The sequence below is a fragment of the Corynebacterium sp. MSK150 genome, from assembly GCF_030229215.1.
In the GTDB taxonomy this organism is placed as follows: domain Bacteria; phylum Actinomycetota; class Actinomycetes; order Mycobacteriales; family Mycobacteriaceae; genus Corynebacterium.
In genome coordinates this window covers 1-84,363 of record NZ_JASPHM010000012.1, presented here as the reverse complement: position 1 = coordinate 84,363, position 84,363 = coordinate 1, and the positions used below count along the sequence as shown (strand labels likewise).

General features: G+C 60.1%; 77 protein-coding genes, 1 tRNA gene and 2 pseudogenes. 35 read left to right on the top strand and 45 right to left on the bottom strand.

The window, feature by feature from the left end; genetic code table 11:
* Positions 1-113: 113 nt before the first annotated feature.
* Positions 114-1,130 (bottom strand): iron-siderophore ABC transporter substrate-binding protein, encoded by a 1,017-nt coding sequence (locus tag QP941_RS08780; RefSeq protein ID WP_225745794.1) that lies wholly within the window; start codon positions 1,128-1,130, stop codon positions 114-116.
* Positions 1,131-1,531: 401 nt separating this feature from the next.
* Here QP941_RS08780 and QP941_RS08775 point away from each other — a divergent pair, with 401 nt between their 5' ends.
* From QP941_RS08775 to QP941_RS08760, 4 genes are read left to right on the top strand one after another with little or no spacing between them, the layout of a single operon-like run.
* A complete protein-coding gene (locus QP941_RS08775; protein WP_141745903.1) occupies positions 1,532-1,768 on the top strand; it encodes a hypothetical protein in 237 nt (78 codons plus the stop codon).
* Entirely contained in the window at positions 1,765-2,790 is a 1,026-nt protein-coding gene (locus tag QP941_RS08770) for a FecCD family ABC transporter permease (RefSeq protein WP_049156169.1), read from the top strand. Before QP941_RS08775 ends, QP941_RS08770 begins: the two co-directional genes overlap by 4 nt.
* Positions 2,790-3,905 carry a FecCD family ABC transporter permease gene (locus QP941_RS08765; protein WP_284868691.1) on the top strand — a complete coding sequence of 372 codons (1,116 nt, stop codon included), beginning with the start codon at positions 2,790-2,792 and terminating at the stop codon, positions 3,903-3,905. The genes QP941_RS08770 and QP941_RS08765 overlap by 1 nt, the downstream gene beginning before the upstream one ends.
* Complete coding sequence (locus QP941_RS08760) at positions 3,902-4,732, top strand: ABC transporter ATP-binding protein (RefSeq protein ID WP_225745795.1); 831 nt, start codon at positions 3,902-3,904, stop codon at positions 4,730-4,732. The genes QP941_RS08765 and QP941_RS08760 overlap by 4 nt, the downstream gene beginning before the upstream one ends.
* Positions 4,733-4,814: 82 nt before the next feature.
* Here QP941_RS08760 and QP941_RS08755 read toward each other — a convergent pair.
* Both QP941_RS08755 and QP941_RS08750 read right to left on the bottom strand, forming a co-directional pair.
* Positions 4,815-4,891 (bottom strand) — tRNA-Met (locus tag QP941_RS08755).
* Between the two features lie 151 nt (positions 4,892-5,042).
* Positions 5,043-8,000, bottom strand: coding sequence for a UPF0182 family protein (locus QP941_RS08750; protein WP_225747339.1), 2,958 nt, complete (start codon positions 7,998-8,000; stop codon positions 5,043-5,045).
* A gap of 123 nt (positions 8,001-8,123) precedes the next feature.
* Between QP941_RS08750 and QP941_RS08745 the strand changes: the two genes are divergently transcribed.
* Positions 8,124-8,660, top strand: a complete 537-nt coding sequence (locus QP941_RS08745; protein WP_005322346.1) for a PPA1309 family protein — start codon at positions 8,124-8,126, stop codon at positions 8,658-8,660.
* 46 nt (positions 8,661-8,706) lie between these two features.
* Positions 8,707-9,378: a beta-N-acetylglucosaminidase gene (locus QP941_RS08740; RefSeq protein WP_284868690.1), complete on the top strand. Its 672-nt coding sequence runs from the start codon at positions 8,707-8,709 to the stop codon at positions 9,376-9,378.
* Positions 9,379-9,383: 5 nt separating this feature from the next.
* Here the strand turns inward: QP941_RS08740 and QP941_RS08735 are convergent, their stop codons facing one another.
* The gene (locus tag QP941_RS08735) at positions 9,384-10,448 is read right to left on the bottom strand and encodes a YlbL family protein (protein WP_284868689.1); all 1,065 of its coding nucleotides are present in this window, start codon (positions 10,446-10,448) and stop codon (positions 9,384-9,386) included.
* Between the two features lie 93 nt (positions 10,449-10,541).
* On the opposite strand from QP941_RS08735, the gene QP941_RS08730 reads away from it, so the two are divergent.
* Positions 10,542-11,963: a zinc-dependent metalloprotease gene (locus tag QP941_RS08730; RefSeq protein ID WP_284868688.1), complete on the top strand. Its 1,422-nt coding sequence runs from the start codon at positions 10,542-10,544 to the stop codon at positions 11,961-11,963.
* Here QP941_RS08730 and QP941_RS08725 read toward each other — a convergent pair.
* Entirely contained in the window at positions 11,960-12,481 is a 522-nt protein-coding gene (locus QP941_RS08725; protein ID WP_150851870.1) for a M48 metallopeptidase family protein, read from the bottom strand. The genes QP941_RS08730 and QP941_RS08725 overlap by 4 nt on opposite strands.
* A 62-nt stretch (positions 12,482-12,543) precedes the next feature.
* Between QP941_RS08725 and QP941_RS08720 the strand changes: the two genes are divergently transcribed.
* Entirely contained in the window at positions 12,544-13,431 is an 888-nt protein-coding gene (locus QP941_RS08720) for a hypothetical protein (RefSeq protein ID WP_284788821.1), read from the top strand.
* Here QP941_RS08720 and QP941_RS08715 read toward each other — a convergent pair.
* The 8 genes from QP941_RS08715 to QP941_RS08680 form a co-directional block, all read right to left on the bottom strand.
* Positions 13,409-15,466 (bottom strand): ATP-dependent DNA helicase UvrD2, encoded by a 2,058-nt coding sequence (locus QP941_RS08715; RefSeq protein WP_284868687.1) that lies wholly within the window; start codon positions 15,464-15,466, stop codon positions 13,409-13,411. The genes QP941_RS08720 and QP941_RS08715 overlap by 23 nt on opposite strands.
* The gene (locus QP941_RS08710) at positions 15,459-16,190 is read right to left on the bottom strand and encodes an NAD(+) diphosphatase (protein ID WP_284868686.1); all 732 of its coding nucleotides are present in this window, start codon (positions 16,188-16,190) and stop codon (positions 15,459-15,461) included. Before QP941_RS08710 ends, QP941_RS08715 begins: the two co-directional genes overlap by 8 nt.
* The gene (locus tag QP941_RS08705; protein WP_502869208.1) at positions 16,191-17,306 is read right to left on the bottom strand and encodes a potassium channel family protein; all 1,116 of its coding nucleotides are present in this window, start codon (positions 17,304-17,306) and stop codon (positions 16,191-16,193) included.
* Between the two features lie 72 nt (positions 17,307-17,378).
* Positions 17,379-20,558 carry an ATP-dependent helicase gene (locus QP941_RS08700; RefSeq protein ID WP_284868685.1) on the bottom strand — a complete coding sequence of 1,060 codons (3,180 nt, stop codon included), beginning with the start codon at positions 20,556-20,558 and terminating at the stop codon, positions 17,379-17,381.
* The gene (locus QP941_RS08695) at positions 20,551-23,658 is read right to left on the bottom strand and encodes an ATP-dependent helicase (protein ID WP_284868693.1); all 3,108 of its coding nucleotides are present in this window, start codon (positions 23,656-23,658) and stop codon (positions 20,551-20,553) included. The genes QP941_RS08700 and QP941_RS08695 overlap by 8 nt, the downstream gene beginning before the upstream one ends.
* 32 nt (positions 23,659-23,690) lie before the next feature.
* Entirely contained in the window at positions 23,691-24,476 is a 786-nt protein-coding gene (locus QP941_RS08690) for a hypothetical protein (RefSeq protein ID WP_284868684.1), read from the bottom strand.
* Between the two features lie 9 nt (positions 24,477-24,485).
* Entirely contained in the window at positions 24,486-25,424 is a 939-nt protein-coding gene (locus QP941_RS08685; RefSeq protein WP_284868683.1) for a DUF3152 domain-containing protein, read from the bottom strand.
* Positions 25,425-25,485: 61 nt separating this feature from the next.
* Entirely contained in the window at positions 25,486-25,710 is a 225-nt protein-coding gene (locus tag QP941_RS08680; protein ID WP_005322370.1) for a DUF3107 domain-containing protein, read from the bottom strand.
* Positions 25,711-25,781: 71 nt separating this feature from the next.
* On the opposite strand from QP941_RS08680, the gene QP941_RS08675 reads away from it, so the two are divergent.
* Together QP941_RS08675 and QP941_RS08670 are read left to right on the top strand one after the other, a co-directional pair.
* Entirely contained in the window at positions 25,782-27,107 is a 1,326-nt protein-coding gene (locus QP941_RS08675) for a DEAD/DEAH box helicase (protein WP_284868682.1), read from the top strand.
* Positions 27,104-28,342: an Rv3212 family protein gene (locus QP941_RS08670; RefSeq protein WP_284868681.1), complete on the top strand. Its 1,239-nt coding sequence runs from the start codon at positions 27,104-27,106 to the stop codon at positions 28,340-28,342. The genes QP941_RS08675 and QP941_RS08670 overlap by 4 nt, the downstream gene beginning before the upstream one ends.
* Before the next feature lie 73 nt (positions 28,343-28,415).
* On the opposite strand, the gene QP941_RS08665 is transcribed toward QP941_RS08670, so the two are convergent.
* Positions 28,416-28,904 (bottom strand): hypothetical protein, encoded by a 489-nt coding sequence (locus QP941_RS08665; RefSeq protein WP_269954204.1) that lies wholly within the window; start codon positions 28,902-28,904, stop codon positions 28,416-28,418.
* 497 nt (positions 28,905-29,401) lie between these two features.
* Here QP941_RS08665 and QP941_RS08660 point away from each other — a divergent pair, with 497 nt between their 5' ends.
* On the top strand, positions 29,402-29,662 hold the full coding sequence (locus QP941_RS08660) for a WhiB family transcriptional regulator (RefSeq protein ID WP_005322377.1): 261 nt from the start codon (positions 29,402-29,404) through the stop codon (positions 29,660-29,662).
* Between the two features lie 83 nt (positions 29,663-29,745).
* Positions 29,746-29,820 (top strand): 50S ribosomal protein bL37, encoded by a 75-nt coding sequence (locus tag QP941_RS11680; protein WP_100067784.1) that lies wholly within the window; start codon positions 29,746-29,748, stop codon positions 29,818-29,820.
* A 266-nt stretch (positions 29,821-30,086) separates the two neighbouring features.
* Here the strand turns inward: QP941_RS11680 and QP941_RS08655 are convergent, their stop codons facing one another.
* Both QP941_RS08655 and QP941_RS08650 read right to left on the bottom strand, forming a co-directional pair.
* A complete protein-coding gene (locus QP941_RS08655) occupies positions 30,087-30,359 on the bottom strand; it encodes an anti-sigma factor (RefSeq protein WP_284767946.1) in 273 nt (90 codons plus the stop codon).
* The gene (locus QP941_RS08650) at positions 30,359-30,961 is read right to left on the bottom strand and encodes a sigma-70 family RNA polymerase sigma factor (protein ID WP_284767945.1); all 603 of its coding nucleotides are present in this window, start codon (positions 30,959-30,961) and stop codon (positions 30,359-30,361) included. Before QP941_RS08650 ends, QP941_RS08655 begins: the two co-directional genes overlap by 1 nt.
* 37 nt (positions 30,962-30,998) lie before the next feature.
* Between QP941_RS08650 and ybaK the strand changes: the two genes are divergently transcribed.
* Positions 30,999-31,502, top strand: a complete 504-nt coding sequence (ybaK, locus tag QP941_RS08645; protein WP_284767943.1) for a Cys-tRNA(Pro) deacylase — start codon at positions 30,999-31,001, stop codon at positions 31,500-31,502.
* Here the strand turns inward: ybaK and QP941_RS08640 are convergent.
* Positions 31,488-32,135, bottom strand: coding sequence for an SOS response-associated peptidase (locus QP941_RS08640; RefSeq protein ID WP_284767941.1), 648 nt, complete (start codon positions 32,133-32,135; stop codon positions 31,488-31,490). The two genes, ybaK and QP941_RS08640, sit on opposite strands and share 15 nt — an antisense overlap.
* On the opposite strand from QP941_RS08640, the gene aroA reads away from it, so the two are divergent.
* Positions 32,134-33,435, top strand: coding sequence for a 3-phosphoshikimate 1-carboxyvinyltransferase (aroA, locus tag QP941_RS08635; protein ID WP_284868680.1), 1,302 nt, complete (start codon positions 32,134-32,136; stop codon positions 33,433-33,435). The two genes, QP941_RS08640 and aroA, sit on opposite strands and share 2 nt — an antisense overlap.
* Positions 33,428-34,453, top strand: a complete 1,026-nt coding sequence (gene rsgA / locus QP941_RS08630) for a ribosome small subunit-dependent GTPase A (RefSeq protein ID WP_284868679.1) — start codon at positions 33,428-33,430, stop codon at positions 34,451-34,453. Before aroA ends, rsgA begins: the two co-directional genes overlap by 8 nt.
* Here rsgA and QP941_RS08625 read toward each other — a convergent pair.
* From QP941_RS08625 to QP941_RS08615, 3 genes are read right to left on the bottom strand one after another with little or no spacing between them, the layout of a single operon-like run.
* The gene (locus QP941_RS08625; protein WP_239278752.1) at positions 34,450-34,698 is read right to left on the bottom strand and encodes a hypothetical protein; all 249 of its coding nucleotides are present in this window, start codon (positions 34,696-34,698) and stop codon (positions 34,450-34,452) included. The two genes, rsgA and QP941_RS08625, sit on opposite strands and share 4 nt — an antisense overlap.
* 17 nt (positions 34,699-34,715) lie before the next feature.
* Complete coding sequence (locus tag QP941_RS08620) at positions 34,716-35,231, bottom strand: DUF6912 family protein (protein WP_448341378.1); 516 nt, start codon at positions 35,229-35,231, stop codon at positions 34,716-34,718.
* Positions 35,231-35,641 (bottom strand): HAD-IA family hydrolase, encoded by a 411-nt coding sequence (locus QP941_RS08615; RefSeq protein WP_239278750.1) that lies wholly within the window; start codon positions 35,639-35,641, stop codon positions 35,231-35,233. Before QP941_RS08615 ends, QP941_RS08620 begins: the two co-directional genes overlap by 1 nt.
* 152 nt (positions 35,642-35,793) lie before the next feature.
* Between QP941_RS08615 and QP941_RS08610 the strand changes: the two genes are divergently transcribed.
* Positions 35,794-36,201 carry a hypothetical protein gene (locus QP941_RS08610; RefSeq protein ID WP_284766731.1) on the top strand — a complete coding sequence of 136 codons (408 nt, stop codon included), beginning with the start codon at positions 35,794-35,796 and terminating at the stop codon, positions 36,199-36,201.
* 22 nt (positions 36,202-36,223) lie between these two features.
* Here QP941_RS08610 and QP941_RS08605 read toward each other — a convergent pair whose 3' ends face one another.
* The 9 genes from QP941_RS08605 to QP941_RS08565 form a co-directional block, all read right to left on the bottom strand.
* Entirely contained in the window at positions 36,224-37,042 is an 819-nt protein-coding gene (locus tag QP941_RS08605; RefSeq protein WP_284868678.1) for a hypothetical protein, read from the bottom strand.
* 141 nt (positions 37,043-37,183) lie between these two features.
* On the bottom strand, positions 37,184-39,769 hold the full coding sequence (gene secA / locus QP941_RS08600; protein ID WP_284868677.1) for a preprotein translocase subunit SecA: 2,586 nt from the start codon (positions 39,767-39,769) through the stop codon (positions 37,184-37,186).
* Positions 39,770-39,993: 224 nt separating this feature from the next.
* Entirely contained in the window at positions 39,994-40,638 is a 645-nt protein-coding gene (gene hpf / locus QP941_RS08595) for a ribosome hibernation-promoting factor, HPF/YfiA family (RefSeq protein WP_049378762.1), read from the bottom strand.
* Positions 40,639-40,782: 144 nt separating this feature from the next.
* The gene (locus tag QP941_RS08590; protein ID WP_225745818.1) at positions 40,783-41,409 is read right to left on the bottom strand and encodes a ComF family protein; all 627 of its coding nucleotides are present in this window, start codon (positions 41,407-41,409) and stop codon (positions 40,783-40,785) included.
* A 36-nt stretch (positions 41,410-41,445) separates the two neighbouring features.
* Positions 41,446-43,179 (bottom strand): MtrAB system accessory lipoprotein LpqB, encoded by a 1,734-nt coding sequence (gene lpqB / locus QP941_RS08585; protein ID WP_284868676.1) that lies wholly within the window; start codon positions 43,177-43,179, stop codon positions 41,446-41,448.
* 2 nt (positions 43,180-43,181) lie between these two features.
* The gene (gene mtrB, locus QP941_RS08580; RefSeq protein WP_502869207.1) at positions 43,182-44,939 is read right to left on the bottom strand and encodes an MtrAB system histidine kinase MtrB; all 1,758 of its coding nucleotides are present in this window, start codon (positions 44,937-44,939) and stop codon (positions 43,182-43,184) included.
* 89 nt (positions 44,940-45,028) lie between these two features.
* Positions 45,029-45,721: an MtrAB system response regulator MtrA gene (gene mtrA, locus QP941_RS08575; protein WP_284767931.1), complete on the bottom strand. Its 693-nt coding sequence runs from the start codon at positions 45,719-45,721 to the stop codon at positions 45,029-45,031.
* A gap of 3 nt (positions 45,722-45,724) precedes the next feature.
* Positions 45,725-46,339: a dTMP kinase gene (locus QP941_RS08570; RefSeq protein WP_284868675.1), complete on the bottom strand. Its 615-nt coding sequence runs from the start codon at positions 46,337-46,339 to the stop codon at positions 45,725-45,727.
* An 81-nt stretch (positions 46,340-46,420) separates the two neighbouring features.
* Positions 46,421-46,774, bottom strand: a complete 354-nt coding sequence (locus tag QP941_RS08565; RefSeq protein ID WP_179387511.1) for a DUF4259 domain-containing protein — start codon at positions 46,772-46,774, stop codon at positions 46,421-46,423.
* Between the two features lie 247 nt (positions 46,775-47,021).
* Here QP941_RS08565 and QP941_RS08560 point away from each other — a divergent pair, with 247 nt between their 5' ends.
* Positions 47,022-47,810, top strand: coding sequence for a hypothetical protein (locus tag QP941_RS08560; RefSeq protein ID WP_284767930.1), 789 nt, complete (start codon positions 47,022-47,024; stop codon positions 47,808-47,810).
* A gap of 242 nt (positions 47,811-48,052) precedes the next feature.
* Here QP941_RS08560 and manA read toward each other — a convergent pair whose 3' ends face one another.
* Positions 48,053-49,282 carry a mannose-6-phosphate isomerase, class I gene (gene manA, locus QP941_RS08555; RefSeq protein ID WP_269954196.1) on the bottom strand — a complete coding sequence of 410 codons (1,230 nt, stop codon included), beginning with the start codon at positions 49,280-49,282 and terminating at the stop codon, positions 48,053-48,055.
* A gap of 6 nt (positions 49,283-49,288) precedes the next feature.
* Positions 49,289-50,311 carry a MurR/RpiR family transcriptional regulator gene (locus QP941_RS08550; RefSeq protein WP_284767928.1) on the bottom strand — a complete coding sequence of 341 codons (1,023 nt, stop codon included), beginning with the start codon at positions 50,309-50,311 and terminating at the stop codon, positions 49,289-49,291.
* Between the two features lie 41 nt (positions 50,312-50,352).
* Between QP941_RS08550 and cobA the strand changes: the two genes are divergently transcribed.
* The gene (cobA, locus tag QP941_RS08545; protein WP_284767927.1) at positions 50,353-51,090 is read left to right on the top strand and encodes a uroporphyrinogen-III C-methyltransferase; all 738 of its coding nucleotides are present in this window, start codon (positions 50,353-50,355) and stop codon (positions 51,088-51,090) included.
* A 105-nt stretch (positions 51,091-51,195) separates the two neighbouring features.
* On the opposite strand, the gene QP941_RS08540 is transcribed toward cobA, so the two are convergent.
* The 4 genes from QP941_RS08540 to QP941_RS08525 are packed head-to-tail and all read right to left on the bottom strand — an operon-like array spanning position 51,196 to position 54,861.
* Entirely contained in the window at positions 51,196-52,245 is a 1,050-nt protein-coding gene (locus QP941_RS08540; RefSeq protein ID WP_284868674.1) for a sulfite exporter TauE/SafE family protein, read from the bottom strand.
* A complete protein-coding gene (locus QP941_RS08535; protein ID WP_284868673.1) occupies positions 52,239-52,925 on the bottom strand; it encodes a sirohydrochlorin chelatase in 687 nt (228 codons plus the stop codon). The genes QP941_RS08540 and QP941_RS08535 overlap by 7 nt, the downstream gene beginning before the upstream one ends.
* Positions 52,926-52,936: 11 nt before the next feature.
* Positions 52,937-53,188, bottom strand: a complete 252-nt coding sequence (locus tag QP941_RS08530) for a hypothetical protein (RefSeq protein WP_005322420.1) — start codon at positions 53,186-53,188, stop codon at positions 52,937-52,939.
* Positions 53,185-54,861 (bottom strand): nitrite/sulfite reductase, encoded by a 1,677-nt coding sequence (locus tag QP941_RS08525; protein WP_239278735.1) that lies wholly within the window; start codon positions 54,859-54,861, stop codon positions 53,185-53,187. Before QP941_RS08525 ends, QP941_RS08530 begins: the two co-directional genes overlap by 4 nt.
* Positions 54,862-55,113: 252 nt before the next feature.
* Here QP941_RS08525 and QP941_RS08520 point away from each other — a divergent pair, with 252 nt between their 5' ends.
* The gene (locus tag QP941_RS08520) at positions 55,114-56,469 is read left to right on the top strand and encodes an FAD-dependent oxidoreductase (protein WP_284815594.1); all 1,356 of its coding nucleotides are present in this window, start codon (positions 55,114-55,116) and stop codon (positions 56,467-56,469) included.
* Here the strand turns inward: QP941_RS08520 and QP941_RS08515 are convergent.
* Together QP941_RS08515 and QP941_RS08510 are read right to left on the bottom strand one after the other, a co-directional pair.
* On the bottom strand, positions 56,466-57,833 hold the full coding sequence (locus QP941_RS08515) for a phosphomannomutase/phosphoglucomutase (RefSeq protein ID WP_284767920.1): 1,368 nt from the start codon (positions 57,831-57,833) through the stop codon (positions 56,466-56,468). The two genes, QP941_RS08520 and QP941_RS08515, sit on opposite strands and share 4 nt — an antisense overlap.
* A 54-nt stretch (positions 57,834-57,887) precedes the next feature.
* Positions 57,888-58,355, bottom strand: a complete 468-nt coding sequence (locus QP941_RS08510) for a DUF3499 domain-containing protein (protein ID WP_284766745.1) — start codon at positions 58,353-58,355, stop codon at positions 57,888-57,890.
* Between the two features lie 96 nt (positions 58,356-58,451).
* Here QP941_RS08510 and QP941_RS08505 point away from each other — a divergent pair, with 96 nt between their 5' ends.
* Entirely contained in the window at positions 58,452-58,922 is a 471-nt protein-coding gene (locus tag QP941_RS08505) for a metallopeptidase family protein (RefSeq protein WP_005322429.1), read from the top strand.
* Between the two features lie 79 nt (positions 58,923-59,001).
* Here the strand turns inward: QP941_RS08505 and QP941_RS08500 are convergent, their stop codons facing one another.
* The 3 genes from QP941_RS08500 to QP941_RS08490 all read right to left on the bottom strand — a co-directional run bounded on the left by QP941_RS08500 (position 59,002) and on the right by QP941_RS08490 (position 61,911).
* Positions 59,002-59,250 carry a WhiB family transcriptional regulator gene (locus QP941_RS08500; protein ID WP_005528147.1) on the bottom strand — a complete coding sequence of 83 codons (249 nt, stop codon included), beginning with the start codon at positions 59,248-59,250 and terminating at the stop codon, positions 59,002-59,004.
* A 565-nt stretch (positions 59,251-59,815) separates the two neighbouring features.
* A complete protein-coding gene (gene manB, locus QP941_RS08495) occupies positions 59,816-60,910 on the bottom strand; it encodes a mannose-1-phosphate guanylyltransferase (protein WP_239278732.1) in 1,095 nt (364 codons plus the stop codon).
* Between the two features lie 101 nt (positions 60,911-61,011).
* Positions 61,012-61,911 (bottom strand): glycosyltransferase family 2 protein, encoded by a 900-nt coding sequence (locus QP941_RS08490; RefSeq protein WP_239278731.1) that lies wholly within the window; start codon positions 61,909-61,911, stop codon positions 61,012-61,014.
* Positions 61,912-62,035: 124 nt separating this feature from the next.
* Between QP941_RS08490 and QP941_RS08485 the strand changes: the two genes are divergently transcribed.
* From QP941_RS08485 to QP941_RS08455, 7 genes and pseudogenes are all read left to right on the top strand, one after another.
* Entirely contained in the window at positions 62,036-63,667 is a 1,632-nt protein-coding gene (locus QP941_RS08485; RefSeq protein ID WP_239278730.1) for an LCP family protein, read from the top strand.
* 25 nt (positions 63,668-63,692) lie between these two features.
* Positions 63,693-64,355 (top strand): TIGR03089 family protein, encoded by a 663-nt coding sequence (locus QP941_RS08480; RefSeq protein ID WP_284868672.1) that lies wholly within the window; start codon positions 63,693-63,695, stop codon positions 64,353-64,355.
* A 45-nt stretch (positions 64,356-64,400) separates the two neighbouring features.
* On the top strand, positions 64,401-65,138 hold the full coding sequence (locus QP941_RS08475; protein ID WP_239278727.1) for a sulfite exporter TauE/SafE family protein: 738 nt from the start codon (positions 64,401-64,403) through the stop codon (positions 65,136-65,138).
* A gap of 502 nt (positions 65,139-65,640) precedes the next feature.
* A complete protein-coding gene (locus QP941_RS08470) occupies positions 65,641-67,032 on the top strand; it encodes a hypothetical protein (RefSeq protein ID WP_284766748.1) in 1,392 nt (463 codons plus the stop codon).
* Between the two features lie 138 nt (positions 67,033-67,170).
* A pseudogene (locus QP941_RS08465) lies at positions 67,171-67,341 on the top strand (glycine betaine ABC transporter substrate-binding protein); the annotation flags it as partial.
* A 161-nt stretch (positions 67,342-67,502) separates the two neighbouring features.
* Positions 67,503-68,822 carry an amino acid permease gene (locus QP941_RS08460; RefSeq protein WP_284766749.1) on the top strand — a complete coding sequence of 440 codons (1,320 nt, stop codon included), beginning with the start codon at positions 67,503-67,505 and terminating at the stop codon, positions 68,820-68,822.
* A 12-nt stretch (positions 68,823-68,834) separates the two neighbouring features.
* Entirely contained in the window at positions 68,835-69,170 is a 336-nt protein-coding gene (locus QP941_RS08455; RefSeq protein WP_284767917.1) for a YrhK family protein, read from the top strand.
* Between the two features lie 265 nt (positions 69,171-69,435).
* Here the strand turns inward: QP941_RS08455 and QP941_RS08450 are convergent, their stop codons facing one another.
* Positions 69,436-70,755 (bottom strand): MFS transporter, encoded by a 1,320-nt coding sequence (locus QP941_RS08450; RefSeq protein ID WP_284868671.1) that lies wholly within the window; start codon positions 70,753-70,755, stop codon positions 69,436-69,438.
* Between the two features lie 554 nt (positions 70,756-71,309).
* Here QP941_RS08450 and QP941_RS08445 point away from each other — a divergent pair.
* Positions 71,310-72,499 (top strand): annotated as a pseudogene (locus QP941_RS08445) (IS1249 family transposase).
* A 71-nt stretch (positions 72,500-72,570) separates the two neighbouring features.
* Here the strand turns inward: QP941_RS08445 and QP941_RS08440 are convergent.
* Together QP941_RS08440 and QP941_RS08435 are read right to left on the bottom strand one after the other, a co-directional pair.
* Positions 72,571-73,881, bottom strand: a complete 1,311-nt coding sequence (locus QP941_RS08440) for a threonine/serine exporter family protein (RefSeq protein WP_284868670.1) — start codon at positions 73,879-73,881, stop codon at positions 72,571-72,573.
* Between the two features lie 515 nt (positions 73,882-74,396).
* Positions 74,397-75,614 carry an amidohydrolase gene (locus QP941_RS08435; RefSeq protein WP_284868669.1) on the bottom strand — a complete coding sequence of 406 codons (1,218 nt, stop codon included), beginning with the start codon at positions 75,612-75,614 and terminating at the stop codon, positions 74,397-74,399.
* Positions 75,615-75,873: 259 nt separating this feature from the next.
* Here QP941_RS08435 and QP941_RS08430 point away from each other — a divergent pair, with 259 nt between their 5' ends.
* The 6 genes from QP941_RS08430 to QP941_RS08405 all read left to right on the top strand — a co-directional run bounded on the left by QP941_RS08430 (position 75,874) and on the right by QP941_RS08405 (position 82,658).
* The gene (locus QP941_RS08430) at positions 75,874-76,854 is read left to right on the top strand and encodes a carbohydrate ABC transporter permease (protein WP_284868668.1); all 981 of its coding nucleotides are present in this window, start codon (positions 75,874-75,876) and stop codon (positions 76,852-76,854) included.
* Between the two features lie 27 nt (positions 76,855-76,881).
* On the top strand, positions 76,882-77,727 hold the full coding sequence (locus tag QP941_RS08425; protein WP_049378801.1) for a carbohydrate ABC transporter permease: 846 nt from the start codon (positions 76,882-76,884) through the stop codon (positions 77,725-77,727).
* Positions 77,728-77,807: 80 nt separating this feature from the next.
* On the top strand, positions 77,808-79,130 hold the full coding sequence (locus tag QP941_RS08420; RefSeq protein WP_284868667.1) for an ABC transporter substrate-binding protein: 1,323 nt from the start codon (positions 77,808-77,810) through the stop codon (positions 79,128-79,130).
* Positions 79,131-79,174: 44 nt separating this feature from the next.
* Positions 79,175-80,296, top strand: a complete 1,122-nt coding sequence (locus tag QP941_RS08415; RefSeq protein WP_284766756.1) for an ABC transporter ATP-binding protein — start codon at positions 79,175-79,177, stop codon at positions 80,294-80,296.
* Positions 80,297-80,472: 176 nt separating this feature from the next.
* The gene (locus QP941_RS08410) at positions 80,473-81,090 is read left to right on the top strand and encodes a M48 family metalloprotease (protein ID WP_284766757.1); all 618 of its coding nucleotides are present in this window, start codon (positions 80,473-80,475) and stop codon (positions 81,088-81,090) included.
* Positions 81,091-81,263: 173 nt separating this feature from the next.
* Entirely contained in the window at positions 81,264-82,658 is a 1,395-nt protein-coding gene (locus QP941_RS08405) for a GntP family permease (RefSeq protein WP_284868666.1), read from the top strand.
* On the opposite strand, the gene QP941_RS08400 is transcribed toward QP941_RS08405, so the two are convergent.
* The gene (locus QP941_RS08400) at positions 82,655-83,164 is read right to left on the bottom strand and encodes a gluconokinase (RefSeq protein ID WP_284868665.1); all 510 of its coding nucleotides are present in this window, start codon (positions 83,162-83,164) and stop codon (positions 82,655-82,657) included. The two genes, QP941_RS08405 and QP941_RS08400, sit on opposite strands and share 4 nt — an antisense overlap.
* Positions 83,165-83,297: 133 nt before the next feature.
* On the opposite strand from QP941_RS08400, the gene QP941_RS08395 reads away from it, so the two are divergent.
* Complete coding sequence (locus QP941_RS08395) at positions 83,298-83,795, top strand: winged helix-turn-helix domain-containing protein (protein WP_284868664.1); 498 nt, start codon at positions 83,298-83,300, stop codon at positions 83,793-83,795.
* Positions 83,796-83,811: 16 nt separating this feature from the next.
* Here QP941_RS08395 and QP941_RS08390 read toward each other — a convergent pair.
* Positions 83,812-84,363 (bottom strand): IS3 family transposase (locus QP941_RS08390; protein ID WP_502869206.1); only part of this gene is annotated, 552 nt, incomplete at its 5' end.

The window sequence follows — 84,363 nt, the reverse complement described above, 5'->3', positions numbered from 1 at the left end:
TGCAATATCGAAATCAGACCCTTGAAGCCCTAACCGCCTAGAATTAAACCAGTCCAACTTTCGGGGGCCAGTTCACACATTCACGCGGGGGACGGTTCAGCGATTGAGTCCTTTTACTTCGTGGCGTCCGCCAACGGCTGCTCGATCTTATCCAGCAGGTAGTCCAGACTCAGCACTGTTTGCCATCCAAAGGCTTTTTCTAGGTCGCCTTCCAAGTAGACACTGTGCCCATCCTTCACAGCGGGTAGCTTGCTCACGATTGGATCCTCGGTAACAGAAGCCTTGTCCTGCGTCGGAGCGTAGGACAACTGATCCCACACCAGTACGTCAGAATCAACCTGATCAGCGTTCTCCTTGGAGACCTCGCCGTAGAATTTATCCTTGGTGATTGCCGCGTAGGCGGGGTTGATCTTGAACCCCAGCTCGGTAAAGAAGCGGCTGCGCGGATCTTCTTCAGCAAAGACGGCCAGGCTGTCGGCAGAGACGGTGGCCACACCGAGTTCCTTCTCGGCCCACTCTGGGTGACGGTCCTTTAGGTCTGCAAACTTCGCTTTAACCTGCTCCACCTGATGTTTTGCCTCTTTAGGCTTGCCTACGGCTTGTCCAATCTCTTCCGTAGTCACGTCCCATGGCTGCTGCAGTTCTTTATATTCACCCTTTTGCACAACGACAGGGGCGATATCGGACAGCTTCTTGTATGTATTTTCATCAATATCCGAGTACACGGCAACGATGAGATCTGGCTTGTCCTTAGCGATAGCTTCCGCATTGACCTCTGTGTCTTTGTCGATTCGAGGAGTATCGCCCTCGATCTTGTCGTTAGACCAGTTGCCCGCAGCCTGCCCGTCTGGGGTCATGCTATCCCAATACTTCACGGAAACCGGCGTGATTCCGAGCGCCAGCAGCGCGTCCTGATCCGTATACCCTAGGGAGACCACGCGCTGCGGGACTTCCTTGATTTCGGTGGAACCATAGCGATGCTCGATGGTGGTGGGGAATGCACCTTGCTCGGCGTTGACCGCCTGGGAGTCTGCAGAGTTTTCGGATTGGTCATCAGTCGAACACGCCGTCACCGCGGTGCCCAGAGCCAACACAGTAGCAGTACCGACAAGAATTTTCTTGAATGTCATTTTTCTCCGTTATTACTGGTGACGGATCTCAGCGCAAGGCCTAGCCCGTTCACGAATGGGGAAAGGTCAGAATATTTGGTTGGTTATACCCAAATGGGGGGGGGCAACCAAGTTCCCCAATCGTTGGAGACAATGACATATTCTCGCACGTTAAAAGGATAACTTAGGCTTGCCTAAATAATCAATGTTACGCTGGTCACCAAAAGATTTCCAGGCACCGCCTATGCGATGCACATGCAGCACACTCAACTTTGAGACAGGCACTACAAAAGGTGCCGCATAGAGTTTCACCTAAATAGTGGGCGCCTAGGGCCAGTTGCGATGACTTGCAGCCCTTCACTTTTACAGTCTTTTAATTAAATGAAGGCTTACCTTACATGAAAACGGTAATATGCTTGTCCATGATTGACAATCACACCCAGCAACTGCCTGAGCCACGCCTCGGGCGCAGCTCCTCTCCCCGCCCAGCGGGAGTAGCTAGGTACCTGTCTCCACCCCGCGGCTCAGGGATTCTCATCGCTACCTGTGAGCCGAAGCTCTCCAAGGCAACCCGCCGCAGCGCCGGTGCTCGCTGGGCACTATTGGCTGGGAGTGGGGGCATCGGCAAGCGGCAGCAGCGATTGGAGGCCACGCCATGAGTGTGCGCACTACCCGCCTCCTGGGCCTAGGAGCTCTGCTCTTGCTGGTCCTCGTTGGCACTATCTGCAGTTTGCTGTATGGCGCCCGCTCCATTCCTGCGGAGGACGTGTGGGCCGCGCTGCGGGAACTGCCGGCCGCACGCGGTGCCCAGGACGAAGTTTCCACCAACCAACGCGTGGTAGCTGAGCTGCGGCTGCCGCGCACCATCCTGGCCATAATCGTGGGGGCGGCACTGGGAGTCGCCGGTGCTCTAATCCAAGGCCACACCCGCAATCCCCTGGCGGATCCGGGAATCCTGGGTGTCAGTTCCGGCGCGGCGCTAAGCGTTGTAGTCAGCTTCGCGCTATTTGGCATCACCGCCCCGTGGGCCACCGCGGTGATAGCCTTCCTCGGCGCTATCGCTGCCACGGCACTGGTCTTCGGCCTCGCCTCCGCAGGCAAGGCAGCCGTCGATCCCTTGACCTTAGTGCTGGGCGGCGCCGCATTGTCGGCGGTCTTAAGCGCCATCACCAGCGCCTTCGTACTCACCAATGAGAATAACCTGGACCGGATGCGCTTTTGGACCGTCGGCTCCCTCGCCGGCCGGGATATGAACATCGCGCTAGGAATCCTGCCGTTCATAGTGGTGGGACTGATCCTGGCGTTCGCTACCGGCCCGCAGTTGAATATTTTGAACTTAGGCGACGACGTGGCCGCAGGGCTCGGCATCAATACCGCGGCCGCAAGGCTGGCCGGCATGGGCATCATCGCCTTGCTGGCTGGCGCGGCCACGGCTGCAGCGGGCCCGCTAGGCTTCATTGGCCTGGTAGTGCCCCATATCGTCCGGGCTCTTACCGGCCCAGATTATAAGTGGATTTTGCCGTACTCTGCGCTAGCCGGCGCGGCGCTGTTGCTATGTGCTGACGTAGTGGGCCGCCTCATCGCGCGCCCCGGCGAGCTCCAAGTGGGCATCGTATTGGCCTTCGTTGGCGCGCCGTTCTTCATCGCCTTGATCTACCGAAAGAAGGTGATGACGCTGTGATGCGACGAAACAAGGCTGCGCAGGCCGTACAAGATAAACAAAGCGCTTCGTGGCAGATGCCGGGCGGGGTACCATTCCGGGCTGGGCCCATCTCGTTCCTCTGGCGCCCACGGGTGGTGCTGGTATGCATCATCGCCGCGGCGCTCACCGTCTTTTTAGGCGCGCTTTCCATCGGGCTGGGTGACTACCCTATTTCCGTTCCCCGAGTACTAGAGGTGATTTTCCAAGGGCAAGGATCCCTCGTGGAAAAACTCGTGGTCTTGGAGTGGCGCATGCCCCGAGTGGCCACGGCCATCGCGGTCGGCTGCGCGCTGGGGCTTTCCGGTGCGCTCACCCAAACGGTCACCCGCAACGCGCTGGCCAGCCCCGATATCCTCGGCATCACTACGGGTGCCTCGGCCATGGCCGTAACGGTCATCGTCCTTGGCGCCGGCGGCAGTGGATTCGCCGGCTGGCTTGCCGGAATCGGAATTCCCCTAGCCGCATTGCTGGGTGCGATTCTTAGCGCCATGGTGATCTGGGCATTGGCTTGGCGACGCCAAGCTGATTCCTACCGCCTCGTGCTCGTAGGCATTATCATCACCGCGCTGCTGAGTTCCTACATCAATTTCCTCATGGTCCGCGCGGAACTGCGGGATGCAAGCCAAGCACAGTTCTGGCTCACAGGATCCCTGGCCAAGTCGGAGTGGAGCACCACCATTCCCATGGTTGTCCTTGTGCTTGTCTGCGCCCCGTTGCTGGCCTGGATCGCCTACCAAGCACTGGCCACCACTCTGGGGCCCGACCTCGCCCGAGCGCTGGGCCAGCGCGTCAACGCCGTGCAGGTGGCGATGTTGGCATTGGCCGTAGCTCTAGCTGCAGTAGCAGTTTCTGCTGCCGGCCCCATCGGTTTCATCGCCTTTGTAGCACCCCAAGTAGCACTACGGCTGTGCGGGGTACCCAGCCCACCGCTTGCGGCCTCGGCTCTTACCGGCGCAGTGCTACTGCTCGGTGCGGACATCGTGACCCAGGCTGTCCTGCCGGTGGAGCTTCCGGTGGGTATTGTCACCTCCGCACTGGGCGGCGTCTTCCTCATCTACCTACTCGTTCAACGCACTAGGAGCACAGACGCATGACCTCCCCCATCCCCCAGCCAAGCGCAGACCACCCGAATACCGCCGGTGGCGTGGATGCTTCCTCGGTCACCGTGGGCTACGGCCAGCGCACCATCATCCGGGATCTCAGCGCCACTTTCCCAGCCGGCAAAATCACCACCATCGTGGGGCCCAACGGATGCGGTAAATCAACCTTGCTGCGCGCCATGTCTGGCCTGCTCAACCTTGATACCGGAACCGTGAGCGTGGATGGCCAGAATATCTCGGACATGAAGCGCAAGGACGTCGCCCGCATACTGGGCATGCTGCCCCAATCCCCCGTGGCCCCAGAAGGGCTATTGGTCTCCGATCTGGTGGCCCGCGGGCGGCACCCACATCAGGCATGGTTCCGCCAGTGGTCCTCCACGGACGAAGACGCGGTCTTCGAGGCCCTAAAGCAAACCGGTTCTGCGGATCTTGCCAGCCGTACGTTGGATGAACTTTCCGGCGGCCAGCGCCAGCGCGTATGGATCTCTATGGTGCTGGCGCAAAACACCGACATCCTTTTCCTAGATGAGCCAACGACGTACCTTGACCTCGCGACCTCCGTGGACATCCTCGAACTAGTCGATAGCCTGCGCCAAGAGCTTGGCCGAACGGTGGTAATGGTGCTGCACGATCTGAACCTGGCGGTGCGCTACTCCGATTATCTCGTGATTATGAAGGAGGGGCAGGTCATAGCTTCCGGCGCACCCGCAGAAATCATCACCGCAGAGCTACTGCAGGACGCTTTTGATCTGCGGGCGCGGGTCATCGAGGATCCAGAGACTGGAGACCCGCTCATCGTCCCGCTCAGGAAACCGGCTTAGGCCCAAGGCCTAAGCCCACCCACTAGGGTGGCGCATAAGAAAAGACCCTGACCGGAACTTAATCTGGTCAGGGCCTGGAAGTTGGTAGCGGGGGCAGGATTCGAACCTACGACCTCTGGGTTATGAGCCCAGCGAGCTACCGAGCTGCTCCACCCCGCGTCGAGATGACTTCCATCATCTGCGCTTGAACAGTGCGTTAACACAAAGTGTATTCGCTCTGTCCTGGCGACTCATGTAACTATACATAGGGAAAGGCACCTACCCAAATCCGCTGGGCAGGTGCCTAATCCATCGCGATTATAAGCCGGAACTACTTGTCCGTCTTCTGATAAGACTCCACAGCCTTATCGAGCTCATCTAGGGCGCGTCCGTATTCCTCGAAGGAACCATCGCGTGCATCTTCAAGCCCCTTCAGGGCCTTGTTGATGTCATCGATGGCGCCCGCCTCGTCGGAAGAAGACGGAGCGGAAGCTGGAGCCGAAGGCTTATCGTCCTTGGACTCGTCCTTCTTCTCCTCATCCTTGGCGCCGTCCTTGTCCTCGGAATCGCCGTCAACTTCCTCGATGTTCTGGGCAGACTTGGCGTCGATTCCCACCTGCTCGAGGGCATCGCCGATGGTCGGGGCATAGCCCACGCGGCCCTTATAGGACACGAGCACGCGCAACAGCTTCGGGAAGGCAGAGGCCTGGTCCTTGCGCTGCGAGTAGATCGGCTCGAGGTACAGGATTTCGCCACCACCGACTGGCAGGGCTAGCAGGTTGCCGTTGTGCAGGTCATTGGTGCCCTCCCACAGGGTGCGGTCGCGGGCGACCTGGTCGGAGGACATCATCGCATCCTGCGCCTGCTTCGGGCCCTGGGTCTGTGTATTGGTGGGCAGTACGCGCACGGTGATATCGCCGTAGTTCTCCGGTTCGGAGGATACGGCCATGTGCGCAGACAAGAACTCGCGGTTAAGACCACGGTAAGAGGTGGTCAGCTGGAAGGTCGGCTTGCCGGTCTCCGGGTCAGCGGCCATCACGTAGTACGGCGGCTGATTGAGCTGACGGGATTCCTCCGCGGTGGGGTCATTCGGCACGGACCAGAAGGCATCGTTATTGAAGAAGACATTCGGGTCATCCACGTGGTAGCGCGCCAACAGGTCACGCTGCACCTTGAACATATCCTCCGGATAGCGGAAGTGCTCGCGCAGCTCATCGGAGATCTCAGCCTCAGGCTTAACGACGTCCGGGAACACACCCTCCCAAGCCTTGAGCACTGGGTCATTCTTGTCGAACTCGTAGAGGTCCACAGTGCCGTCATAGGCATCGACGGTGGCCTTGACCGAGTTGCGGATATAGCCGACCTTGTCATTGACCAAGCGCTGGGTGGTGCCATCGGGATTAAGGGTGTCCTGGGTGGCGTCGGAAAGCGAGGCACGCTGGGAATAAGGCAGGGACTCCAAGGTGGTATAGCCATCCACAATCCACTTCAGGCGGCCATCAACCACGGCCGGGTAGGTAGCGGAATCGGTGGTCAGCCACGGAGCAACCTTCTCCACGCGCTCGCGCGGATCGCGGTCATACAGCAGCTTGGACTCGCTGCCGACGCGATCCGAGAGCAGGAAGTTCAGCTCGCGATACTTGGCGGCATACATGGTGCGGTCAAAGATATTGCCGATGCCAACGCCGCCCTTGCCGTCATAGGTATAGGTGGAGCTATCGGTGTCGTACTCGACCGGGTTATCGCCGGTCTTGCCGGTAATCGCATAATCCATGCCATCGGCCGCACCGGCAATGACCGGGCCGTAGTAGATGCGCGGCTGATCAACCTTAATGCCAAGGGACTTCTCTGCGTCCTGAGTTTCGCCTTCACCCTCGGACTCGCCGGCCTGGGTCTGTAGGTCAGACACGGTAAAGATGGGGAAGCCACCGCGGGCAGACCCTGCATCGCGAGCTACCTCGTCGACTTTATTGGCCTGCGCTGCCACAAAACCGTTGCCGTGGGTGTAGACGGTGTGGCGGTTAATCCAGTCCGACTGATTCTCCCGCAGCTCGTTCGGATCCAGCTCGCGGGCGGCGACAACGAAGTCGCGCTTCTTGCCGTCGATCTCGTAGCGGTCCATCGACAACGTCTCTGGGAAGCCGTAGAAGTTCTTCAGCTGCTGCATCTGGGTAAAGGTAGGAGAAAGGATCTCCGGATCCAGCAGGCGGAGGTTATTGATAGTGGCGTTATCAGAGGCCACCTTGTCATCAGAGACATCATCCCCGCCCCAGTTGTCTTCATAGGTGACGTGGTCATCAGTGAGCCCATAGGCATAGCGGGTGGCCTCGATATTGCGGGCGATGGATTCTTCTTCCTTTGCCTGGCGGTTGGGCTGTACGGAAAAGCGCTCCATCAGCAGCGGCCATGCCTGGCCAATGACCAGCGAGGACAGCAGCATCAGCACCACGGCCAGGCCGGGGATGCGCAGGTCCTTGATGACAACGGCCATAAACAGGGCCACGGCCACGAAGATGCCAATGATCATCAAGATAATTTTCGCCGGCAGGTAGGCGTGAATATCGGTATAGGAACCACCGGTAAAGAGGTCGTGCTGGGTATTAAGCAGCTCATAGCGCTCCAGCCAGTAGCCGATGACTTGGACTACCATCCACAGGCCGGCGGTAATCGCCAGCTGCAGACGAGCGGGGTGGGAGATGGAGCCGCGCACACCGGCGGCTTTATTACCAATGCGGATGCTGCCCAGCACGTAGTGGCCGAAAAGCGCGATGAGGAAGGCCAGGATCAACAAGATGGACAGGGTGCTGACCACCATCTTTAGAACTGGCAACGTGAAGGCATAAAAACCTAGGTCGTGGTGGAACTGGGCGTCTTGTTCGCCGAATTCCTGGCCGTTGAGGAAGAGCAGTACCGTGCGCCAATTGGACTGGCCGATGAAACCGGCGATGATGCCCACGATGGCGGGGATGACCTTGAAGAAGACGCCCATGGACTTCTCAATGGACTTGCGGTACTGATACACCGGCGAGTTCAGGTCTCCCAAGTCGAGCGAATCCGGGCGCCCGCGCCAGGCAAAGTAGCCGGCGGCCCACACCACTGCAGCGGCCACAAGACCGAAGATGATAAAGAGGACTATCCGCGCCATAATCGCGGTGGTGAAGACGTTCCGGTATTCAATCGCACCAAACCACCTCCAATCCGTGTACATGCCCACGAGCATGGGGCCGAAGAACAAGAGGACGGCAATGATGGCCGCAATGATTGTCGCGACCCGCGGGGGCCGCTTCAACGGGGCGGCTGGTGTGGATGACCCTAAGGACAACGCCAGCTCCAATCAACTAGTGCGAATTTAAAACCTGTAGACTTCTTCCAGCTTAAGGAAGCAATACACAGATAACGAATAAGGATGTTCATGAGTTCCCCCGAATTATCACAGCCAGCTCTAAACCGCGCGATGACCGAAGCCGTGGAATTCGTCCACGCCGAAGGCTGGGACGCTCGGCCCACCATCTTCGCGCTGGTTCCCACCCACTTGGTAGCCGATCAGCTTGCCGCACTCGATGAAGAGGATGCCGCGCCGCTTACCCTTATCGTGCAAGATAATGTGCCCGAAAACATTGAGCCCGGTTCTGAGCAGCTGGCCGATTATGTCTCCCGCCTGGCCTGGCCGCGGGAGGTCGCCGGCGTCATCTTGGCCCAAGAAATTAAGTTCCGCGATACCTCCAGCGAGGACCCCTCCCCTCGCCCGGCGCGCCTTTATTCCGGTGCGCTGCGCGAGGAAGGCATCGAAACCACGTTGCTGCAGCTGCGCCCCACCGAGGAAGAGCTGGAAGCGGCCGGACCGTTCGCGGAAGATGACATCCAGCTGCGCGGCGGTCCCCAGGTAGCTCCGGGGGTTATTGCGGCTTTGCGCTATGGGCTGAACCAAGACCCGGATGAGCTAGATTAGACTGAAGTGACAATTCTCGCCTGCGACTAAGGAGCATTTTCCTACCGTGCGACGCATTACTCTCACTCGCCTGACCGCCACCCGCGCCACCGCAGCAGCGCTTCTGCTGGGTGTAGGCGTGAGCACTGCCGCTTGTTCCTCGGACGATGCCGCGCCTGCCGACGCCCCCGTGGAGACCTCCCCTGCCGGCGCCGAGTCCACCGCCCCTGCGGCGGATACCGCTGAGGAAACCAACACCGCCTCTAGCTCCTCTTCCACCGTTGAGTCCAGCGCGGAATCGAGCGCGGCGGAAAGCTCGGAGGCCTCGGAGGGGGCGTCGGCAAGCAAGGAACCCGGCAACGAAAAATTGGAAAAGTCGGTGGCCAAGGCCTATGACATCTTTGCTCCGGTAGCGCCCAAGGAGCTCTTCGCGCACTTCGACCGCTGCGATTCCACGGGCGGCGACGATTCCTATAACTGCTCTGGGCCGGAGGTAGGCCAGTTCCAGTTCTTCCGCTCGCACTCCAAGGCCAAGCAAACCACGCAGGTGCTCACCGAGCTGCGCAGCTCGCAGGTCATTGAGGATGACGGCGACCGCGTCGTAGGCTGGTCCACCTTAGGAACCACCGCAGTCATCACCGTGGTGGACAATAAAGAAGGCATGGTTATGCAGCAGATGATCTCCTCCGACCAGGAAGACCCGGAAGAGAAGATCAAGGAGCTGGGCCTAGCTAAGTAGGCCGACTACTGGCAAGTTTTAATATCCTTGCCCTCCGCGAAGTCCTTCATCGTCGACACGGCTTCATCCAAGGTGGAAACTTCCGCGATGGGCATATCGCCGTGGTCGCTCGCGGCGGCCTCGGAGCAATTATCCTTCGGCGCGAGGAAGAGCTCCGCGCCCGCCTCGTGCGCCGCGGCAATTTTATGTTGGATGCCGCCAATGGGGCCCACTTTGCCGTCTTCCTGAATTGTGCCCGTACCGGCCACGAACTTGCCGCCAGTGAGGTCTTCCTCGTTGAGCTTATCGATGACCGCCAGGGTAAACATCATGCCGGCGGAGGGACCGCCAATATCCTGCAGGTTGTATTTGACCTTAATATCGTCTTGCGGGACCGAGAGCATGGCGATGCCCAGCATTGCCTGTCCCTTCTGGTGGGGGTTCTCCCCTAGCTCGATTTCTTCTTCTTGCTCCTTGCCGCCCCGCTGGACGGTCAGCGTGACCTTATCGCCAGGGCTTTTCTGCTTAATGACGTCTTGGACCTCGCCCGGTTCCGAGACCTCCTTGCCGTCTACTGCGGTTATGACATCGTCCTTCTTCAGCGTGCCCTGCGCCGCGCCCTCATCCATGACTTCCGCGATGGTGATCTTTACCGGCAGGTGCAGGTAATCCATGGCCGCCACGGTGGCTGCAGACTCGGACTGGGTAAAGGCCTGCTTATTGGACTCTTCTACCTCTTTATCGCTCATATTCTGCGGAATGACGGTATCGATGGGCACGATGGTGTCATCGGTCATCATCCAGCGGCCCAGCGCCTGCGCGAGGGTCATATTGGTGCGCACAGACACCGTGGTCATGTTGAGGTGGCCGTCGGTGTCATAGGTTTTCGGCGCCTGGACATCGACGACCTGGGTGCCGTCGACCTCACCCAATGTGTCCACCGTGGGTCCTGGGCCTTCAGCGGCATAAGGCACGGTCAAAGACACATCGGTGCCGGGGATATGGTCAAGCGATACCAACGCACCGGTGAGGACGACGGGGATGGCACCCCATGCGATGGTGCGGACGCGACGGCTAGCAGGAGAATTCACGGATCAATACCCTACAACCTTTGCCGTAGTGTTCGCTGTCAGCGTAGCGGGGATCATGGAAAGTAGCCGGATGGTGCCGGTAGATTAGGACGCATGAGCAACGGATTCGGTTTTTCTTTCCCCAATAACGATGACGACGATAATGACGGACGTCGTGACCAGAACCCGTTCGGCGCATTCGGCGGCGCTAATGGTGGCGGCCTGGGTGACATGCTGAACCAGTTCGGTCAGATGCTGTCCGGCATGGGCTCTTCCATGAACTCGCCGGAAAACTCCGGCCCCGTTAATTACGACATGGCTAAGCGCATCGCCCTGCAGCAGATCTCGCAGTCCAAGGCGGTAAGCGCGGACGATACCAAGGCTGTGGAGGAATCCGTCCGCTTGGCGGAGCTCTGGCTTGATGACGCCACCTATTTGCCCACCGCCTCCGGCACGGCCAAGGCCTGGGATTCCAAGCAGTGGTTGGAAGAGACCATGCCGGCGTGGCAGCGCATGGTCACCCCGGTGGCAGAGCACATGAATGATGCTCAGCTGGACTCCATGCCGGAGGAGGCCCGCGAAATGATGGGCCCCATGACCAAGATGATGAACCAAATGTCTGGCATGAACTTTGGCATGCAGCTCGGCCACGCCTTGGGCGATTTGGCCTCCCAGGCGCTGACCGGTTCCGATTTCGGCCTGCCCATCGCCCCAGCCAATACCGTGGCACTGTTGCCACAGACCATCCAGAAGGTCGCCCGCGAGCTTAATGTTCCTGGCCAGGAGGTGCTGGTTTATATTGCCGCACGCGAGGCTGCCCGCCAGCGACTGTTTAAGCACGTGCCCTGGCTGGTAGAGCGCATCGTCTCCTCTGTAGAGGAATATGCCATCGGCCTGGTTATTGATACCTCCCACCTGGAGGAAGTCACCCGCGAACTCAACCTCGAGTCCGGCGATCCACAGGCAATCCAGGATGCGATGAGCAAGTTGCAGGGCATGGACCTCTCCCCGCGCATTACCTCCAAGAACACTGCGGCCGCATCCCGCCTCGAGACCCTATTGGCCTTGGTGGAAGGCTGGGCCGAGCACGTGGTTACTGAGGCACTGGGCGAGCGCATCCCGTCGACCTCGAAGCTCACCCAGGCTTGGGCACACCGCCGCAGCACCGGCGGTTCCGCCGAGAATGCCTTCAGCAAGGTGGTTGGCATCGAGCTCAATGCCCCTAAGGTCTCTGAGGCCGCAGAGCTATGGCGCCGCGCCACCGTGGCCGTGGGCGCAGAAAAGCGCGATAAGGCTTGGGATCACCCGGACTTCCTGCCCACTGCGGAGCACCTCGATAACCCGGCCGCCTTCATCGACTCCCTGCTGGACGAAGGCCCGGATGAGGGCTTCGAAGAAGAGTTTGCCAAGCTGGAGGAAATGCTGAAGAACGGCGAGGATTCCTCTGCCGTGCAGGGCGACGAGTCCACGGATTCCGAGAAGCCGGAAGGCAAAGACGACGAGAAGGACAAGGGCAACGAGGACGGAGAGAACTAGCAGCCCCAGCGCTGATAGGCCTCAAGATAGCCCTTCGCCCGCTCAGCGTGGGGCGCCCTGTCCGCCCACTGCCAAAAATCCCGCCCATGGCGCGGGATGAAGGTGTGGGTGAGCTCGTGAATGATCACTGAATCCAGCACATAATCCGGCACGTGTTGCAGCCGGTCACTGAGCCGAATATCCGCGGTGGAGGTAGTACAGCTACCCCACCGCGTATTTTGGTTGCTCACCCACCGAATAGAGCCGATGGTTGCACGACCATCTAAATACGCCGCGTTAAGCCGCCGCGCACGTTCTTCGAGCTGGGCGTCTGTGCGGCGGCCACTGCCCTGTTTCTTCTCCACCCGCGCCAACATGTCTGCGACGGCATCGCGCTCATCCCGCACGGACATCCACGCGGGAATGCGTACCTCGAGCACCCCGGATACCATGCGCGCCTGCACGGTTTTCTTCCGCTTGGCAGAGCGAATGACTTTGACCTCTGGGGGCTGCGGTGCGGTGGGCTGCGTGCTCGACATGACAGGTGATTGTACCTGTGGTGCAATGGAGACCACATACTTCGGGGGAAGGGGTTAAAAGCGTGGGGATTTCTGCCACCCAAGTGGTCTTGGCGCCAGGCAGCGCAGTGTTGTGCCGCGAGGAAACGGTGATCCAATTTGGCATGGATGCCACCCGCGTTGGGGTTGCGGAAACTGGAAGCGCGCTCACCGTCGCGACGGCTTTCAACACCGCTCGCGAACCAGTGTCCCCGGAGGACTTATCTGAACGACTGCGTGCTGCAGGGCTTGAGAAGGCGGCGGCGCTGAGCCTCATTGAAGACGCGCTGGACTACGGCATCCTCTGGCCACACAACGAGGCCGATGCCAAGGCAGACGCCATTGTCCTCATGGGAGAATCCGCCTTGGCGGAGAGGCTCCGCGCGCGCCTTGAGGCGGATGGCTTCCAGGTCCGCATCCCGTTGGAGGAAGACAATGTCTTTTCCTATATCCACGACCTCGATGGCATGTATCCAGTACTCGCTGTGGACCAGCTGCACTGCCCACTGGATTGTGCGAATGCACTCGCGGGCACAGGCACTACGTGGATTCCGGTATCTTTGCTGGACAATCGTGGCGTCATCGGACCAGTATGTATCCGCGGCCAAGGACCGTGCCCATTGTGTGCGCACTTGGCCCGCGTGGATATGGACCCACTGTGGAATATCATCAGCACCCAGCTCACCCACGTGCGCCGCACTCCAGAAGCCGTGGTGCTCGATGCGGTCTCGGCGCACACGCAGGTGACTATAAGACGACTGATGGGGCGGCCGCTGCCGCCAGGCGCACCGACCACAAAGCCGCGCCCCGGACAGCAGTGGGAGGTCGATGTCTACGGACACCATCAACAGCGCACCGTCATTGCGCATCCACGCTGCCCGGTGTGCTTCGGCGGCAAGACCAACCTGGCTAGCTGCGAACCGAACGAATAACCTCTAGTACTTGGGCGCCGTAGCGCTCCAGCTTGCTAGGGCCTACGCCAGAAATGGAGAGCATCTCTGCCTCATCGGAGGGCAGTTCCTCCGAAATCGCCTGCAGGGTGGCATCGGAAAAGATGACATAGGCCGGAACCTTTTCCTGGCGCGCAATCTGGGACCGCCACGAGCGTAAGGCGGCAAAGACCTCTTCATCGCCGCCGCCTTCACAATCTTCATGGCGGCCTATGACCTTTTCCGCCGGTGTTCCCAGCGGACCAGAGCACACGCGGCACCGCTTCGGGCGGCGCGAGCGAGCCCCACCGCCGGAAACATCCTCGGCCGCCGGAACGATGCCATCGAGGAAGCGGGTACGCTCGCGCGAGGCACGCGAGCCGGTAGTCTTCGCCAGCGCCCACGACAGCGCGAGGTGCTCACGGGCGCGGGTAATGCCGACGTAAAACAGGCGGCGCTCCTCTTCTATCTGTTGGTCGCCAGCCTTGATGGCGTGGTTGATGGGCATGAGCTTTTCCGTTAGCCCCACGAGAAATACCGCGTCCCATTCCAAGCCTTTGGCGGCGTGGACGGTAGCCAGCGTCACGCCTTCCATAGCTGGGGCCTGCTTATCGGTGGAGCGCCGGCGCAACTCCCCCAGCACCCCGTTGAGATCGATGCCAGGAGTGGATTCCACAATCTTTTCAATGAGCCCAACCAGTGCGTTGAGGGACTGCCAGCGCTCGCGGGCCTGGGCGCCCTGCGGCTCGGTGGAACTCAATCCCAACTCGACAAACGCAGCCCGGGCAATCGCCACTGGGTCATCCGGCAGGTCCTCGCGGCGGGTCGCGGCGATGAGCACGCGAATAGCCTCCAGGATCTCCGGGCGGCGGAAAAAGCCTTCGCCGCCGCGGACTTGGTAGACCACTCCGGCGTCAGCAAGCGCCTGCTCAAACTGCTCCGACTGGGCATTGATGCGGTAAAGGATGGCAATCTCGGAGGCCGGCACGCCCTGGTCCAGCAGGGTAAGGACTTGGCCCGCCACCTCCTGGGCCTCAATCTCTTCGGACTCATAGGCCTTGAAGGTGGGCTCGGGGCCGGGCTCGCGCATGCCTTGCAGCTCCAAGCGCGTGCCCGCCGCGCGGCCGGTGGCCTTGCCAATGACCCGGTTGGCCAGGTCAGTTACCTGCGGCGTGGAGCGATAGTCTCGCTGCAGCTTGACCACGGTGCCATCCGGGTAGGTGCGGGAGAAATTGAGCAGGTAGTCCGGGGAGGCGCCGTTGAAGGAATAGATGGTCTGGTTAGCATCGCCCACCACGGTGAGGTCATCGCGCTCTCCCAACCACGCGTTGAGCACCCGCTGCTGCAGCGGGGTAACATCCTGGTACTCATCGACGACAAAGGTGCGGTACTGCTCGCGGAAGGTCTCCGCAATCGCCGGCACATTCTCGATGGCACCCGCGATGTGCATGAGCAGGTCATCGAAATCCAGATGCATCATGTCCGGCGTGGCCTTGGACTGCTCGTAGCGGCGGAAGGCCTCTGCCACCTTGGCCGGATCGGCCGGCGCACTGCGGTCCGTATTCTCGATCACGGACTCATAATCCTCGGCGCTGACCAGCGCGGACTTAGCCCACTCGATCTCCGCCAGGACGTCTCGAATCATGTCCTTGGAATTATCCAGCCCCACCGAGCGCACCGCGCGGGCAACTAGGGGGAATTTATTATCCAGCAGTTGCCACGGAAGATCTCCTGCTACCTGCGGCCAGAAATACTTCAACTGGCGGCGCGCCGCCGCGTGGAAGGTCTGCGCCTGCACGCCGGCCACGCCCATGGTGCGCAGGCGATCGCGCATTTCTCCGGCCGCTCGCGCCGTGAAGGTCACCGCAAGCACGCGCTGCGGGTTCACAAAACCCTGGTCCACCAAGTTGGCAATGCGATAGGTAATAGTGCGGGTCTTGCCCGTACCCGCGCCAGCCAAGATGCACACGGGCCCGCGCGGCGCCGTGGCCGCGCGCAGCTGATCTTCATCCAGCAGGGACAAATCCGGCTTAGTCACCGTGATACCACTCCATAATCATCGTGTGTGCAATTGAACCCGGACGAGGAAGCTTAAGCTCAGGCAGCTCGGCGCGCTCCACCCACCGGATTTCTTCCAATTCCCCATCAGTATGGCAGGTGGGGTGGACATCAGCCGTGCGCGCACAAAAGCCCAGCATAAGGGAGCCACTCGGCGGCCACGGCTGCGAGCCCCAATAGCGAATATCCTCCACCCTGCGCCCGGTTTCTTCCAGGGCCTCGCGTGCAAAAGCAGCCTCCGCGGTCTCGCCCGGCTCAACGTAGCCGGCGATCAGAGAAAAGAAGCCAGTGCGGCGGCGATTGCGCGCCAGCAAAATCCGGTCGGTGCCGCTGAGGCGAATAAGCCCGATAACGGCAGGATCTAGGCGTGGGAAAACCATTCGGCGCTCGTCCACAGGATCGCGCCCAACGATTCCCGGTGCTGGGTAGTCCAGTTTGTGACCGGTGCGCGGATCAAAGCGCTGCTCGCGCCGGTTGCGGATCAGCGCAATGGCTTGCAAAATCACTGGCTGGTCCGCAAAGAACGTTGCGCTTTCCAGCTGGCCCAGCTCGCTAGCACCGTCTTCCGGATACGCGCACGCCTGCAGGGTACCTAGGTCCACTACTGCGTGCTTGCCGACGCCCCCGGGAACCTTCTCCACCAGCACCGGTTCCCCCGCTGCCGTAACCGGAACCTGGCCGTGAGGGGTTACTGGGAGGAACATTTAGTCCTCATCATCATCCATGACCTCGATGGGCTGTTCCATCTCATGCTTGATGTAGAGCAGGCGGTCGCCCGGCTTCAGCGCGGAGGCATCCGCGGTATCCACGCGGTGCAGCTCGTTATTGCGTAGGACAGCCAGCACGATATCTGCCAGGTGGCGTGGGTTGGAGCCCACCTCGAATTCGCGCACGGCGCGCTCGGCTACGGAGAAACCCTCGTTGGGTGAGAGCAGGTCTTCCATCATCTCCACCACCGTCGGCGTCACGGTGGCTAGGCCCAGCAGTCGACCAGCCGTCTCCGCAGAGGTGACCACGGAATCCGCACCGGATTGAAGCAAGAGGTGACGGTTCTCAGACTCGCGCACCGACGCCACAATCTTGGCCTTGGGCGCAAGCTCTCGCACGGAGAGGCAGCACAGCACCGCAGTATCGTCCGTGGATGGGGTAACGACGACGGAGCTGGCATGCTCTACCCCAGCGATCTTCAGCACGTCCTGCTTGGTGCCGGAACCAAAGATGGTGACCAATCCGTGGTGCTCGGCGTGAGCGAGGGACGCACGGTTGGTATCGATGACAACGATCTGGGAGGACGGAACATCATCGGCCAGCAGCGCGGCCACGGCTCCGGCGCCCTTGGTGCCATAACCGATAACGACGGTGTGGTTACGCAATTGCTTTCTCCAGTTCTGGATTTGGAAAGTGCGGCGGGCCTTATCCGTCAACACGGACAAGGTCGCGCCAACCAATAAAACAAGGAAGATCAGGCGGGCAGGGGTAATAAGCACTAAGTTAATGAGCCTGGCCTGTGGGGACACGGGCACGATATCGCCGTAACCCACGGTGGTCAGGGACACCGCCGCATAGTAGGCGGAGTCCAATAACGACATGTCCTCGCTATACCCACCGCCGTCCACATAGACCACGATGGTCACGAAGACAACGATGCCAAAAGCCCACAGCACACGCTTGCCCAGCTGACGCCACGGGCTGGAATTTTCATCCCTCGGCACCGTAATGACATCAATGAGCGCGTGGTCCGGCTGCGAGGACAGCTCGACCTGCGGCAAGAAGCGACTTCTAAAGCGTGACTTCATTGCCTGCGCACGTTTTTTGGCCACTAGCCCAGCCTTCTTTTCTGGTCTCGAATGATTGCTCAAGAGATTGCGCGCTTACGCAACCGCCCACATACCTTAGCCCTTGTGGTGCTCAACTGACGATTCAAGGAGTTCCTTCAGCTCTTCCCCACGCGGCAGGCGGGCAGGCTCGAAGGTATAACCATCGTGCACATAATAAAATGCGGCACGAATCTTTTCCCCGCCGTGGATGCGGCGCCAAGCCTCTGCGTAGACCGCTAGCTGTATCTTGGCAGCATCCATGGCTTCTCCCTGGGGTGGGCGGCCGGTCTTCCAGTCCACCACCATCCAGGTGCCATCCTCCAAGCGGAATACCGCATCCATGCGCCCGCGCACCACGGACTCACCAATAGTAATTTCAAAGGGCGCCTCCACGTGCTCCGGTTGACGTTCGGCCCACTCGGAGTTCAGGAAGGCCTGCTTGAGCTCTTCCAAATCAAAGTCCTCCGGTTCATCGATTCCCGGAAGTTCTTCCTCGCCCAATAGCGCCGGGCTGCCGAAGCGGTCCTCCAACCACGCGTGGAAGGCGGTACCGCGCTTGGCATAGGAATTCGGCTTAAACGGCACGGGGCGGCGCTGCCTGCGGGCAAACTGAAGCGGGTCGGCCCGCAGCGCAACCATGTCGGAGGCGGTCAGCTCGCTGGGTAGCTCAACGTCTACCACCGGCTGTTGCAAGGCCTTGTACTCCTCAATGAGAGCGCCAGCTTCCTGCTCCCATAACTCAAAGGTTTCACCCCGGCTCAAATCTGGAAGTTCCTCCATTGCTGCAAGGACTAGGTCCGCACCGGCGACTGCCTCTGGGCTGGCCTCAAGTGCTGGGAATTGTGCGCTCTCTCCAAAATCATCCTCGGAAGGCTCGTCGGGGACGGACCACTCCACCACGTACTGCGGGAATTGCTCTTTCAGGCGCTCTAGGTATTCGTAGGGAACTTTCTTGTTCTTTCCATTGCCGTTATTGGTGCCCGAGCCGGTAACGGTCAGGGTAGATTCGGTACGCGTCAGCGCCACATAAAAAAGGCGCGCCGATTCTTCCGCCTTGATGGCGCTATCTGCTTTCTTAAACTCCTCGCACGCGTTTTGGAAATGCGAGCGCTTTTGGGCATCCTCTGGAACCTCAATATAGTCATCGTCTCCCGGGACCTTATCGATCCTGGACAGGAAGGTCTCTGCTTGTGCGCTATAGCTAGACGAATCCGCATGCACCACGCAGACGTGTTCCCATTCCAAGCCCTTGGCCTTGTGCGCGGTCATAATCTGCACGCGGTCAGTGGCGGCGGGAACCTCGCCGAGGTCTAGGCCATCTTCCTTTTCGAGCGCTAACGCAAAGTAATCCAAGAGCGCATACAAGGAATCACCGTGGAAGCCTGCGACGATATCGGCAAATTTATCCAGATGTGTCGCGCCCCCTGCGCTTCCACGAGCTAGTACCTCGGTGCGGATATTAAACAATGCTTCAATATCGGCGAAGATGTCCACCAGCGGTTTGGAAAGAGAATAAGTGCGCAGGTGTCGCAGTTTGGCAGAAATCTCTTCCATACGGGCGAGGCCTTGCGGGGTATAGCGGTCTCTTTCACCCAAATCTGCCAGGGCGTCAGCAAGGCCGACGCGCTGATCCGGCTCCTCAGCGGTGACATCTTCCAGCTGCGCACGCAAGTATTCTTCCGGGTCCATCCCCGGCTCCCAGCGCAAGCGCTCCTCCCTCGCGCCGGCCAGGTTTCGTTGGCGGGAAGCGAGCGCTTGAATATCACTGATTCCCAGGCCACAAATCGGCCCTGCCAACACCCGCACTGCCGCAGGCAAGTCTTCTGGGCGCACGAGCATGGTGGCAATAGCTACGAGGTCCTGGATTTCTGGCTGCCACAGCAGGCCACCGAGACCGATGATTTCATTGGGTACGCCCGCTTTGTCAAGGGCCGCAGCGATGGGTGCGGAGTGCCTATTTTTGCGCACCAAAACCGCCGCGCTGAAGGTATCTCCCTCGCGCTTTTCCCACTGCTCTTTCAGGTACTCGGCAACGAATTCACGCTCGCGAACCTCGCTGTCGAAGTACGCCAACTGGATATCGCCTTCGCCCTTATGCGGGGCGGCAGACAGCTCGTCCACGGGACGTTCAACGCCTTCGAATACTCCCTCCGCCACTGAGTTAGCCAAATCCAGCGCACCAGAGGGGTTGCGCCAAGAGGTGGTCAACTGGTCCTTCGGGGCGGGTGTGCCCGGCGCGACTGGGAAGTCTTCCACGAAGGCAGTGAGGTTTTCAGAGGTAGCACCACGCCACCCGTAGATGGCCTGCATTGGATCGCCCACGGCCGTAACCGACAGGTCCTCTTGGTCCCCTCCGAATAGGCTGCGTAGAAGCACGCGCTGGGCATAGGAGGTGTCTTGGTACTCGTCTAGCATGATGACCTTATAGCGCTGGGACTGCTGCTTTCCCACCACAGGATGGTCGCGCGCGACGCGGGCGGCGACGGCCATTTGCTCGCCAAAGGTGATGACTTGTCGCTCAGATTGTTCCTTTTTCAGGGCCTCCAGCAGCGGCACGTACTGCACGCGGCGTTCCTGTGTTTGGATATATTCCAGCAACTTTTGCGAGTATTCGGGGCCATTCTTTTGGGATTTATCGAGGTTATCGATGTCCGCCCGAAAATCGCGGGCATGCTGGGCGATGTGACTCGTGTCCTTGAGCCCGTTATCGATATCCTGGCTGAATTTCAGCAAGGTCTCGGTAATCGTGGCTAAGGCGCGATCGTCTTCCAGCTGGCCGGTGTAATTGCGCACCACATCGTAGGCCAAGGAATAGCGCTCGGCCTCGGTGATGATGCGTGCGGTGGGCTCTACTGGAACCAAGAGCCCGTATTCGCGAACGAGTTCTCCCGCGTAGGAGTCATAGGTGGCTACCTTCGGCGCAATGTTTTCTAGCGCTTCTGCCACCTCACCGCCTGGTGGGATGAGGCCGGAATCGCGCAATTTAATCAGCTGCCGGCGGATGCGCTGCTCCAGCTGCTGCGCGGCCTTACGGGTGAAGGTCAGGCCGAGAACCTGCTCCGGGCGCACATAGCCATTGGCTACAAGATAGACCACGCGCGAGGCCATGGTTTCTGTCTTGCCGGCACCAGCGCCGGCAACCACGAGTTTGGGGCTAAATGGGCCTTCGATGACGTGGGCTTGTTCCTCGGTAGGCGGAAAGTCCTTGCCCAAGGCTGCAGCGATCTGCTGTGGGGAAAAATTGCTCTTAGGCATCGGTGGTCATCCTTCCTTCTTCCTGCACGGGGCAGATAGAGCGAATTGGGCATTTATCGCAGTCTTTATTGGTGCGCGCAGTGATGCGCGGGCCACGCATCTCCTCCACCAGCGGGGGTAGAAGTGCGGCGAATTCTTCCAGGGCCTCCGGCGACTTATCGCTTTGCCAAATCTCACCAATCTTTTTGGTGGTCACCCCCGGATACACCAGCACACCGCCCTGGCGCGGCATGCCTTCGCCGTCGTGAACCTGGTGGCCGTCAAATGCGCCGTGGGCAAGCGCGAGTTGATAGGTCATCAGCTGCACATGGTCTTCGCCTTCCTTCTTAGCCGGCATGCTTCTACCTGTCTTGAGGTCCACCACCAAGTAATTGCCCTCTTCATCGCGAAGCAGACGGTCCATATAGCCGCCGATGCGCACCTCCTCGCTGACGCGTACGCCTACGGGGATTTCCACACCGGCAAGCTCTTGATTGACCTCGGATTGGCGCGCCCATTCCCGGGCGCGGTCCAACAGGGTGGAAAACTCATCGAGCTTGAATCGCAATTGCCACTGCGGTACATCCTGAATGCGCTCGAAAGCCTCCATCACCAATAGCTTGGCCTTTTCCGCGTCCATGCCGCGGCCAAGGGCTTCAAAGAAGGCGTGCGCCAACGTACCGCGGAGCAGGTGTTCCTCGGTGCTTGGGTCCTCGGCTACATTGCCGAGCACGGCCTTGAGCGGACAGTTGAGCAATGCTTCCACACGGGAAGGCGACAAACTACCGCTGGTATGCAGCGGCGTTTCAGCCGCAACGGAGCGCGCAGACCACCACTGCTCCGGGTGGGCGCCAGGGATATCGGCTGCCGCTAGCCGAGCGAGCTGGCGCGCTGCTTGTTTGCGCTCAACCTCACCGGATTCCGGATTGGTAACTACGCGGCGCAATTGTGCGACAAAGGCCGGCACGGACAGCACCGCCACATCAAGGGGATCCACTTCGAGCCCATCGCGCAATGACACGGGTGCGGGTTCGGGCACATCGAGGCCCAGTTCGCGCGGGAGTTGGGTGCGGCGCAGCGCCCGCTTTGCTTGCCGACGCGCAGCTTGGCCAGGCACGTCCACGCCACGGCCGGCGAATTCGCTGATGAAGCGAGAAGGCTCAGAGACCGTATCGCCCTCTGGGTTTTCCACGGCGGCAATGAGAAGGCGCTGTCGGTGGCGCGTGGTAGCGACGTGGAAGAGACGTCGCTCCTCTGCCAAGCGGGAGGCAACGTGGCTGACGGGGGTATCGGGATCAATATCGTGGTCGAGGAGATCGATGAGATCTTCTTGACCAAAGATGGAGCCGGTCTCCCCTAGCGAAGGCCAGCTTCCTTCCTGCGCGCCGGCCACGATGACGGTATCCCATTCGCGGCCCACGGCACCGTGTGCAGTCAGGATCTCTACTGCCTGCGGAATGGCGGTGCGGCGGTCGCGCACACCGGTGGGAAGTTCTTGTTCGGTGATATGCGTCAGGAAGGCACGCAGCGAGGAATCAGGGCGACGCTCGACGTAGTCGCCTGCGGCGTCAAAAAGCGCCATCATTGCATCCAAGTCGCGGTCGGCCTGCGAGCCGGTCGCACCACCGCGCAGCGCCGAAGCCTGCAGGCGGTTATCAAGCTCAGTTGCGCTCCACACGGCCCAGAGGATCTCCTCCACAGAGTCCCCGGAGGCGAGTGCGTCCCGGCCGGCACTTAGAACCGCGCGTACACGTTCCAGGATGGAGTATTCGCGCTCAGTGAGTTGTCCATTAAAGTCTGGGAGCTCGCCGTAGAGAAGACCGCGCAGGCTATCGATGCCCCGGGTAGTGGAATCCCAGCGGCGCAATCCACGGATCAGGCGGCGCAGGGTGACGGGATCGGCGCCACCCACGGGACCGGTGAGCAATTCTTCCAACTCCGAGTTTGATAGGTCTTCCTCCAAGGCACGCAGGGCGAGCAGCACGGCGGAAACCAAACGCTGTTCGGCTAAGACGACGTCGGTAGGGCTAATGTGCACGGGCACGCCGGCGGACAAAAGGGTGCGGCGCATCTGGCCGATATCACCGGTTGAACGAACGATGACGGCGATATCGCGCCAGGGCACGCCGTCTTCTAAGTGACGGCGCCGCACGGTATTGGCTACGACGTCACGCAGCCTGCCGTCCGAATCCACAATGGAGATGCACGCCGGTGAGGGTGTGCGGTGAGGCTCGGTAAGCTCAATGTCGTGGTCAGCTGGGAAGTCCCGCAGGAAACGCGAGCTAGCACCACGGAAGGCAAAGACGGATTGATCGGCATCGCCGCCTACCACCACGAGATCCGCCTGCGGGGTCATGTCGCGAATGAGCTTGCCCGCAGTGGGGTCAAGCAATTGCGCATCATCGACAATGATGGTGTGGAAGGGGTGCTCGCGCAGTAGCTGGGGGCGCTGAAGAACCGCGGTAACCAATTCCGCAGCGGAATAGGAATGGGCGCGGGAAAGGAGCTGCACCCGTTCGTACTCGCGCAGGAATTCACCCGCCGCGGACCACATGGGGCGGCCGTGCTCGGCACCGAGGCGCTCTAGGTCGCCCGGGCCCAGGCCGCGTTCAATGGAGCGCAAAAGGAAATCGCGCAGCTGCCGGGCGAAGCCCACATATTCCAGTGCGGGCCGCATCTCCGCGGGCCACGAGCCATGCCCGTCTTCTGCTTGGCCAGTAAGCAGCTCGCGGATGACAGCGTCCTGCTCCGCACCGGTAATAAGTCGGAGCTCCTCCTCGGCTGCTGTGCGCAGCAACGCGAATGCTAGGGAGTGTACGGAACGCACCATGGAGGTCTGGGCGGCGTAATCCTCGAGCCGCTCAGAGAGCTCGCGGCGCAGCCGGGCGCCGGATTCCTTCGAGGGAGCGATAACCAGGATGCCGGAGGGATCCGCGCCGGTCTCCCGGGCTTTATCCAAGGCATGAATGACGGTATCGATAAGGAAGCTGGACACACCGGTGCCAGCGGCACCGGTTACCTTCCAGGTACCGGATTCGGGCAGGTCAACAGGCCAACTGCGGGTCGTGGCGGACTGGGTACGGGGAACGAGGCGCACCTGCGGGGACGGTGGAAGGACCACTCCCGCACGCGCGGTGGAATGGGGGTCGTAACTCACCGCTCCAGTATGGCAGATGCCCGCGACACCAGATGCTGCTCCACCCGCTCAATGTGCGAACGCGTGTTTGAACGCGACGCGGGGTGCAGGTCATTGACATGACGGCGATACGACACAGCGCGCAATAGCAATTCCGGCATACCGGGTACATGACTAAAGCGCTGGCAGATCCCATCATCGACCGCTTGGCCAATGAGCCCATCCACAATAACCAAAGCGGCCGTCCAGCCGGCTGGGCGCGGGGATCCGCTCGGCACAATGTCCACAATGCCCGGCGGGTTGGAGCCGTGGTAAACCGTAGTGGTGAGAAGAGCGGTGTGGGCGGGGATAAGGGGGACGTCGGCAAGCAGGGCTGGGCGATAAGCCTCGCCCGTTTCCTCCCAGGCGGCGCGCTCTGCACGAGCGAAGGCATCGCTACGCTGCCCGTTGGGAAGGGGTACCTCGGCTATAGCCGCGTCGAGGCGCAACGCCATCTGTGCGGTTTCATCAATTCGCCCGCGTACATGGCCCGGAATAAACTGGGTAGCCTTCCATCCAGCGGCCGTGTGCCGGCCATCGCTCGACAGGACCGGCCGGGAAACGCGGGCCCCCTGCACGCTGAGGCGCTCGCGCACCTTGGCGGACCAGGCGGCAAACGGACCAGCCTGGGAATAGACCACGTCGCCCACCTTGATGCCGTTATCCCACACCGGGCCCAATTGATCGCCCTGCGCGCGGCGGGTACCAGTGGCACCGGTTTCCGCGTGGAAAGCGCTTAAAACATGCTCTGGGGGAAGCGGCATCCTGAACTCCTATTCGGGTTGGTGGGGATCCTTATTATCCGGATTCGGATAAGGCCACGGGTTCGGTGAGCAGGTCACGTCCTCATCAGGATAGACCTCGCTGGGCTTGCGATCGTGCAATTTTTTGTTGTTAAGGTCCAAGGTCTGCTGCATCATGACCGGCGCTAGCTTGCCTTGGCCGCCACACGGCTGGTGGGCCGCATAGCCAATGGCATGGCCCAACTCGTGGTTGATGACGTACTGGCGGTAGTTGCCCATATCGCCCTCAAAAGGCGTGGCACCGCGCACCCAACGTGCCTCATTGATGATCGTGGTGGACTCGCCCGTAATGGTGGTGTGGCAGGAGGTTTCCGTTTCAATCTTCTCGCCGCAACGCTCTGCGGCGGTGCCCAGGGAGGTCAGCTGGATGCGGGTATCCGGTTCCGCGTCGGCCGCCACGTGCTCGAACTCGAAGTCCTTATGCGCGGTCCAGCCGCGCGGGTCAGACAAGGTGGCCTCCACCATGGCGGCAAAAGACTCATCGCCGCCATACGGTGCGGTATTAAGACCATCTTCTACCTCGATGGAATAGCGCACCTTTTGCTTGCCGCCCTTACCCGTGACGGCGCCAGGCTCACCTACCTCGTGGAAGGTGCCCTTGCCCTGCTTGGTATAGGAGCCACCGGGCGGCATCTCGCTGATTTCCCGCTTGACCGCTGCGGCACCGGCAGGATCAGGGCCTACCTTTTCCGCACTCGTTGGGGCAGCCTCGCTAGTGCCTTCCGCCTCTTCTTCAGAGGAAGTTCCGGTGGCGATATCGACGATGAACCAAATGGTCAGCGCGATCATGAGGGGGATAGCCACCACGCGCCACCAGCCATATTGACGCGCAAACCGGACCACCGCATTGGGGTCGTCCGGCGAATGGCCCTGGCTCCGGTGGGCGTGGCGAATCTCCCTTTTTTCCATGGGGCCTTAGGTTACCCGCTTGTATTTAAAAAAGCTGAATCAGCAGCCCTATGTGCTCGCCTTAGGCGCCGGCGAATCCCACGGCGTGCTTCTTTGCAATGCCGACCTCGACGTAGACCACGCGGTCAGTGCGCACGAGGTACTTGCGACCCTTGTCATCTTCCAATTCCAAGGTGGAGTTATCCGCCAGGGCACTGTTGATCTTCTGCGTCAGCTCGGCTTGGTCACCTGCAGCACTAATGACCAGCTCGCGAGCGGTATCCGCGAAGCCAAACTTGATATCCATGAAGATTCCTCCTCTAACTAGAGTTTTATTGTCAATGGCCCCACTATAACCATCCCGGCTACTATCAAGGTGTGTCTGACATAAAATCCCAGCCACCGAGCTTCGCGGAACTCGGCGTTGCGGCCGAAATCTGCGATGGTCTCGCCACTCGTGGCATCACGCGTACTTTTGCAATCCAGGAATTAACCCTGCCCATCGCGCTATCTGGCCAGGACTTGATTGGCCAAGCGCGCACTGGCATGGGCAAGACCTATGGCTTTGGCGTGCCGCTTTTGGACCGCGTCTTTGATGACGCCGATATCGACGAGCTCGATGGCACCCCGCGCGCCCTCGTGGTGGTCCCCACCCGCGAGCTTGCCCAGCAGGTCACCGAGGACCTGCAGGTGGCTGCCGCCCACCTACCCGTGCGCTTAGCCTCCATATACGGCGGCCGCCCCTACGAGGAACAGATCAAAAAGCTCAACAAGGGCGTCGATGTCATCATTGGCACGCCTGGCCGATTGATCGATCTCCACGAACGCGGCGAACTGCAGCTAGATCGCGTGGCTATCTTGGTGCTCGATGAGGCCGACGAGATGCTGGATCTAGGCTTTTTGCCCTCGGTGGAGGCTATCCTCAAGGCACTCGATGGCAACGCCCACCAAACCATGCTCTTTTCCGCCACGATGCCGGGCGCAATTTTGACGCTCGCCCGCCGGTTTATGGAAAAACCCATCCATATCCGCGCCGAATCCGGCGAGCAGGATTTCACCCATTCCTCCACTCGCAAGGTCACCTTCCAGGCCCACCGCATGGACAAGGTTGCCGTCGTCGCCCGCGCCCTGCAGGCCTCCGGCCGCGGGCGCACCATCATCTTTGCTCGCACCAAGCGCGCGGCCGCCCAGTTGGCCGATGACCTTGCCCGGCGCGGCTTCCACGTGGGCGCGGTCCACGGCGATCTGGGGCAAAAGTCGCGCGAGAAGTCGCTCCAAGCCTTCCGCACCGGCCAGGTGGATATCTTGGTCGCCACCGATATTGCCGCCCGCGGCATCGACGTTGATGATGTCACCCACGTCATCAACTATCAGGTTCCGGATGATCCGATGACCTTTGTCCACCGCATCGGCCGCACGGGTCGCGCCGGCCATACCGGCACCGCCATCACCTTGGTGGGCTATGATGAGCTGGGCAAATGGCAGGTTATTAATGATGAGCTGGATTTGGGTGAGCCGAATCCCCCGCAGTGGTTCTCCACGTCCCCGGAGCTGGCCCAGGCTCTAGACATCCCCGCGGAGGTAGAAGAAACTGTCGGTCCTGAGACCAAGGTCGTGGGCCAAGTGCCTGTCCGCGAAAAATCCCCCACCCGTACCACCGCGCGCCGCGGCAGCTCCCGGCGCCGGCGAGGAGGCCGCCGATGACTAAAGCTCCCATTTTGCGCTCGACGCCCGCCGATTGGAAGGCTACCGGCATTATCGCCGTGGTCTGCGCCATCGCGGTCGGCGGGGCGGCTATTACCGCCAATATTAATCAAGCGCATCTTAGCCAAGCGGCCGTCCCGGGAGATAAGGATGCACCCGCGCTTGCCGACGTCCCCGAGACACTCCACGAGTCCTTCAGCCTCCCCAACGAACCAGTACCCGGCCAATACCGGGCGGTTTCGGCACACGGCCTGACCATCACGCACGCCGATCACACGCTCACCGCCACCAATCCGGACGGCTCCGAGGCGTGGACTTATGAGCGCACAGACGCGGATCTGTGCTCGCTGTCTACTGCATGGGGCAAGATCGTGGCGTCGTATAAGACCGGTGTGGGCTGCGGGGATACCGTGGCGATTGAGGCTGCGACCGGTGAGTATGACAGCACCCGCAGCGCCGTCAGCTCGGAAAATGTAGTACCCGTTTCCTCCAATGACCGGGTAGGAACGGTCTCCACCGACCGCATCGATCTGTGGCGCTCCGATATGGTGCGCACCGTGGAATACGGTGATGTGGAGGCTAAACAGGAGCCGGACAAGCAACCGCATGAAGACTGCACCATTAGCTCCGCCCTTACCCGTACCGAGAATTTGGCACTGACCGAGTCCTGCCCCGATAAGCCGGGCACCACCTGGTTGCGCTTCCAGGACACCACCCCTGATGATTCCCGTGAGCCCGATATCGCCGCCGATGTGGACATAGCCACCGACGGCGCCCGGCTTGTCGCTGTGGGGCAAAAGGCCGCCGCCGTCTACCGCCCAGGCCCGAATCCCACGATCGAGTCCTATGACAACAAGGGCGAAAAGCTGGACTCTAATTCAGCAGAGCCCTCCCCTGACATTGACGCCGGCGCCTCCCCGTTCGCCCCGGCAACCGCGGACCTACCACACCATATGACCTGGTTTGATGGCTCCCGCCTCTACCTCTTCAAGCCGAGCGACCTCGCAGTGGATCACGTGGTAGACGATGCCATCGGCACCCCCATCGCCGTCGACGAGCACATGGTGGTCCCTACTCAAGCAGGCATTGCTGTCATGGATTGGTCCACCGGCAAAACTCTGCGAACCATCCCGGTTGATCGCGGCGGCTACCGCGGTCCCGTCTACCTCACCTTGGCGGGCGACACCATCGTGGAAACCCGCGGCGATCAGGTCGTGGGCCTAAGCGCCGATTAACCCCTCCACTACAGAAAGGGCCGCGCCTTCGGGATTTTCCCGGGGCGCGGCCCTTGTGTGCGTGGCAGCGAATTTAGAAGTTTGCTGCCGCCCACTCCGTGGAGGCGCGGACGAACATCAGCAGGAAGATGACTACTGCGGCGCTCGCCAAGGTCACCGCACCAAGTAGCGGCGATCCGCCGCTGAACATCTGGAAGGAGCTCGCCGCCAAGATGAGCTCCACCAAGATAATGGCCCCCCTACCCCAGCGCTTTCCCTTGACCATGGCCCAAGCACCGACGATGACAAAGCCAAAAACAATAAAGATAAATAGCGCGGTGCCCAGCCCTACAAAGCTTCCGGAGCCCGAGTCCGACACCATGGATTCATTTTCTGCGCCGGTCGCCTCGCGCACAATCAGGAAGATACCGAAGCAGATGACGGCGATGGACTGAACCACGGCGAGCGCTGCGGCCACGAGTACCGGCTGTGGCGCGCCCTGCTGGGCCTTCTCCTCACGCGCCGGCTGCGCGGAGGAAACACTTTGCTTTTTGTTTACCTGCTTTTTCTTCTGCTTAGACACAAACCCACAGTCTACTCACCGGCCAGCGCCGTTTCCTTCTGCGCCACTCAGGTTTCGCGGGGGCAGAGGTTAGCTGGGTAGATTTGACGCCTCTTCAGTCACCGCACTCAATGTTTTTTGGACAATACGCCAGTTCAGCGCGTTTCTCACAGGCTTCTTTCAACTCGATCATGGACTCAAATGACCCCCACACCAGTTTCAATCAAGTGAGGTTGGACACAATTTTGCCTCTACCCCTAGCGGAGTCTGAGTAAACATGTCATGATTCTGGGGTAGCAAAAAGAAAGAGGACGTAAACCTCTTCTTAACTTGAAGGAAACTTCAAGCAACCACAATGTGAACCATTGGCGGCGGCGACGCTGGCCCGACCTCGAGACCGGGCCCCACTGCACGCAGACCAGTTCACACAACCACCCACCCTGGCATTGGTTGCTTTTCATTTTCGTGAAAAGCGCTTGTGCTTACTGCTGTCGAATTTTTGTTAGGAGATATCAATCATGGATTGGCGCCACGAAGCTGTTTGCCGCGACGAAGACCCCGAGCTGTTCTTCCCAGTAGGCAATTCTGGTCCCGCACTTACCCAAATCGCTAAGGCCAAGCTGGTCTGCAACCGCTGCCCTGTTGCCTCTTCCTGCCTGAAGTGGGCACTGGAATCCGGCCTGGACGCCGGCGTCTGGGGCGGCCTGTCTGAAGAGGAGCGCCGCGCCCTCAAGCGCCGCCGCAACCGCGGCCGTGGCCGCGCCCGCGTTTCCGCTTAATAAGCAGCCCCCAATTTTCGTTTCGGCGCCCTTAGCCGCTACAGTTGAATAAAGTTCAGATACCCTCAACGAAGGAGTGCGCAATGAGCAAGCGTGGTCGCAAGCGCAAGGATCGCCGCAAGAAGTCCGCTAATCACGGCAAGCGTCCTGGCGCATAACGCACAGCATTACTCAAAGCCCGGTTCCCTCGGTCACTTAGACTGTAGAACCGGGCTTTTGCTATGTCAGACGCACATCGATGTCGTCTCCTAGCTCCCCGCTTGACCTCTCCGTGCCTTAAGTCCAATGTGATCGGGCCGAATTGAACACATTGGGGTCTCAATTCGGCCCTTCCACCCTCAATTCGGCCCGATCAGTATGGACTCAAGCAAAAAGTTGGAAGATCATGAGACCAGACCCCACCACAGCGGGTGAGCAACAGTGCCTACCACGCCGTTTCGATGCGGGTAATCTCTACCGAAATGCGGCGGCGCAGCGCCTGCGGCGCCTTGGCCTGGCCGTTACAGCAATTACGCACCAGGGAGCGGATAATCTCCTCGCTCTCGAGGCGCTGTTGACAGAAATCGCACTGGGCGATGTGCTCGCGGATGGCGAGTGCGCGGGCATAGGTGGTGGATTCATCGAGAAGCTCGCACAGGAGGGCCTGTACCTCTGGGGAGCTACACGCACCACAGTTGTGTTCCGTTGCGCGGTCCATTACTTCTCCTCCATGTCTGGGTGTTCTAATCCAATGCCTTGTTCTCGTGCCACGTCTTTCAACGCTTTCCGGAGCAATTTTCTTCCCCGATGCAAGCGAGACATCACGGTACCTAGCGGAGTATCCATGATCTCTGCAATCTCCTTATAGGCAAGGCCTTCAACATCCGCGTAGTACACCACCATCCGGTAGTCATCGGGCAGGTCATTCATGGCCTCTGAAATGGTGGCGTCCGGCATGTCCTTAAGCGCTGATACCTCTGCGGATTCCAGGCCAGTGGAATCGTGCCCAGCAGTGGTATAGAGCTGAAAATCGCTCAGTTCATCGGCCGAAGACTCCGTGGGCCGGCGCTTCGCCTTGCGGTAGGAGTTGATGTAGTTATTGGTCATGATGCGATACAGCCAAGCCTTAAGGTTTGTACCTTGCTTGAAGGAATGGAAAGACTTATAGGCCTTGAGGTAGGTCTCCTGCACGAGATCCTCAGCATCTTGCGGGTTGCGCGTCATGCGCAGGGCACCGCCGTAGAGCTGGTCTAGCAGGGGCAGCGCTTCCGCTTCGAAGCGGCGCTGCAGCTCCTTTTCGCTGATTGTTTCTTTAGCCACAATTTCTATCCTAACGCGTAGCGTTAGAATCCCAGGCATGTCTAAAAAGTCCCCGCATGCAGCTACCCCAGCGCTCAAAGTAGTGGAAGACGCCGGCGTAGACCACCACGTGTATACCTTTGAGGCGGGCAAGGATCACTTCGGCGATCACGCCGCGGCTGCCCTAGAGGTAGAGCCGGATCGCGTGCTCAAAACCCTGGTCATCGATTTAACTGCGGGCAAGGGACCAAAGCGCAAGCTGGCAGTCTGCGTCATCCCTACCACCCATCACCTGAGCCTCAAGAAGGCCGCGGCCGCCCACGGCGTTTCTAAGGCCGCCATGGCGGATCCCCATGACGCATCCAAGTCATCCGGATACATTCCCGGCGGCATTTCCCCGCTGGGCCAGAAAAACCCGCTGCCCACGGTCATTGAGGAAACCGCCGTCCTTTTCGATACTGTCTTTATTTCCGGCGGGCGCCGCGGGCTCGATATCGAACTCAGTGCGGAGGACCTCGCAGAGCTGTGCTCTGCTAGCTTTGCCGATCTACTCGCCGAGTAGCTCCGGATAATCGTTGGATACGCTGCCCACAGCCTTGTCGGCGGGGTGAGTGTGGAAGCCACGCAGAGGCGTCGGCAAGAGCAGCTCAGCAGCTTCCTCGGGGCTGCCCTCCAGCCAGGTACGCATTTCTTCGGCCGCCAAGAAGCGCGGCAGGCGGTGGTGCAGCCACTCCATTTCTTCCGTGGCGGCGGTGGTGACAATCGTGGCAGACAGGCGATCCAGGCCGGTGTCCCACAGGCCTGCCGCCCACAACAGGCCCTCTTCCGCGCGGACGAAATAGGGCTGCTTGCCGCCTTCTTCCTGGTGCCATTCGTAGTAGCCGTTCATGGGGATAAGGCAGCGCGGCCCCTTAAAGGCATGCCGAAAGGAGGGTTTGGTGGCCACGGTCTCCGCCCGGGCGTTAAACAGCGGCGGGCCGTCCAGGTCCTTCTTCCAATGCGGCAGCAGTGCCCACCGTGCAGGGTCGACTTGGGCGAGACTTTCACGCACGCGCACTATCGCCACCGGTTGGGTGGGCGCAATATTGTAGCGCGGGCCTGGCGTGCCTTGAGGGGCATGGACCTCAGTAACTCCGGGCAGCGCGCCCACTTCATCGAGAAGGGACTCGGTAAAAAGAACGAATCTTCCGCACATGCCCTCTATTATGGACGATATGTCTCAACCTTGGTCCGCCCCGCAAGCGGCAGGCCCCATAGCGTGGGCCCAACACGTGCCGGGCTCGAAGTCTATTACCAACCGCGCTTTCATCTTGGCTGCATTGGCCAATGGCCCCTCTACCCTGCGCGCGCCGCTGGTCTCCCGCGATTCGCAGCTGATGGAAAAGGCCCTGGAATCTATGGGCGTGCGCTTCGAGCACGATGGTGAGGATATCCACGTCACCCCCGGCCCGCTTAAGGGTGCCACGGTGGACTGCGGCCTGGCCGGCACAGTCATGCGCTTTATCCCGCCGGTTGCGGCCTTGGCGGACGGTGCCGTGCTTGTCGACGGCGACGAACAGGCCTACGCCCGCCCCATGTCCACCACCCTGGACGCACTGCGCCAGCTCGGCGTCGAGGTGGACGGCGATAGCCTGCCCTTTACCGTCCGCTCGCACGGAGTGCCGGAAGGCGGCGAGGTCACTATCGACGCCTCTGGCTCCTCGCAGTTCGTCTCCGGCCTCCTGCTGGCCGGCGCATGCTTTAAAAAGGGCATCACCGTCACCCACGAGGGCGGTCCCCTGCCCTCCATGCCGCACGTGGAGATGACCGTAGGCATGCTGCGCCAAGCCGGCGTACGCGTGGACTCCGGCGAGAATACCTGGACCGTGCACCCTGGCCCGATTGCCGGGCGGGAATGGGCAATCGAGCCGGATCTGTCCAATGCCACGCCCTTCCTTGCCGCCGCTGCCGTCACCGGCGGCCGGGTGACCATTAAGCGCTGGCCTGCCAATACCACCCAGCCGGGCGACGCCATTCGCCATATTTTGGTGGATATGGGTGTCATGGTCACCCAAGAGCCGGGCTTTGTCACTGCCAAGGGCTCCAAAGACGGCGCGCTGCAGGGCATCGAGCGCAATATGGGCGATATTGGCGAGCTCACCCCCACCGTCGCGGCGTTGTGCGCCCTGGCGGACACCCCCTCTACTCTGACCGGCATTGCGCACCTGCGCGGGCACGAGACCGACCGTTTGAAGGCGCTGGCGCATAATATCAACGCCCTCGGCGGCAAGGTCACCGAGCTTGCCGACGGCCTGCACATCGACCCCGCCCCTCTCCACGGCGGCGAGTGGCCGTGCTACGCGGATCACCGCATGGCCACCGCGGGCGCGATTATCGGTCTGCGGGTACCGGGCGTAGAGGTAGAAGACATTTCCACCACCGCGAAGACTCTGCCTGGCTTCGACCGCATGTGGGAGACGATGGTGGACCCCGAGCAACAGGAGAGCAATGGCTAGGCGTTTCGGTTCTTTCGATGAATCCGACGTACGCGTGCGCCCCGGGAAGGGCTCGCGGCCACGTACTAAGGACCGCCCCAAGCACAAAAATGCCAAGTTCGGCATGGTCATCACCAAAGACCGCGGGCGCTGGGGCGTAGCACTGGACGACGGCCCGCGGGTCACCGCCATGCGCGCCCGTGAGCTGGGCCGCACCGCCATCGAGGTGGGCGACCGCGTGGGCGTGGTGGGCGATACCTCCGGCAAGAAGGACACCCTAGCGCGCATTGTGAAGCTGGAAGAACGCACCTCCGTCCTCCGGCGCACGGCCGATGACACCGACCCTTATGAGCGCATCGTGGTGGCGAATGCGGACCAGATGCTGATCGTCACCGCCGTGGCCGATCCGCCGCCGCGCTCTGGGTTTGTCGAGCGCGCCCTCATCGCTGCGTTTGTGGGCAATATCCACCCCATCCTGTGCTTGACCAAGACCGATCTCACCGATCCTGCCCCCTTCGCGGCCGAGTTCGCCGATCTCGATATCACGGTGGTGGAAGCCGGCGTCGAAGACGGACTTGAGGCGGTGCGCAACCACATCGACGGCCACGTCACCGCGCTCATCGGACATTCCGGCGTGGGCAAATCCACCCTGGTCAACCGGCTGGTACCAGACGCGGATAGGGAGACAGGGGAAGTATCGGGCGTCGGCAAGGGCAGGCATACCTCCACCCAATCGGTGGCGCTCCCCCTCCCCGCCGAGGATGCATTCACCGGCGGCTGGATTATCGATACCCCAGGCATCCGTTCCTTTGGCCTCGCACACGTGAATGCCGATGACGTGCTTGGCGTCTTTGAAGACCTTGCCGCCGCCATCGAGGACTGCCCCCGCGGTTGTACGCATATGGGCCCGCCTGCGGACCCAGAATGCGGCCTCGATGATCCTGCGCTGATTCCCCCTGATACCGCCAGTGCGCGGCGGCGCGACGCGGTGCGCGGCCTACTCGAGGCCCTGCGCACCAACGTGGAGTGGGAAAATTAGAGGTGGAAGCCGGTATCGGCCATAACACCCAAAATGCCATCCACGATGCCGAAGAATACATCGAGGATCTGGCCCCAGGTGCCCTGGGACGAAGTCTCTAGCAGCGCCAGCCACGGGGTGGTGGGCACGGCGTCGGCAGCCGCATCCGCAGCTGGGGTGGTATCTGCCAGGGCGGCCGGCGCGGCACTGAGGGCTGCGCCTGCGGTAACGGTGGCCGCAGCGAGGTTCTTGAAGCGCTGAGTCATATTGTCTCCTTAAGAAATTAGAGCAGTTCTACGAGGAACGGCAGCTCGGTGGGGTGATAAAAAGCCATGAACTTATCTAGTGCATCGCCTACAGCCAGCTCCGCATCCTCATCGCCAAGGTCTGCGGTATCGATAGCCTCGATGGCTTTCGCGGTGGTTTCCTCGGACTCCGCAATATCCACGTGGATGGCTGCTAGGTCATCCTTGCTGATCTGCGCTGGCTTGAGCTCTACCACCGGCTCGCCCATATCCGGCCGCGGGGTGAGGACAGAATCATCCAGGTCTACCGAGATAACCACGCGGCGGTGCGGGAACTTCTCTTCATCGCCAATGGCCAAAAGGCGCATGGAGGCCATAGAAGCCTCAAGGAAAGCCGAGTAGGCAATTTCTTCTTCATCACCCTCGGTATAGAACTCCTGTAGCGCAGGGGTTACCATAAAGCCCCAACCGGAGCGCGCGGACAGGGAGCCGGTTTCTTCCAGCTCCGCCAGCATGGCGTAGGTAGCAGGGATGTAAACGCGGGCTTTAGCCACTAAAACTCACCTTCAATATCGAAGACTGCCTGAATTTCTACGGACACGCGGTCGAAGCTCGTGTACAAGAAGCCGACCATGCCTGCCTCTACGGCCGCGCGAACGTTGAGAATGGAATCATCAACCATGACACAATCATTGAGCGGCAACTCAAGGGCATCCGCTGCCGCTTGGAAGGCTGCAACCTCTGGCTTTTCCGCCCCCACCTCGCCGGAGAGAACGACTGCGTCGACGTTTCCGCGGTACTCCCACTCGCGGATGTGCTCCGCGCCTGGTCCGCCTGGGTCATTGGACAGGATGGCGGTTGCTGCGCCATTTGCCTTGGCGGCGGCCAGCAGCGCCTTCCAGCGGCGGTTGTCTTCTTCGGTGCCGTCAAGGACGCCGACATAGTCAACGATTAGACCACGCATGTACTTAAATCCTTTGGTTACGATTCTCTTTAACTCCCCGAGAGTATAGCGAACCACGCGCGCATTCGCGCCCACCCCTTTCAGGAAACCCTCAGAAATGGCGGGGTTGGGGCGGGCATGAGACAATTATCACGCGTCCGCCTCCTGTCCTTATGCAGGAGCATTACTTCCCCACCATGTACGAGCCCATCCCCGGCTACTCGCACCTCAAACTCTTCATTGCGCCCCACCGCGTGCGCTATGGCCGCTTGCCGACGTCCGCGGAAGTCGCCGCCCAACACCGCATCCAAGGCTGGGTAGTCTTTGCGCTCGAGGTAGCCGCCGGTTATCGCCCGCTAGCCCATCTCAATTCCGCGCGCTATTCCGATGCCATCCGCCTGCACATTGGATCGTGGGTGCGGCGGCGCACAAGCCCCTATGCCACAGACAGACTGCAATTGACTAGCCTGCACGCGCGGCCCAATGGCGAGTACTTTGGCTCCGCCTACATAGGCCAACAGCAGCATGCATTTACGGGCTCGGCAAGCCCCACCGGTTTAACGTCGTTCCGCTTGCTCTAGCCCCGCGGGCAGGGCTTAGCACCTAGGAAAAGAACTGGCCCAGGTGAGAAAGGATGTCGGACCAGTCGAGCGCGGACCATCCGAATCCGGCGGCGCTGGTCAGCGCCGCTAAACCGGTGGCTAGGAGGCCGCCTTCAAAGGCGGATAGACCGGAATGCTCGTCCGCCGTCGCATCCGCGGACACGGATCCTGCAGTATGGTGCGACGCGGCGGCCTGCTCCAGAGGCGCATTGACCTGCTTGGTGATGGTGACAATATCGCGCAGCGCCGCCGCATAGGCCGGAAACTCATCTGGGAAGGCGGAGCCTGTATCCCCGATGGTCGGCAGCTGGGCACGCGGAGAGGGCGCCACTTTGCCGGCGGGGGCCTGCGGCACATCCTTGGTGAATTCACCCAGCTCGGCGCGAATAACCACCTGGGCGTAATTGGCGCCCAGCATATCGAGGTAATCCAGTACGGCCGCTTCGGTGTACTGCTTGCCGTCTAGGGATTGCGTCCGCTCCTCTGGCTCCCACGGGAAGTCCAGCGGCGTGGAATAGATATTGCCATCGGTGCGCGCGGTATTGAGCCGGGCTTTGCCAAAGTAGTACTCGAAGGCGGCGTCCGCCTTATCCTGGGACAAAATTCCATCGGCCACCAATGCTTCCTTGCGCTGGGTAGCAATGGCCAGGATGGCCGCAGCTGCGTTATCCTGCTCAATTTTTTCGCCCGAATCCAAAATGATGCGCAACGAGGTGGCAGAATCACGCTGCACCTCATAGGCCACGGCCGGCGTGGCGCCACCGAGCAAGGTGGCAGACAGGAGCGTCGTAATACCGAGACGCAAAGAGCGGCGGCGCATCGTCAGTGGAGTTCCTCACAGGAAATAAGCAGGATGGACAGGTTCCTTATATTCTACTCATTTTTTCCTGAAAAGAAACCCGCCCCGCTCCCACTATCACAAGCGGGGGCGAGGCGGGGTTGGGAGGAAGGACGCCGAGGCCTAGGCTTCTACGGTGCCCTCACCGTTGCCGGAAGCGGTAGCAGCGGATTCGCCGGCCTGCTCCTCTTCCTGCTGCTTGAACTGCTTGCGCAGCATAAACAGCTGGCGGACGGTCTCTTCCTTCACGCCATCGTTCATGGCGTTGAACATCTCGCCGCCCTCCTTCTGGTATTCCACCAGCGGATCACGCTGCGCCATCGCACGCAGGCCAATGCCCTCCTTGAGGTAGTCCATCTCATAGAGGTGCTCGCGCCACTTCTGGTCAATAATAGGCAGAATGACCATGCGCTCGGTATTTCGCATCTGCTGCTCGCCGCCAATAGCGGTCACAGATTCTTCGAGCTTGTCGTACTCATTATTGGCGTCCTGCACCAGGGCGTCGCGAAGCTGCTCGGCAGAAAGCTCGCCTGGGGAACCATACTCGGAGCCTTCCACCAGCTCCTCATGGGAAATGGTGGGGCCGTAGAGGGAATCCAGCGCATTCCACAGTGCGTCTAGATCCCAGTCCTCGACGTAGCCGGTGGAAGTAGCACCGGCGACATAAGCGGACACGGTGTCATCAATCATGCCGCGAATATTGTCCTGAATATCGCCGGCATCAAGGATGTCGTGGCGGGTAGCGTAGACCACCTTGCGCTGCTCGTTGAGCACCTCGTCGTACTTAAGGACGTTTTTACGCATCTCAAAGTTCTGGTTCTCCACCTGCGCCTGGGCGCCCTTGATGGAGTTGGAGACCATCTTGGCCTCGATGGGGACATCGTCCGGAACATTGAGGCGGTTCATCATGTTTTCCATGGACTGGCCCACGAAGCGCACCATCAGCTCATCGCGCATGGACAGGTAGAAGCGGGTCTCACCCGGGTCACCCTGGCGGCCGGTACGACCACGCAGCTGGTTATCAATGCGGCGGGACTCGTGACGCTCGGTACCCAGCACGTAGAGGCCACCGGCCTCGCGTACCTGGTCACCCAGCTTCTTGGAGCGCTCCCTCTCGGAATCGATTTCTGCTTCCCAGGCCTCCTGGTACTTCTCTTCATCCTCGAATGGATCGAGGCCGCGCTCGCGCAGCTTCTCATCGAGGATGACCTCAGGGTTGCCACCGAGCACGATATCGGTACCACGGCCGGCCATATTGGTAGCCACGGTGACGGTGCCGGGGCGGCCCGCACGGGCGATGATCTGGCCCTCTTCCTCGTGGTGCTTAGCGTTAAGCACGTTGTGCTTAACGCCGCGCTTAGACAGCAGCTGGGACAGGTACTCGGAGCGCTCCACGGAGGTGGTACCGACCAGAACTGGCTGGCCGGACTCGACGTGCTCGGCGATATCGTCCACTACGGCAGCAAACTTAGCTTCCTGCGTCTTGTAGATGCGGTCAGAGTGATCGGCACGCTGATTCGGCTTATTGGTAGGAATCGGCACCACATCCAGGCCATAGATGGAGTGCAGCTCGGCAGCCTCGGTTTCTGCCGTACCGGTCATTCCGGAGATCTTCTCGTACAGACGGAAGTAGTTCTGCAGGGTAACGGTAGCCAGAGTCTGGTTCTCGTTCTTGATCTCCACCTGCTCCTTGGCCTCAATGGCCTGGTGCATGCCCTCGTTGTAGCGGCGTCCGGCCAACACGCGGCCGGTGAAACCGTCCACGATCATGACTTCGCCATTGCGAACGATGTAGTCCTTGTCGCGGGTGAACAGCTCCTTGGCCTTCAGGGCGTTGTTCAGGTAGGACACCAGCTGGGAGTGCTCGGGGGCGTAGAGGTTATCGATACCGAGCTGATCCTCGACGTATTCCACGCCCTCTTCCAGCACGCCGATGGTGCGCTTCTTGTGGTCCACCTCGTAGTGGATACCCTCGCGCATGCGCGGGGCCAGCTGGGCGAAGACGCTATAGAACTGGGAGGAACCATCTACCGGGCCGGAGATGATGAGCGGGGTACGGGCTTCATCGATAAGAATCGAGTCAACCTCGTCCACGATGCAGAAGTTGTGACCACGCTGTACCACATCGTTGAGGGAGCGGACCATGTTATCGCGCAGGTAGTCAAAGCCGAGCTCATTATTGGTGCCGTAGGTAATGTCGCAATCGTAGGCAGCCTTGCGCTCTGGTGGGCGCATCTCGGACAGAATGACGCCCACGGACAGGCCAAGCCAGCGGTGGACACGGCCCATCATCTCGGCGTCGCGCTTTGCCAAGTAATCGTTAACGGTGACGATGTGGACACCCTTGCCATCAAGGGCATTGAGGTAGGCCGGCAGCAGCGAGGTCAGGGTCTTGCCCTCACCGGTGCGCATCTCAGCGACGTTGCCGAAATGCAGGGCCGCACCGCCCATGATCTGCACGCGGTAGTGCTTCTGATCAAGGACGCGCCAGGCAGCCTCACGGACGGTCGCAAAGGCCTCGAGCAAGATGTCATTCATCTCTTCGCCGTCCCGCAGGCGAGTCTTGAACTCGTCGGTCTTTGCCTTAAGTTCGTCGTCCGAAAGCTCCGCGTACTTATCCTCAAGGGCAATTACATCGTCTGCCATTTTGCCCAGGCGCTTGACCGTACGGCCCTCGCCCGCGCGCAGCAGCTTGGAAAGTCCAAACACGGTTAGTTAGTCCTTCTAGTCGCGACAATAAATTTAACTCGTCGCTATTGTACTCACTCGCTTTCACAAAGCATCTCCCGCCTAGCACATAGGGCAGGCGCACAGCCTCCGTTCAGCCTGTATATGCCCCGAAACCTGCTTGCCGACGCCCCTCCCCCAACCAAAAAATCGACCCCGCTGCATACACGCAGCAGGGTCATTAACTAAGAGAAGTAGAAGCTTCTTTAAGCTTCGGCGTCTTCCGAGAGGGAGATAATGCCATAGTCGTAAGCGTGGCGGCGATAGACCACGGACGGCTTATTGTTCTCCTCGTTGATAAAAAGGAAGAAGTCGTGGCCCACCAGCTCCATCTCGCTCAGGGCATCATCCACGCTCATCGGGGTAGCCGGGTGTTCCTTGGTACGAACGATCTGGCCGGGGCGAACGTCCTCTACAGTCTCAGCATAGGGGTCAACGTAGCGCTCTTCCTTTGCGCGCTCCGCTTCAGCCTGGGCCACCATCTCAGCGGCAATCTCGCCGGTGCCCTTCTGCGCGCGGTGACCGCTCTTGACGTTTTCGCGGCGCACCTTCACCTTGCGCAGGGAGCGCTCCATCTTGCCCAAGGCGGTTTCGAGCGCTGCGTAGAAGGAATCTTCCTTGGCTTCGGCGCGGGCAATGTGACCCTTACCGGTAGCGGTAATCTGAATGCGCTCCGCTTCGGAGTCACGGCGTGGGTTTGGTTCGTGCTGTAACTCCACGTGGAAGAAGGTCAGGGTGGGGTCAAGGCGTTCAATCTTGGCCAGCTTGTCATTAACTCGCTCTTGGAAGTGTTCGGGAACCTCAACGTTGCGGCCCGTAATCGTTACCTGAGCTTTGTTTGGCTGGGACATTGAGATGCCTCCCTTGAGTAGTGGGGACTAGAATCAATCACAGTAACTATCTCTCTGTGACACTCCTCATGATAGCACTGGTTATGACCTTTGCGGGAAATTTTTTGGCGACTCCCCTACCTCGAGGGTGGGCACCACCCCTATCTAGGCATCCGCAAAGACCAATGCCCCGCAGACTTCTACACCCGTGGCCTGCAGGGCGGCGATGCTGGCGGCAAGGGTGGCGCCGGTGGTAATGACGTCGTCGGCAAGCAGCGCAGGCGCCCGAGCAATAGGCACGCGCACGCGGACTCGGCCCTGCAGGTTGGCCCACCTATCCTGCGCGTTGAGCTCGGACTGGTCCGCGGTGGACTGGCCCATAGTAAGCGCCGCGCACACGCCCACGCGCTGGTGCTGCGCCGCGGTGTGACACACAGCGGACACCGGATCTCCCCCGCGTGCCCGCGCCGAACGCGGCCGAGTAGGCGCGGGAACGAGGGTGAACTCGCGCGGGATATCGCCGCGGGCGCTCAAATGAGCCAGCCCGGCCGCGAAGACGGCCCCCACATACTCGCGCACCGGCCGATTGCCACGCTCCTTCATGCCAATGATGATGCGGCGGCGAATATCGGAATAGGGGCCGAGAGCATAGACAGGCGCGCCCAGCGGCCGGGGCCGCGCCACCATATAGGGCGGCTGCCGCAGGTGATCGCGGCACGGTGGGCACAAGACCTCACCCGGCGCGCCGCACCCAGCGCACGCACGCGGAAAAATAAGCTCCCCCAAGCCCATAATCGCCTCTCCCCAGCCGCGCAGGACCTCTCGCGGCTAATTAGAAACGATAGGGGAAGAACGCCGACCCTGCAGGCCGGAGACCTCGCGCCAATTGGTTTCGTCCATGACGGTGGAAGGAAGCTCCAGCATGGCGTGAGAATCAGTAATGAAGAGCTTGGTGGGCGAGGTTGCCACGGCCACCACGGGGGCGGTGATATTACCGGTAGGCATGGTCGACGCCGAAGAACCATCCTGCTCAATGCGCCAGACGGGCGACTGGCTCGAGGAAGTACCCACGATGAGCGAGCCATCCGCATTCCAGTCCAGCGATAGTGCCGAACCGGATACTTCGGGGCCAACCTCGCGGGCGTTGACGATGCGCTTATCGCCGCTGCTGGATTGAGCAACGGCCGCGATATACACGTGACCATCAATAATCATGGCCACGCGTGCACCGCTATGGGACAAGCGGATAACGGAGATTTCACCCTCAATATCGTCGATGCTGCGGGCATCCACCTCGGATTCGGAGATGCGGCCCGTCGTCTTGGAGCGCACCACGCGCACGATGCGATCACCATCGACCACGGTCCAGGCGGCTTGCCCGTTGTACTCAAAGGTCGGCCGTGCCAGTGTGGGGCCATCCACTGAATCCTGCAGCTGGCCATCAAGCTCGCCAATCTGCAGCGAGAAGTCATTATTGGATTTGCGGCGCACTGCCGCTACGAGGCCGCTATCGGCAACATCTACGGATTGCACATCACCGCTGCTGCCCAGCGTGGATTTCACGGGCTCGGCCACACCATCGTCCACCTCGAGCAGGTTGCCCTCATTGAGGGCGTAGAGCTTAGACAAAGAGGTGCTGCTTTCCTCCGGGTTATAGTCCGCGAAGTCATCCACGCTCAGGCTATCCATGCCCTCCACCAAGTCACCGCCATCGGCTTTGACCTTAAAGGGGCCGGTATGGCCGGCTTCCGTAAGCGTCCACACCAACTGGGCCGCAAAGAGCGTGCGATCATGGGTGTCCAAATCAGCGAGGCCCTCGAATTGGTAGCCCTGTTCACGGTCATAGCCGGCGAAAGTGACATTCTCCCCCGCTGCGCGGCGAGTAGCGGGCGCAATGCTGGCTGAAGGTCCCTCCATCAGCAGCGTAATGAGCGTTGACTCCGATTGTTCGCCGTCCTTATATAGCCAGCGGCGATCTGGTACCAACACGTCGTTGCTCTGCTTAAAGAAGTACAGCGATTGCGGGGTGTAGTGATTGCGCATTTCATTGCGTTCCATTACCACTCCGGCCGGCAAACCATCGACGCGCCACCTATCGTCTTGCATTTTCATGTAGATGACGGCCTCGTAACCCTCATTTTCCGGCACGTACGCACCGCCGGATTTCAGGCGGCCGATGATGGTGCCGCGCACCGTAAAAGCGCGCTCATTGTCCCTCGAGCTTTGCTTACTTGCGGGAGCGGTAACGATGTCCAGGCTATCGACTACCATCACATCGCCGCTGGCGTCCCAGGCTTCGCGAGCGTTATCGGTCAGAAAGCCGCGCGCGACCTCATGGTCGTTTCCCGGCACGGCGGAAGCCTGGTAGAAATCGCGCAGCGTCAGGTCCGGGTCATCGCCGGGTTGCGGTGCAATGACTTCCTCAGGGCCGTCCTCTTGCTGTTGGTAGGTACCGACTACTTGCGGGCCGGTGTTATTCGGCAGCGTGGAACAACCGCTGACGAACAGCACGGCCGCTGCGGTGCCGACAACCGCGGTCTTGCGATAGTTCGCTCTCAACACGCTTATTTCCTCCTACCCTCAAAGTCCGGGGCCTTATAGGCGCGCCTGTCCGGGGCGGCCGCGCCGCGGTTAAGCTCGCGTTCCGAAGGCCAGAGGATGCCATCGCCCTCCGCCTCGCCATCGGTGCCTTTTTCGCTCTTGTCGACGTGCGGCGAGCTCATGCCCGATGAAATGGCCGGCGTTGCAGCGGTAGGCCCTGCATCCAGCGCGGCGGCGCCGGTGTCCTGTGCTTCTGGAGCTTCAGCATCGGGTTCTGCCAGCTCCCTACCATCCGCGGTGCTGGAGACGGGTGCGCCGGGAATCTCCACAGCGATGGGAGCCTCGCCCACCTCGGTATTCGGGGTCCGCGGAATGATGAGGCGGAAGCGGGACCCAAAGCCCTCATAGCCGGTGGCATCTAGCGTGCCGCCGTGCAGGACGGCATCCTCGCGGGCGATAGCCAGGCCCAAACCGGTGCCACCGGAGTGACGCTTGCGGGAAGAATCCGCACGCCAGAAGCGGTTGAATACCAGCTCTTCCTGGCCAGGCTTTAAGCCCACACCATGGTCCGTAACGGTAACGCCCACCGCAGTGTCCGTGGCTGCGACGTCTACCGCCACTGGATTGCCTTCCGAGTGGTCAATGGCATTGGCCAGAAGGTTGCGCAAGATGCGCTCGAGGCGGCGGGAATCTGCCTCGACTCCGATGCGCTCCTCCGGCAGGTTGAGCTGGACCTCCACGTCGAGCTCGCGGGCCAAATGCTCCACCTGCCCGTAAGCCGCCTCCACACACGAGCGCAGATCAATGGCTGCCGTAGACAAGTCCGCCACACCAGCATCGTGGCGAGAAATCTCCAGCAAGTCCGCGAGCAATTCCTCGAAGCGGTCGAGCTCGCTCGACATCAAGCGGGAAGCACGCTGGGCGCCGTGCGGCAGGCTATCGCTTTCCGCCTCAATCATGTCCGCGGCCATGCGCACGGTGGTCAATGGGGTGCGCAGCTCATGGGAGACGTCAGAAGTAAACTGCCGCTGCAAATCGCCGTACTCCTCCAGCTGCGCAATTTGGGAGGACAGCTTATCGGCCATGTTATTAAAGGACGCGGCCAAGCGGCCCATCTCATCATCGCTATCGACGGCCATGCGCTCCTTCAAATGACCCGCCGCCAAGCGCTGTGCGATGCGTGAGGCCGAGCGAATCGGCGTAATAACCTGCTGGGTAGCCAGCCAGGCAATGCCCACCAGCAACACCACGACCACTACACCAGCCGCCGAGAGCAGGCCGCGCATCAGCGCCATGGTGGATTCTTCCGATTCCATGGACAGCGCCAAGTAGACCTGCGTATGGGGAATATCGGTATCGGTAGGCGTGCCTACCAGCAAGGCGTTGTAGTGATCACCATTTTCGCGCGGAGCTGGGAAATACTGCTGCGCAATCTGGCCTTGATCCACCATTTCCCGCAGCTGATCCGGCACGGGGAAATCCTCGGGCGAAGTGGTAACAGAGCCATCCTGATTTTCCACCACGATGACTGGCTCATAGACCGTCTGGGCGTCGCCCTGTTGGGCGGAGAGCTGGCCCAACGCAGCACGCGCAGAGTTGATGCGCACCTGGACGGAGTTAGCAGAACTGGTGGCATCGATCTGCTGCTCCACGGCCGTGCGGGCGCGCTCCAGCTCCTGCTGAGCCACGTCCTCCTTCTGGCTGACCAGGCGCTGGGTAAGCACGGACACTAGCGCGTAGGCCAAGATGATCATGACCACCGAGGAGGCGACCAAAATCATGCCAATGACGCGCGCCTGCAATGAGGTGCGCCACGTTGTAATGAAGGCGTCTCGAATGCGCCTTAGACGCTCAATGATGCCGATGGTCCTTACTCTCCGGCGCCGGCCTTGCCGGTCTTATATCCCACGCCGCGCACGGTCAGCACGATCTGCGGGTCTTCCGGATCGTGCTCGATCTTGGCGCGCAGGCGCTGGACGTGCACGTTAACCAGGCGGGTATCAGAAGCATTGCGATAGCCCCACACGGATTCCAGCAGCGATTCACGCGTATGCACTTGGCCGGGGCGGCGCGCCATTTCCAGCAGCAGGTCAAACTCCAGCGGGGTCAGGTTCAGCTCGGTGCCATCGGTGCGGCGCACGGTATGCTCCGGCACGTCGATGACAAGATCCGCAACCTCCAGGATTTCAGCTTCCGCAGAATCGGTGCGGCGCAGGCGCGCACGGATGCGGGCGATGAGCTCCTTGGGCTTGAATGGCTTGGTGATGTAATCATCCGCGCCGGATTCAAGGCCGAGCACCACATCAACCGTATCGGTCTTGGCGGTCAGCATAACGATGGGCACGGAGGATTCGCGGCGGATGGCACGGCAAATATCTACGCCATTCATGCCCGGAAGCATGAGGTCCAGCAGGATGAGGTCCGGCTCGTGCTGCTCAAAGGCAGGAACAGCGTCATTGCCGTCCATGACCGGAATGGGCTTGAGTCCTTCGGACTCGAGCACAATGGTCAGCATCTCTGAGATAGCCGGATCGTCATCGACAACCAAAATCTTGGGCGCCACGTTCTATTCTCCTACAAGGTCTTTTATCGCTGAAATAATAGTATCCGCATCGGCGGTAGCGATCCAGCGTCCACCCCAGCCCGCATCTGCCAAGCGCCGGTAGGCTGCGGCGGTGCGTTCTTGCAACCCACCATCGCGTTCGTAGCGGTCGCGTTCCCGGCTGGCGTCTGCTTGGGCTCGTGCCTGCGCTCTTTCCGACGCCACCTCTACCGCCGTATCCAAATACACCTGCAGGTCCGCCTGCGGCAGGCCGAGGGTGCCAAATTCCAGATCGTGCACCCACTCCATCACCGCATCGTCTTCGAGCCGCGCCGCCGAATACGCGGCATTGGAAGCCACGTAACGATCCAGTAGCACCACAGTGTCGGATTCCTTGGCGCGCTGCAGCTGGTCCTTTACGCCATAGCGATCCAACGCGAATAGCGTCGCCATGGCATAAGCCGAATCCGTGAGGTCCCCCATCTTTCCGTAGAGCGCCTTTTGCGCGAGTTGTGCGTGAATCGAGTCCGCATAGCGCGGAAAGGCAATAACCTCTACGGGCCGGTCCAACAACTCCTTAAGTGCGGAGACCAACGTATTTTTACCGGCACCGTCGATGCCTTCAATGCTGATCAGCATAGGTGTGGGCTATCTTCCCTTCTGTTATTTCTCCCGCAGGGCCACTGCCGCGCGGCCGTTGCCGCAAGCAGTGGGTGCGACTTAGGACAGGGCCTCAATGAATGGCTCGAGGTCATATTCTTCCTCGACGTTTTCAAGCACCTCGAGGGCATTTTCCGTCAGGGTCTCGCTGCCAGAGCCCACCAGTTCCCTAATATAGGGGTAGTCTTCGACTACTTCGCCCGCGCTAAAGGGCGCACCAGCCCAAATGGCAGCAATGGTGGCCGCCGCTTGAGCATTCTGTTCCTCTTCTTCGCTGAGTTTTGGCTTGCTGTGCGCGACCTCGCAGGCATCCTCGACGGCGCGAATTACCCCTTCTTCATCGAGGTTTGCCATCTCGTCCAAGAAATCGACGTTGAGGTCCGTGCTGAAAATATTTTCGTCCCAAGTACTCACTTTTTGACTCCTTCGGTGCTTTCAGCGCCATTTATACACGCTTTCTTAGTGAAAGAAAGCAGACGATGAAAAGGTTTGCATGGCCTTCTACACCCGCGAACTGCCTTTTTGTTTACTTATCACAGAATTGCGACGCCGTCGCAATGTTTCCCAAACATGATAGTCTCGTTACCAACTTGTTACCGGGGCGCTGTATCGCCCTCCTCTTTGGGCTGAAACCGCCCACCTCATAGAAAGGACAGCCACGATGAAGCCAGATTCGCGCCGCGTCTACGTGTTCATTGTGGCCGGACTGATCGCCGCGGCCGTCGTCGGAGTCGCCGTCTGGCGCATGAGCTCGCCGAGCGCTAACTATTCCAACGCCGCGGATCAGTCCGCGACCACCTCCGTCTCCCCGACCCACACCGCGGCCGAGGAGACCACCACTTCTTCCACGGACCGTTCCCCTTCAAAGCAGCACTCCACGCACGCTACGAGTTCCACCGCCTCGTCTGGCGATTCCAAGCATCAGCAGCCGCACAACAACGATCCGTTTCTCGCCCCTAATGCGGTAGTGCGCCCACAGGCAGCAACCCAGCCCACCAAGGTCTACCGTCCAGAAAACATCTCTCCGCAGGGCACCACCTCGCAGGGCAATACCACCACCCAGGGTGGTCAGGGCACCGGCCAGGGCAATCAGCGTCTGACGCCTGATTACCCGAGCAACCAGAACGGCTCGCAGACTACTGGTGCCCCGCAGAACAACCAGGGCGGCACCACCCCGCCGGCCACCACTGGCCCGTCCACTCCGCAGCCCTCACCTGAGGCGCCTGCCTCGCAAGATAACTCGGGCAAGGATTCCGACGCCCCGGCCCATGAACCAGCCGGCACGGAGCAACACACGGTCGAAAAGGCAGAGGAAGAAAAGCTCACCGGCCATGCCGCTGCGAAGCGACCTTCCGCCGATCAGAACCAGGAGCCAACCGACCTGGTGCCAACCAAGCAGGCACCGGCCACGGCCAAGCAGGCTCCGAGCGAAGCGGCGCCTTCGCGCTAATTCGGAGTCGGTTCTCGACGTAGACGAACAAAACAAGCACGTTTCCTCGATTCTGAAGTCAGAATTCCGGGAAACGTGCTTGTTTTGTATGCGCTGGAATGCGGTCATTACGACGCAGCCACAATATGCGCCAAGAATTGAGCAGAGCAGGCCGCAACGCGGCTGTAATGAAGACTGAAAAGCACGCTTCGCTTGAAACCGGAGGGCGGCGGCGAAGCGTGCTGGTGTGGGCTAAACGCGGACTAGGCGCGGGCGACGAAGAGGTCCGCGGTGTCGGATTCCGCAGTAGCAGTAACGAGGCCCTCGGCAGCTGGCAGCCAGACGGCTTGGCCTGGGGTCGCGGTGAGGGTCTTGCCCGCAGCATCGGTAAAGGTTACGGAACCTGCGGTGCACAGGGCGATGGTCGGGCCATCGTAATCAAGATCCACAGAAGACGAACCGGTGAGCTCCACGCGGTCCAGCAGGAATTCCTCGATGGGTACCGGGTAGGACCAGGCGGCGGCATCGTGGACATTGTCCTGGGCGGACTTATCTTGTTGTTGCACACGCGGCTCGTCGGCAGCGGCGTAAGTCAAGACCTTGACCAGCTCTGGAACGTCAACGAACTTTGGCGTCAGGCCACCGCGCAACACGTTATCGGAGTTCGCCATGATCTCCACGCCGAGGCCGGAGACATAGGCATGGAGCTGGCCTGCGTCTAGGTAGACGGCCTCGCCGGGCGAGAGCTCGATGTGGTTGAGCAGCAATGCGCCCAGCACGCCAATATCGCCTGGGTAGCGCTGATTGAGATCCAGCACCGTAGACATGACACGGGACTTCCAATCGGCCGAGTCCGCGGCGATCAGGCGCTCGCCGGCGGCAACAATGGCGGAAATGAGCTCCTTGCGCTTGGCAGACGGAATGGTAATCCACGTGGTGAAAAGGACGCGCAGGTTGGCGGACTCGGTGGTTGCCGAGGGGTCGTCGTCCAGCATGGCAACGTAGTGGTCCAGCTCAGGGCACTCGAGGGCGGCAAAAAGCTCGCGGGTGCGCGCCAAGGGGCGGAAGCCGGCCATGGCATAGAAATCCGTGAGCGCGACAATGAGCTCGGGCTTGTGATTATCGTCCTTGTAATTTCGATTAGACGCGGTGAGTTCGATGCCGGCGGCGTTTTCGCGGGCAAAGCCCTCTTCCGCCTGCGCCTTTGACGGGTGCGCCTGCAAGGACAGCGGCTCCTCGGCCGCAAGCACCTTGAGCAGGAAGGGCAGGCGCTCGCCGTACTCGGCAGAAACGCGGCCGCCTAGCTGCCCTGCCGGATCCTCTGCAATGACCTCATTGAGCAGGCGGCCATCCACCGTGGAAGGGTCGCCGGGGTGAGCGCCGAACCACAGCTCTGCGACGGGCTTATCGGCATCGGGCTGGCCCTGCAGGTGCGGGATAAGGGTACGCGAGCCCCAGGAATAGTTGCGGGTGGCGCTGTGCAACAGCTGCATGTGTTTCTATCCTTTAGAAATCTCGTAGGCGGTCGCGGCAAAACTCCGCGTAATAAGCTGCAGTGAGCGGGCAAGATGCCCCAGGCCCGGTTCCGGGTCAATGCTGCGGACTGCAAGCGAGTTGGGCAGGTTCGCCTCTTCCTGCCCCCAGAAAACCACCTTCAAGGGTACCAAAGCGCCCTCGGCACCATCGCCATCAATGAAGGGGTCATAGAAGAGATCATTAGCCGGGGAACTATCAGAATCCCGGTCGAGCGCGCGACGCAATTCGGCTGGGTCCACATAAGCGCTCGGCAGGCCGTGTACGGCCCAGATGGTCGTAGCCATGCGGGCCACGAGGGCGTCGAGCTGCACGTGCTCGCGACGATCGGAATAGGAGTAGGGGTCGAGCACGCAGGAATGGATGATGCGGGCGCCGTCGATAAACTCGCGCAGTTGGCGGCCCGGATTAGTAGTGGCATCGCGCTCGGGAGAAAGCTGCGCAAGCTCGCGGTCCACGGCCGCCGCAAGGTCCTCGAGGGTCTCCTTCACCACGGTCGGGCCCTGATAGAGCAGGCAGCACAGCGCATGCAGGGCGGCAATGCTGCGCGCGGGCGAGCTCCCCTCGGTCGTCGGCAAGCAAGGGGTGACGAGCGTATCCTCCGGGCAGTCCTCCACCAGCGGGCCCTTGGCCGGCCCGATGAGCACGGTGGTGGCACCGCGCTGGCTGGCAGTAATGAGGGCGCGCGACGCCCAATCGCACTCGCCGGGCTCGCCGACAACCACCACCAGGTCCAGCGCCCCCACGTAGCGCGGGAGTGATTCAGTGACCACAATCGGGATCCGCAGCGGCTCGGCTAGGCCAACGCCTAGGTGGGCGGCCTGGCGGGCAATCGCGTCGGTGGGAATAATTACAAGCGAGCGGGGATTGAGCCCACTGAGCGCCTCGCCCCAGCGCTCCACTTCTCCGGCCACCAGGCGGATTTGGGCGCCTTCGTGCGCCACATCAAAAAAGCGCACGGTTTCGGCGTCATAATTACCGGTATCCATGTGGCCCAAGCATAGTCGGGCGCCCACTAAGATGAAGTCCTATGACTTCCGCACAGATTCATCCCGTAACCCTGATTGGCGGCGGCCCCGGCGCGTGGGACCTCATTACCGTGCGCGGCATGCGCGCCCTGCAGGATGCAGAGGTTATTCTTGCCGATCACCTGGGACCTACGGCGCAGCTCGATAAGCTGTGTGATATTTCTTCCAAAGAGCTTATTGACGTCTCTAAGCTCCCCTATAAGAAGTCAATCTCGCAGGAAAAGATCAACGAGCTGCTCATCGAACACGCCCGTGCCGGCCGCAAGGTGGCCCGTCTTAAGGGGGGCGATCCTTTCGTCTTTGGGCGCGGCTTTGAAGAGGTGCAAGCGCTGGCGGATGCGTCTATTCCTGCTACGGTCATTCCGGGCGTGACCTCAGCTATTTCCGTTCCCGCGGCCGTCGGCATCCCGGTAACTCAGCGCGGCATTGTCCACGGATTCACGGTGGTCTCCGGCCACCTTCCGCCCGGCCATGAGAGGTCCTTGGTGGACTGGGCAGCGCTCGCCCGCTCTGGCGCCACGCTCGCGGTCATCATGGGCGTGAAAAATGCCCCGGCGATTGCCAATGCGCTTATCGACGCCTCCCTCTCCCCCTCCACTCCTTGCGCCATCATCCAAGAGGGCACGCTTTCTACCGAGCGCGCCTATCGTTGCACCTTGGGTACCTTGGCGCAGACGATGACCGAGCACGAGATCTCCGCGCCAGCGGTCTACGTCATCGGCGAGGTGGCCGGGCTGTAGCACCCTCGAGGCCTTCCGGGTCCGCGAGGCCAACTTGTGGCCGCGCTCTACCCCACCGCAGTTGGGGTTTGGTCCGTATCGTGGCCAAAGGTCGCGGCGGAAGTGCTACGCGCGGTCAGCAGCGGGGCTTTCGGGCGCCTTATCCTGCACGATGGTCACGCCGGACTTGCGCGAACCGTGGACGCGGTGGGCGGCAGCGACGCGCTCCGGATAATCCGGGGCATGGAAATCAGCATGGGCGGCTTCCTCAGCGTTTTCGGCTTCCAATTCCGCCGCACGCGCACGCCTGGTGCGCAACGCGCCACGAATGGTGGCCGCTACACCAGCCGCGACCACGATCGCGATGGCAACGGGGGTAACTGCTGCAGGCACTGCCCAGCCAAAGTACGTCTCGGCACCGCCGATGACTTTGCCGATATTCAGGCCCACGATGGCCGTGCCCACCAGTCCGCCGAGCAGGACGGGGTTGATGCGGGAGATAAGCCACGCAGCGATGGGCGCGGTGATAGCGCCACCGATAAGCAAGGCAAGGACTGCGGCCAAGTTGGCGACAATATCGTGCCAGAGCCCCACGATAAAGCCTGCGGTAGCGCCGAAGGTCACTAGGAACTCAGCGGCGTTGACCGTGCCGACGATGCGGCGCGGCTGCTCCCGGCCGATAGCCATGAGCGTGGAGGTCGACACCGGGCCCCAGCCGCCGCCACCGGTGGAATCGACGAATCCGCCCACAAGGCCAAGGCTGGCCAGAAACGGCGTGGAGTGGGTGCGTTTATAGGCGGAGCCACGGCGGCGCGGTTGGGAAAAGCGCCAAATGAGGTTGGCGCCGATGCCCACCAAGATGAGTGCGGTCACCGGCGCGGCCGCCGCGGTGGAGATATTCGACAGCAACGTAGCGCCCAAAAAAGCGGCGATCCCACCCGGCACACCGAGACGGACCACGGTTTTCCAATCCACGTTGCCGAAGCGCGCGTGGCTCAATCCGGAGATAGCAGTGGTGCCAAGCTCGGCGGTATGCACGACGGCAGAGGCCTGCGCGGGGCCGAGGCCCGCCAGCAACAGCATCGTGGTAGACGTGACGCCAAAGCCCATGCCGATACCACCGTCCACGAGGTTGGCGGCCGCACCGGCGAGCGCAATGAGGATGAGGGTTAGCATGGCGCGAACACCTCCTGTGCGGCGCGGCGGGCGTGGTGAAAGCGATCTGCAACGAGGCCCGCGAGATCAGTGCCGAGAGGGCGGTCTACGGTCGCGGGAACGCCCGCCAGCCGGTCTAGGAGCAGGCCCTCGGTCACGAAGAGCGGAATAACGCGTACGCGAGAGGGGTCTTGATGCTCGCGGCACAAGGACACGATCCCTTCGCGACCACCGCGGGTGGCGAATTCCACCGCCGTGGGCACGCCGGTGAGCGCGAAGGTGCGGTGGGCTAGCTCACGGATGGCATCGTTAGCCGCGGAATCGGAGGAACCGACGGAGTAGATGACCACATGGGCATCGCCAGGCCGGGTGCGGGAGGCGAGCACGCGGGCGAGGTCCTCGCCGGTGCCGAGCCCTGGGGCGAGGTGGAGGGAAAGGTGGGAGGTTTGGGTGGCGTCGGCAAGCGCGCGCGGGACGTCCACGCGCTGGTGGTAGCCCTGGGTAAAAAGCAGCGGAACTACAACGGCCTCGGTCTCCCCTAGCTGGGCGAGCTCGAGCGCGGCCGTGGTGAGGTCGGGCTCGTTGAATTCCAGGTGTGCGGCGCGGGCTGGGCGCAGGCCGGTGGTCTGGGTCAGGCGCTCAATGCCGGCCGCAGCGCCCGGATGCCGCGAACCGTGGGACAGGGTAATAAGTGCGGGCATGGGGCGCATCCTTAAGCCTGCGGTGCCGTGGAGTGTCCGCGGCGGGCAAGCGAGCGCTTCAATGCCTCGTTGGAGGACACGGCCGGTGCGGGGGCTACCGGGGCATCGTCTTGGCCGTGAAAGCGCACGGAGAAAATCCGCAGGCACTCCTGGCACTTCCAGGCAAAATCATCTTCCTCATCCGGGAAGAGGTCGGTGCCTGCGCAATACGGGCAGAAGCTGGGATGGTTGCGGTTGGGGTTGGGCTGGCGGCGAAAATTCACTGCAAGTCCTCCTCCTTGGCACGCAAGACCCAGTGGCGGAATTGCTCGCCGTCCTCGCGCTGCTCTTTGTATTTATTGACCAAGCGAATGACGTACTCGGGCACCTCATCGGCGACGACCTTGTGGCCGCGCAGCTTACGGCCCCAGTCCGGGGACAGGCCGAGGGCGCCACCCAGGTGGACCTGGAAGCCCTCGACCCGGTTGCCCTCGGAATCGGTAACAATCTGGCCCTTCAGGCCGATGTCCGATACCTGCGAACGCGCACAGGCGTTGGGGCAGCCGTTGAGCGCGATGGAAATCGGCACGTCCAGATCGCCCAAGGTGTCTTCCAAGATGTCTACCAACTCGATGGCGCGGGCCTTCGTGGTCACATGTGCGAGCTTGCAAAATTCCAGGCCGGTGCAGGAAATGACGCCCCGGCGGAACTCCGATGGCTGGGAGTACAGGCCGGTTTCATCGAGCGCGCGGGAGAGCGCCGGAATGTCTTCTTCCTCCACATCGAGGAAGAGCAATTCCTTCATGGGGGTGGTGCGGATGCGGCTAATGCCGAACTTCTCGGCCACGTCCGCAATGGCGATAAGCTGCTCGCCAGTGGCGTGGCCCACGGTAGGTTTGACGCCGACGTAGAACTTGCCATCCTTCTGGCGATGCACGCCCAAGTGATCGCGGGAGCCAGGCTCGACCTCCAGTGGGATGCCATCCAACAGCGGCTTGTCTAGGTATTCTTCCTCCAGCACTTGGCGGAACTTTTCGATGCCCCACTTGGCTACCAAGAACTTCAGGCGGGCACGGTTGCGATTGCGGCGGAAGCCATAGTCGCGGAAGATGCCGACCACGCCGGCCCACACCTCCGGCACGCGCTCTAGGGGAACCCAGGCGCCGAGGGACTGCGAGAGCATCGGGTTGGTGGACAGGCCGCCGCCAACGAAGCAGTCGAATCCCGGACCGTACTCGGGGTGGTTCACGCCCACGAAGGCGACGTCCTGAATCTCGTGCGTGACGTCCTGGCGGGAGTTGCCGGAGATAGCGGTCTTGAATTTGCGCGGCAGGTTATGGAATTCCTCGCGCGGCAGGTAATTATTCTTGATTTCTTCGATGGCTGGGGTGGCATCGATAATCTCGTCCTCGGCCACGCCGGCAACTGGAGAGCCTAAAATGACGCGCGGTACATCGCCGCAGCCCATGAGCGTGCTCAGCCCCACAGACTCGAGCTTGTCCCAAATGGTGGGCACATCCTCGATTTGAATCCAGTGCAACTGGATATTCTGGCGGTCCGTAAAGTCCGCCGTGGAGCGGGCATAATCGCGCGAGATCTCACCGACGGCGCGCAGCTTGGCAGGATCGGCACGGCCACCGTCGAAGCGCACACGCATCATGAAGTACTCGTCCTGCAGTTCCGCGTTAGATAGCTTGGAGGTCATCTCACCGCCCAAGTTCTGATTACGCTGTGTATAAAGGCCCAGCCACTTAAAGCGAGGGGCTAGGTCATCGGCTGGAATAGAGGAAAATCCCTGCTTGGAATAGATATCGATGACGCGCTGCTTAGCAGAAAGCCCGCCGTCTTCCTGCTTAATTACCTCATCGTTATTGAGGGGCTCGGTGCCGTCAATCTTCCATTGGCCTTCGGGCTTTTTGGCGCGGGGCGTGCGCTTGGTATTAGTCGCGGTGGTCATGGTGTAGATCTCAACCTGCCTTTCCAAAGTATTGAAAGACAACCTACCCGTCTAAAATGAGCAGACAAAGCGGTCTTTTTTAATTTCAAGTAAAAAATCGCCGTGAACTGCATGAACGGCAGTATGTTTTTAGAATCTAATTCAACTCCTTGCCGCAACCTAGACTAAACGGTTCAATTGCCAGAAAGATAAGCCACAAAAATGAACCTAGCGGTCTAGACCCCGCGCTTGAGAGAAAGGCATTCACACAGCATGAATCAGCCCTTGAAGGTAGCCGTTATCGGCGCAGGCCCAGCCGGCATTTACGCCTCCGATATACTGGTGAAAAAGACCGGCGGCGAGGTGCAGATTGACCTCATCGAGCAGATGCCCGCACCCTTCGGCCTTATCCGCTATGGCGTGGCGCCGGACCATCCACGCATTAAGGGCATCATCAAATCCTTACACCGGGTGCTCGACACCGAGCAGATTCGCCTGTTGACCAACGTGCACATCGGCCGTGACATCACCGTCGACGAGCTACAGCAGCACTACGATGCCGTAGTCTTTGCCACCGGCGCCGTGGGCGACCGCCACCGCAATATCCCTGGCGCGGACTTGGACGGCGTGCATGGCGCCGGCGAGTTCGTGGGCTTCTACGATGGCAACCCGCGCTTCGAGCGCGACTGGGATCTCTCCGCCAAAGAGGTGGCGGTCATTGGCGTGGGCAATGTGGGCCTTGACGTCTCCCGCATCTTGGCCAAGACCGGCGATGAGCTCAAGGTCACCGAGATCCCCGATAATGTCTACGAGTCCCTGGCCAAGAACCAGGCTGAGACCGTGCGCGTCTTCGGCCGCCGCGGCCCGGCACAGGCCAAGTTCACCCCACAGGAGCTCAAGGAGCTGGACCATTCCGAGTCCATCAACGTGGTGGTCTCCCCCGAGGACATCGACTATGACGAGGCCTCGCTGGCCGCGCGCCAGGAGAGCAAGTCCACCGACTTGGTGTGCCAGGTGCTCGAGCAGTATGCCATCCGCGATCCTAAGGAGGCGCCACACACCCTGCAGATCCACCTCTTTGAGCAGCCGGTAGAGATTTTGGGCGAGGACGGCAAGGTCAGCGGCATCAAAACCGAGCGCACCTCTCTCAATGGCGATGGCAGCGTGCACGGCACCGGCAAATTCACCGAATGGCCGGTGCAGGCGGTCTACTTCGCCACCGGTTACCGCTCCGATGCGGTCGATGGCGTGCCTTTTAACCAGGACAAGAACGTCATCAATAACGATGGCGGCCATGTCATCGATGCGGCCGGCGCGGTGGTGCCGGGCCTCTACACCACCGGGTGGATTAAGCGCGGCCCGGTGGGCCTGATTGGCAATACCAAGTCCGATGCCACGGAGACGATTGACATGCTGCTTGCCGACGCCGCCTCTGGCACCCTCCCCTCCCCCTCCAGCGCCGAGGATATCACCGAAGTCTTTGCTGAGCGCGGTATCGATTACCTGACGTGGCAGGATTGGCAGCGCTTGGACGCGGCAGAGCGCGCCCTAGGCGAGCGCGAGGGCCGCGAGCGTAAGAAGTTTGTGGAGTGGGAGGACATGGTCTCCCACTCGCGCGCCGAAGTTTAGCGGCGAATGATGGCAAGGACCTCGTCGACGATGGACTGCACCTCGTCGGCGGTCTTTGCCTCTACGTTGAGGCGCAGCAGCGGCTCCGTATTAGACGCGCGCACGTTGAACCATGCCTCGGTTCCCTTGAGCTCTACGGTCACGCCATCGAGCTCATCGACGGACTCAATCTTATCCGCCAGCTCATCCAGCACCGCTTGGGTAGCGGCCTTCTGGTCCTCCACGGTGGAGTTGATCTCACCGGAGGCCTCGTAGCGGGAGTATTCCGCCATGAGCTCGCTCAGCGGCTTATCGGACTGGCCCAGAGCGGCCAACACGTGCATTGCAGCAAGCATGCCGGAATCGGCGTTCCAGAACTCCTGGAAGTAGTAGTGCGCGGAGTGCTCGCCACCGAAGGCGGCCTTGTGCTCGGCCATCTGCGCCTTGATGAAGGAGTGGCCCACGCGGGTGCGCACCGGGGTGCCGCCCTTTTCCTTAATGAGCTCCGGCACGGTCTTGGAGGTAATCAGGTTGTGGATGATGGTAGCGCCGGGGAACTTCTCCAGGTAGCGCTCAGCGACCAGTGCACAGATGGCAGACGGGGAGACCGGCTGGCCCTTTTCATCCACCACGAAGCAGCGGTCCGCATCACCGTCGAAGGCCAAGCCAATATCGGCCTTCTGATCCACGGTGAACTTCTGCAGATCTACGAGGTTCTTTGGATCCAAGGGGTTAGCCTCGTGGTTCGGGAAGGTGCCATCGAGCTCGAAGTACAAATCGCGGACGTCGAAAGGCAAGCCATCGAAGACGGCCGGCACGGTGTGGCCCCCCATGCCGTTGGCAGCGTCAACGGCTACAACGAGCGGCTTGGAATCCTCCAGCGGCACCAGCTTGCGCAGGAAGTCGGCGTAGCCGGCAAGAATCTCCTGTTCGGCAATTGCGCCCTCGGTGCCGGTGAACTCCGGGGTGCCGTCGATAAGCATCTGCTTAATCTGCTCCAAGCCGGTCTCCTGGCCCACCGGTACCGCGCCGGCGCGGCAGAGCTTAATGCCGTTGTACTTGGCTGGGTTATGAGAGGCGGTAAACATAGCGCCCGCACACTCCAGGGAGCCGGCGGCGTAGTAGAGCTCGTCGGTAGAGGTTAGCCCCAGCAGGGTCACGTTGAGGCCCTGCGAGGTCACACCCTCAGCAAAAGCGCGCGCCAGAGACGGCGAGGACGGGCGCATATCGTGGCCGACTGCTACGGTATTTTCGCCTTCTTCCCGCAGGATGGCGGCAAACGCGGCGCCCGTATCGCGCACGAAGTTCTCATCGATATCTTCGCCCACCACGCCACGGACGTCATAGGCCTTAATTACTGCATCAAGATGCTCACGAGTTCGCATAACCTGCAATAGTACTCCCGCCCGCTGGGAAACTACCGCACCACGGGGTTCGTGTCAGTCCTGTTCCGGTTCCGCGGGCGTCGATTCATCGGGCACGACGGAAAGGTGTGCGCGGCGCGCCTTTTTGGCATAAGCCACGCGGCGGGTGCGAAAGACCGGGTGATTCGAATTGGCAGGGTCTGCCCCATCAAAGGTCGCGGAGTAGTCGATGGGGTCGGCACCGGAGCCGGCGCTGCGGTCATCGACCAAGCCGGTAGTCACGCGGCCATCTTCCTTGACGGCCTCTGCCAAAGCCATCAGGTCATCTTCCTCATCCAGCTCAATGCGATCCACACGCACCAGTTCCCAGCCCACTGGGGCGGAGATGCGGTCGCGGTGGGTGGCGCATAGGTCCCAACTGTGTGGGTTCTCCTCTTCCGCCAGCGGTCCAACGACGGCCGTCTGGTCCGCGTAAGCGTAGGTCAATGTCGCCACGGCGGGGCGGCCGCAGCCTGGGCGGGAGCAATGGCGAGAAATAGTCACAGCGCATAAGTCTAAACCCTTGGTTGAGATTTAGATAGTCTTCGCCCCGGCGTGGCTCCGCTAAATCCGGCCCGCCAGCACCTTAGAATCAGGGTCATGACCGCCGCTCGCCCGCATATCCGCCCCGCCCGCGACCGCCACGGCCACGGCATGCGCGGACCTCTCCTCCCCCAGCAGACCCCGCGCTACCGCAGCGCGCGCGAGCACTTCGACATGGCCGTATTGGAGGCCTATGCCCCCATCCAAAACGCCTTCGCGCCACAATTGCGTGGCCTCGACTTGGCCGTAGACACCATCCCGCGCATGCGGCTTTCTCCCGATATGACCGTACTACCGGATGAGATTATCGCCGATGGCCCAGTTCCCCTCGGCCGCGTGGTTCCCGCCGGTGTAGATTCCGAGGGCCAGCCCACCCGCGCGCGCCTGGTCATCTTCCGCATGCCTATTGAGCAACGTGCCTCTACCCCGTCCGAGCGTTCCGAACTCCTGGGCACCGTTATTACCGCGCTGGTGGCCAACTACCTCAACTTGGACCCCGAAGAAGTGGACCCGCGCTATAGCTGGTAGCCCCAGTAGGTTTCGCGGCAGCAGAAAAGCCCCTGGCCGCACATTGCGTGCTAGCCAGGGGCCTCACTGGACACCTTAATTATCCAATCTCGCGCTTGAGGCGGCGGCGCTCGCGGTCCGATAGCCCGCCCCAAATACCGAAGCGCTCATCGTGCTCCAGCGCGTACTCCAAGCATTCATCGCGTACCGCGCAGGCCTGGCAGATGCGCTTGGCCTCACGGGTAGAGCCTCCCTTTTCAGGGAAGAATGCTTCAGGGTCGGTCTGTGCGCACAGCGCCTGGTCCTGCCACTCCTGCTCGACGGCACCGAAGAGTTCATCGAGCGACATCTCTGCAGCAGCACCGCCACGGAGAATGGCGTTGTTATTAGCCATTTTGTCCACGCCTTTTCCTTTCTCCGAGGTTGGGTAATTCTCATCAGTGCGACCGACTGTACACCACATTCCCCTTGGGCAACCCCGCCGGGATGGTGTGGAAGTAACGGCGCCGGCCGCTGTTTCTTTCACTGATGTAATTTCACACCGGATCACTAAATATCGTCAACCCGAATTGGCGGCTTCTTCGCGCTTTCCGGCAAAAACGCAGCACACGATCCCCATCCGTCACATCTGTAACAACTGATCCCCTATGGGGGTGTAGGTAGGGGGTACTACATGTAGTGGTACCCCGTTTTTCTGTCAACAATTTTCAGGAAATTCCGGCGTGTCGCGCGCACAACGCCGCAAAGAAGGGATCCACCCCCTCCGCGCCCGCACTGATTCCGCACCATGTCGGCCGTTGCGGACAGGCGGGCTCGGTGGCCCATAAAAAGAGAGGCCGAACCGAGGCTCCATTGTCCTCAGTTCGACCTATGTCAGCTGGACCTAGTGCAGTGCCCAGACCACGGCGAAAGCGTTAAGCATCGGAGCTAAAACGCACGCCGGCATCGGGGATGGAAACGCCGGGGAAGACACGCATGCCGTCGAGAAGCTCGCAGCGTGCGCCGACGTGGGCACCTTCACCAATGACACAGTTCTCAATGACCGCGTTGGCGCCAATGTGGGCGCCGGAGGCAATGATCGAGTTGTGGATGATGGCGCCGGGCTCAATGCGCACGCCGTCGAAGACAACGGTGCCCTCCAGGCGGGAGCCCGCGCCCACCTCGGAGCCACGGCCCACGGCGGTACCGGATAGCAACAGCACGCCACCGGCGATTCCGGCGGAAGGATCTACCAGGGATTCACCAGTCTTGCCCTCAATCAGCGGGGAAGGCGCGATGCCGCGTACTAGGTCGGAGGAACCACGGGTGAAGTCATCCGGGCGGCCCATATCGCGCCAGTAGGAGTTGTCTACGTGGCCTACAACCAGCCGGCCTTCAGCCAAGAGCCCTGGGAAGGTTTCGCGTTCCACGGAAACAACGCGGTTGGCCGGGATGGACTCGATGACGGAGCGCTTGAATACATAGCAACCGGCGTTGATCTGGTTGGTTGGCGGATCCTCGGTCTTTTCTAGGAACGCAGTAACTCGGCCGTTGGAGTCGGTCGGCACGCAACCAAACGCACGCGGGTCAGCCACGTTGAGCAGGTGCATGGTGACATCGGCGTCTTTGTCATGGTGCGTGGTGAGGATGCCTTCCAGATCCATGCCGGAGAGCACGTCACCATTGAAGACCATGACCGTGTCATTGCGCAGCTTGTCGTAGACGTTGCGGATGCCGCCGCCGGTGCCGAGCGCGGTCTCTTCCACCACGTACTCGATTTCTAGGCCCAGCTCGGAGCCATCACCGAAGTACTCCTCAAAGACCTCGGCCTTATAGGAAGTAGACATGACGACGTGCTCGATGCCGGCGGCCTTGATGCGGGCGAGCAGGTGCTGCAGGAACGGGTAGTTTGCCGTCGGCAGCATCGGCTTCGGCGTACCGATGGTTAGTGGGCGCAGGCGGGTGCCGCGGCCGCCGACGAGAATCACTGCATCCGTGCTGGCACCGTGGGTGGTGGCTGCTTCAGTCATAGTCTTCCTTATGTATGCGGACAGTTTTATTCTGTGATTTTCTGAGGGACAGTGTAGAGCGTATGGCGCGCAATCCAGTTCAACGGCACGCGCACCGAGCCTTAAGAACGTGCCGAGGCTGAGGCAATAAGCCCGCGGACTCGCAGGCCCAACCACAACGCGCCGCGCAGTGGGGCCTGCCACCATGCGGGGTGGCGGTCTGCCTGAAAGCGATAGGCGGAGTTGTGGTGGGCGCGCAGCATCGCTCCGGCGTGCGCTTGGGTGGAATGCCCCTTAGCGTGGCTGATGACGGCCTCTGGGCAAAAGATGTTTTGGTAGCCGGCGCGCGTGAAGCGATCTCCTAGATCTACGTCTTCGAGATACATGAAGTAGCGCTCATCAAATCCGCCAATGGCGTCGAAGGCATCCCAGCGCACAAGAAGGCAGGAACCGGATAACCATCCGGCTGGGCGCTGGGAGGTCATATCGGCTTCATCGCGGTAGGCGCGCGACCATGGATTGGACGGCCAGATCGAAGAAAAGAGTGCGTGCCCAATGCCGGTAGCCACGGTGGGCACGGCGCGGGCCGAGGGATAGTTGCTGCCATCCGGCTCCACGATGCGCGGGCCCACGGCCGCAGCATCCGGCCACTGGCGGGCGCACTCAATGAGTTGATCAATAGATCCCGGGGTAAAGGCAACATCGGGATTAGAGATAAGGAAAAATTCCTCGTCCACGCCACCGTGCTCGCGGGCGAAGCGGGCACCCGCATTCATGCCAGCGCCGTAGCCGATATTTCCGCCAGTATCGAGAAAGTCCACCCCGGCACGTTCGCGGGCGGCGGCCTCGGGCACGCCGTCGGTGGAGCCATTATCCGCAAGCACAACATTGGTGCCGCGAGCGCAGGCGCTCGGCAGGGAGTCCAAAAAACTACCGAGGTATTCACCGGGACTATAGGTCACGGTAATCACGGCCAGCGGGGATTGATTTGGTGTAGTCACAATGGCCCCGAGCTTAGTCACAGACGCTCCTCGCACTGGGCAGGGACACTGCCCGAACACGCGAAATCGGACACGGATCACTAATTTTTGGCTTTTCTGCCCTAAACTGTCTCCAGATCCCCACCAATCTAGAAAGCCTCCACTTGTGACTTCTGAGAACACTCGCCGGGCGCGCACCATCCAGCCGGCGCCCTCTGCCGCTAGTGCGGTAAAGCAAAAAGGTTCCACGGCCATCAAGGCGATCGTGGCACTCCTGTCTGCCTTGATCCTGGTGGTATCTGGCGTGGGTTATGCCACCGTAGGCCGGCTGGATAGTGGCATGTCTTCGGCCACTGACTTGTCCCTAGACGGCCAGGGCTTGTCCGGTAACTCGCTCGATGGCGCAGTAGATATCTTGCTGGTGGGCAAGGATTCGCGCACCGATGCCAAGGGCAATCCCCTCTCCGAGAAGGAACTGGCGGACCTGCACGCCGGCGTGGCCGATGGTGAGGAAAATACCGACACCATGATGCTCATCCGCGTTCCGGAGGACGGTTCCCGCGCCACCGCCGTATCCATTCCGCGCGATACCTATGTCAAGGATCCGGACTACGGCAATATGAAGATGAATGCCGTCTTCGCCTCCCACAAGAACGCCAAGGTGGAAGAGCTCGAGCAGGAAAATGCCGAGGCGGAGGCCAAGGGCAAAAAGAAGCCGCATTCGGATAAGGACATCGAAAAGCAGGGCGTCGAAGCCGGCCGCGAAGGATTGCTGGCCATGGTGCGCACCCTGACCGGCGTGTCTATTGATCACTACGCCGAGGTGGGCCTGTTGGGCTTTACTTTGCTCACTGACGCCGTCGATGGCGTAGATGTCTGCCTCAACGATGATGTTGATGATGACATGTCTGGCGCTAAGTTCAGCAAGGGCAAGCAGACCCTCGACGGCGCCAAGGCCCTAGCCTTCGTGCGCCAGCGCTATAACCTCCCGCGCGGCGACCTCGACCGCATCGTGCGCCAGCAGGCCTTCATGGCGTCCCTGGTCAATAAGATCCTGGACAACGACACCCTGGCTAATCCTTCCAAGCTGTCTAAGATTGCCAAGGCGGTAGAGCGCTCCGTAGTCATCGATGAGGGCTGGGACATCATGGGCTTTGTTACCCAGCTGGCCGGTCTGGCCGGCGGCAATGTCACCTTCACCACTATCCCGGTGACCTCCATCGACGGCCAGGGCGATTATGGCGAATCCATCGTCACCATCGATTCCGCCGAGGTCCACCGCTTCATGGATGACCTGGCCAAGACCCACGATGAAGCCACCGATGAGTCCAAGGCCGAAGATAAGGACAAGCAAGAAAAGGCGGACAAGGACAAGGACGTCGATCCGAATATCAATATTCACGTCCTCAACGCCGGCAATATTGATGGCTTGGCCTCCGGCATCGGCTCTTGGCTGGAAGGCAAGGGCTACACGGTGGAGCGTTCCGCCAATGCGCAGCCGGGCATCTACAGCGAGTCGCAGGTGGTCGCCGCCGATCCGACGAGCAAGGAAGCTAAGGCCCTGGCCAAGAAGCTGGGCGGGGTGCCGGTGGCAGAGAATACGCAGCTCGATGACGACACCCTCATCGTGGTTGCTACCGATGATTACCAGGGACCTTCCGATAAGGAAGCCAGCGACCAGCAGCCGGAGGAAGATAAGTCCAGCCAGCCGGTTGGCACCCCAGGCAACGACTTCGGTACCGCCAAGGTTTCCCCAGAGATCGATGCTGGTGGCGACGGCCCGCGCTGCGTGAACTAGCACTTCTCCCCTACGATGGGCGGGTATGGAACTACTCGCCCATCTTTTGCGTGCCGATGCCGCCTCCCCGCGGCTTACCGTATACAACGAGTCCACCGGCGCGCGCATGGATTTTTCCGCACAAACGCTCGACAATTGGGTGGCCAAGATCGCCAATATGCTGGAAGAAGAGCTCGACCTAGAGGCGGATTCCACCATCGCTATCGATCTTCCTTCCTCGTGGCAGGCGGCCGTTGTGGCCTTGGGCGCCCTTGCTTCTGGCCCTTCCTATAGCTTTAGCGAGTCTGCCGCGCTTGCCGACGTCGTCTTTACCTCCCCTTCCCGCTACGCGGCCGCCCACGAGCGCCAGCCCCAGGCCGACATCGTGCTCATTAGCGAGAACCCCTTTGGCCGCGGCGTGGTCGAGTCCGGCGGGGAGCTTCCCACCGGCGCCATCGATTTTGGCCCCACCGTGCGCTTCTACGGCGATCAGTACTTCGGAGAAACCCAACCACTGCCCCAGCTTGTCGATGCCCCCGCTACCGCCGAGCGCCTACTTTCTACCGGCTGGTCCGATAATGAGTCTTTCTCCCGCGCCGTGCTCGAGCCCCTAGCCGCTGGCGGTTCCGCGGTCATCGTTGCCGGCATGTGCCCGGCCGAGCGCTTAGAGGAAATCGCCGCCAATGAGAAGGCCACCGCACGCCTCTAATTGTTTCTGTATGCAGGCTAGACCCAGATATACTTAGCCCTCGTTATGTTTCTGGGAATCTCTGTGGACGCATGGTCCTCTATCTTCATCGGCGTCCTCATCCTCGCTGGCACCATTACTCAGGGCACCATCGGCTTTGGTTTAGGCACCATTGCCACGCCCATTATCGCGCTCATTCGACCTGAGCTCGTGCCCACGCTCATTCTGCTGCTGGCACTGTGCATTTCCAGCTATACGCTCGCGCGCACCTTCCGCGAGACATCCTGGCGCGTGGTGGGCATTTCCTCCCTCGCCCGCATTCCCGGTTCCCTGGTGGGCGCGTGGGCAATCGCCAGCCTCTCTCCCGATGGGCTGTCCATCTTCATCGGTTGCGCCGTACTCCTTGCTATGACGCTATCCAGCTTGGGCTGGAGCCCTCGCCCCACCACCGCCAATACGCTCATCGCCGGCGTAGCCTCCGGCATCCTGGGCACCTCGACCTCCATCGGCGGCCCGCCCATGGCGCTGATTATGAAGCGCTTCGACCCAAACCGCACCCGCGGCACCTTGGCGGGCACCTTTGTCCTCGGAACCTTAATTTCTCTTATAATTCTGGCGTTTAATGGGCAGATCACCAGCACTCAGGTGACCGCAGCGGCGGCCTACTTCCCCCTCGTTGTCGTGGGTCTCGTTGCCGCCAACTACCTCAACCGTTTTATAGATAGGCGCCTCCTCAACCGCATCGTCATCATCGTGGCCATCTGCGCGGCGCTCATGCTTATTGCCGAAGCCGCCCTTTTCTAGCCCTACCCGCTACCCCTCAGCGGAAGGCCCCGGCAGGTTCCAGTTGCGGAACACGTCAACCTCTGCAATGTAAACGCCTTTAACTTATGTCACGTAACATTCACGCTTAGGCATTTTATAACCTCTTTCCACCCGCCTAAATGCAGCGTACGGCGCATATTGTGACATGTCCACAACTTTTCAACAGGGTGCCAATACCTTTCTCGCAGCCACAGGAACACCCCCACCTAGGGGTGTTACAAATTTAAGTCGATCGGCCATTGTATATACATCTATCCATCAATAATTTTTCACACACTGCCAGCCATCTAGCGGGAATAAATCCCAATAAACAGGTTGGTCTATATAAAAAATACCCACCCTCCGCTCCAGTAAATATATAGACATCTAAGAGATGACTTAATTATGAGCCTGTTTTAGCGTTTTCTTAGCGCAACACTGTGAGTTGCTGGATTTCATTCATAAGTTCATTCATTTTCTACCTGCCCAGGAGAAGTTCTATATGTCGATTCGTCGTCGCATGACCGGCCTGACCGCCGGCCTCATCGTCGCCGGCACCGCTTTCGCGGCACCGCTGGCTGGCGCAGCTACCCAGACCGAGTCCTACCCGGAGACCCCGGCTCTGAACCCGGATCTGCCAATCATCCACACCACCCACGGTTCCGACCACAAGAAGGCGAACGTCCTGAACCCTCGCCCGGTATGCAACCCGTGGGAGGACCACCGCACCGTGGTCTACAAGGTCTCCGATCGCTTCCTGCCGGCCGGCACCATCTCCACCACCAACCAGACCAAGAAGGACATCCCGCTGCAGCAGGATCTGTCCAAGTCTCAGTCCATCTCCCTTTCCGTCAACGGTGACCGCACCGAGACCACGTCCATGAACCTGGGCGGCAAGGGCTCCGGCAAGAAGGGTGAGGGCTCCTTCGGCATCTCCCACGAGATCGCCACCAAGATCGGCGCTAGCGCTTCCTACTCCCTGTCCTGGGAAGCTGGCCAGTCCATCGGACCATACGACGTTCCGCCAAACCACACCGGTGAAGCTACCTACGGCTTCCGCGTGCTGAACATGACCGGCACCCAGCAGTACTGCAAGCCTAACGGCACCTGGTCCACCCCGACCGCATGGAATGCAATGCAGCCGGTAAAGAACGAGGTTCGCGTCAAGCTGTACGACAAGCTGTCCGACTCCTACGCTCCTAACAAGGACGCTCAGAACACCACCGACGTCAATGACCCGAAGGTTGTTGAAGAGGACAAGAACCTCGAGGCTGACGCAGAGGTAATCAAGGACTCCGAGGGCAACGCCAAGGAAGCAACCGAGAAGGTCTCTGAGGCAGAGGGCAAGAACGAAGAGGCTGCCGACAAGAAGAAGCAGGAAGAGGTCGATGCCAAGGAGGACAAGAAGGACTCCAAGCACAAGCTCGACCTCGAGCCTTACCTGACCGTGTCCGGCGCTAAGCACGCTGGCTTCGCAGGCACCGTTGCTCTGCGCGCTAAGAACGTTGGCTCCGAGCGTTACTACGGCGAGTTCCCAGCTACCCAGTTCCGCGTTGACGTGAAGACCGTTAAGGGCCCGAAGGGCGTTGACCGCCTCATCACCCCGCGTTCCTCCAACGGCGCTCACATCCGTGACTTGGGCTTCAATGAGAAGACCTCCACCCGCTCCTTCGAGGTAACCCTGGCTAACCCGATTAACGCTGGCGAAGAAGCTCGCATCGCTAACCTGGACTTCGGCGACGGCAAGACCAAGGAAGGCCGCCTCATCAACAACATCGAGGTAACCCAGACCTCCCGCATCAAGGGTGATGACTCCAAGCACAACGACCAGAACGTTGACTCCCGCGAGCACACCATGAAGGACACCGGCAAGAAGGCTGAGGGCCTGTTCTAAGAACACCCTACTTCTGCCCTAGGGACACAGTTTCCTAGCCAGTCACTTCCAGAAGGCCGCTGCACCATCAAATGGTGCGGCGGCCTTCCTTCATGTCCCCCTCCCCATACATGTCATCACTCCGCTCCAGATGCCCCCACCGAGGCCCTGGACGAGCACCCAGAAATTGCAGAGCTCTTCGCTCCTCTTTCGCAGCTGCTTACCGACGAAAAGATGCAGGAACTCAACGTCCGCGTCGACGTCGATGGCGAGGACTGCACCACCATAGCGCTGGATTTCTTGAAGGAAGAAGACCTGATCGCGGACTAGCTGCGGCACCTTAACAAGATTCTCAAAGACCGCTGCACCACCCTCGGTGCGGCGGTCTTTAACATTTATTTAACGTAGATCACAAATTTGCTTTCGTTCGCTAACACCTTCAGATAGATTGTTTATGTTAGCTCATTCACAAGTACTGAAGGATGAATTCTATGTCTCACACTACTGCGAATGCGCCCGCTTCACCGGCCAGTTCACCCACTACCGGCGGCGCAGACACCCCCAACAACAGCCAGGTGACCGCCAATAAGGCCGTCAATAGCCAATGGACAATCACGCTCTTCGGCACTGCCGTGGGCGCAGGTATCCTCTTCTTGCCGATTTCTGCCGGCAGCTTCGGCTTCATCCCGCTACTGGTAGCCACTCTGCTCATCTTCCCGATGACCTACTTAGCCCACCGTGCCTTCTCCTGGATCATTAGCTACTCGCCGCTGCATGGCGAGGACGTCCTCGCGGTACTCACCCACTTCTTCGGCCGCGGCAACGGCATCATCCTCGCCATCATCTACTGGTTCACTATCTTCCCGGTGGTGCTCATTTACGGCGTATCGATTACTAATACAGTCGATAGTTTCATCGTCAACCAACTAGGCGGACCGGAAATTTCCCGCTACATCTTGGCACCGCTATGCGTGGGACTTATGACGCTGGCACTTGCCTTTGGCAATGCCATCATGCTGAAGATTGCCCAGTTCGTGGTTTACCCGCTCATCGTGGCGCTCGCAGCAGTATCGCTCTACCTCATCCCGCAATGGGACTTGGGTTCCTTCATGGAAGCCGGCGATCACAGCGCCGGCGGTGTGCTCAAGGCCATCATCCTTATCCTTCCCGTCTTGGTCTTCTCCTTTTCCTTTGTTGCCGCCATCTCCCAATTCTCCCTGGGCATGGAAAAGGAATACGGCGCGGACCACCACGCGCAGTCCGATAAGGTCATCCGCAACTCCGCCATCCTGCTGACCCTTTTCACCATGTTCTTCGTCTGGTCCTGCGCCCTGGCCATGGGCGCGGACGGCATGCAGGAGGCTAATGACAAGAACCTTCCGGTACTCTCCTACTTCGCCAATGAAACCGGCACCCCGTTTATGGCCTACATGGCGCCCATTGTTGTAATCTTCGCGGTGGCCTCCTCTTACTTTGGCCACGCCCTTGGCACCATCGAGGGGACCCAGTACCTCTTCAACCTGGCTGCACCGAAGGCCACAAAGAAGATGTCTACGCGCACGCTTGACCTGTGGACCTACCTCTTCATCTTCATCACCACGTCTCTAGTAGGAATTTTCAACCCCTCCATCCTGGATATGATTTCTGTCGTAGGCGGCGTCTTCTTCGCCTTCATGACCTACCTGCTGCCTATTTGGGTCATCTACCGCGTGGAGGCACTAGCCCGCTTCCGCGGTAAAAAGACCAACTACTTTGTGGCAGTCATGGGCTTAATCGTGCTCTTTGCCACCATCTGGGGAATGTTCCAATAATCGCACAAAAACGTGGCTCGACAAGGACTTTTCCTGTCTGGCAAGGTGGGAGACATCATGTCAGAACAGGAAAAAGATCCCGACCTAGAAATCAAGCTCGGGCAGAACAACGAAATCAAAATTAAAAACAAGTACGAGACGTTTTCCATTGCCAATGACATCGCCATCTCCGTGGTCTTCATCCTTGGCTCGGTGCTGACGCTGGCCGGCATGTCAATGGTCGCCACCGTCTTCTATCTTCTCGGCAGCCTAGGCATGGCAGCCCGCCCGGCCATCCGCCTGAAGCGCCGCACGCACCTGCAGCGCATTGGGGCAGATGCCAATACCGCCGAAAGTTACGACTACTAGGCGCAATGGGCAGACGGGGCTAACAGTAAACTTTCAGCAACTGGCAGCGACCTATCAGGCGCAATCCATTGCAGTAGCAGCCCCGTACCCCATACTTAAATCATGCGTTTGAGAGAGCGCATACGAGAGAGATAGAGAGAACCCCTCAGTTTCCAGAGGGCGGCTAAAGCCGATACATGGAAACACCTTGTAGAGAGAGACGCCTGCGGCCCTCGGTTCCTTTTAGGTTCCGAGGGCCGCAGGCGTTTTACACGGCTCCAAGGTACTACTCGTGCAATTTATTCTTCTTCGACGCGAAGAGAACCGCGATGCCGGTCACCAGCGCCGCGGCCACCAAGTAGAAGGCGGGGGCAAGCTGCAGACCAGTGACGTCAATAAGCCAAGTGGCAATCATCGGTGCGGTACCACCGAATACAGCGTTGGCCGTATTAAACGTCAATGCGAAGCCGGACAGGCGCACGTGCGTGGGGAATTGTTCGGAAAGGAAGGAGGGCAGGACGCCGTCGTTAAGCGCCAGTACGCCACCCAGGCAGACCTGAATGATAATGACGAGGAAGAGTCCGGCGCCATCGAGAAGCATGAAAGCCGGAATGATGGTCACGCCCATGAACGCGGCCGCGCACAGCATCGTCGTGCGGCGACCAAGACGATCCGAAAGCATGCCGGTGAGCAAGGCAAAGCCCACATAGAATGCGGACGCCACCGAGGATGCGATAAACGCCGGCGTCGCGGCCATGCCCAACTCCTCCGACAGGTAAGTGGGCAGGTAGGTCAAAATGACGTAGAAGCCAATGGCGTTGAGCACCGCTCCCGCAAAGGCAATGGCCAGGGCCTTGGGGTACTTCAGAACCTCGCGCAGCGGGGACTCCTCCGGCTCATCCTGGTCCTCAAAGTGGGAGGACTCTTCCGTGTTGCGGCGAATCCACAGGCCGTACAGACCCAAAGGCAGCGCAATCAGGAATGGCACACGCCAACCCCAGGAATCCAGGGCGGCATCATCAAGGACTCCAGTCAGCAGCGCCGCAATGAGCGAGCCCAAGAGCAAGCCCGAGGCCGTCGCGGACGGCACCACCGCCGAATAGATGCCACGCTTGCCGGCCGGGGCAATCTCAGCCAGGTGCGTGGCCGCGCCCGCATACTCGCCGGCTGCGGAAAAGCCCTGCACCATGCGGCACAGCAACAGCAAGATAGAGGCGGCAAAGCCAATGGTGGCATAGCCCGGCAGGAATCCGATGCACGCGGTTGCCACCGACATCATCACAATAGACACCGTCAGCGTGTGGATGCGCCCGTATTTATCACCAAAGTGACCCCACACAATGCCGCCCAACGGCCGTACCAGGAACGACAGCGCGAAGAGCGCAAACGTCATAATCAGCGCGCGGCGGCCTTCCATCTCCGGAAAGAACACCCGGGAGATAATCGCCGACATATAGATATAGGCCGCATAGTCGAACCACTCGATGAAGGTGCCAATAAACGCCGCCTTAATGGCCGAGCGATGCTGGCGCCTGGTTTCTTCCGTATCCTCTACCTGCGCCGGCACAACGTCCTTGGCTGGGGGTTGGGCTGTGAGAGGAGACATGCTCCTCACCTCAATTCTGTAGCTCTACAAGCAGGTGAAACGGCGCAGCCTGACTGCGCGCATATCTTCCACCCTACAGAAACAAACTATGTTCTACGTCACTTTGACGCGCCAATGTTGCACACGTCCACCCCTGCCCCGCTTTCCGACGCCCTCCCCACCCCATTCCCAGCCACTAACAGCAACCCAACAGCCAGACCCCATGGGCGCTACAGCCTAGTGCCCCATACTGAAATCGTGCGTTTGAGAGAGCGCATATGAGAGAGATAGAGAGAACCCCTGCAGTTTCCACAGGGCGGCAGATGCCGATACATGGAAACGACATGAGAGACGCCTGTGGCCTCCAGCTCCGAAAGGAACTGGGGGCCACAGGCGTTTCCCTAGCTAAAGTCGGGTTAAGTAGCAAAAAGTGTGTCTGAGTTACAGCGATCTTGCTGCTCAGGCTGGGTAAATCGGGCGGATATAAGGTCTTGGTGCTTATATCCGCCCGTTTCGTGTTCAATCCATCGGAATGGCACCCCCATGTGCTAGTCGGGGGTTGGTGTGCTTTCCGGGTGAGTAAAAACAGACCACGATGCCCGGTATGTGCTGGGCAAATGAAGAAAAACGGATCCACATCCAAAGGTACAACCAGGTGGCGGTGCAAAGATCCGAACTGCGGTAGCTCCACAACACGAACCCGCACCGATCGCACGCAGGCCCGCAACTTTAAAGCCTTCGTCTCCTATGCCACCTCCACAGCAACGTTGTCTGAACTCGCCGGGCAACAAAGGGTGAGTCGCTGGACGCTTGATCGCCGATTCGAACCGTTTTGGCTCATCGACATCCCCAACGACGGTGCCCCGCAGCGCGTCTACGATCAGATCTTCATCGACGGAACCTACACCGCGGCTGGCTGCCTGCTTGTGGCAGCCAGCCGCGACCACGTCATTGCATGGCACTGGACCAAACACGAAACCGCCCACGCATACACGCAGCTACTTCGCAAAATCGCCGAGCCGCTCTGCGTCGTCCTCGACGGCGGACAAGGCGCACTCACCGCGATTAAAGCCTGCTGGCCAAACGCAATGATTCAGCGTTGCCTCGTCCATGCGCAACGCGTCATCCGCCGCTACACCACCTCACGGCCGCGCACCGACGCCGGCAAAGCCATCTACGCACTGGCGTTGAAACTAACCATGTCACCACGCTCGACCAGGCACGGGAGTGGACGCTGCGTCTGCACGACTTCGGTCAGGTATTCAAAACATTCCTCAACGAGAAAACACCCGTGCCAAAAGAGCGCCAAACACTCAATAACCAGTGGGAATGGACTCACCTGCGGGTACGCAAAGCCTACAACTCACTGCTGCACCTATCGCGCAACAATTGGCTGTTTACCTACCTGCAGCCACCACCGAATGCGCTTGATCCTCAACGCTGGGCTTCAACGACAAACAGTCTTGAAGGCGGCATCAACGCCCAGCTCAAACGCATCGCCGATGCACACCGAGGCAGGTCTGGGGAACGCCAACGAAAAATGCTCGAGTGGTACCTCCACACCAAAAAGCAACTGCCTGACGATCCGCTAAAAATCGCCAGGCAGTGCAATTTTGGCCAAGATCAACTCGCCAAAGTCAACGATCTTGCCGAAGAAGACCACAACAAAGCCAACCAGGAAACAGGCCGACCAGCCTTCTACGACAACGCTATCCCAACCGAGTACGAACACTCGATAGGAATCAGAAAAGGCCCCATGAAGTAACTAACCGTGTACCCGCCCGCGACACGCCGAGCGGACACACATTCTGCTACTTAACCCCTAAAGTCTAGGCATCATGCGGAAGAAGGCCGTTGCGGAAGCTTTTTATCAAAATCGATGAGGCGGCCCAAGGCCCAATCCTTATCAGTAAGCAAGCGAGAAAACACCAAACCGGCACCAATAGATCCAACTACCATCATTCCAGTTGCTACATTGGCCAAAGCTTGATCCATCTGGCCATCGTTCAAATAAAACACCGCCCGGAACATTGTCACCCCTGGGATCATAATCACCGCGGCCGGAACGGTGGTTGTAATACGAGGAAGACGCGCCCTTTTAGAAGCTACTGCCCCCAGCAACCCGATGATTAATCCACCCACAAAGGCTGCAAAGAAAATGGTTGTTCCCGCGTGAATTAGAATCAAACGAAGCTCATTTGCCACGGTTCCAACGCACGCCGCTACTAAGACCATGCGGCGAGAAGAGTTAAAAAGAAAAGCAAACCCAGCAATGCCCAGAAAACTTGCCAGCGGCGCCAACAAAAACCATTGCATATCCTGCGCAGGTGCAGGTGGGTCAGGACTAAGGTTTGTCAGCCAGCTAACCATAGAGACCGTGAAAGCGGCCGTAAATATAACGGTGAAAGCATACCCCAGCCTGACAATCCCCGCATCAAGATCAAAGCGGGCTATGTCGATCAAAGCAGAGAAAAGTGGAAACCCGGGAATCAGGAATAAAACGGCCGCCACAAAACCCGAGGACAGTTCACTCGGTTCCACTGAGCCTATAGCCCCGAAAAATTCCGTCAACAAGAAGAAAACTATGCTTGCCGTCGCACCACCAGCAATCACTCCTCCAATTTGATGAACGTGACGGTGGAGAACTGTATAACGAACAAACTGGCCTGCAAACGCCGCCAAAGCAACCAACCCCACTGCTTCCAGCGGGAAAAAATTAAGATACGCAAACGCCGCACATGCGATCGCGGCAGCGAAAGAAAGAGTTAGACCGCCCCAGCGCTTTTTGACATTATGCTCAATAGTATCCAGCATCGCCGCTAATTCCTGAGCGGTGATCCCTGCGTAGAGGCGATTGTGGGTCAAATCTTCCAAGGCTTCAATCCGAGAGGCATCAACTGCAGGCGAATGTTGCCGAGCAATGACCGTCCGGAAGTATTCGCCGCGGTGAAACGTACAGGTAATCTGCGTCAGACCCACTGTGGCATCTAGATGGTCAAACCCCAGAGCTCGTGCACTCCGTTTCATCCCTCTAAGTACGCGATAACCAGAGGTGCCGGCACCCATTAGGAGCATTCCCACCCGCAATACAACGTCCGCCTCGACACCCATTTGCCGATGCATCTCCGGATCAAATTGTTGTGCCATCTCTCCTCCTCTGACACTGCTCTTGGCGCACAATTAAAGACTTGTCGACCCCAACCCGATAGCGCGCTTGTAGTTTCCCTAGAATCTTACGCAAAAGAAGCCTCTTGTGAATCAGGCTCATCGAGCCAAGAGCCTCCACCTTGATACCCGTAACCTGATTGAGCTATTTTTTATCCTCCACCAAATGACTGCCACTATATTCACAGGCAAATGACAGACCCATGGCAGCCTAGCGCGTTATCTTGAATTTGTGTGTTCGAGAGAACGCAAGAGAGATAGAGAGAACCAGTTCCAGCGCCCTGTGGCCCCAAGCGAGGCCCGGGCGTTGGAGCTGTTTTAGGGGTCTGCAGGTTGGGGTGTGGGGGGGAAGGAGAAGGCGTCGGAAAGCGGTGCATGGCTCAAATTCTCGGTTATAGATCCTACGGGCTACTCCCCCGCTACCTCGTACAGCGCGCATGCCAAAAGGAATGGCCGCACCCCCTATTGGAGCCGTGCGGCCGAATGCTGCGCTTCGGCTAGCTGTTTCCTAGGTAGCTCATCGCAGCGGCGATAAGGGCTTCGGTGCCGGTGCGCAGGGTGGGCTGTAGCAGCGGGGCGAAGTGCGGGCTGTGATTGGGGACGTCCTTTCCTTCATCGCGGCCGGAAAATACCCAGAAGCAGTAGGGAACACCGAAGGCGCGGGCAATGGTGGAAAAATCTTCCGAGGCGGTGAGGGGCTCAGCGTCGAGGACGCGGTCGGGACCGAAGTAGGACACAAAGGCTTCCTTAAGGCGCTCCGTGGTGCCCTCATCATTGCTGGTAAGCGGGTAGGAATCGTGGTAGGTGAACTCGGCGGGCTGCGGACTGCCGGCAGCTTGACACTCTGCATTGACGATGCGCTCGATGGCGCCGGTGATTTTATCGCGCACCTGCTCGCTATAGGCGCGCACATTGATCTTCAGGTTGGCCTCGAAGGGGATGATATTGGCCTTCGAGCCGGCGTTGATGGCGCCCACGGTCAGCACGCCGAATTCGGAGGGGTTGAGTTCGCGGGAGATGACCGTCTGCAAGCGCATGACAATGGAGCTGGCCAGTACCACGGGGTCAACGCTGAGGTGCGGCATGGAGCCATGCGAGCCTTGGCCATAAACCTTGACGTCCATACTTACCGCGGTGGACATGAATGGGCCGGAGGCCAGCGCCACGGTGCCGGCGGGAAAGTTGCTGGCAAAGACGTGCTGGCCAAGTACTACGTCCGGCGTGGCAACCTTGTCCACAAGTCCGTCATCCACCATGGATTGGGCACCGGCGGCAATCTCCTCGCCCGGCTGGAAAATGAGCTGTAGGGTGCCGGACCACTGGTCAGTGGCCTGCGCCATGAGCGCGCCCATGCCCAGCAGGCTGGCCACGTGGGAATCGTGGCCGCAGGCGTGCATAACGGGGACCGTGTTTCCTTCCTGGTCAACGGCGGTATCGGTGGAGGCGTAATCTAGGCCGGTGTCTTCCTCAACCGGTAGGCCATCGAAGTCCGCGCGCAGCATGACGGTAGGTCCGGCACCGTTTTCCAAGACACCGACCACGCCGCCGCCTACTTCAATGTGATGGAAGCCGAGATCGGCAAGTTTGTCCTTGATGATGCCCAGCGTGCGCTCCTCCTGCATGGATAGCTCCGGGTGCTGGTGCAGATCCTTATACAGCGGCTCTTGCCACGCTTTGACGGAGTCATAGTTACTGCAAACGGTACGGACAGACATGCTTCCTCCTAGTGGGCTCGCGGTGGATTGTGGGGGCCAGTGTAGTGGGGTGGGAGGAAGGTGGGCGTCGACAAGCGGGGCATCTTTGTAATACCGGACATAGTTGGGCGGTGGAGCGAACAGCGCCATAGGGGGTTGCGCTGCGGCTTTATAGAATATTCGATGACGTGTCTACCTTTAACTCATCGGCTTCTTATTATTCATCAGAAGTTTGTTTTCTGTGTAGCTGGGTGTCACCTGCCCGCCCTAGATTGACCGAGTGACTTTTCAGGAAGACTCTCTCGGTGCCGGTGGCGCCGGCACTACAACCGCATCTCCCGCACGCACGGAAAGCCCCGGTGATTCAGCGGCGCTCGTCCGCAAGGCCGCTCGCAACCGACACAAAGAATGGCTGCTGGCTGCAGCACTGCTTGCTCCCAACCTGATCCTGCTGGCCGTTTTTACCTACCGGCCGTTGCTGGACAATATCCGCCTCTCCTTTTTCAATTGGAATATCTCCAGCCCCACCTCCACCTTCGTGGGCTTGGATAACTATGTGGAGTGGTTTAGCCGCGATGACACGAAGACCATCGTGCTTAACACCCTGGTCTTTACCTTCTTCGCAGTGATTGGCTCCATGGTCATCGGCCTAGCGCTGGCCTTGCTGCTGAACCAAAACATTAAGGGCCGCAACTTTGCGCGCTCGGTGGTCTTTGCTCCCTATGCCATCTCCGGCGCGGCCATTGGCATTGCCTTCCAATTCGTCTTCGACCCAAACTTTGGCCTCATCCAGGAAATCCTGGACTGGTTCGGCGTGGACTCCCCCAACTTCTACGCTGTACCCGGCTGGGCCATGTTCATGGTGACCTTCACCTTTGTGTGGAAAAACCTGGGTTATACCTTCGTCATCTACTTGGCGGCGCTGCAGGGCCTGGATAAGGAATTGGATGAAGCTGCCGCTATCGACGGCACCGGACGCTGGCGCAAATTCTGGCGCGTGACCATGCCGCAGCTGCGCAATACCACCTTCTTCCTGTCCATTACGGTGCTGCTTAATTCCGTGCAGGTCTTCGACATCATCAACGTCATGACCCGTGGCGGCCCGCAGGGCAATGGCACGCAAACGCTGGTCTTCCAGATCTACAACGAGACCTTCGTCAACTTCCGCGCCGGCTACGGTGCGACTGCCGCCACCATCTTGTTCCTCATCCTGCTCATCATCACCCTGATCCAGGTCCGCATCATGGATAAGCGAGGTTAACCCGACATGGCTACTTCTACCCTTCACATGGTCACGGATGAATCCCCCGCTACCCGCCGCGCCAAGCTCATCGGCGGCTACCTGGGCATCCTGGCGGTCTTGCTGCTCATTGGCCTGCCGCTGTTTTGGATCCTGATGACCTCGTTTAAGGCCAAGGGCGATATCTATACCGACCCGGTCAATTGGCTTCCGCCGGTGTGGGAAACCGAAAACTACTCCGATGCCACCACCCGCGTGCCTTTCTGGACCTACCTGCGCAACTCGGTGCTCATTACTGCAGTGCTGTCCATCATCAAGATTGTGCTGGGAGTCATCTCCGCCTATGCGCTGGCCATCCTGCGCTTCCCAGGCCGCCACCTGGTATTCCTGCTGGTCATTTCCTCGCTCATGGTGCCGAGCGAAATCACCGTCATTTCCAACTACGCCCTGGTCAATTCCTTGGGCTGGCGCAATACTTTCGTGGGCATCATCGTGCCGCTAGCCGGCGTGGCCTTCGGTACCTTCTTGATGCGCAACCACTTTTTGTCCCTGCCCTATGAGCTGGTGGAAGCCGCCCGCATGGACGGTGCCGGCCCCATCCGCCTGCTGACCAAAGTGCTGCTACCGGTTTCGTGGCCCACGCTGACTGCTTTCTCCGTCATCACCATGGTCAATGAATGGAATACCTACCTGTGGCCCTTCCTCATGGCGGATACGGAGGACGTCGCCCCGCTGCAGGTGGGCCTGACCATGCTGCAAAACAACGATGGCGTGACCAACTGGGGTCCGGTAATGGCCGCCACAATCCTCACCATCATCCCAATGGTCATCATCTTCCTGGCCTTGCAAAAGTACATGATTCAAGGCCTTACCACTGGCGCCGTGAAGGGTTAGAAGGCTTCTTCCCCACCCACGCTCGCCGTTTCTAATTGCTTTATTTTCCACCCCTTAACCACGCTTTTAAGGAGAACTACATGCTACGCCGCAAATTCCTCGCTCTGGCCTCCACGGCCGCTTCTGCTACCGCACTCGCCGCTTGTGCCGGCACCTCGTCCACCCATCCGCAGGGTGGCAACGACAAGGGCGGCGACGGTGAAGTCACCGAACTGACCTGGTGGTCCAACCACCCGGGCACCTCCAAGGACATTGAGAAGGAGATCATCTCCCGCTTTGAAAAGGAGAACCCGGACATCAAGGTCAACCTCGTTGATGCCGGCAAGAACTACGAAGAAGCAGCACAGAAGTTCAACGCCGCACTCACCGGCCAGGACCTGCCGGACATCGTGGTGCTTTCTGACGTCTGGTGGTACAACTTTGCTATCAATGGCCAGATTGCCAACGTGGATGACCTTGCTAAGGAAGCAGGCATCGACCTGTCTACCTACGTGCAACCGCTCTACGAGGACTACAACTACGATGGCGGCCACTTTGCCCTCCCCTTCGCCCGCTCCACGCCGCTGTTCTACTACAACAAGGACGCTTGGAAGAAGGCCGGCCTGCCGGACCGCGGCCCGAAGTCCTGGGACGAGATGGATGAGTGGTCCAAGAAGCTGGCCGAGGCGGACTCCAAGATGAAGCCGTTCGGCTGGGGCGATGCCGTGGACTACCTGGGCTGGATCTTCCAAGGCCCGCTGTGGTCCAAGGGCGGCGCTTACTCCGATGAGTGGGACTTGAAGTTCACCGATGACAAGACCATCAAGGCCGTCGAGTGGCTCAAGGACATCACCGATGAGAAGAAGGGCTACTCCTACGTGGGCAATGACATGGCCATGGAGTTCGGCACCGGCCGCGCCGCCGCCACCGTCTTGTCCACCGGTGACCTGGCGGGTCTGACCGATACCGCCAAGTTCGAGCTCGGCACCGCCTTCTTGCCTAATCCGACTGGCGACGGCGCCTGCCCCACCGGTGGTGCCGGCCTGGCCATCCCGGCTGGCATTAGCAAGAACCGCCAGCTGGCTGCTATCAAGCTCATTGACTTCATCACCAATGAGGAAAACACCTGCTACTGGTCCCAGAACGTGGGCTACATGCCGGTGCGCTCCACCGCGGTGGACAACGAGGACCAGAAGAAGTTCATGAAGGAGAACCCGAACTTCGAAACCGCCATCAAGCAGCTGCCTGAGACCCGCCCGCAGGATAACGCCCGCGTCTTCCTGCCCGGCGCGGACCAAGAAATCGGCGGCGCCTTTGAAAAGATCGTCACCAACCGCGATGACGTGACCAAGGTCCTGACCGATCTGCAGAAGACCCTGCAGTCCATCTACGACAATCAGGTCAAGACCGTCATCAATAAGTAGGCTCTCGCAGCCGCCTCTCCCCCACTAGTTTCTGAAAGGTAACCATGGCTACAGTCACCTTCGATGGCGCAAGCCGCATCTACTCTAAGGACGCGGAACGCCCCGCCGTTGACCGCCTTAACCTGAATATTGCCGATGGCGAATTCTTAGTTCTCGTCGGTCCATCCGGCTGCGGCAAGTCCACCAGCCTGCGCATGCTGGCAGGTCTCGAGCCCACCGACCGCGGCTCCATCCGCATCGGCGGCAAGGACGTCACCGGGGTCAGCCCATCGGACCGCGACGTGGCCATGGTCTTTCAGAACTATGCCCTCTACCCCAATATGTCCGTGGCGCAGAATATGTCTTTCGCGCTGGAAAACCGCAAGGTCCCGAAGAACGAGATTAAATCCCGCGTGCACGAGGCCGCGGAAATCCTGCAGATGGAAGACCTTCTGGACCGCAAGCCAGCAAATCTCTCCGGCGGCCAGCGCCAGCGCGTGGCCATGGGCCGCGCCATCGTTCGCGAACCGGCCGTATTCTGCATGGACGAGCCGCTGTCCAACCTGGATGCCAAGTTGCGCGTTTCCACCCGCGCGCAGATCTCTAACCTGCAGCGCCGCCTTGGTACCACCACCGTATATGTCACCCACGATCAGACCGAGGCGATGACCATGGGTGACCGCGTCGCCGTTCTCAATGCCGGCGTCTTGCAGCAGGTGGATACCACCCGCACCATTTATGACCGCCCGCAGAATGTCTTCGTTGCCGGTTTCATTGGCTCCCCGGCGATGAATATCTACGACCTCACCCATAACTCCTCTGAGCTCACCATCGGCTCTACCCGCATCAATCTGGCAAACTACAACTTTGAGGGCGTGGAGACCGTCACGGTGGGCATCCGCCCGGAAGACTGGCAGCTAAGCGATACCGGCAACGGCGGGGCAAAGTTCACCGTCGCGCACGTCGAAGAGCTGGGCAACCAGACCTATGTCTATGGCGAGCTTAACGACGCCACCGGCAACAGCTCCGCCGACGGCGTCCTCAAATCCTCGACCCGGATGGGTGGCCAGACCGGCATCCTGGTTGATGCCCGCGGCCGCTATGCGGTGGGCGATACTTTCTACGTTTCCCCCGACCCGGACCGCGTGCATTTGTTTAGCACCACCACTGGGGAGCGATTGAACTAGAAGGCGGTAAAGAGGTAGTAAGTTCCCCATTTTCTTATTTTTCCCTTTGTAGACAATAAGACACTGATATATGCCCGCACACATAAGACACCCACACAATGCCGTTTACCACGGATATTGCTGGGAATATCGCACTCTGCGAACCTTAAAACCAACCGAAAGGTAACTCACTGCCTATGCCTTCTTTCAAGAAGCTTTCTGCCGCCACCCTGGCCGCTTCCGCCATCCTCGGCACCGTCGCCGCACCGGCCGCTAGTGCTAAGAGCGACCCAGTTCGCTCCCTCATCTCCCCGGGCACCTGCAAGACCATCACCAAGCTGGCTAACGATGGCAAGCCGGTCCCGGATCCTTCTATCCTCCACGATGAGGACTCCGTAAAGCCCTACTTCCAGGACGGCGTGCTGGAGTACAAGGTGGTCGGCGATTTCCCGTACCGCAAGCAGCTGGATGCCGCGGTAGCCGAGTGGAACAAGGCCCTCAAGGGCAAGGCTTCCCTGAAGGAAGTAAAGCCTTCCGAGGCTGACGATGACACCGTCGCCATCATCTACAAGCCGGACCCGAACGGCTACGTCCAGGGCGCCGCCTACCCGGACCACAAGATGGTCTTCATCAAGATTCCTAATGCCCAGTACCCAGAGGCAGTCCAGGGCACCATCGCCCACGAGCTGGGCCACATGATGGGCGCGGGCCACTCCTGCGCCGGCGCGCTCATGGCCGGCGCCAACCAGAACCCCATCTCTTACCACGTGACCCCGCTGGATGCGGCGGCTGTCATCCAAGGCCAGTTCGACTAAACGGCCTGCACCTCCCCTAGGTTCCTGCACCGGCGCCTAGGGGACTTTTATATGCCCAGCCCCATCGGGGGTGTTGGCTGGGTCGCATTTGGAGGAAGGGGGACGTCGGCAAGCGGGGCGGCTGCTAACGTTGCCGTTATTCAAAGGTTTGCATAAGAAAAGGAGCCCGCTTTATGGATACGTGGGAACCCACCCTGTCGACCGGCCCGCTGCTAGGCATTGCGGTGGCCGCCATTGCCGTGATTTTGGTGCTGGTCATCTATTTCAAGCTCCACGCTTTTCTCACCCTGCTGGTGGTCTCGGCGCTCACGGCGCTGGCCGCGGGCATTCCACTCGAGGGCATTGTGCCCACCATGACCGAAAGCTTTAGTTCCACTCTGGGCTCGGTGGCGTTGCTGGTGGGACTGGGCGCCATGATCGGCCGGTTGGTGGAAGCCTCCGGTGGCGCTAAGTCGCTTGCCGACGCCATGGTCCGTCACTTCGGCGAATCCAAAGCACCCCTTGCCCTCGGCCTGGCTTCGCTGATAATGGGCTTTCCCATCTTCTTCGACGCCGGCCTGATTGTGATGCTGCCGGTTATCTTCGCCGTTGCTCGCCGTTTGGACGGCCCCGTCCTTGCCTTTGGTCTGCCGGCCGCCGGTGCGTTTTCTGTCATGCACGTGTACCTGCCGCCGCACCCAGGCCCTGTGGCGGCGAGCGAGTTCTACGGCGCTGACCTCGGCCTCGTCCTCCTCGTTGGTCTGCTGCTTGCGCTGCCTACCTGGTATATTTCCGGCTACCGCTTCGGCCTGCTATCCGGCAAGAAATTCCCCCTCAAGGTTACTGATGCCATCGCCGGCCCGGTGCTTTCTGAGGAAGAACAGCCGCTTAAGCCGGCCTCTGCCCCAACGGTGATTTCCCTCCTGCTCATCCCGATGGTGCTCATCTTCTTCAACACCGGCCTCAACGCATTGGCCTCCTATGGCACCATCGATGCCAACGCCGCGTGGGTACGGTTCTTTGTCATGCTCGGCCAGACCCCTATCGCTCTACTTATTACGGTGCTGGTCGCGCTCGTGGTCCTGGGACCGCGCCGCGGCGTGGACAAGACCGCGCTGGAAAAGCTCATCGATTCCTCGCTTGGCCCCATCTGTTCCGTCGTGCTCATCACCGGTGCCGGCGGCATGTTCGGTGGCGTTCTGCGTACCTCCGGCATTGGCGACGCCCTGGCCGATTCGCTTTCCGGCCTTGGCATCCCCGTCATCCTTGCCTGTTATCTCATCGCCGTGGCGCTGCGCCTGGCACAGGGTTCGGCCACCGTGGCACTAACCACGGCCGCCGCGCTCATGGTTCCCGCCGTGGAAGCCGGCGGATTCAATGAGCTGCAGCTCGCCCTTATCGTCGTGGCCACCGCCGCCGGTTCCGTTTTCGGCTCGCATGTCAACGACTCCGGCTTCTGGCTCGTCGGCCGCCTGATGGGCATGGATACGGTCACCACCCTGAAGACCTGGACTGTCAACCAAATTCTGATTTCCGTCATCGGCTTTGCCCTGGTCTTGGTGCTCTACGCAGTAGCAGCGCTCTTTTAGGCCCCAGCCTTAATCCAAGCAGCAGCTTCTTGAGCAATCTCCTCGACTGGCCGCGTCACATCAAAGACGCGGCCAGTTTCGTCTTCTTCCAGCGGCTCCAAGGTATCGAACTGCGACTGCAAGAGCGACGCCGGCATAAAGTGCCCTGGCCGGTGCTGCATCCGCTCATGCAGCACATCGAAGTCGCCGTGCACGTGAACGAACACCACGGCTGGGCAGTACTCGCGAATCAGATCCCGGTACTTGCGCTTCAGCGCGCTGCACCCCACCATCGCACCTTCTGGCCTATCCGCCAGCCACTGACCAATCTGCTTCAACCACGGCTCCCGGTCAGCATCATTGAGCGGTATTCCAGCAGCCATCTTGTCGATATTGGCCTGCGGATGCATATCATCACCATCGCGGTACTCCAGACCTACCAACGGCGACAGCGCCTCCCCCACCGTTGTCTTGCCCGAGCCGGATACTCCCATCACTACGATGTGGCGGAAACTGTGCTGGTTCATGGTGGCTCCTTGGGTTGGGGTTGTTCACTTCTAATTTTAGGCAGCCCAAATCTTCAGAGATGGACAAGTCTCAAATAGAGAGCTGTCCTACTATCATTGAAATTCCCCTACTCGAATTTCTAAGGATGCACTGATGACTACCCCGCAGCAATCTTTTTCTTGGAGAACCGTTCTTCCCGTCGTCTTAGAAACGATGCGGGGTTCGACAATCGTCTCTTATCCTGAGCTATTCGAACGCGTTCAAGAAATTGCTGAAGTGGACTTTCCAGGACAAGCTCACCGCCAGCTCAAGAGCAGATCAGTTGTGGAGGACCGGACACGATGGGCAGTGTTCAATGCAAGAAAAATAGGTTTTGTCAGTTCCTCTAAACCGGGGTCCTTTTCCTTGACTGCCGAGGGCGCCACTTGGCTTGCTTCCAACCCATACCCTTTAGGAAAACATCAGATCCGAGAAATCGACGAGCTTATTTCCAAAGCGCATAAGCAACGAAAAGTCGATTCGGGCCCGCAAGAGGAGCTTCCTGAAGAATCTAGTGCGGACTTTTTCTGGGTGCTACGCGCAGGCCGCAAAGGTGAACGGGAAAAGGAAGCCCTAGAGTCATGGGGTTGCCCGCAAATCGTGGACACGTAGTGGGGCTACCTAGTGCTTAGGCAGCTATTTCTTTTCTACTGGTGGTTAGACCAATGTGGTTTTCGAAGTCGACGGGGCTGACCATTCCTAGTGCAGAGTGCCGGCGCCGACGGTTGTAAACGACTTCCATCCAGTAGGCAACGGCCTTGCGCGCAGCATCGCGGGTAGGCCAACGCTTACGGTCGTAGAACTCGGTTTTAAGCGTCGACCAGAACGACTCAGCCATCGCGTTATCAAAGCACACACCAGTACGCCCCACAGACTGAGCAATGCCCAGGTTATGGCAGACTTCCCAGAGCTTCTCGCTGGTAAATTGCGTTCCGCGGTCAGCGTGGAACACCAGCCCATTAGGAACGTCACCGCGCAGTGTATGTGCCATCCGCAGGGCCCGTTCGACCAGGCATGTATCTTGAACGCTATCCATTGCCCATCCCAGCACCCTGCGGGAATGGCCGTCGCGGACCGCACACAAGTACAACCATCCCTCGCTGGTGAAGTGTCCCAGGTTTTGTTCCGTTTGAGTAGATGGGAAAATCTGGAATATGCCGAGAAAATTTGACCAGGATGC

Excerpts from the sequence above, each read along its gene's own strand:
- QP941_RS08535 (WP_284868673.1), bottom strand. The coding sequence starts at position 52,925 with ATGCCCGCACTTATTACCCTGTCCCACGGTTCGCGGCATCCGGGCGCT.
- QP941_RS08415 (WP_284766756.1), top strand. The coding sequence starts at position 79,175 with ATGGCTACAGTCACCTTCGATGGCGCAAGCCGCATCTACTCTAAGGAC.
- manA (WP_269954196.1), bottom strand. The coding sequence starts at position 49,282 with ATGCAGCTGTTGCACAGCGCCACCCGCAACTATTCCTGGGGCTCGCGT.
- QP941_RS08435 (WP_284868669.1), bottom strand. The coding sequence starts at position 75,614 with ATGTCTGTCCGTACCGTTTGCAGTAACTATGACTCCGTCAAAGCGTGG.
- QP941_RS08770 (WP_049156169.1), top strand. The coding sequence starts at position 1,765 with ATGAGTGTGCGCACTACCCGCCTCCTGGGCCTAGGAGCTCTGCTCTTG.
- rsgA (WP_284868679.1), top strand. The coding sequence starts at position 33,428 with ATGGCTAGGCGTTTCGGTTCTTTCGATGAATCCGACGTACGCGTGCGC.
- QP941_RS08680 (WP_005322370.1), bottom strand. The coding sequence starts at position 25,710 with ATGGATATCAAGTTTGGCTTCGCGGATACCGCTCGCGAGCTGGTCATT.
- QP941_RS08570 (WP_284868675.1), bottom strand. The coding sequence starts at position 46,339 with ATGCTGATCAGCATTGAAGGCATCGACGGTGCCGGTAAAAATACGTTG.
- QP941_RS08690 (WP_284868684.1), bottom strand. The coding sequence starts at position 24,476 with ATGCCGCTTCCCCCAGAGCATGTTTTAAGCGCTTTCCACGCGGAAACC.
- QP941_RS08655 (WP_284767946.1), bottom strand. The coding sequence starts at position 30,359 with ATGGACCGCGCAACGGAACACAACTGTGGTGCGTGTAGCTCCCCAGAG.
- QP941_RS08625 (WP_239278752.1), bottom strand. The coding sequence starts at position 34,698 with ATGACTCAGCGCTTCAAGAACCTCGCTGCGGCCACCGTTACCGCAGGC.
- QP941_RS08615 (WP_239278750.1), bottom strand. The coding sequence starts at position 35,641 with ATGCGTGGTCTAATCGTTGACTATGTCGGCGTCCTTGACGGCACCGAA.
- QP941_RS08480 (WP_284868672.1), top strand. The coding sequence starts at position 63,693 with ATGGAACTACTCGCCCATCTTTTGCGTGCCGATGCCGCCTCCCCGCGG.
- QP941_RS08440 (WP_284868670.1), bottom strand. The coding sequence starts at position 73,881 with ATGGCACAACAATTTGATCCGGAGATGCATCGGCAAATGGGTGTCGAG.
- QP941_RS08400 (WP_284868665.1), bottom strand. The coding sequence starts at position 83,164 with ATGAACCAGCACAGTTTCCGCCACATCGTAGTGATGGGAGTATCCGGC.
- QP941_RS08725 (WP_150851870.1), bottom strand. The coding sequence starts at position 12,481 with ATGTCGAGCACGCAGCCCACCGCACCGCAGCCCCCAGAGGTCAAAGTC.
- QP941_RS08420 (WP_284868667.1), top strand. The coding sequence starts at position 77,808 with ATGCTACGCCGCAAATTCCTCGCTCTGGCCTCCACGGCCGCTTCTGCT.
- QP941_RS08660 (WP_005322377.1), top strand. The coding sequence starts at position 29,402 with ATGGATTGGCGCCACGAAGCTGTTTGCCGCGACGAAGACCCCGAGCTG.
- QP941_RS08605 (WP_284868678.1), bottom strand. The coding sequence starts at position 37,042 with ATGCGCCGCCGCTCTTTGCGTCTCGGTATTACGACGCTCCTGTCTGCC.
- QP941_RS08525 (WP_239278735.1), bottom strand. The coding sequence starts at position 54,861 with ATGACCACCGCGACTAATACCAAGCGCACGCCCCGCGCCAAAAAGCCC.
- QP941_RS08700 (WP_284868685.1), bottom strand. The coding sequence starts at position 20,558 with ATGCCTAAGAGCAATTTTTCCCCACAGCAGATCGCTGCAGCCTTGGGC.
- QP941_RS08765 (WP_284868691.1), top strand. The coding sequence starts at position 2,790 with ATGCGACGAAACAAGGCTGCGCAGGCCGTACAAGATAAACAAAGCGCT.
- QP941_RS08395 (WP_284868664.1), top strand. The coding sequence starts at position 83,298 with ATGACTACCCCGCAGCAATCTTTTTCTTGGAGAACCGTTCTTCCCGTC.
- QP941_RS08640 (WP_284767941.1), bottom strand. The coding sequence starts at position 32,135 with ATGTGCGGAAGATTCGTTCTTTTTACCGAGTCCCTTCTCGATGAAGTG.
- QP941_RS08505 (WP_005322429.1), top strand. The coding sequence starts at position 58,452 with ATGACCGCCGCTCGCCCGCATATCCGCCCCGCCCGCGACCGCCACGGC.
- QP941_RS08710 (WP_284868686.1), bottom strand. The coding sequence starts at position 16,190 with ATGTTCCTCCCAGTAACCCCTCACGGCCAGGTTCCGGTTACGGCAGCG.
- QP941_RS08670 (WP_284868681.1), top strand. The coding sequence starts at position 27,104 with ATGACTAAAGCTCCCATTTTGCGCTCGACGCCCGCCGATTGGAAGGCT.
- QP941_RS08775 (WP_141745903.1), top strand. The coding sequence starts at position 1,532 with ATGATTGACAATCACACCCAGCAACTGCCTGAGCCACGCCTCGGGCGC.
- cobA (WP_284767927.1), top strand. The coding sequence starts at position 50,353 with ATGACTTCCGCACAGATTCATCCCGTAACCCTGATTGGCGGCGGCCCC.
- QP941_RS08745 (WP_005322346.1), top strand. The coding sequence starts at position 8,124 with ATGAGTTCCCCCGAATTATCACAGCCAGCTCTAAACCGCGCGATGACC.
- QP941_RS08425 (WP_049378801.1), top strand. The coding sequence starts at position 76,882 with ATGGTCACGGATGAATCCCCCGCTACCCGCCGCGCCAAGCTCATCGGC.
- QP941_RS08685 (WP_284868683.1), bottom strand. The coding sequence starts at position 25,424 with ATGGAAAAAAGGGAGATTCGCCACGCCCACCGGAGCCAGGGCCATTCG.
- QP941_RS08560 (WP_284767930.1), top strand. The coding sequence starts at position 47,022 with ATGAAGCCAGATTCGCGCCGCGTCTACGTGTTCATTGTGGCCGGACTG.
- QP941_RS08540 (WP_284868674.1), bottom strand. The coding sequence starts at position 52,245 with ATGCTAACCCTCATCCTCATTGCGCTCGCCGGTGCGGCCGCCAACCTC.
- mtrB (WP_502869207.1), bottom strand. The coding sequence starts at position 44,939 with ATGATTTTGGTCGCCTCCTCGGTGGTCATGATCATCTTGGCCTACGCG.
- QP941_RS08520 (WP_284815594.1), top strand. The coding sequence starts at position 55,114 with ATGAATCAGCCCTTGAAGGTAGCCGTTATCGGCGCAGGCCCAGCCGGC.
- QP941_RS08410 (WP_284766757.1), top strand. The coding sequence starts at position 80,473 with ATGCCTTCTTTCAAGAAGCTTTCTGCCGCCACCCTGGCCGCTTCCGCC.
- QP941_RS08780 (WP_225745794.1), bottom strand. The coding sequence starts at position 1,130 with ATGACATTCAAGAAAATTCTTGTCGGTACTGCTACTGTGTTGGCTCTG.
- QP941_RS08405 (WP_284868666.1), top strand. The coding sequence starts at position 81,264 with ATGGATACGTGGGAACCCACCCTGTCGACCGGCCCGCTGCTAGGCATT.
- QP941_RS08500 (WP_005528147.1), bottom strand. The coding sequence starts at position 59,250 with ATGTCGCTCGATGAACTCTTCGGTGCCGTCGAGCAGGAGTGGCAGGAC.
- QP941_RS08760 (WP_225745795.1), top strand. The coding sequence starts at position 3,902 with ATGACCTCCCCCATCCCCCAGCCAAGCGCAGACCACCCGAATACCGCC.
- QP941_RS08460 (WP_284766749.1), top strand. The coding sequence starts at position 67,503 with ATGTCTCACACTACTGCGAATGCGCCCGCTTCACCGGCCAGTTCACCC.
- manB (WP_239278732.1), bottom strand. The coding sequence starts at position 60,910 with ATGACTGAAGCAGCCACCACCCACGGTGCCAGCACGGATGCAGTGATT.
- QP941_RS08610 (WP_284766731.1), top strand. The coding sequence starts at position 35,794 with ATGCAGGAGCATTACTTCCCCACCATGTACGAGCCCATCCCCGGCTAC.
- ybaK (WP_284767943.1), top strand. The coding sequence starts at position 30,999 with ATGTCTAAAAAGTCCCCGCATGCAGCTACCCCAGCGCTCAAAGTAGTG.
- QP941_RS08515 (WP_284767920.1), bottom strand. The coding sequence starts at position 57,833 with ATGCGAACTCGTGAGCATCTTGATGCAGTAATTAAGGCCTATGACGTC.
- QP941_RS08590 (WP_225745818.1), bottom strand. The coding sequence starts at position 41,409 with ATGGGCTTGGGGGAGCTTATTTTTCCGCGTGCGTGCGCTGGGTGCGGC.
- QP941_RS08550 (WP_284767928.1), bottom strand. The coding sequence starts at position 50,311 with ATGGATACCGGTAATTATGACGCCGAAACCGTGCGCTTTTTTGATGTG.
- QP941_RS08475 (WP_239278727.1), top strand. The coding sequence starts at position 64,401 with ATGTTTCTGGGAATCTCTGTGGACGCATGGTCCTCTATCTTCATCGGC.
- hpf (WP_049378762.1), bottom strand. The coding sequence starts at position 40,638 with ATGTCCCAGCCAAACAAAGCTCAGGTAACGATTACGGGCCGCAACGTT.
- QP941_RS08730 (WP_284868688.1), top strand. The coding sequence starts at position 10,542 with ATGAGCAACGGATTCGGTTTTTCTTTCCCCAATAACGATGACGACGAT.
- aroA (WP_284868680.1), top strand. The coding sequence starts at position 32,134 with ATGCCCTCTATTATGGACGATATGTCTCAACCTTGGTCCGCCCCGCAA.
- QP941_RS08450 (WP_284868671.1), bottom strand. The coding sequence starts at position 70,755 with ATGTCTCCTCTCACAGCCCAACCCCCAGCCAAGGACGTTGTGCCGGCG.
- QP941_RS08470 (WP_284766748.1), top strand. The coding sequence starts at position 65,641 with ATGTCGATTCGTCGTCGCATGACCGGCCTGACCGCCGGCCTCATCGTC.